At 43.4% G+C, this 115,343-nt stretch carries 119 protein-coding genes, 2 pseudogenes and 1 riboswitch (1 of these 122 cut by a window edge); of the genes and pseudogenes, 29 read left to right on the plus strand and 92 right to left on the minus strand.

Annotated features, from left to right (window positions below):
- Nucleotides 1-120 precede the first annotated feature (120 nt).
- Entirely contained in the window at nt 121-651 is a 531-nt protein-coding gene (locus D0466_RS05605) for a hypothetical protein (RefSeq protein WP_117321544.1), read from the minus strand.
- 230 nt (nt 652-881) lie between these two features.
- On the opposite strand from D0466_RS05605, the gene D0466_RS05610 reads away from it, so the two are divergent.
- The 4 genes from D0466_RS05610 (at nt 882) to D0466_RS05625 (ending at nt 5,971) form a co-directional block, all read left to right on the plus strand.
- Entirely contained in the window at nt 882-2,471 is a 1,590-nt protein-coding gene (locus D0466_RS05610; protein ID WP_117321545.1) for an HD-GYP domain-containing protein, read from the plus strand.
- Between the two features lie 273 nt (nt 2,472-2,744).
- Nucleotides 2,745-4,364, plus strand: a complete 1,620-nt coding sequence (locus D0466_RS05615) for an ABC-F family ATP-binding cassette domain-containing protein (protein WP_117321546.1) — start codon at nt 2,745-2,747, stop codon at nt 4,362-4,364.
- Nucleotides 4,365-4,466: 102 nt separating this feature from the next.
- Entirely contained in the window at nt 4,467-5,609 is a 1,143-nt protein-coding gene (locus D0466_RS05620; protein ID WP_325048678.1) for an AI-2E family transporter, read from the plus strand.
- A 107-nt stretch (nt 5,610-5,716) separates the two neighbouring features.
- Nucleotides 5,717-5,971 carry a hypothetical protein gene (locus D0466_RS05625; protein WP_117321547.1) on the plus strand — a complete coding sequence of 85 codons (255 nt, stop codon included), beginning with the start codon at nt 5,717-5,719 and terminating at the stop codon, nt 5,969-5,971.
- A gap of 277 nt (nt 5,972-6,248) precedes the next feature.
- Here D0466_RS05625 and D0466_RS05635 read toward each other — a convergent pair whose 3' ends face one another.
- The 4 genes from D0466_RS05635 to D0466_RS05650 all read right to left on the minus strand — a co-directional run bounded on the left by D0466_RS05635 (nt 6,249) and on the right by D0466_RS05650 (nt 9,384).
- Nucleotides 6,249-6,563, minus strand: coding sequence for a hypothetical protein (locus D0466_RS05635; protein WP_199484507.1), 315 nt, complete (start codon nt 6,561-6,563; stop codon nt 6,249-6,251).
- A 116-nt stretch (nt 6,564-6,679) separates the two neighbouring features.
- The gene (locus tag D0466_RS05640; protein WP_117322225.1) at nt 6,680-7,627 is read right to left on the minus strand and encodes a DMT family transporter; all 948 of its coding nucleotides are present in this window, start codon (nt 7,625-7,627) and stop codon (nt 6,680-6,682) included.
- A 104-nt stretch (nt 7,628-7,731) separates the two neighbouring features.
- Entirely contained in the window at nt 7,732-8,517 is a 786-nt protein-coding gene (locus tag D0466_RS05645) for a glucose-1-dehydrogenase (protein WP_117321550.1), read from the minus strand.
- Nucleotides 8,518-8,529: 12 nt separating this feature from the next.
- Nucleotides 8,530-9,384: a GRP family sugar transporter gene (locus tag D0466_RS05650; protein ID WP_117321551.1), complete on the minus strand. Its 855-nt coding sequence runs from the start codon at nt 9,382-9,384 to the stop codon at nt 8,530-8,532.
- A gap of 265 nt (nt 9,385-9,649) precedes the next feature.
- Between D0466_RS05650 and D0466_RS05655 the strand changes: the two genes are divergently transcribed.
- Nucleotides 9,650-10,216 (plus strand): biotin transporter BioY, encoded by a 567-nt coding sequence (locus D0466_RS05655; protein WP_117321552.1) that lies wholly within the window; start codon nt 9,650-9,652, stop codon nt 10,214-10,216.
- A 48-nt stretch (nt 10,217-10,264) separates the two neighbouring features.
- Here D0466_RS05655 and D0466_RS05660 read toward each other — a convergent pair whose 3' ends face one another.
- From D0466_RS05660 to D0466_RS05740, 17 genes are all read right to left on the minus strand, one after another.
- Entirely contained in the window at nt 10,265-11,272 is a 1,008-nt protein-coding gene (locus tag D0466_RS05660) for a phosphotransferase enzyme family protein (RefSeq protein ID WP_158555843.1), read from the minus strand.
- Between the two features lie 211 nt (nt 11,273-11,483).
- Nucleotides 11,484-12,134, minus strand: a complete 651-nt coding sequence (gene trhA / locus D0466_RS05665) for a PAQR family membrane homeostasis protein TrhA (protein ID WP_117321554.1) — start codon at nt 12,132-12,134, stop codon at nt 11,484-11,486.
- A 155-nt stretch (nt 12,135-12,289) separates the two neighbouring features.
- Entirely contained in the window at nt 12,290-12,949 is a 660-nt protein-coding gene (locus D0466_RS05670) for a cell wall hydrolase (protein ID WP_117321555.1), read from the minus strand.
- Between the two features lie 136 nt (nt 12,950-13,085).
- Nucleotides 13,086-14,321 (minus strand): MDR family MFS transporter, encoded by a 1,236-nt coding sequence (locus D0466_RS05675; protein ID WP_117321556.1) that lies wholly within the window; start codon nt 14,319-14,321, stop codon nt 13,086-13,088.
- Nucleotides 14,322-14,690: 369 nt separating this feature from the next.
- Nucleotides 14,691-15,491: a hypothetical protein gene (locus D0466_RS05680; RefSeq protein WP_117321557.1), complete on the minus strand. Its 801-nt coding sequence runs from the start codon at nt 15,489-15,491 to the stop codon at nt 14,691-14,693.
- 122 nt (nt 15,492-15,613) lie between these two features.
- Nucleotides 15,614-15,931 (minus strand): hypothetical protein, encoded by a 318-nt coding sequence (locus D0466_RS05685; RefSeq protein ID WP_117321558.1) that lies wholly within the window; start codon nt 15,929-15,931, stop codon nt 15,614-15,616.
- Nucleotides 15,932-15,983: 52 nt separating this feature from the next.
- Nucleotides 15,984-17,483 (minus strand): LXG domain-containing protein, encoded by a 1,500-nt coding sequence (locus D0466_RS05690; protein ID WP_117321559.1) that lies wholly within the window; start codon nt 17,481-17,483, stop codon nt 15,984-15,986.
- Nucleotides 17,484-17,500: 17 nt separating this feature from the next.
- Nucleotides 17,501-17,785 carry a DUF5344 family protein gene (locus tag D0466_RS05695; RefSeq protein ID WP_142919896.1) on the minus strand — a complete coding sequence of 95 codons (285 nt, stop codon included), beginning with the start codon at nt 17,783-17,785 and terminating at the stop codon, nt 17,501-17,503.
- 6 nt (nt 17,786-17,791) lie between these two features.
- On the minus strand, nt 17,792-18,166 hold the full coding sequence (locus D0466_RS05700; protein WP_158555844.1) for a YwqH-like family protein: 375 nt from the start codon (nt 18,164-18,166) through the stop codon (nt 17,792-17,794).
- A gap of 356 nt (nt 18,167-18,522) precedes the next feature.
- A complete protein-coding gene (locus tag D0466_RS05705) occupies nt 18,523-18,924 on the minus strand; it encodes a secondary thiamine-phosphate synthase enzyme YjbQ (protein ID WP_117321562.1) in 402 nt (133 codons plus the stop codon).
- Nucleotides 18,925-19,305: 381 nt separating this feature from the next.
- Nucleotides 19,306-20,589, minus strand: a complete 1,284-nt coding sequence (gene odhB, locus D0466_RS05710) for a 2-oxoglutarate dehydrogenase complex dihydrolipoyllysine-residue succinyltransferase (RefSeq protein WP_117321563.1) — start codon at nt 20,587-20,589, stop codon at nt 19,306-19,308.
- Nucleotide 20,590: 1 nt separating this feature from the next.
- Nucleotides 20,591-23,449, minus strand: coding sequence for a 2-oxoglutarate dehydrogenase E1 component (gene sucA / locus D0466_RS05715; RefSeq protein WP_117321564.1), 2,859 nt, complete (start codon nt 23,447-23,449; stop codon nt 20,591-20,593).
- A gap of 367 nt (nt 23,450-23,816) precedes the next feature.
- Nucleotides 23,817-24,584 carry a DODA-type extradiol aromatic ring-opening family dioxygenase gene (locus tag D0466_RS05720; protein ID WP_117321565.1) on the minus strand — a complete coding sequence of 256 codons (768 nt, stop codon included), beginning with the start codon at nt 24,582-24,584 and terminating at the stop codon, nt 23,817-23,819.
- Nucleotides 24,585-24,915: 331 nt separating this feature from the next.
- Entirely contained in the window at nt 24,916-25,989 is a 1,074-nt protein-coding gene (mnmH, locus tag D0466_RS05725; protein ID WP_117321566.1) for a tRNA 2-selenouridine(34) synthase MnmH, read from the minus strand.
- A 104-nt stretch (nt 25,990-26,093) separates the two neighbouring features.
- On the minus strand, nt 26,094-26,870 hold the full coding sequence (locus tag D0466_RS05730; RefSeq protein ID WP_117321567.1) for a polysaccharide deacetylase family protein: 777 nt from the start codon (nt 26,868-26,870) through the stop codon (nt 26,094-26,096).
- 258 nt (nt 26,871-27,128) lie between these two features.
- Entirely contained in the window at nt 27,129-30,578 is a 3,450-nt protein-coding gene (gene metH / locus D0466_RS05735) for a methionine synthase (RefSeq protein ID WP_117321568.1), read from the minus strand.
- Entirely contained in the window at nt 30,568-32,418 is a 1,851-nt protein-coding gene (locus D0466_RS05740; protein WP_117322226.1) for a bifunctional homocysteine S-methyltransferase/methylenetetrahydrofolate reductase, read from the minus strand. The genes metH and D0466_RS05740 overlap by 11 nt, the downstream gene beginning before the upstream one ends.
- A gap of 101 nt (nt 32,419-32,519) precedes the next feature.
- Nucleotides 32,520-32,619: riboswitch (SAM riboswitch) on the minus strand.
- Nucleotides 32,620-32,807: 188 nt separating this feature from the next.
- On the opposite strand from D0466_RS05740, the gene D0466_RS05745 reads away from it, so the two are divergent.
- The gene (locus D0466_RS05745) at nt 32,808-33,425 is read left to right on the plus strand and encodes an SAM-dependent methyltransferase (RefSeq protein WP_117321569.1); all 618 of its coding nucleotides are present in this window, start codon (nt 32,808-32,810) and stop codon (nt 33,423-33,425) included.
- Nucleotides 33,426-33,445: 20 nt separating this feature from the next.
- Here D0466_RS05745 and D0466_RS05750 read toward each other — a convergent pair whose 3' ends face one another.
- Together D0466_RS05750 and D0466_RS23595 are read right to left on the minus strand one after the other, a co-directional pair.
- Complete coding sequence (locus D0466_RS05750) at nt 33,446-34,123, minus strand: MOSC domain-containing protein (RefSeq protein WP_117321570.1); 678 nt, start codon at nt 34,121-34,123, stop codon at nt 33,446-33,448.
- 375 nt (nt 34,124-34,498) lie between these two features.
- The gene (locus D0466_RS23595; RefSeq protein WP_407675607.1) at nt 34,499-34,726 is read right to left on the minus strand and encodes a putative holin-like toxin; all 228 of its coding nucleotides are present in this window, start codon (nt 34,724-34,726) and stop codon (nt 34,499-34,501) included.
- Between the two features lie 259 nt (nt 34,727-34,985).
- On the opposite strand from D0466_RS23595, the gene mscL reads away from it, so the two are divergent.
- Nucleotides 34,986-35,441 (plus strand): large conductance mechanosensitive channel protein MscL, encoded by a 456-nt coding sequence (gene mscL, locus D0466_RS05755; RefSeq protein ID WP_117321571.1) that lies wholly within the window; start codon nt 34,986-34,988, stop codon nt 35,439-35,441.
- A 123-nt stretch (nt 35,442-35,564) separates the two neighbouring features.
- Here mscL and D0466_RS05760 read toward each other — a convergent pair whose 3' ends face one another.
- The 3 genes from D0466_RS05760 to ku form a co-directional block, all read right to left on the minus strand.
- On the minus strand, nt 35,565-37,220 hold the full coding sequence (locus tag D0466_RS05760) for a glycerol-3-phosphate dehydrogenase/oxidase (RefSeq protein WP_117321572.1): 1,656 nt from the start codon (nt 37,218-37,220) through the stop codon (nt 35,565-35,567).
- Between the two features lie 24 nt (nt 37,221-37,244).
- Nucleotides 37,245-37,859, minus strand: coding sequence for a phosphatase PAP2 family protein (locus D0466_RS05765; RefSeq protein WP_158555845.1), 615 nt, complete (start codon nt 37,857-37,859; stop codon nt 37,245-37,247).
- A 214-nt stretch (nt 37,860-38,073) separates the two neighbouring features.
- Nucleotides 38,074-38,916 (minus strand): non-homologous end joining protein Ku, encoded by an 843-nt coding sequence (ku, locus tag D0466_RS05770; protein ID WP_117321574.1) that lies wholly within the window; start codon nt 38,914-38,916, stop codon nt 38,074-38,076.
- Nucleotides 38,917-39,073: 157 nt separating this feature from the next.
- Here ku and D0466_RS05775 point away from each other — a divergent pair, with 157 nt between their 5' ends.
- On the plus strand, nt 39,074-40,912 hold the full coding sequence (locus tag D0466_RS05775) for a DNA ligase D (RefSeq protein WP_117321575.1): 1,839 nt from the start codon (nt 39,074-39,076) through the stop codon (nt 40,910-40,912).
- A 139-nt stretch (nt 40,913-41,051) separates the two neighbouring features.
- On the opposite strand, the gene dapF is transcribed toward D0466_RS05775, so the two are convergent.
- Complete coding sequence (gene dapF / locus D0466_RS05780; protein ID WP_117321576.1) at nt 41,052-42,038, minus strand: diaminopimelate epimerase; 987 nt, start codon at nt 42,036-42,038, stop codon at nt 41,052-41,054.
- A gap of 125 nt (nt 42,039-42,163) precedes the next feature.
- Here dapF and D0466_RS05785 point away from each other — a divergent pair, with 125 nt between their 5' ends.
- Complete coding sequence (locus tag D0466_RS05785; RefSeq protein ID WP_117321577.1) at nt 42,164-42,448, plus strand: hypothetical protein; 285 nt, start codon at nt 42,164-42,166, stop codon at nt 42,446-42,448.
- Between the two features lie 95 nt (nt 42,449-42,543).
- Here D0466_RS05785 and D0466_RS05790 read toward each other — a convergent pair whose 3' ends face one another.
- From D0466_RS05790 to D0466_RS05810, 5 genes are all read right to left on the minus strand, one after another.
- A complete protein-coding gene (locus D0466_RS05790) occupies nt 42,544-43,845 on the minus strand; it encodes an NCS2 family permease (RefSeq protein WP_117321578.1) in 1,302 nt (433 codons plus the stop codon).
- Nucleotides 43,846-43,970: 125 nt separating this feature from the next.
- Entirely contained in the window at nt 43,971-44,534 is a 564-nt protein-coding gene (locus D0466_RS05795) for a beta-class carbonic anhydrase (protein WP_117321579.1), read from the minus strand.
- Between the two features lie 92 nt (nt 44,535-44,626).
- A complete protein-coding gene (locus D0466_RS05800) occupies nt 44,627-45,430 on the minus strand; it encodes a hypothetical protein (RefSeq protein ID WP_117321580.1) in 804 nt (267 codons plus the stop codon).
- Between the two features lie 240 nt (nt 45,431-45,670).
- Nucleotides 45,671-46,660 (minus strand): helix-turn-helix transcriptional regulator, encoded by a 990-nt coding sequence (locus D0466_RS05805; protein ID WP_117321581.1) that lies wholly within the window; start codon nt 46,658-46,660, stop codon nt 45,671-45,673.
- A gap of 125 nt (nt 46,661-46,785) precedes the next feature.
- Nucleotides 46,786-47,106: a DUF4870 domain-containing protein gene (locus D0466_RS05810; RefSeq protein ID WP_117321582.1), complete on the minus strand. Its 321-nt coding sequence runs from the start codon at nt 47,104-47,106 to the stop codon at nt 46,786-46,788.
- Nucleotides 47,107-47,273: 167 nt separating this feature from the next.
- On the opposite strand from D0466_RS05810, the gene D0466_RS05815 reads away from it, so the two are divergent.
- Nucleotides 47,274-48,056, plus strand: a complete 783-nt coding sequence (locus D0466_RS05815) for an undecaprenyl-diphosphate phosphatase (protein WP_117321583.1) — start codon at nt 47,274-47,276, stop codon at nt 48,054-48,056.
- Between the two features lie 324 nt (nt 48,057-48,380).
- Nucleotides 48,381-48,941 (plus strand): GNAT family N-acetyltransferase, encoded by a 561-nt coding sequence (locus D0466_RS05820; RefSeq protein WP_117321584.1) that lies wholly within the window; start codon nt 48,381-48,383, stop codon nt 48,939-48,941.
- 284 nt (nt 48,942-49,225) lie between these two features.
- Here the strand turns inward: D0466_RS05820 and D0466_RS05825 are convergent, their stop codons facing one another.
- Nucleotides 49,226-49,378 (minus strand): YflJ family protein, encoded by a 153-nt coding sequence (locus D0466_RS05825; protein ID WP_117321585.1) that lies wholly within the window; start codon nt 49,376-49,378, stop codon nt 49,226-49,228.
- Between the two features lie 245 nt (nt 49,379-49,623).
- On the opposite strand from D0466_RS05825, the gene D0466_RS05830 reads away from it, so the two are divergent.
- Together D0466_RS05830 and D0466_RS05835 are read left to right on the plus strand one after the other, a co-directional pair.
- On the plus strand, nt 49,624-50,718 hold the full coding sequence (locus D0466_RS05830; protein ID WP_117321586.1) for a mechanosensitive ion channel family protein: 1,095 nt from the start codon (nt 49,624-49,626) through the stop codon (nt 50,716-50,718).
- A 90-nt stretch (nt 50,719-50,808) separates the two neighbouring features.
- A complete protein-coding gene (locus tag D0466_RS05835; protein WP_117321587.1) occupies nt 50,809-52,173 on the plus strand; it encodes an MATE family efflux transporter in 1,365 nt (454 codons plus the stop codon).
- 127 nt (nt 52,174-52,300) lie between these two features.
- Here the strand turns inward: D0466_RS05835 and D0466_RS05840 are convergent, their stop codons facing one another.
- Entirely contained in the window at nt 52,301-53,074 is a 774-nt protein-coding gene (locus D0466_RS05840; protein WP_117321588.1) for an SDR family oxidoreductase, read from the minus strand.
- A gap of 171 nt (nt 53,075-53,245) precedes the next feature.
- Between D0466_RS05840 and D0466_RS05845 the strand changes: the two genes are divergently transcribed.
- The 5 genes from D0466_RS05845 (at nt 53,246) to D0466_RS05865 (ending at nt 55,302) form a co-directional block, all read left to right on the plus strand.
- Nucleotides 53,246-53,488, plus strand: a complete 243-nt coding sequence (locus D0466_RS05845) for a spore germination protein (protein WP_117321589.1) — start codon at nt 53,246-53,248, stop codon at nt 53,486-53,488.
- A 12-nt stretch (nt 53,489-53,500) separates the two neighbouring features.
- Entirely contained in the window at nt 53,501-53,743 is a 243-nt protein-coding gene (locus D0466_RS05850; RefSeq protein ID WP_117321590.1) for a spore germination protein, read from the plus strand.
- 33 nt (nt 53,744-53,776) lie between these two features.
- On the plus strand, nt 53,777-54,259 hold the full coding sequence (locus D0466_RS05855) for an Hsp20/alpha crystallin family protein (protein ID WP_117321591.1): 483 nt from the start codon (nt 53,777-53,779) through the stop codon (nt 54,257-54,259).
- 93 nt (nt 54,260-54,352) lie between these two features.
- Nucleotides 54,353-54,829 carry an Hsp20/alpha crystallin family protein gene (locus D0466_RS05860; protein WP_158555846.1) on the plus strand — a complete coding sequence of 159 codons (477 nt, stop codon included), beginning with the start codon at nt 54,353-54,355 and terminating at the stop codon, nt 54,827-54,829.
- Between the two features lie 2 nt (nt 54,830-54,831).
- Complete coding sequence (locus tag D0466_RS05865; protein WP_117321593.1) at nt 54,832-55,302, plus strand: hypothetical protein; 471 nt, start codon at nt 54,832-54,834, stop codon at nt 55,300-55,302.
- Between the two features lie 84 nt (nt 55,303-55,386).
- On the opposite strand, the gene D0466_RS05870 is transcribed toward D0466_RS05865, so the two are convergent.
- The 3 genes from D0466_RS05870 to D0466_RS05880 form a co-directional block, all read right to left on the minus strand.
- Entirely contained in the window at nt 55,387-56,139 is a 753-nt protein-coding gene (locus tag D0466_RS05870; protein WP_117321594.1) for a CAP domain-containing protein, read from the minus strand.
- 401 nt (nt 56,140-56,540) lie between these two features.
- Nucleotides 56,541-57,011: a FixH family protein gene (locus tag D0466_RS05875; protein ID WP_117321595.1), complete on the minus strand. Its 471-nt coding sequence runs from the start codon at nt 57,009-57,011 to the stop codon at nt 56,541-56,543.
- Between the two features lie 90 nt (nt 57,012-57,101).
- Entirely contained in the window at nt 57,102-57,368 is a 267-nt protein-coding gene (locus tag D0466_RS05880) for a hypothetical protein (protein ID WP_117321596.1), read from the minus strand.
- A 106-nt stretch (nt 57,369-57,474) separates the two neighbouring features.
- Between D0466_RS05880 and D0466_RS05885 the strand changes: the two genes are divergently transcribed.
- Together D0466_RS05885 and D0466_RS05890 are read left to right on the plus strand one after the other, a co-directional pair.
- Nucleotides 57,475-57,723 (plus strand): DNA alkylation repair protein, encoded by a 249-nt coding sequence (locus tag D0466_RS05885; RefSeq protein ID WP_117321597.1) that lies wholly within the window; start codon nt 57,475-57,477, stop codon nt 57,721-57,723.
- Nucleotides 57,724-57,858: 135 nt separating this feature from the next.
- On the plus strand, nt 57,859-58,719 hold the full coding sequence (locus D0466_RS05890) for a DUF421 domain-containing protein (protein WP_117321598.1): 861 nt from the start codon (nt 57,859-57,861) through the stop codon (nt 58,717-58,719).
- A 66-nt stretch (nt 58,720-58,785) separates the two neighbouring features.
- Here D0466_RS05890 and D0466_RS22825 read toward each other — a convergent pair.
- Nucleotides 58,786-59,004: pseudogene (locus D0466_RS22825) on the minus strand (acireductone dioxygenase); the annotation flags it as partial.
- Nucleotides 59,005-59,142: 138 nt separating this feature from the next.
- Nucleotides 59,143-60,315: a pyridoxal phosphate-dependent aminotransferase gene (locus D0466_RS05900; RefSeq protein WP_117321599.1), complete on the minus strand. Its 1,173-nt coding sequence runs from the start codon at nt 60,313-60,315 to the stop codon at nt 59,143-59,145.
- A 104-nt stretch (nt 60,316-60,419) separates the two neighbouring features.
- Between D0466_RS05900 and D0466_RS22120 the strand changes: the two genes are divergently transcribed.
- The gene (locus tag D0466_RS22120; protein ID WP_158555847.1) at nt 60,420-60,569 is read left to right on the plus strand and encodes a hypothetical protein; all 150 of its coding nucleotides are present in this window, start codon (nt 60,420-60,422) and stop codon (nt 60,567-60,569) included.
- 203 nt (nt 60,570-60,772) lie between these two features.
- Here D0466_RS22120 and D0466_RS05905 read toward each other — a convergent pair whose 3' ends face one another.
- From D0466_RS05905 to deoD, 3 genes are all read right to left on the minus strand, one after another.
- Nucleotides 60,773-61,684, minus strand: coding sequence for an LCP family protein (locus D0466_RS05905; protein WP_117321600.1), 912 nt, complete (start codon nt 61,682-61,684; stop codon nt 60,773-60,775).
- A 194-nt stretch (nt 61,685-61,878) separates the two neighbouring features.
- Nucleotides 61,879-63,348: a lmo1851 family serine protease gene (locus D0466_RS05910; RefSeq protein ID WP_117321601.1), complete on the minus strand. Its 1,470-nt coding sequence runs from the start codon at nt 63,346-63,348 to the stop codon at nt 61,879-61,881.
- A gap of 44 nt (nt 63,349-63,392) precedes the next feature.
- Nucleotides 63,393-64,097: a purine-nucleoside phosphorylase gene (deoD, locus tag D0466_RS05915; protein ID WP_117321602.1), complete on the minus strand. Its 705-nt coding sequence runs from the start codon at nt 64,095-64,097 to the stop codon at nt 63,393-63,395.
- 211 nt (nt 64,098-64,308) lie between these two features.
- On the opposite strand from deoD, the gene D0466_RS22830 reads away from it, so the two are divergent.
- Nucleotides 64,309-64,431 (plus strand): hypothetical protein, encoded by a 123-nt coding sequence (locus D0466_RS22830; RefSeq protein ID WP_233522550.1) that lies wholly within the window; start codon nt 64,309-64,311, stop codon nt 64,429-64,431.
- A gap of 64 nt (nt 64,432-64,495) precedes the next feature.
- Here D0466_RS22830 and D0466_RS05920 read toward each other — a convergent pair whose 3' ends face one another.
- From D0466_RS05920 to yjcZ, 19 genes and pseudogenes are all read right to left on the minus strand, one after another.
- Nucleotides 64,496-65,428, minus strand: a complete 933-nt coding sequence (locus D0466_RS05920; protein ID WP_117321603.1) for a manganese-dependent inorganic pyrophosphatase — start codon at nt 65,426-65,428, stop codon at nt 64,496-64,498.
- Between the two features lie 433 nt (nt 65,429-65,861).
- On the minus strand, nt 65,862-66,632 hold the full coding sequence (locus D0466_RS05925) for a sporulation protein (RefSeq protein WP_117321604.1): 771 nt from the start codon (nt 66,630-66,632) through the stop codon (nt 65,862-65,864).
- Nucleotides 66,633-66,637: 5 nt separating this feature from the next.
- On the minus strand, nt 66,638-67,429 hold the full coding sequence (locus D0466_RS05930; RefSeq protein WP_117321605.1) for a serine/threonine protein kinase: 792 nt from the start codon (nt 67,427-67,429) through the stop codon (nt 66,638-66,640).
- A 15-nt stretch (nt 67,430-67,444) separates the two neighbouring features.
- On the minus strand, nt 67,445-67,618 hold the full coding sequence (locus D0466_RS22525; protein ID WP_199484508.1) for a hypothetical protein: 174 nt from the start codon (nt 67,616-67,618) through the stop codon (nt 67,445-67,447).
- Nucleotides 67,619-67,982: 364 nt separating this feature from the next.
- Nucleotides 67,983-68,153: a YozD family protein gene (locus D0466_RS05935; protein WP_101632382.1), complete on the minus strand. Its 171-nt coding sequence runs from the start codon at nt 68,151-68,153 to the stop codon at nt 67,983-67,985.
- A gap of 70 nt (nt 68,154-68,223) precedes the next feature.
- Nucleotides 68,224-68,943, minus strand: a complete 720-nt coding sequence (locus tag D0466_RS05940) for a hypothetical protein (RefSeq protein ID WP_117321606.1) — start codon at nt 68,941-68,943, stop codon at nt 68,224-68,226.
- A gap of 248 nt (nt 68,944-69,191) precedes the next feature.
- The gene (locus D0466_RS05945; protein ID WP_117321607.1) at nt 69,192-69,410 is read right to left on the minus strand and encodes a YozE family protein; all 219 of its coding nucleotides are present in this window, start codon (nt 69,408-69,410) and stop codon (nt 69,192-69,194) included.
- Between the two features lie 191 nt (nt 69,411-69,601).
- Nucleotides 69,602-69,790: a hypothetical protein gene (locus tag D0466_RS05950; protein ID WP_117321608.1), complete on the minus strand. Its 189-nt coding sequence runs from the start codon at nt 69,788-69,790 to the stop codon at nt 69,602-69,604.
- A gap of 163 nt (nt 69,791-69,953) precedes the next feature.
- Nucleotides 69,954-70,232, minus strand: coding sequence for a YokU family protein (locus D0466_RS05955; protein WP_117321609.1), 279 nt, complete (start codon nt 70,230-70,232; stop codon nt 69,954-69,956).
- Between the two features lie 4 nt (nt 70,233-70,236).
- Nucleotides 70,237-71,655, minus strand: coding sequence for a lysine 2,3-aminomutase (gene kamA, locus D0466_RS05960; protein ID WP_117321610.1), 1,419 nt, complete (start codon nt 71,653-71,655; stop codon nt 70,237-70,239).
- A gap of 85 nt (nt 71,656-71,740) precedes the next feature.
- Complete coding sequence (locus tag D0466_RS05965) at nt 71,741-73,156, minus strand: sigma-54 interaction domain-containing protein (protein ID WP_199484509.1); 1,416 nt, start codon at nt 73,154-73,156, stop codon at nt 71,741-71,743.
- A gap of 84 nt (nt 73,157-73,240) precedes the next feature.
- Complete coding sequence (ablB, locus tag D0466_RS05970) at nt 73,241-74,083, minus strand: putative beta-lysine N-acetyltransferase (RefSeq protein ID WP_117321612.1); 843 nt, start codon at nt 74,081-74,083, stop codon at nt 73,241-73,243.
- A gap of 119 nt (nt 74,084-74,202) precedes the next feature.
- Nucleotides 74,203-75,495: a peptidase gene (locus tag D0466_RS05975; protein WP_117321613.1), complete on the minus strand. Its 1,293-nt coding sequence runs from the start codon at nt 75,493-75,495 to the stop codon at nt 74,203-74,205.
- Between the two features lie 22 nt (nt 75,496-75,517).
- Complete coding sequence (locus D0466_RS05980) at nt 75,518-76,183, minus strand: 3-oxoacid CoA-transferase subunit B (RefSeq protein ID WP_117321614.1); 666 nt, start codon at nt 76,181-76,183, stop codon at nt 75,518-75,520.
- Nucleotides 76,162-76,869, minus strand: a complete 708-nt coding sequence (locus tag D0466_RS05985; RefSeq protein ID WP_117321615.1) for a CoA transferase subunit A — start codon at nt 76,867-76,869, stop codon at nt 76,162-76,164. Before D0466_RS05985 ends, D0466_RS05980 begins: the two co-directional genes overlap by 22 nt.
- Before the next feature lie 21 nt (nt 76,870-76,890).
- Entirely contained in the window at nt 76,891-78,234 is a 1,344-nt protein-coding gene (locus tag D0466_RS05990) for an aspartate aminotransferase family protein (RefSeq protein ID WP_117321616.1), read from the minus strand.
- Nucleotides 78,235-78,413: 179 nt separating this feature from the next.
- A pseudogene (locus tag D0466_RS05995) lies at nt 78,414-79,384 on the minus strand (S66 family peptidase).
- Between the two features lie 169 nt (nt 79,385-79,553).
- Nucleotides 79,554-81,026 (minus strand): NAD(P)/FAD-dependent oxidoreductase, encoded by a 1,473-nt coding sequence (locus tag D0466_RS06000; protein ID WP_117321617.1) that lies wholly within the window; start codon nt 81,024-81,026, stop codon nt 79,554-79,556.
- A gap of 232 nt (nt 81,027-81,258) precedes the next feature.
- Nucleotides 81,259-81,396, minus strand: coding sequence for a sporulation protein YjcZ (yjcZ, locus tag D0466_RS06005; RefSeq protein ID WP_117321618.1), 138 nt, complete (start codon nt 81,394-81,396; stop codon nt 81,259-81,261).
- A 198-nt stretch (nt 81,397-81,594) separates the two neighbouring features.
- Here yjcZ and D0466_RS06010 point away from each other — a divergent pair, with 198 nt between their 5' ends.
- Nucleotides 81,595-82,698: an SGNH/GDSL hydrolase family protein gene (locus D0466_RS06010; RefSeq protein ID WP_158555848.1), complete on the plus strand. Its 1,104-nt coding sequence runs from the start codon at nt 81,595-81,597 to the stop codon at nt 82,696-82,698.
- 190 nt (nt 82,699-82,888) lie between these two features.
- Here D0466_RS06010 and D0466_RS06015 read toward each other — a convergent pair whose 3' ends face one another.
- The 3 genes from D0466_RS06015 to msrA form a co-directional block, all read right to left on the minus strand.
- Nucleotides 82,889-83,380, minus strand: a complete 492-nt coding sequence (locus D0466_RS06015; protein ID WP_117321620.1) for a PTS sugar transporter subunit IIA — start codon at nt 83,378-83,380, stop codon at nt 82,889-82,891.
- Nucleotides 83,381-83,591: 211 nt separating this feature from the next.
- Nucleotides 83,592-84,020, minus strand: coding sequence for a peptide-methionine (R)-S-oxide reductase MsrB (gene msrB, locus D0466_RS06020; RefSeq protein WP_117321621.1), 429 nt, complete (start codon nt 84,018-84,020; stop codon nt 83,592-83,594).
- Nucleotides 84,013-84,552 (minus strand): peptide-methionine (S)-S-oxide reductase MsrA, encoded by a 540-nt coding sequence (msrA, locus tag D0466_RS06025; protein WP_117321622.1) that lies wholly within the window; start codon nt 84,550-84,552, stop codon nt 84,013-84,015. The genes msrB and msrA overlap by 8 nt, the downstream gene beginning before the upstream one ends.
- Nucleotides 84,553-84,759: 207 nt before the next feature.
- On the opposite strand from msrA, the gene D0466_RS06030 reads away from it, so the two are divergent.
- Nucleotides 84,760-85,509 (plus strand): DUF4397 domain-containing protein, encoded by a 750-nt coding sequence (locus D0466_RS06030; RefSeq protein WP_117321623.1) that lies wholly within the window; start codon nt 84,760-84,762, stop codon nt 85,507-85,509.
- A gap of 62 nt (nt 85,510-85,571) precedes the next feature.
- Here the strand turns inward: D0466_RS06030 and D0466_RS06035 are convergent, their stop codons facing one another.
- The 12 genes from D0466_RS06035 to D0466_RS06085 all read right to left on the minus strand — a co-directional run bounded on the left by D0466_RS06035 (nt 85,572) and on the right by D0466_RS06085 (nt 94,371).
- On the minus strand, nt 85,572-86,156 hold the full coding sequence (locus D0466_RS06035; protein ID WP_117322227.1) for a YpmS family protein: 585 nt from the start codon (nt 86,154-86,156) through the stop codon (nt 85,572-85,574).
- A gap of 4 nt (nt 86,157-86,160) precedes the next feature.
- The gene (locus tag D0466_RS06040) at nt 86,161-86,886 is read right to left on the minus strand and encodes a GDSL-type esterase/lipase family protein (protein ID WP_158555849.1); all 726 of its coding nucleotides are present in this window, start codon (nt 86,884-86,886) and stop codon (nt 86,161-86,163) included.
- A 386-nt stretch (nt 86,887-87,272) separates the two neighbouring features.
- Nucleotides 87,273-87,863: an SCO family protein gene (locus D0466_RS06045; RefSeq protein WP_158555850.1), complete on the minus strand. Its 591-nt coding sequence runs from the start codon at nt 87,861-87,863 to the stop codon at nt 87,273-87,275.
- Between the two features lie 169 nt (nt 87,864-88,032).
- Nucleotides 88,033-88,875, minus strand: coding sequence for a DegV family protein (locus tag D0466_RS06050; RefSeq protein WP_117321625.1), 843 nt, complete (start codon nt 88,873-88,875; stop codon nt 88,033-88,035).
- A 184-nt stretch (nt 88,876-89,059) separates the two neighbouring features.
- Nucleotides 89,060-89,212, minus strand: a complete 153-nt coding sequence (locus D0466_RS23300) for a DUF2535 family protein (protein ID WP_325048679.1) — start codon at nt 89,210-89,212, stop codon at nt 89,060-89,062.
- Entirely contained in the window at nt 89,206-89,322 is a 117-nt protein-coding gene (locus D0466_RS23305; protein WP_325048680.1) for a DUF2535 family protein, read from the minus strand. The genes D0466_RS23300 and D0466_RS23305 overlap by 7 nt, the downstream gene beginning before the upstream one ends.
- Before the next feature lie 120 nt (nt 89,323-89,442).
- Nucleotides 89,443-90,195, minus strand: coding sequence for a twin-arginine translocase subunit TatC (gene tatC, locus D0466_RS06060; protein ID WP_117322229.1), 753 nt, complete (start codon nt 90,193-90,195; stop codon nt 89,443-89,445).
- A 277-nt stretch (nt 90,196-90,472) separates the two neighbouring features.
- Nucleotides 90,473-90,667 (minus strand): twin-arginine translocase TatA/TatE family subunit, encoded by a 195-nt coding sequence (locus tag D0466_RS06065; protein WP_117321626.1) that lies wholly within the window; start codon nt 90,665-90,667, stop codon nt 90,473-90,475.
- 187 nt (nt 90,668-90,854) lie between these two features.
- Entirely contained in the window at nt 90,855-92,123 is a 1,269-nt protein-coding gene (gene ilvA, locus D0466_RS06070; protein WP_117321627.1) for a threonine ammonia-lyase IlvA, read from the minus strand.
- A gap of 175 nt (nt 92,124-92,298) precedes the next feature.
- Complete coding sequence (locus D0466_RS06075) at nt 92,299-92,793, minus strand: dihydrofolate reductase (RefSeq protein WP_117321628.1); 495 nt, start codon at nt 92,791-92,793, stop codon at nt 92,299-92,301.
- Nucleotides 92,790-93,584, minus strand: a complete 795-nt coding sequence (locus tag D0466_RS06080) for a thymidylate synthase (RefSeq protein ID WP_117321629.1) — start codon at nt 93,582-93,584, stop codon at nt 92,790-92,792. Before D0466_RS06080 ends, D0466_RS06075 begins: the two co-directional genes overlap by 4 nt.
- A 76-nt stretch (nt 93,585-93,660) precedes the next feature.
- Complete coding sequence (locus tag D0466_RS06085; protein ID WP_117321630.1) at nt 93,661-94,371, minus strand: anthrax toxin lethal factor-related metalloendopeptidase; 711 nt, start codon at nt 94,369-94,371, stop codon at nt 93,661-93,663.
- A 337-nt stretch (nt 94,372-94,708) separates the two neighbouring features.
- Between D0466_RS06085 and D0466_RS06090 the strand changes: the two genes are divergently transcribed.
- Nucleotides 94,709-94,903, plus strand: a complete 195-nt coding sequence (locus D0466_RS06090; RefSeq protein WP_117321631.1) for a hypothetical protein — start codon at nt 94,709-94,711, stop codon at nt 94,901-94,903.
- 8 nt (nt 94,904-94,911) lie between these two features.
- Here D0466_RS06090 and D0466_RS06095 read toward each other — a convergent pair whose 3' ends face one another.
- Nucleotides 94,912-95,535, minus strand: a complete 624-nt coding sequence (locus tag D0466_RS06095) for a YpjP family protein (RefSeq protein ID WP_117321632.1) — start codon at nt 95,533-95,535, stop codon at nt 94,912-94,914.
- A 485-nt stretch (nt 95,536-96,020) separates the two neighbouring features.
- Here D0466_RS06095 and ggt point away from each other — a divergent pair, with 485 nt between their 5' ends.
- Complete coding sequence (ggt, locus tag D0466_RS06100) at nt 96,021-97,718, plus strand: gamma-glutamyltransferase (RefSeq protein ID WP_233522551.1); 1,698 nt, start codon at nt 96,021-96,023, stop codon at nt 97,716-97,718.
- 168 nt (nt 97,719-97,886) lie between these two features.
- Here ggt and D0466_RS06105 read toward each other — a convergent pair whose 3' ends face one another.
- The 3 genes from D0466_RS06105 to ilvD all read right to left on the minus strand — a co-directional run bounded on the left by D0466_RS06105 (nt 97,887) and on the right by ilvD (nt 101,019).
- Nucleotides 97,887-98,660, minus strand: coding sequence for a class I SAM-dependent methyltransferase (locus D0466_RS06105; protein ID WP_117321633.1), 774 nt, complete (start codon nt 98,658-98,660; stop codon nt 97,887-97,889).
- Between the two features lie 68 nt (nt 98,661-98,728).
- Complete coding sequence (locus D0466_RS06110) at nt 98,729-99,163, minus strand: BrxA/BrxB family bacilliredoxin (protein WP_117321634.1); 435 nt, start codon at nt 99,161-99,163, stop codon at nt 98,729-98,731.
- Nucleotides 99,164-99,300: 137 nt separating this feature from the next.
- Nucleotides 99,301-101,019, minus strand: coding sequence for a dihydroxy-acid dehydratase (gene ilvD / locus D0466_RS06115; protein ID WP_117321635.1), 1,719 nt, complete (start codon nt 101,017-101,019; stop codon nt 99,301-99,303).
- A gap of 105 nt (nt 101,020-101,124) precedes the next feature.
- On the opposite strand from ilvD, the gene D0466_RS22835 reads away from it, so the two are divergent.
- Nucleotides 101,125-101,349: a hypothetical protein gene (locus tag D0466_RS22835; protein WP_117321636.1), complete on the plus strand. Its 225-nt coding sequence runs from the start codon at nt 101,125-101,127 to the stop codon at nt 101,347-101,349.
- A gap of 16 nt (nt 101,350-101,365) precedes the next feature.
- Here D0466_RS22835 and D0466_RS06125 read toward each other — a convergent pair whose 3' ends face one another.
- The 7 genes from D0466_RS06125 to D0466_RS06155 form a co-directional block, all read right to left on the minus strand.
- Complete coding sequence (locus tag D0466_RS06125; RefSeq protein WP_117321637.1) at nt 101,366-102,490, minus strand: conserved virulence factor C family protein; 1,125 nt, start codon at nt 102,488-102,490, stop codon at nt 101,366-101,368.
- Nucleotides 102,491-102,672: 182 nt separating this feature from the next.
- Nucleotides 102,673-104,562, minus strand: a complete 1,890-nt coding sequence (locus D0466_RS06130; RefSeq protein ID WP_117321638.1) for an ABC-F family ATP-binding cassette domain-containing protein — start codon at nt 104,560-104,562, stop codon at nt 102,673-102,675.
- Complete coding sequence (locus D0466_RS06135) at nt 104,559-105,203, minus strand: HD domain-containing protein (protein ID WP_117321639.1); 645 nt, start codon at nt 105,201-105,203, stop codon at nt 104,559-104,561. Before D0466_RS06135 ends, D0466_RS06130 begins: the two co-directional genes overlap by 4 nt.
- 244 nt (nt 105,204-105,447) lie before the next feature.
- Entirely contained in the window at nt 105,448-106,296 is an 849-nt protein-coding gene (locus D0466_RS06140; protein WP_117321640.1) for a DegV family protein, read from the minus strand.
- 272 nt (nt 106,297-106,568) lie between these two features.
- Complete coding sequence (locus D0466_RS06145; protein WP_117321641.1) at nt 106,569-107,051, minus strand: glutathione peroxidase; 483 nt, start codon at nt 107,049-107,051, stop codon at nt 106,569-106,571.
- Nucleotides 107,052-107,112: 61 nt separating this feature from the next.
- Nucleotides 107,113-107,652 (minus strand): hypothetical protein, encoded by a 540-nt coding sequence (locus D0466_RS06150; RefSeq protein WP_117321642.1) that lies wholly within the window; start codon nt 107,650-107,652, stop codon nt 107,113-107,115.
- Between the two features lie 82 nt (nt 107,653-107,734).
- Entirely contained in the window at nt 107,735-109,423 is a 1,689-nt protein-coding gene (locus tag D0466_RS06155) for a formate--tetrahydrofolate ligase (protein ID WP_117321643.1), read from the minus strand.
- A 161-nt stretch (nt 109,424-109,584) separates the two neighbouring features.
- On the opposite strand from D0466_RS06155, the gene metA reads away from it, so the two are divergent.
- Nucleotides 109,585-110,493, plus strand: coding sequence for a homoserine O-acetyltransferase MetA (gene metA / locus D0466_RS06160; protein ID WP_117321644.1), 909 nt, complete (start codon nt 109,585-109,587; stop codon nt 110,491-110,493).
- A 168-nt stretch (nt 110,494-110,661) separates the two neighbouring features.
- On the opposite strand, the gene D0466_RS06165 is transcribed toward metA, so the two are convergent.
- Complete coding sequence (locus D0466_RS06165) at nt 110,662-110,952, minus strand: hypothetical protein (RefSeq protein WP_117321645.1); 291 nt, start codon at nt 110,950-110,952, stop codon at nt 110,662-110,664.
- 374 nt (nt 110,953-111,326) lie between these two features.
- The gene (gene mntR / locus D0466_RS06170; RefSeq protein ID WP_117321646.1) at nt 111,327-111,752 is read right to left on the minus strand and encodes a transcriptional regulator MntR; all 426 of its coding nucleotides are present in this window, start codon (nt 111,750-111,752) and stop codon (nt 111,327-111,329) included.
- A gap of 265 nt (nt 111,753-112,017) precedes the next feature.
- Here mntR and D0466_RS06175 point away from each other — a divergent pair, with 265 nt between their 5' ends.
- Nucleotides 112,018-113,538 (plus strand): helix-turn-helix transcriptional regulator, encoded by a 1,521-nt coding sequence (locus tag D0466_RS06175; protein WP_233522552.1) that lies wholly within the window; start codon nt 112,018-112,020, stop codon nt 113,536-113,538.
- 117 nt (nt 113,539-113,655) lie between these two features.
- On the opposite strand, the gene D0466_RS06180 is transcribed toward D0466_RS06175, so the two are convergent.
- Together D0466_RS06180 and D0466_RS06185 are read right to left on the minus strand one after the other, a co-directional pair.
- Nucleotides 113,656-114,114, minus strand: coding sequence for a hypothetical protein (locus tag D0466_RS06180; protein WP_117321648.1), 459 nt, complete (start codon nt 114,112-114,114; stop codon nt 113,656-113,658).
- Nucleotides 114,115-114,184: 70 nt separating this feature from the next.
- Nucleotides 114,185-115,343 carry the 3' portion of an ABC1 kinase family protein gene (locus tag D0466_RS06185; protein WP_117321649.1) on the minus strand. 530 nt of this gene lie beyond the right edge of the window, so only the last 1,159 of its 1,689 coding nucleotides appear in the window; its start codon lies off the right edge, out of view — the gene reads right to left on this strand; it ends in the stop codon at nt 114,185-114,187.

The following is a 115,343-nucleotide window of genomic DNA, read 5'->3' on the forward strand; positions in this document are numbered from 1 at the left end:
CGGGGGTCTGACCCCCAGTGCGGTAGTGCGTTAAACTAGTGCAGTACTGGATCTCCAGAAGTCCCTTAGAAACAAAAGAGAGTGCTGAAAAATTAAGTTCAGCACCCCTACACAATAGTATTACGAATCAATTGCAAAATTACTGATTTTCCAGCCTTCGGGTTTTTGGATGATGTCGACGTCGACGATCGTCGGTTTTTTTACTTCATCTGAGGAATAGAACTCATAAGTAAGCTTGCCTTTTCCGCTGTCAAGTTCATGATCGATTAACTTAATATATCCAATTTCTTTGCTGGCAATCCCGCTTCCGTATTGCATGGAAGGCCCATTTACAAAATGGATGCCCGTCTGTTGAAACTCGACATCATCGGTGACGCGTTTTTTCACTTCGGGAATATTGCCATTTTCCATCGCAAGGAAAAATTGTGTTACATCCTCATCGATGATGGATACCGTTTTCTGTGTTTTTTCCAGTCCTGCTATTTGATACTCCAAATCAGAGATTTTTTCTTTTAGGTTCAGGTTTTCGTCAAGGAGCGCAATCTCTTGTTCCCTTTTCAGGTAATCTTTTTCCGTTTGTATCAAATCACAGGAGGACAAAAGAAATACAGCAGGCAGCAGCAAAAGCGCGCCTAAAATTTTTGTGGCCATATTCTTTCCCTCCCTTTCGTTTTTGTCTCACTTATTAAACGATTGCAAACAAGAAAAAGTTTCAAATTTTTATAATTTTTTGTAAAAAAGAGGAAACTTTTATTTATTGGCATTTGCTCCTAAATAAAAAAATAAAGTCCATTGCCGATATTTCTTATAGGAAAGAAAAATTCGTCTATATTATAAGATGGTATATTTAGTCGCCGTACACTGTCACTGGAGATGATCGATTGAACCTGTACAATTTGTTTGAAAGAACCTTGTTAAAAAATTATCTGGCAGGCACCGCGATTGCCGTATTTGGGATGGGCAGCCTGTTGATTTTCGGTACAATTCGTTTATCCGTTTCAGAGGGTTATATTTTAATAGGCATTATGGTTTTTTCCGCAATGTCTATGGGAGTGTCGGAATTTCTTTACTACCTTTCCTATTCGAAACCGGTCCGAAACGTATACAGGAACGGCGATCCTTCCAGTGCACAATGGCAAAAAGCATTTTCGACGTTACAGAGAATGCCGGTTCTTGCCGTTAAACGCACAATGCTGCCGCATTTTCTCGGGATTACGATACCTGCTGTTTCGCTCACATTTTTGTTTATACATCTAGAGGTTTTGAGTCTTCCCCATTCCTATTTGCTATTGGCCTTTATCGGGGCAATTTTGATGTCGGCAATGCATGCGTTAATGGAGTTTTTCTTAACAATGAAAGCGATCCAGCCTTTACTGACCGACATATCGCTGCAAATGAAGAAGCAAAATCTGAACCTGTCCAGCCATGAAGAAACTTATTTTCTTGGGATTAAAAAGAAACTGCTTGCAAGCTCCCTTTTCCTGGCGCTTTTCCCTGTGATGTTTTTCAGTTTATTGACCATTGCCAATATGATTGAAGGAGACCGCAGTACGCTCTTCGATTTCTCCAATTGGCCCGTCTTTTTCCTTGCGTTATTGATTCTTCTGGCATTCGGGGGATCAGTGCTTCTATCGGATAACATCCAAAAGCCTATTCAGGAATTGAAATTCGGCATGGATACTGTTAAAAACGGTACACTTTCCTCATTGGAGAATAACTATTCCGACGAGTTTTCCGAACTTGTATCAGGTTTCAACCATATGGTCACGGCTATTAAAGAAAGGGATGCACAAAATGAATTGTTGCTTGAAAGCATTTACATGCTGATGGCAGGAACTCTTGACGCTCGTGATTCCTATACAGCCGGCCATTCATGGAGGGTGTCATCCTATGCCGTACAAATTGGGTCGGAAATTGGCCTGGATTCCCGGAGCCTTGATCTATTAAGAAAGTCGGCGATCGTGCATGATATCGGGAAAATCGGTATCCGGGATGAAGTTCTTTTGAAGGATGGACGCCTGACGGATGAGGAATTCGAACAAATTAAACAGCATCCTGTAATCGGCGCCAGGATCATAGAGCAGTATAAGATGGCGCCAGAGCTTTTGATGTTGGTTCCGGGAGTCAAATACCACCATGAGCGCTTTGATGGTAAAGGATATCCCGAAGGCTTGGCGGGGCATGACATTCCGCTTTTTGGCAGGATCATTGCCGTTGCGGATGCCTTTGACGCCATGACCTCGGACCGAACCTACCGAAAAGGAATGGATGTCGAGAGGGCTTTACAGATTTTAAGGGAGGGAAAGGCTTCCCAATGGGATCCCGATATTGCGGAGGTATTTGTCAAGATCATCGAAAAAGAACAGGTAAAATCCAACCCACAGCATGCTAACGAAAAGGTTAATCAATCTCCGTTAAGGTTATCCCATAAGGGGTCAGAACCCACAGAAACATCTGCATTTAGATCTTGATGTAAAGTTCAGATCTTAATATAGCGTTGTGGGGTCTGAGCCCTTTTTTTCTTGATACAGCCGCTTTTTTACACTCTTCCGCCAGCATTTGTGTTTATTCTATAAAACTTACTATCAATGCGTAATTCTAAGGTTCTATCCGTTAAAATTCATATTTATTCCAAGGAGTGGCCTTGACGAGCCCGTTTTTGCTTCATTCATTAGAAACCATTTTCCAGATGCCCTTCCCCGTGATATAATTTGAAGGATATTGTCTAGGAGGAATGCTAGAAAATGATTACTGTAAATAATGTTGGCTTGCGCTATGGAGACCGCAAGCTGTTTGAAGATGTAAATATAAAATTCACGCCCGGCAACTGTTATGGATTGATCGGAGCGAATGGAGCGGGAAAATCAACCTTCCTGAAAATCCTTTCCGGCGAAATCGAGGCACAGACTGGCGATGTGCATATGGGACCCGGTGAGCGCCTCGCTGTCCTAAAACAAAACCACTTTGAATATGAAGACCAGGAAGTCATGACCGTCGTGATCATGGGCCATGAACGTTTATACCAGGTCATGCAGGAAAAAGACGCCATCTATATGAAAGCTGACTTCACCGATGAAGACGGTATGAAAGCCGCGGAGCTGGAAGGCGAATTTGCCGAGCTAAACGGATGGGAAGCTGAATCCGAAGCTGCCATTTTATTAAAAGGCCTTGGAATAGAAGAGGACCTTCACAACAAAAAAATGGCGGAACTGACAGGCGGCGATAAAGTAAAAGTATTGCTTGCGCAAGCGCTGTTCGGCAAGCCTGATGTCCTGCTTCTCGATGAGCCTACCAACCACCTTGACCTTAAAGCGATCCAATGGCTTGAAGAGTTTTTGATCAACTTTGAAAACACCGTCATTGTCGTATCGCATGACCGCCACTTCCTGAACAAAGTTTGTACGCATATTGCGGATCTGGATTTCGGCAAAATTAAAATTTATGTCGGGAACTATGATTTCTGGTATGAATCCAGCCAATTAGTTACGAAACTGACACAGGAAGCGAATAAAAAGAAGGAAGAGAAAATCAAGGAGCTACAGAACTTCATCGCCCGCTTCAGTGCGAACGCTTCGAAATCGAAGCAGGCCACATCCCGAAAGAAGCTGCTTGATAAGATTTCCCTGGATGATATCCAGCCATCTTCCCGCCGTTATCCTTATGTCCATTTCACGCCAGAACGCGAAATCGGAAATGATTTGCTTCGGGTCGAGGGCATTTCCAAAACCGTGGACGGTGTAAAGGTATTGGATAATGTCAGCTTTATCATGAATAAAGGAGATAAAGTGGCGTTGGTTGGACGCGATGAAATCGCTAAAACCACTTTATTCAAAATTTTGGCTGGAGAAATCGAACCTGATGAAGGATCCTTTAAATGGGGAGTCACAACTTCTCAGGCATATTTCCCGAAAGATAATGCTGAATTCTTCGAAGGCAAGGATGTCTCGCTTGTTGACTGGCTGCGCGAATATTCCCCTAATGACCAAAGTGAAAGCTTCCTTCGTGGTTTCCTTGGCAGAATGCTATTTTCGGGAGAAGAAGTACTGAAGAAAGCAAGCGTTCTGTCCGGAGGGGAAAAGGTTCGCTGTATGCTTTCGAAAATGATGCTCAGCGGTTCAAATGTATTGATGCTTGATGAACCCACCAACCACCTAGATTTGGAATCCATTACTGCCTTGAACAATGGGATGATCAACTTTAAAGGTGCGATGATTTTCGCCTCACATGACCATCAGTTCATCCAAACAATCGCTAACCGTATCATCGAGATCACGCCAAACGGATTGGTGGATAAGAAAGTAACATACGATGAATACCTGGAAAACAGCGAGCTCCAAAAGCAAGTTGCTTCTATGTATAACTAAAAACGATTGCAAAAACACACTCCCCTTCTCCATGTGGGAGTGTGTTTTTATTCAAAGGGAAAATCTGGAACATTAAAGATTGCAATTTATGATGGATAATGTATGATGGAAACAGTGTTTCATGCTGTAAACCGTATTGGAGTTGATATTGTGCCTCAAACGAAAATGTTCCGGCTCGGCTATGGAATTATCATCATTTTGCTGATCATTTTACTTTCCGCAAAAGTTAATTTCATTTTTACGCCTATTGCCGTTATGGTGACTACCTTGTTTACCCCGATCGTTCTTTCGGGTGTGCTTTATTATTTACTGCGTCCACTCGTGAATTTATTGTCGAGATTTATTCCCCGGGCGCTTTCGATCTTAATGATCTATTTGATCGCGATCGGCTTAATCGTCTCACTCGTGTTTGTGGTTGGACCTCCTCTGCAGAAGCAGTTCAGCAGCCTGATCGAAAATACGCCAACCTACATTACAAAAGTCAGGGAAACTGTAATTGATTTAAATGACAATGAGTACGTGAACCGTTTTCAGAAAAACGAACATTTTTCTTTTGAAAACCTGTCCGACAAGGTTACAGAAAACATCAACGGATTCGTTTCCAATTTAGGTGCGAAAGCTGTCGGTTTCCTTTCTACCCTGACAAGCATACTAGTTCTCATTGTCCTGATTCCTTTTGTCCTGTTTTATATGCTGAAGGACGGCGACAGGCTTCCCGATCAAATCCTTAAGCTTGTGCCTGACCAACATAAAGATGAGGGGCGCAAGGTATTAAAAGACATGGATGAGGCATTAAGCTCCTATATCCAGGGGCAAATTCTTGTCAGCGTCTTCGTGGGAATATTCATCTATATAGGCTATTTGATCATTGGCCTGGAGTACCCGCTAATATTGGCCATCGTCTCGATGCTTACGAATGTGATTCCTTTTGTAGGGCCATTTATCGGTCTTATTCCGGCAGTTATCGTTGGTTTCATCGATTCACCAATGATGGCCCTTTGGGTTGTACTGGTTGTACTAATTGTCCAACAGATTGAAAGCAATCTCATTTCTCCACAGGTTATGGGAAGGCAGCTGGACGTCCATCCATTAACCATTATCCTGTTATTAATGGTGGCTGGAAGTCTTGCCGGAGTTGTCGGCCTGCTGCTGGCTGTCCCGACGTATGCCGTTTCAAAGGCAATCGTCCTTAATACGTACCGTTTTATCAGGCTAAGGAAATATGATGATACCCTTTCCCGATGATGATCAAATCCCGCCTGTTGGCGGGTATTTTTTTGCCTGATTTTTATCACTGTTGTTTAACATTCGTTTTTCCCTGGAATAATATGCACCAAAAGGGAGGAATTTAATTGGATGCAGGTGTGGTGAAAGATATATTTGAAAACAGTGGATACGAATTTCTCTATGAAAAATTCAACTATCAATTTTATATCTCCGGTTTGTTTGATAAAATAGAAAATAGCAGGATCCTCGAGTCCTTTTTAGATCATTACAGCTTTGACGAAAATGAAAGGAACCTCTTCGATGATTTTGCCTTCCACTTTAGAATTTTCCATAACTTATATGAAAAAAACAGCCTCTTTAATGAAGGGCCATGCCATTGACAAACCTGCTTGCCCATAACCGATGGAAAAAATACCTCAGTTTATAAGGAGTGTATCTATGCCATTTAAAGGACGCAGAAAGAAACATCTGCAAAAACGAAAATCACGAAATCAAGCTAGGTATTCTTGGTCTGATTTTTTTGCCGATATATTTTTCTATGTGCCGGAATTGATCGTTCTTCCTTTTCGGTTATTGTGGTGGGGGATCAGGGGTTTGGTACGGCTTTTCGACTGGACATAAAAAACGGGCAGGATGCCTGCCCGACAGTCGTTTCCATCACCAGTAGTAAGGGTAGCCGCCATACGGGTAGCCGTAGCCATATCCGTAACCGGGATAACCGTAACCGTAACCATAGCCGTAAGGATAGCCGTAGCCTCCCAATCCGCCAATTAAGGTACCCGCGGCAAGTCCTCCCAATAAACCTCCGACAAATGGGCCGCCAAATCCAAAGCCCCACGGTCTGCCAAATCCAAAGCCCCACGGTCTGCCAAAGCCCCAGCGACCAAAGCCAAATGGTCTGCCAAAGCCCCAACGTCCAAAGCCAAATGGACGAATCCTCATGTCATCTGTTGTTTCAATTGCGTTATTCACAATCTTCCTCCTCATGTAAATGTTTTTTGTTTCCTTATAGAAATATGACTATAAGGGCGATTGTGACTAGGCACTAATCATGATAAAAAAAATTTAGGCTTTTTTTTGGGGAGGCATCATGAAAACCTCGTGTCCATTTCGTCCATAGTGACAGTACCGCTTTCAACCTGTTTTGGGCTTATTGTCAGGATAATGACCATAGAGATGATACCGATTGCCCCAATTCCCTGGTACATACCAAAAGAAACTCCCAGCCAGAAAACCGATGAAATGACGGATGACAATGGTTCTGTACAGGAGAGCAGACTGCTTTCTTTCGGCGTGATATAACGCATGCTGTCAATGAATAAATAAAACGGGATCAGGGTACCAAATATGATGACAAATAAAATCATAAGAACCGCAGTAAAATCCAGAGATGCCAGTGTCTGTAAACCAGGAGGATATACCGGGCATAACGCGAGGCCGCCAATCATCATCCCCCAGCCTACGACAATGATCGAATCGAATTCCCTGACTAATTTGTCCGAATAAAGCGTGTAAAACGCGAGCGCAAGCGCAGATAATATCCCCCATAAAAAGCCTTCTTTTGATACGGCAAGCGTTTGCGGAGCCCCGTCTGTCAGTAGCAGAAACGTCCCCATCAGCGTTAAGAAAACCGCGGTGATTTCGAACCGATTCGGAAATTTACGCAGCTTAAGCAAATAATAACCCATGATAATCACTGGTGCGGCGTATTGCAGCAATGTCGCAACTGCTGCGTTACCGGCCTCAATGGCCGCAAAATAGGTAAACTGCACGCCAAGCATTCCAAACAAACCGAAGAGAACAAAATGGAAGATTGTATATTTGCTTTTCCAAATATCCCATACTGCCTGCCTTTTACCGCCTATCATTCCAAGCAGCAGAAAAAGCATCCCTGAAGCAAGCAGCCTAATTGTCACAAGCCACCCCATTTCCACATTGAAGTGCTGGAACAAGTGCTGGGCGGCCGTTCCCGAAATCCCCCATAATGAAGCTGCCACAACCACCATTACATATCCTTTATACCGGCTCATGATAATCCCTCTTATCTCAACTTTTATCCAATAATTACAATTATACCTCTTATTCCCATTAATTGTTGGCATAAAAAAACAAGGGAGCAAAAAATCACTCCCTTGTCCACTTAACCCCTGCCTGCCTGAAAGCCTGGATATTTCGTCATTCCTCCATCTGCATAAAGCGTTAATCCGGTAACATAACTGGATTCATCAGAAGCCAGCCAAGCCGCACATGCAGCAATTTCTTCCGGTTTACCGATATACCCCATGGGGATTAAAGCTTCTACTTCTTTTTTCCCTTGTGGGTCGGCAAACTTTTCTGCATTGATTGGGGTGTCAATCGCACCAGGCGAGATGTTATTGACCCGGATCCGTTTCGGAGCATATTCAAGGGCAAGCGTTTCAGTCAGCATTTTTACGCCGCCTTTGCTTGCAGCATAGTGGGCGAAATGGGGCCAAGGAATCCGGTCATGAACAGAAGACATATTGATGATGCTCCCCTTGATATCGTGCTCCAGCATATAAGCGATCGCTTCCCTGCTTCCCAAAAAAACACCAGTCAGATTGACATCGATGACCTTGTTCCAATCATCCAATGAAAGCCGTTCAGTCGGCACTTCATTTTCAATGCCGGCATTATTGACCATGATATTCAATGAGCCAAAGGTTTCAACCGCAAATGAAATCATCTTTTTGACGTCATCTTCATTCGTCACATCACCCTTAATGGCTGCGGCATCCCCGCCAGCGGTCTTTATGCTTTGAATGAGTTCATCCACTTCATTTCGATCGGAATGATAATTCACCACAACCTTAGCCTTTTCCCGGCCAAACCGTTCCGCCATTGCTTTGCCTAAACCTGTGGCTGCGCCGGTAATTACTACTACTTTATTCTCTAAATCCTTATACATGTATTACACTCCTTATTTTTTCGTCATTCCAAGCAAGACTCCTCCTGCTATAACAAGCGAGCAGCCAATAATTACAAATGTCAATTGCTTTTTGGATTTCTTTTCTCCTAAAAGGAAAATCCCTCCGAGGGTTGATATGACTATCCCCATTTGTGAAATCGAAAAAGCAATCGCCACCCCAACCTTTGGATTGGCCAGCAGCAGGCCAATGTTCCCAATGGCCCACATGATCCCGGTCAATATGTTTCGGGCAGCATATTTTGTAAAAGGGTTATGCTTTACCGAAAGCATAACGGCTCCTGCCAGCATCCCGATTGACTGTGGCAATATGGCAGACCAGCCCTCTATGTTGAACCATCTCACAACTACCACATATCCCAGAAATCCCAGCGAAGAAATGGCGAGAACGAATAATCCTTTCTTCAGATCCTCCTGTTGGCCGTTTCCTTCTTTCTTGCCCACCCCGGTCAATATGACACCCGCAATGATGCATACAAGAGCAATTATGCCAAGGATGATTGTCGTGTTCGTTGTCCACTCCTTAAAAACAATGACACCAACCAAAGTGGTCCCCAAAAGCTGCATGCCTGTAGAAATAGGGACAGTTTTCGATACACCCATGTATTTAACGCTGTTTAATTGATAGAGCTGCCCCACCGCCCAGGCAATTCCTGAAATGATTCCGACAACCCATACAAGCATATCCATATCAGGCGTCTTAATAAAAAACATAACAATAGAAAAAAGCAGTGCGCCAAGAGTGATGCCCAGCGTCTGGCTATAGGCATTGCCTCCCAGTTTCACACTGACTAAAACGATGCTCCCCCAGAAAACAGCCGGAAGCAGCGCGTAAAAAATTCCATCCATGATGTTTCCTACTTTCTTAGATGTTGGTATCAGCACGCTTAGTTTGGCTTTAACTTAGGCTTTATATTTCATTCGCGCATTTCAAACTAACTGGCTATCTTACTTTATTCCCTTTTTCATAATGAGAAAACATGGGTGAATTTTCAGAAAACTGACTGCGTTTCGACGGTGTTTCCTTTTTCACATTGACAAACTGTTATGGTGAAAATTACAATATAATATATGTTAACCAATCTTTAAAAAGTGTTTACATAGGAGGGGCAAGATGGAACATAATCGCGATCGATTAAGAATGATGATTATCACGGCATTATTTGCGGCGATTATTGGGATTCTGGCGCAAGTTACCATACCGCTGCCGCTGGTCCCGATCACCGGCCAAACACTGGCAGTCGGATTGGCAGCTACAATCTTGGGGGCTAGATATGGCACTTTGTCCGTTATTTTATACCTTATTATCGGAGCAGTTGGCATTCCGGTGTTTGCTGAGATGTCAGGAGGTATTTCAAAAGTTGTCGGTCCGACCGGCGGATATTTAGTCGGTTTTATCCCAACCGCTTATGTTACCGGACTGATTCTTGAGAAAACGAATTTTAAAATTCCTATTGCGATCTTTGCCAACATTGTCGGTATGGTGATCACCCTGACTTTCGGGACGATTTGGTTAAAATTTGCTGCATCCCTGTCCTGGACAGCCGCCATTACCGGCGGTGCAACACCATTTCTGGCAGTTGGAATCATCAAGGCCATAATTGCCGGCTGGGTGGGCGTCCTTGTCCGCAAGCGGCTCCAATCTTCAAAAATGCTGCCCCAAGCCAGGATTTCCGCATAAATCAAAAAACTCGCCGATTGGCGAGTTTTGTTTATGCATAGCCATATTTCATTGGAAATGTAAATCCCTAAAGTCAATGATTGCCTCTTCCTGCTGCACACGCACTTTTACTTCTTCAAAAAACCTTCTTTCATTGGCGCTTAACCGGGAAAAGTCAAATTTCTTATATAACACAGATAAAAGGACAATGTCACGAAGCTTCAGAAATAATGGTATGCTTTCTAAAGTTCCCGGGCCCAGTATATATTCCATTTTATAACCTTCTATGAATTTAGTGAAAAAACGTGAGGCAAATTCATCTCGCCCATCCTTTGAATGTAAATCCCTCTGAAAGACTATATAGTATAACGGAATTGCAATATCGCTCCCAAACCAGTGGTATGAACAATCATCGAAATCAAAGAGAAAGATGTCTTCTCCATGGATATGGAAATTTCCGGAGTGCAAATCTGAATGAATCAAACCATAATTATCTTCAGTCTTCTCTAAACTATTTATCTGAGCGATAATCCTGTCACGGTAAGCTGCTATTTCTGATTCTATATCGGGTTTAAACATTTCAATTTGGATCAACTCATCATCATCCCACTGAAGCCTGGCAGCTTTTCCTGTGGGAGGTTGGTAAGATTTCGTGATACGATGCAGTTTGCCGATTGCTGCTCCCCAAATTCGTGCCAGACCGCCGTTTTCTTCGATATTTCTCCAGCCAATTTGTCTGCCAGGAAGCATCTCAAAGCACGATATATAAAATTCCGTTTCATCCCTCGCCTTCCTTGTTTCTACAAGCTGCCCATTTTTAGACGTAAAATGGCCGTAAACATTGAAACCCTTATTTTTTAAAAAAGATACCCAATCAATTTCTGCTGCCAAAAGGTCATAAGTACGATGTGAAGAATGGGTGTATCTTACAATGACATCAAGGCTATCCCTTTTTCCTCTATAAATATAATTTTCGAAGTCCCCTAATTTCGTCAAGCTGTTGCGGTCAACTTCAAACAGGTCAGCGCCTTCATTCAGTATTTCACTGCTGAATACCAAATCCACCGTTTTTTCCATGGTCCCAATACCTCCCCAACTAAACATGACAAATACAATTTTATAGTCTCTTTTCATACAATATAGTGGTCTTCACATATATCATACATATATTGCAGAACATAGCAAACCCTTCAGAAAATCCCCAATTAAACACATTTCCATTTTTATTCCTGTATTCTTTCCATCACCTCGACAAATAAAAAACCTATCCAAATATGGATAGGAATATTTATAAAGCGATCGGAAGCACATAAAGCAGCACGGCAAAGAAATGAGCCGCTGTTCCACCCAGTACAAATACGTGCCAAACAGCATGATGGAATGGAAACCCGCGCCATACATAAAACACGGCTCCTACCGTATATAAAAGCCCGCCTGCGACCAGCAGATGCATTCCGGCTGCCGGTAAAGTTTCCGTTAACGGGTTCCAGGCAATCACAATGAGCCAGCCCATGGCGATATAAAGAATTGTTGAAAGGAACAGGAACCTTTTCACAAAAAATGTCTTAAAAACGATTCCGACAAGCGCAATTCCCCAAACAATGCCCAAAAGTGTCCATCCAAGAGCGCCCTTTATCACAATAAGCGTAAACGGTGTGTATGTACCAGCTATGAAAAAGTAAATGGCTGAATGGTCAAAGATTTCAAAGATATCCTTTGCCTTACCTGGCGGAAAGCTATGTACCAGTGTGGAAGCCGCAAAAAGAACGACCATTGTAGCTCCGTAAATGGCGGCAGTTGTGATATGCCAAGCAGATCCTTGTTTCACTGAAAATAAGATCAGGAATACCAGAGCGGCAATGCTTAACAATACTCCGATTCCGTGTGTAATGGCATTCACGATTTCTTCTTTTTTTGTATAAACATGAGTATCTGCCAAAATTTCATCTCCTTTTTTGCTTTTGTGGCTGAATACATATTTTTTGAACTTTGTATAAATTATATCTTACCCCTTTAACGCTTTAAAGAGATATTATTTCGATAAATAGAAAAAACCGGTCAGCATATGCTAACATGCCTGCGGCCGGTTTTGTTTTATATCGCAAAATGATGCTTGCCGATGACCTTGATCACTGTCAGCTGCCTCATCCATTTGCTCTCAGAAATACTTGGATTATAGAAATATAATGCTTCATCTGTTTTGCCCTGAATCGCAATGGCTTCATTTACCGCCTTTTTCGCCTCTTTACCGGCTGGCTTTTGAATGCTTCCGTTCATAACAGGCTCAAACTGGTTTTTCTGGTAAATGACCGCTGGGACGGTATCAGGAAATTGTTCGCTTTGGATGCGGTTTAGCACAACCGTTGCTACGGCCACTTTTCCTTTATATGGTTCTCCTTTTGCCTCGGCATGGACAAGCCTTGCAAGCAATTCTTTATCAGAACCTTTTATCGGTGATTTTGGAATCAGGAGAGCTTCTCCCGGCTTCACGCCACCCTTGTCATCTTCGTTTGCCTGCTCCACCTTCTCTATGGGGACTCCGTGCAATTTAGCTACATCCGATATCGTTTCACCCTTTTTTACAACATGTTTTTTCCCTGTTGTGGGTGAATACTTTTTAGCTGTATGAGGGTAATTCCTGTCTTTATGGTTAACAGGGGAAGCAGCTTTTTCCTTTTCCCCATGTTCAAAAATTAATCCAAGTGTAATGAAACAAAGAGCCAGAATGAATGATAATATTTTCTTATGATTCATGCGGATAACCTCCTTGGTAAACACCTGACAAGGATAACAGAGATAATCCGTTATTTCAGTGCAAAATATTTACCAAGGAAGCTAAGGAAGTTTTTGTATTGGATGATCAACCATGACGTAGCAGTTTACCCATCTTTTACCTGGGAACCTCGATATGATGGGAAAATTCACTGGTTTTCCTTTTTTTCAGCTGGATATAGACAATCAGAAATAGCGGGACTCCCACGATGGCTGTAACACCAAGTCCCCCAAATAAATACAGGGGCTGGCCTGCGCCAAAGTGCCCGAGCAAAGCACCGCCAAACCAGGGTCCAATCACATTTCCAAGATTGCTAAAGCCCATGGCTCCAAAATAGGTTCCCTTCATATCCGGATCCGCCAAATCATCAATGAAAATATCCGTCATCGAAAACATCAGGATCTCACCAATTGTGAAGCATAAAATAACCGCGATTAAGACAGGAATGCTCTTTGCAAAAGCGAATCCCAAAAGCGACAATGAAATAATCAAATTACCTGCTCCAATGGAAAGAACGGAAGGCAACCTTTTGCTTAGAGTGACGATTGGATACTGCAATATGACTACAATAATAGCATTTAGCGTCAGCAGGTATGTAAACATGGCAACTCCATCTTCAAAAGCATCCGATGAAGAGAAATACTGCGGCAACGTGGAATTGAATTGGGAAAATCCGATGATTGCCAGAATCAAACCGAGCAGTGCCATAGTGAAAATTTTATCCTGTTTTATTACTCCTGCGGCTTCCGTGAAGGTGATCGCATTGGAAGCGGCAGCAGCCTTCTCTTGATAACTTTTCAATGCAAGCACCAGGGTTACACCGTATAAAGCATAAATGAAACCGGCAGCAAAAAATGTGGCCATTGAGTCTGCAGAGCCCAGTTTCAAACCCAGCAGCGGCCCGAAGGTTACCCCGACATTGATTGCGAAATATCGCAGGTTGAAGATGAGCAGCCTGTTTTTCGGATCGGTGATATCGGACAGCAACGCTCTTGACGCAGGTTCAAAAAGGGCCCTGCAAAGGCCATTTAAGGAGTTCATAATAAAGAAAGCAGCTACGGTCTTTGAAAAACCAAACCCGGCAAAAACAAAAGCCCAGGCAAAAATTGATAAGATGAGGACCCTTTTCCTGCCAAACCGGTCTGATAAATAACCTCCCAGAAAGCTTGCCAGCACGCCGACAAGGGAGCTGACAGCAACAATCGCACCAGTCATCGCCGGGGTTACATTCATGAATTTCGTTAAATAAATCGCCAGAAAAGGCATGCTCATCGAGGTGGCCATCCGGCCAAACATGGTTCCGATAATAATATTCCATCCTATCGGACCTACATCTGTCAGTATTTTTCTCATAGTCTAAAACCTCTTTAACAGCCACAATGCCAAGTTGTCGCAATATGTATTGTTTTCTGATTTTAGACCTTTGGCTAGAGTGCCGTCAATAGAAATCGAAAAAAAAGGAATTATTTATAGTGAGTATTTTAAATAATAATACAAAAAGCTAATTTGAGTAATCCTTATCGGTAAACTCCGGTTGGTATAATACTTGAACGCGTTGTTCCGCCGACCAGACTTTTCACAAAAATACTGCATCAATAAATATAAAACTCTTCAAAAGATATTAAAATTCATAACCCATGCAACAAAATGTAGTTTTAGCAAATGAGTACTCAATTGAAAAAAAAGAAGCATGAAATTTTCATGCCACCCTTTTCTATTCTACTAGTTTGCATACGAAGCCACAGTGCCGACACCGGCCAAAAGATCATTCCAATCCTCACTGGATGCGAGGCGTATATGAACCGGCTGGGTTTCATGGTCCGTGTACTCTACGAGCCAGATACCGTTTGGGCCTGGCAGGAAGAATACGATATTCTCCAGGAACGGTTCTTTTTCATAATGGGGAATATTAAAATACGAAATGTTATATAGGGACCATTGCTGCTGATCCAGGTCCTCTATGAAATTGTTAAAACTTTTTTCTTCTTCATATGAAAATGATGATAGCTTAATCACTTTTTTAAGCTTCTTTTTTTCGCTTAGCATATCAAAAAGATCATCAGTCAATCTAAATTCCGCTTCGATACCGGGTGAAACTGGCTGGAAAGAATAAAATTCTTTTATGAAATCGAGAATTTCCTCAGACTTTATGTATGAGAACTCATGAAGAAAGTCTTTATAAATAATATGGCTTAACCAGGTATCGTCATTCATGTGGTGAATCATCAATACTGATTTTTCCGGGATATTTGTACAACGTACCATCCATTTTGATTCTACGTAGTTTTTAATAAATTCCTGCAGCTCAGAAGTAAACGGGTTCCCATCCCTTTCATCCTTTTCCTCATCCCATATTTGCTTGAGTATTAATTGATGGGCAGTAACCTCCATAATGGCTTCCCATTCCTTGGCGCTTCTTTCTCCAAGCCCGGCCTCAGCAATACCCTTTGCTACACCTGGATAGCCATTAATGGACACCATTGCCGCAAGCTCTGCTGTCGTACATGCAGTCAGGAATTTCATAAATGCATCACCTTCCCATCAAGTCATTAATTCACATTCTAGCTACTGCCCCAACGTTAGTTAAAGCAAAAAATAATTTTCTTAAACTCCTGGGAAACATTACTAACTTTTTATAAATGTGACTATCTTGTAGTTAAAAATGCAACAACAACCATTCCTACAAATATGGCAATCCCATAAATGAGTAAAAATAAAAGTTTTCTCAAAATCCAGGGAAAGCGTAATAATGCCTTATAAATATAGTAACCGGATCCTGCTGTAACATCTAAAAAAATATTTGTTAATCGTTGAAACCAATTTTCGGGTTTTTTGAAGTAACCCCATTCATAATACTCAAGCATCGTTTTCCCTAGCACCAAAATTGCACTAGCGTAACCTAGTTGAGTACACATTAAAACAATCCCAATATATTTTATATATAGTACAAAGTCATTCCCCATGTTTTCTCCCAATAGTAAGTATAGTCTATTTTAATCAGACTATTTTTTTATATTACTTAAACCATTTCTTTATAGATTTGAAACCTTTCTCCAGTCCTCCAAACGCTTTTTCACCCAAGTCTTTTATTTTGCCGCCAGCGGCAGCTCCGACAAAAGCACCTCCAACCGCTCCAACAGCCCCTCCGATAATGGCACCTGGCGGACCTCCTATAAGTGCCCCTACCACGGCGCCACCTTTGGCACCAGCAGCTACAGAAAAAGTATCAGCTCCAATACCGAATATAGTACGACCAGCTTTTTCCATAAGTGTTTTATCTTTGTTTTCCTGTGAAACCAGTTCACCTAAATTTGAAACATAAGAAATCGCCGTTCCCACAATTGGAATCCGCTTTGCTGTAGTAGTAAATCCCTTTGCTTTTGCAACAGACTTGATAATTTCCTTAGAGCCTGATTCGATTCTATTGAAATAGCTCTTATATAAATCTGTTCCCCTCATGATGCCATTCATGTTCTTCGGATAACCGGCCAAATGCTTGATAAAATCAGAAGGCGTCCGGTATGTGGCTGCGTGCCTGTGAACGAATTTACCGATCCAGCTAGTTGGTGAGGAGGCTTGAAAGTTTCTGAATTTCCTGGCGAAATAAGAACTGTAATTCCCCCTGCTGGTCCATGAATCGGATGCTCTCACGCTGAATCGAAAATCACCTTTTAGCATTTGCCTTACATTCGGTTTCCCGCCCACGTATTTGAATTCCATTGTTTTTGCCATGATGGTTGATCCAAATAAAGACAATCCGTGAGTACTGATAAAAGCCGCATCTGCCCAGCTTAACCTGTCATTCACCTGCCCAAAAGGGTTCGTAACGTCACTCCATATGTCCCTTATCAGGTCGGCAGTCACCTTGTTGTACTCTTCATACTTCTCCAACTGCCCGCTCTTGAATGTCGAAATGCTTAGACCCCCTGATTGAAACAGTGATTCTATTTTAGTGATATAGCTTTTCAGATTTTGGGCGTCTTTTTCCAGAATATCAAGTGCAGATACGTTGTCCTTATCATATTCATTCAATTTCTCGATTGTCTCATCCATTTTCTTTTGACCGCTTTGAACCATTCCCTGGAATGAACGGTCTTCAATACGTGGAATATAGGCAATATCGCTGACTTCTGCAATGTATCCGTTCGCTTCAACGGTCATCTCTGATACAGTGTTTTTCAGTCGGTTCAATGCCGGGTCGATGTCGTGTTCCAGGTAGCTTTGGGAAATGAATCCGCTGTTTACCGGCTCAAATTCATTCAATTCCTTTTTCATTGTTTCGATTGCTTCACTATAATAGCCAAGAAAATTGTGAAAGGATTGGATGAAGGGCAGATGGCACTCATCATAAAAGGCCCTGATGGCGTTGCCTCCTTTCCCGGAAAAAGAGTTGGCCAGCCCGTTGAAATCAGTGATGGCCTTTTCTATGCGTTCCGCTTGTTCTTTTTGTGACTTGAGAATTTGTTCCATTTCCTTTATCCCATTTTCCAGCCCGCTAACGTCCAAGACTTTCACGACGAATATCCCCCGATCTATCTGTATTTAATGGCTCTTGCAACCTCTGCATCCACATGTTCCAGCCATTCGGTCGATTTCATTGTGGAATCAACGTTTGAAAGGAGTAATTTTTTGTAGGTTTCTAAAGCCTGCTGCATACTGGCGTTTATTTCATTCATTCTATTGACGATGTCCATCTGATTGCGAGATGCAATATCGGAGGGATAACTGGTTTCCAGTGCCTCAGCAGCAGAATTCATTTCCTTTAACGCTGCCTTAATGTCACTCGATCTTAGTTTAATTTCACTCAATGTTTTCACTTTCCTTTATACGCTTTTTTGTTGTTGTCTTGCTTTTTCCCTTTCCCTCCGTGCCTGCTCCTCCGCTGCCTCAATTTGGTTTCTTATATTTTCAATCTCAAGTTTTGTCTCGGTAATGGCAGCTTCCACAGAAGTTATCGAGTGGTTTAACTGTTGATGTGCCAGATTTTTATATTGCAGAAGTATTCCATCGTTCCGGATGTCCTGAAACTCCGTTGCCCATTTGCCTTGCCATGTCTCAGCTGAAAGTTCCGGCTCCGTGCATGTTTTCTCATAGCTGATGAATTCATCCTGGGCTCCTTCCAGGTTCGCTTTGCAGGCATACAAGCGTACGAGGTGTTCCTGCTTCTCTCTTAATCTTTCATACAAATAAGCTAACAAAATGAATCGCACCTCTTCCTGAAAAAATTAAAACAAAGAACGATAATATTTATGTTTTCAATATGCAAAATTATAGTCATTTTATAATATATCATGTAAGAAAATTGTCAGATATGGGAAGAATGGTTTATTTTACCTTTAAAACCCAAATGGCGATAGGCCTATTCTTTGCCTTTTGTAAACGCCAAAATATTATGAGCCTTTACCACAGTTCCTATCTTACTTCTCACTAAATTCCATTTTATTCCTCCAACAAACCTTACCCAATTCCCCTTTTTGTAAAACCTGTTAAACCGAAAAAAAAGAAGGAAAGCATGGATAGTTGCTTTCCTTCTAGATAAACACTACCTATTCAATTAATCTTCCATCAATTTTACGAAAAAGTGCCTGTTTCGCGGCCCGTCAAATTCACAGAAATAGATGCCTTGCCATGTCCCGAGGAGTAATTTTCCCTGATGGATGATTAGTTGCTGGGAAGAACCTACTGTGCTCGCTTTCATATGTGCAGCAGTATTCCCTTCATCATGTAAATCAAGCGTGTGGCTCCAGGGGTATAATTCATCAAACCTGCGCAGCATATCCCGTTTTACATCAGGATCCGCATTCTCATTTATTGTGATGCCGGCGGTAGTGTGGGGACAATACACTAAAGCTATCCCGGATTCCAATCCGGCTTGGGAAATGAAATCCTGTACATGCGCAGTGACATCGATCAAAACATCACGCTTTGCTGTATCTAGGGTATATTTTTTTAACATTTACATCCGCCTCCTCTTTTTGGTGAAGATTGATTTATTACACCACAATTAATCATGTCCTAAATTCCTGGGGGTCTGTCCAAAAAATTGCATAATCTGTCCTAAATAATATGAATCTGTCTCAAACTCCACATAAGCTGTCCAACATTAATATTTTCCAAAGCATTGAAACCGTGACATTCTAGCGTAAGAATAATACAACCCGGCACAGAGTTCAAAAGGACCGCTTGTTACCATCCATACAAATAAAAGATCGCTTCCTCGCCGCCAAATGCAATCAATAATATAAGGAAGAAATTAGCTGTTTCCTCTTCACTTCTCTTGCACAAATACCCCTGTCCATAAGTATAGACAGGGGCACACATTTAATGGAAACACAAATCAGCCTTCCAATAATAATTGTTCCGGATCTTCCAGCAATTCTTTTACTGTTACGAGGAATCCAACCGCTTCTTTTCCGTCGACGATGCGGTGGTCGTATGATAATGCAAGGTACATCATCGGCCTGTTTTCCATACGTTCCTTGTCAATCGCAACCGGCCTTACCTGGATTTTGTGCATTCCAAGGATTCCGACCTGTGGTGCGTTCAGGATTGGTGTGGATAACAGTGAACCGAAAGTTCCGCCGTTTGTAATGGTAAATGTGCCGCCTTGAAGGTCGGACAGTGCCAATTTATTGTTCCGGGCTTTTACAGCCAGGTCGGCAATGGAACTTTCAATATCGGCAAAGCCCTTTCGATCCGCATCCCTGACAACCGGTACAACCAGTCCTTCATCAGTGGAAACAGCTACACCGATATCATAGAAGTTCTTTTTAAGGATTTCATTGCCCTGAATTTCGGCATTTAATAATGGATACTTTTTAAGCGCACCGATAACAGCTTTTGTAAAGAAAGACATAAAACCGAGCTTTACATTGTGCTGCTTGAAAAATGCATCCTTGCGGCGGTTGCGCAGTTCCATAATGGCGGTCATGTCTACTTCATTGAATGTTGTCAGCATCGCAGCCGTTTGCTGGACTTCAACAAGGCGTTTAGCAATGGTTTGGCGGCGGCGTGACATCTTGATGACTTCTGTACGGCCATCATTTTGGACTGGCGCTGCTGCAGCAGGTTTTGCCTGCGGCACAGGGGCCGGTGCTGCCGGTTTTGCAGGAGCCTTCCCTGCTGCTTCAACGTCCTGGACACGGACTCTGCCAAGCGGATCCGAAACAGGAACATCGCTCAAATCGATTCCTTTTTCACGGGCCAGCTTACGGGCTGCCGGTGACGCAATTGTTTTATTCCCATTCTGGGCATTTGTTTCCTCTTTCTCCACAGGCTGTACCGGTGTGCTTGCTGGTGCCGGTGCAGCCTGTTCTTCTGCAAGGGCTGCCGGTGCTTCTGCCTTAGGAGCTTCAGCAGGCGCAGCAGACGGTGCTGCGGCTGTTCCGCTTTCATTCACTATGGCAATCGCTTGTCCAACCTGTACGGTATCCCCTTCCTCAGCAAGAAGTTCCTGGATCGTTCCTGCATGGTCAGAAATGATTTCAACGTTTACTTTATCAGTTTCCAGTTCGACGATATAGTCGCCCTTTTCTACTTGGTCACCTGGTTGCTTAAGCCATTGGGCAACCGTTCCTTCAGATATGGATTCCGCTAATTCTGGCACTTTCACTTCAGCCATCTTACTTTTCCCCCTCTACAGTACGCGTGATTGCTTCCCTCATGATTTTCTGCTGTTTGTTTCTATGGGCCAACGGGTCGCCCTCCGCAGGACTTGATCTGCGCTTGCGGCCAATATAGGAAACAGACAGGCCAACTGGTGCCGCAGCATTTATCCTCGGTTCGATATAGCTCCATGCACCCATATTCTTTGGTTCTTCCTGAAGCCAGAACAATTCCTTAAGATTCGGATATTTACCGAGCAAATTGCAAATCTCTTTGAACGGGAACGGATAAAGTTCCTCGATGCTGATGATTTTCAGCCACTCGAATCCTTCCTGTGAAGCTACCATTTCCCGTAATTCCACCGCAATCTTGCCTGTACAGAATACGACTCGCTCCACCATGTCGGGATTGCCGCCCGGTGTTTCGATGACTGGACGGAATTCCCCTTCGGTGAATTCGGAAATGCCTGATGCCATCGTTTGGTTTCTTAGCATGCTTTTCGGTGTCATAATAACCAGCGGCCGCACTTCCTCCAGTTCAAGGATGCTTGCCTGCCTTCTCAGAAGATGGAAATACTGGGCGGCGGAACTCAGGTTTGCCACTGTCCAGTTATTCTCTGCAGCCAATGATAAGTACCTTTCAAGGCGGGCGCTTGAGTGTTCCGGCCCCTGCCCTTCATAACCGTGAGGAAGAAGCATGACAAGCCCGGACTTTTGCCCCCATTTTGCACGGCCGGCTGCGATGAACTGATCGAATATGACCTGCGCTGTATTTGCGAAGTCCCCAAACTGCGCTTCCCAAAGTACAAGCGTTTCAGGAGCAAAAACATTGTAGCCATATTCAAAAGCAAGTACCGCTGTTTCCGTTAACGGACTATTGTGCACGGCAAAGGATGCATTCACTCCGTCAAGGGTGTGAAGCGGGGAGTAAGTCTTCCCGGTTTCACTATCATGAAGGACGATATTCCGTTGCGCGAATGTTCCACGCTCTGAATCCTGTCCTGTTAAGCGGATTGGAGTTCCATCCTTTAATATAGAAGCAAATGCCAGGGTTTCGGCATGGGCCCAGTCAATCTTGCCATTTTCACCAAATGAATCGAGGCGGCGGGACAGGATGCGGCCGAGCTTTTTATTCACTTTAAATCCTTCAGGCCATTTCAACAGCTCTTCATTAATCGCTTTCAATTCTTCTGACGTTACGGATGTCTTAAGCTCTGGCAATCCATGTTCGACGGTCTCCGGTGGATTTAACTCCTCCGGTTCCTCAGGCTTATTCCCAGATACTCTATCGTAAGCCGTTTTAAGCTTTGCCTCAACCTGTCCTTCAATGTCAGCGATTTCTTCCTTGGCAGCAGCGCCAGACTTAAGCAGCTTTTCCGCATAAATTTCTTTAGCGGTCGGATGCTTATGGATCAAGGCATACATCTGCGGCTGGGTAACGAGCGGCTCATCCATTTCGTTATGCCCGAAGCGCCTGTATCCAATCAAATCAATCAGAAAGTCCTTCTTGAACTTTGTGCGATACTTGTGTGCAAGTGCAGCCGCAGCCAGACATGCTTCGATATCATCAGCATTGACATGCACAACCGGGACTTCAAAGCCCTTTGCCGGATCGCTTGCGTATTTAGTAGAGCGTGAGTCTTCACTTTCAGTCGTAAAGCCAATCATATTGTTCGCGATGATGTGGATGGCTCCACCTATTTGATAGCCTTTTAACCGGCTTAAGTTAATTGTTTCAGGAACAATGCCTTCACCAGGGAATGCAGCATCCCCATGGACAAGGATTGCCAGTGATTTTTCAATATCGGAATCAGGGAACCCGGACTGTCTTCTGCTTTCCTGTGCAGCACGGGTATAACCTTCCACGACCGGGCCCACAACTTCCAGATGGCTGGGATTGTTAGCAAGTGTCAGCCTGGCTTTTTGTGTGTTTGCTTTCGTAATTTGCTTATCAAGGCCTAAGTGGTATTTTACGTCTCCAGTCCAGCCGTAGTTAATCCCGATGGAACCTTCTGAAGGAACAAGGTCTTTGTTCGGCGAGTGCTGGAATTCAGAGAAAATGATTTCATAGGGTTTGCCAAGCACATGAGCAAGGACATTCAAACGGCCACGGTGAGCCATAGCGATATTTACATTGGAAGTCCCGTTTTGGACGGTTTCTGAAATGATTTCATCAAGAACCGGCACAAGGGCATCCAGGCCCTCAATCGAAAACCGCTTTTGGCCTACATATGTACGGTGCAGGAACTTCTCCAAGCCCTCTACCTCATTCAGCCTCTTTAACAGCAACGTTTTCTTTTCTTTTGAAATCTCAGGAAAAATCTCCCCGGATTCAACCATGTTATTCAGCCATTGTCTTTCCTCAAGGTCATTTACCTGAGAAAATTCAAAAGCAATAGTTTTCGTATATAACTCTTTTAAGTATTGAATCGCTTCATATCCGTTCTTTACGTTCCCTGGCGCAGCTTCACAGATCAGGTCAGCCGGTATCCCCTTTAAATCCTCGGCAGTCAACCCGTAATTATCAAGGTGAAGAAGGTCATTATCAAGCGGAACCTCATTTAACGGATAAATATCAGCAGCAAGGTGCCCATATGTACGGATATTTTCGGCAAGCTTTACAGCCGACATGATTTTCTTCATCGGCAGCGTGCCGGATGAAGAAACCGGTTGTTGCTGTACCGGAACTTGGGTGCGGCCTGTCCCGGCCAAGATCTCCTCAGACGGAGGGCCGTATGTTTCAAAAAACGTTTTCAGCTCCGGATCGACTTCCTCCGGATTTGTTTGGAATAAATCGTATTGCTCCATGACGTAGCCAAGGTTTGGACCAGAAAAAACTTTCCATGGGTCATATGCGCTAGCATCATTGTTGGCCATTTCGTAAACCCCCAACTGTTCGAAGAATTTTTATATCACCGTTTTGGCTCCAAAAACATTAATTTTATCTTCAAAAAATGTAAACCACCTTCAGTTTATTATATAAAAATAGTGATTTTTTTGAAAGATTATTAAAATTCAAAGCATAAAACGTTTTCAAATGCTATATTATCATGTTTTCCGGGAAATATCCAAGGGTTAGAACTGCAATAATAGTGAAAAAGAACGGCATTTATTTATTATTGGCTGAAAATTGAACGAAATCGTACTTTTTTCACAATTTACTATGCTTTTCGTTATTTTTAATAGTCATTCTTGCCTTGCCTGCCCATTGGCAGAAAAACGTTCGTCCTAATCGATTTTATACTCAAAACTCCCAGGCGGTAAGGCTTAAATTCCCTAATTCAAATGATCTGTAAAGCAGGCGTGGATCCTTATTTTCATGCCCTGTTCCCATAGCGATTAACAGCGGGGCAAAGTGCTCTTTTGTCGGAACCGCTGACATTGCGAATGGGGCCTTGGTTTCATAGTCAAACAAATCCTGCAAATCCCAGTTGCAGATTTTTTTCTCGACCCATTCTTCAAAATAAACAGCCCATCCTTCGGCGACGTCCATATCCATTCTGAATTCCTCCGGATTATGTACAATTCCGCCGCTGCCGATTATTAATACATCCTTGTTCCTTAATTCGGCCAATGCCATGCCAATTTCATATTGCCTTTTATTTGGCAGGCTTGGATTAATAGAAAGAGGGATAACGGGTATGTCTGCTTCAGGATACATAATATGCAGCGGCACCCATGCCCCATGGTCAAGAGGACGCCTATTATCCAACAAAGCAAATACACCGGCGTGTGCCAACAATGAGAGAATGTCATCCGCCAGCTCAATCATGCCGGGTGCCGGATATGTAATATGATAAAGTTCCTCAGAAAAACCGGTAAAGTCATGTATGATACCGTGTTTCTGCACCGCAGTAACAGTTTGTTCCCTGCTTTCCCAATGGGCTGACAGGATGACGATCGCCTTGGGTATCGGGAGTCCAGAAGCATAGTCCTTTAGAAATTCAGCATATGCATGTTTTTCCAACGCAAGTGTTGGCGTTCCGTGTGCTAAAAACAGTGATGGCAGCATATCTTTATGTGTCCTTTCAAATGGTTTCGTTTACTATCTATTTTCCTGAACGGATAAAAAGTAAACATCTTTATTGCCGCTTTGGCCGGTTAGAAAATTTACCGATTGGCGAACCTTTTATATAGGCAAAAATCAGCGCAGCCCGGGCACACAGGAGTAGACGTAAGGACAAAGCAAACGTAGCCTGTGTTCTGCCATATTAAAATAGGGGGATTTGGATTAAAAGTATCCAGATCCCCCTAAACAAATATAATTTGCACCTTTTGACAAGTAATGTATAGTAAAATAGCTTCACCATTATAAATTGTTGTTCAGGCCGCTCTTTTTATCGTTATGAATTAAGAGTTGCAGGTGCCGCAAAACCGGCATTCTCAATGATTTTTTCAATCTCGGCTGCTGCGTCGGCAATTGAGTCGGCATTTACATAAAAAAACTCCCCTTCATAAGAGTTTTCCTTGTGGGAATAGCGGGGGTCATAATAGTCCACAAACAGGACATTGATCACCTTTTCATAATTTTCAGCTTCTATGGCATGGTATAAGCTTTGCAATGATTCCTTGTTTTTGATCTTCTTTTCGATCTTATGGATGCTTTCCCAGACTTTATCTTTAAACCAGGGCTGGTCTTTATAAGGAAGAATATATTCCTCATATATACGTCTTGTCCGCTTTTCCATAGAGGCGTCCACGCTGATATGGATGCCTTCTTCCTTGGCAGTGAGCAGGGCGTCTGGCTGCGTGGCCCGGCCGATGCGTTTGCTCTCTGCTTCCATAATAAAGTAATCCGATGTTCCGATTTGAGACAATTCCTCGAATAATAGGGCGTCAAACGTTTTTTGGTTATGGGCGTCACCCTGGCCAAATGAACCGAAAACCGAGCCGCGGTGGTTTGCAAATTTCTCAAGGTCTAAGATCGGATAACCTTTTTCTTTCAGTTTATCGAGAATTTGTGTTTTCCCTACGCCCGTCATCCCGTGCAGGACAATTGCTTTGCCATGGAGCATTTGGGGTATCTTTTCAAGTATCCTTTCGCGATAAGCCCTGTACCCTCCAACGATTCTTGGCACTTCCAGTCCGGACAGGGCGGCAAAAGCTGCCATGGACTGGCTCCGGCTTCCCCCGCGCCAGCAATAGAGAACCGGCTCTTTACCGCTTTCCTTTACCTTTCTGATTTCAGACAATAGGGCCGGAATCTTTGGAGCGACAACCTCCATCGCTCTCCATTTTGCCGCTGCCGGCCCTTCTTTTTTATAAATCGTACCTATTTCTTCCCTTTCCCCATTTGTAAACAATGGTATGTTCCTCGCTTTTGGAATCGACCCTTCCGCAAATTCGATAGGGGAGCGGACATCAACAGCTACGGCATCATTTTTTTTGATAAATTCATCAACCGATAGTTCTTTCAATGATAATGCCTCCTTCTTCTTATCTTATATTATAGTCAAACTTATCTTCAGTACAAACAAGAAGAGGGAGGGCCAAGAAAAAATCCTCCCATGGATGAAGCAAATCATAAGTGCACCTTCGGCGAGTAATCATCGATAATATCAAAAATGAAACCCTGGGACTTTAAGCCTTCAATGATATCGGGTAGAGCTCTGACCGTATTTTTCATGCTATTGATGTCATGCAGCAAAATCACGGCTTGCTGCTGATGGGCTGCCTCTTTCAAAACGTTCTGAATGATGGCCTGTTTACTCACGTACGGGCTGTCGCCATCCCTCGAATCAATGGTCCAGTCATAATAAATGTATCCCCTTTTAGTTAGCTCGTTGATAATATCGGGTACCACATGTTTTGTGGCTGCCTGCCTCGTCGTTATATTTTTTGAGCCTCCTGGAAATCTTACTACATTTGATGTAATGCCAAAATTCTTCTTAAGAAAAACTTCCAACCGGTTCAAATCTTTAAAATATCCCTCCTTTGACCGATAAATGACTGAATAGTCATGTGAAAAACAATGCAGGGCGATTACATGGCCCCTATTTTTGATTTCCTTGTACCCTTTCATGGCATAAGGCTCTTCATGGCCCATAACAAAAAAAGTGGCCTTTATTTCGTACCGGTCAAGGATATCAAGAATCGCCTTTGTATTGGTCGAAGGGCCATCATCAAATGTCAGGTAAGCAATCCTTTGCTGCTGCTTGCCGTTTATGGGGCCGGGTGGCAGTAAGTCGACCGCAATCGGCCGTCCCGTTCCCTGGACGGTGTGGCTTGTCGCCATGGGCGCCCCGGCCGAATCATTTACAAGGATAAAAAAGAGAAGAAAACTAAACAGCACTTTCATAATACCCACCCTTTCTTTTTATCCATAAGGTGGTCTTCAAAAAAGTGTTTCATTCAATTTTGTTATCAAATATATTAAAAAACCAGCAGATTGGCGAGCCTTGCACAGACCAAGATAGATAGCCCGGCCCAACAAGTTAGGGTCACTCAATAAGGGTGTGAAGTACTTAGCCTGTATCCTGCTTCATGCATGGTAGAAAGTTTTATACTTTCCTGCCAGTAAAAAAGAAAAAGAAGCGGAAATGCGCTTCTTTATCCCTTACCTATTTACATTGAAATACCTGGCCTCAGGATGCGCAAAGACAATCGCAGAAACGGAGGCTTCCGGCTCCATCATAAACCCTTCCGTAAGATTCACGCCGATATCCTGCGGTTTCAGCAAGCGGAACAGCTTTTCCTGGTCTTCGAGGTCAGGGCATGCCGGATAGCCGAACGAATATCGCTGGCCTGTATATTTTGCCGCAAAACGTTCCTTCATGGTCATTTCAATGGAATCACCAATGCCCCATGCATCCCTCACCAGTTGATGCAGCCGTTCAGCGAAACCTTCTGCCGTTTCAAGCGCCAATGAGGAAATCGCATGGCTTTTCAGAAAATCGCCGTCGTTTTTCCATTGTTCAGCTAAAGCCCGGATCCCTCTTCCTGCCGTGACGACAAACATCCCGACATAATCCATATCACCTGATGATACAGGCTTTAGGTAGTCTGCCAAACAGAGGAACGGGCTTGATTCCTGGCGAGGGAAATTGAATGTTTCCAGCACTTGCCCTGGATTTTCCGGATTGTAGACAAATACTTTGTTCCCTTCACTTTGAGCTGGGAAGAACTGGTAGACACCGTTCAGAAGATGCTCCTTATTACCTTTAAGGAAGGTAACAAGCTCATCAATAAGATTGTCCAGCAGCGTGGCTTTTTCATCCCCCTGCGCCAATAACTCGTGGACCTTGCCTTTCAGTCCGAGATGATGTCCAAGCAGCATTTGTTTATTTATGTACGGGAGCACCACATCGAATGGATAATCTTTCAGGATATGGCGATTTAAATCAGCCGGTGTTTTTACCGGTACATCTTTCACAACGCTTGCTGCCGGCTTTTTCCGCTCAGGCTTAACGATCAGGGCTGCTGCGTCGGCGTTCGCAGCTGCGGCTTTTCGTTTCGCGTCCAATTGTTCAAGATGTGCGGCCCTTTTTTCATCGTCATGCAAAATATTCACCGTTGCCAATCCATCCATGGCATCTTTTGCGTATAATACCGGTCCGACATATTCTGGGGCAATCTTAAAATCGGTAAACTTTCTTGATAATGCAGCCCCTCCGACAAGAATCGGAATATCAATTCCAGTCTGTTTCAGATCCTGGGCAGTGAGGACCATCTGCTGGGCTGATTTTACCAACAAACCCGAAAGCCCAAGTACAGTCGGCGTATGTGCCCGGACCGCTTCAATAATTTGCTGCGAAGCTACTTTAATTCCCAAATCAACGACTTCATAGCCATTATTGGACAAGATGATATCAACCAGGTTCTTTCCAATATCATGAACATCTCCCTTAACAGTCGCCAAAAGGACCTTCCCTTTTTTAGCGCTTTCGGATTCGTTCAACATTAGGGGCTCCAGTTGTGAAACCGCGGCTTTCATCGCTTCTGCACTTTGCAGGACCTCGGCAACGATAAGCTGATTATCATTGAACAATCTGCCAACCTCAGCCATTCCGTCCATAAGGGGGCCATTGATGATGTCAAGCGGTTTATCCCCTCTCTTCAATGCGGTTTCCAAATCTTGTGCCAGGCCTTCCTTAGTACCTTCGATGATATAATTGGCAAGCCTTTCTTCTAAAGGGAGGAGAGATATATTTTCCTTTTTCTCGATTTTTTTATCCCGGTAAAATTCTGTGAAAGTCTGCAGCGTCTCCTGTGACGTGTCAAAAAGCAAGCTTTCAGCAAGTTTGACTTCTTCTTCGGGGATGGAAGCGAAACGCTCAAGCTTTTCGGTATTGACAATCGCATAATCCAGCCCTGCTTTGGTGCAGTGATACAAATACACTGCGTTTAATATTTCCCTTCCTCTTGCAGGCAGCCCGAAGGAAACATTGGAAATGCCCAGTATCGTCAAGCAATCCGGAAATCTCTCCTTGATTTCCCGGATTCCTTTGACCGTCTCAAGAGCTGCGCCAATATACTGTTCGTCGCCCGTTCCTACCGGAAAAACCAGGGGATCGAATATCAGGTCCTTTGGGTTCAGGCCATATTTATTCACAAGCAGATCGACGGAGCGTCGTGCAATATCAAGCTTTCTATCAGCATCAACCGCCATTCCGGTTTCGTCAATTGTTCCGACAACCACAGCACCGCCATATTGATGGATAAGCGGAACGATTTTTTCAAAACGCTCCTCTCCATCCTCAAGGTTGATCGAATTGATGATGGCCTTGCCTTGTGAGTGCTTTAGTGCGGCTTCAAGCACCTCTTCGTCTGTTGTATCAATGACAAGCGGAACTTTAACCTTTTTCACGACCTCCTGAACGAATTCTTTCATATTTCCCAGTTCATCATCATCAGGGTCTGCCAGGCAAATATCGATGACATGTGCCCCTTTTTTGACCTGTGCCCTTGCAATTTCAGCCGCGGGCTCAAACATTTTGTCTCGGATCAATTCCTTGAATTTACGGGAACCGATCACATTCGTACGCTCGCCGACAAAAAGCGGGCGCATTGAATCTTCATATAAAAGCGGTTCAATTCCTGAAACGGCATGCGGGTGGGCTGGACGGGAAAGCTCGCGCGGCCTCACTCCCTCCAAAGCCTTTGAAAGCTCTTCAATATGAGCCGGAGTAGTGCCGCAGCAGCCTCCGATAATATTGACCCAGCCTCTTTCGGCGAATTGCTTCATCTTTCCTGCAAGTGAAACCGGTGACTCATGATAGTGGCCTTCCTCATCCGGCAGGCCGGCATTCGGATAGCAGCTGACGCCGTTTACAGCAAGCTCTGATAAACTGCGGATATGATCTGTCATGAACTCAGGGCCTGTGGCGCAATTCAAGCCTACAGCCAGCGGGTTCATATGCTCGCATGATAAGTAAAACGCTTCGATGGACTGGCCTGCAAGCGTCGTACCCATCGGTTCAATCGTTCCGGATATCATGATAGGGAGCTCTATTCCCGTTTCGGCAAAAGCTTTTTTTATCCCGGTAAAAGCTGCTTTGACATTCAGCATATCCTGGGATGTTTCAATCAGTATAAGGTCGCAGCCGCCGTCGATCAGGCCTCGGGCCTGCACCTCATAAGATGCTGCCAATACGTCAAAGGTAGTCCCGCCGGTTACGGAAAGCGTCTTTGTAGTAGGCCCGATTGAACCGGCGGTAAATCTTGGCCACTCTAGCGACGAATAGCGGTCACAGGCCTGTTTTGCCAGCTGAGCGGATATTTTGTTCAGTTCATAATCCAGCGTGCTTAAGTTATATTCATCCAGGACAATGCTCGTGGCCCCGAATGTATTCGTTGAAATAATATCAGCACCTGCCCTTAAATAGGCTTCATGTATAGACTGGATCACATCCGGTGCAGTAATCGATAAATATTCGTTGCAGCCTTCGAATTCTTCCCCGCCAAAATGGTCAGCCTTTAAATTTCTATCCTGGATCATCGTTCCCATTGCACCGTCTAGCAGGAGGATCTTCTCCTTCATACGCTCCTGTATCTGTCTATTGCTCATATGCTGTCACCTCAACAAAACGTTCATTGTCTACTTTTCTGACATAACCCGTCAGCTCCGCAGTCATTTCATAACGCAGGAATGGAGTGATTAAATAAATCCCTTTAAATTTCTCTATCGCCGCGTTGACCAATTCCCTGGCAATCGAAACTCCTTCAGCCCTCGCCCTGTCAGGATCGTTGCCCGCAGCAGCCATTGCCTTCCTAACATTATCTGGCAACTTTATGCCGGGAACTTCGTTATGGATGAACTCGGCATTTCGGGAGCTTGTAAGCGGCATGATTCCGATGAAAACCGGAGTATCAAGATGTTTAGTAGCTTCATATACTTCTTCTATTTGGCTGACGGAATAAACCGGCTGAGTCAAAAATGACTCGGCGCCGCAGGCAATTTTCTTTTCCATCCGTTCCACCGCTTTGTGAAGATAGCGGACATTCGGGTTAAAGGCAGCGGCTATTTTAAAATTTGTACGCTGACCAAGGCTTTGGCCTGAATAAGATAAACCTTCATTAAACTGTTTCACGAGGCAGATCAAATCAAACGAAGAGAGATCATAAACGCTTGTCGCCCCCGGGAAATCGCCGATTTTGGAAGGATCGCCGGTCACTACTAAAATTTCATTCAAGCCAAGCGTTTGCAGGCCCATGAGGTGGGACTGCAATCCAATAAGATTCCTGTCCCGGCAAGTAATATGAATAAGCGGTTCCGTGCCAATTTCTTTTTTCAACATCGTACCAATGGCAGCATTGCTGATCCGTGGGGTTGCCAGGGAATTATCAGCCAGTGTAATGGAATCGGCGCCAGCATTATGCAAAGCTTTCGCGCCTGCCATAAACTCTTCAATCCCCAATTTCTTTGGGGGATCCAATTCCACAAGGATAGTTCTTTCCGTTTTTGCTTTTTCATGAAGGGCGATAGTGTTCTCATTATGCGTAATTTCTATGACTTCGATTTTACGGGCTTTGATTTGTTTTTCTTTGATTGGCGGCAGATTGCCGAGTGCTTTTTTTACAGCTTCAATATGTTTGGGAGTGGTACCACAGCAGCCGCCAATAATACGGGCGCCTTGCTCACGCATCTTTAACGCGCTTGATCCGAAGTATTCCGGAACCGCTTCATAGACGAGACGGCCGTCTACATAGTCAGGGAGACTGGCATTCGGATAAACCGAAAGATATGCGCGTTCAGGAAGCGGCACTTCTTCGAGCGAGCGTATCATATGGTGCGGCCCTAACCGGCAATTGATTCCTACGGCATCGGCCCCTAACTCTTGCAGCCTATCGAATGCTTCGTTTAAGTGAATTCCATTTTGCAAATAACCGATTTCATGCAAGGAGACATTAGCAATGATCGGTAAATCAGTTTCATTGCGCGCTATCTTTAATACCGTCTCCAGTTCCTCTAAATCGTAATACGTTTCAAAAAGCAAGCCATCCGGGTTTTCCATCAGCTGGCTGTACAGCTGTTCACGAAAGCTCCGTTTGATTTCTTCTAATTCCAGGTCTGACTTCCGGATGCTCCTGGATGCACCAATGGTACCGCAGACGAAAGCTTTCCCTTTGGCTGCTTTTTTAGCAATGGCAATACCTTTCCTGTTGATGCTGCTGACATCTTCCTCCAGGCCGTAGCGTTTCAGTTTATAATAGTTGGCACCATATGTATTAGACTGGAGAATATCCGCCCCCACCTCCAAATACGCTGTATGGATGGTCTCAATCCGATCCGGATGGCTAATGTTCAGCTCTTCGTAGCAATTATCAATTCCGTTAGAGTATAAAAGGGTTCCCATCGCACCGTCGCCAATCAAGATACGTTTCTTTAATTCATCACGAAAATTCATCATATTTCCTCCCCCTAAAACAGGCAATCCTTAATCTGTCTTTATCGATGAAGGAAAATAAAAGGCCTTCTTTGGAAGAAGAAGGCCTTTTGGTCACATTCTCCTCATCTATCAAGCAATGCTTGCTGGATTTAGCACCTTGGCTCATCGCCGGTTGCTGAGGCTTCAAAGGGCCAGTCCCTCCACCTCTCTCGATAAGATCATTATATAATTGTTTGTAAATTCAAAATTTTAATAATTATTACTTTACAACATCCAAAGATTAAATTCAATAGTTTCCTTATTAATCAATTTTAATTTTTTCAATAACGATCAGTGTGGCTCCGGATGTTTTATTAATGCGGTTTTGGTGAAATAAATAGTAACCGAATAATAATAGAAGGAGGGTCATGATGCTTGGTGCACTGGCAAAACAATTTAGGAACCCTGATGGCCTCCTGGGCAGATTTGCAGGCTTGGTGATGTTTTTCGAGAACAGAAAAATTAACCGCTGGACCATCGACCGGGTTGGCATCCAGCCAGGCGATCATATTCTGGAAGTAGGATTCGGCCCCGGATACGCTATTGAGGAAATGTTCCAAAGATACGGAAACCTGAAAGTCGATGGCATTGATTTGTCTGAAACCATGCTTCATGCCGCCCTTGCAAAAAATGAACAGGCCGCAAGAAGTGGAACGCTGAGACTGTTCCACGGGGATGTCGCTGATTTTAGGGAGAATCTCTCCCATTATAACAAGGTCATATCAGTGAATAATTATCCGCTTTGGAAGAATAAAAGAAAATCGCTTATCCGCATCCACCAAATGATGCACAATGGCGGAAAGATAGCTATTACAGTCCAGCCCAGGGAAGAAGATGCCTCTCGTGAAAAGACATTTTCCCATGCCGTCCAGATTGAGCAGGACCTTTTTTATGCAGGCTTCCGCGAAATATCGGTACAATTCAAAAAGGTAAGGCCGCAATTAACCGTATGTGTAACTGCTATTTGCAAAAAAAATCATCTATAAAAAGGCTGATGATACCCCGATCAGCCTTTTTTTCGGGGATCAGCCCTGATTGATTTTTTTAACAGGGCTTCCCGTTTCAATGATGCTTTGTTTTTCCACACCTCAGCAAGTTCGTCAATGTCCAGAAGCTTTTCCAACCCTGCCAGACCATCCTTATCATGGAAAAGAACCTGATTGCCATACAGTACGCTTACCTTATCCTGCACCCTTTCCACTAACTCGATTGAGTCCCGGACGGAAACCATACCTTCCTCAAGCACCCTTGCAAAATAACCGGTAAAAGCTGTTTCAAGGATATTTTTCAAGAATTCCCGCTCTTTATTAAAATATGAAATGGTCGCACACGGAATACGGCCTTGTGTAATTTGGACGATGGATTCCCCAATTTTAAATATATCACCTATGTATACATCTTCTTCCTTCATTCCCGTAACAGTCAAATTTTCGCCAAAGGCAGGGATAGGAAGCCTTTTCCCGAAGACCTCTTCCCACATGGAATAATGCTCATAAGCATAAAAACAGATCACCCGGTCGGGTCCGCCGTGATTTTTCCTGTTCCCCACTCCATCTCCCTTAATTATTTCTTTTGTAACCATTGCACTTTCTACCGGCTTCTTAGTGATTGCTGTGTTGAGCTGTGCCCCCGAATGGATTTGCAGTTGCGGCCTCCCTATTTGAAAAGAAACAATCGATCTCATATCACTTTCCCCTTCTTTTTCAAAAGATTAATGTAATTATACAAAAATTCAGCCAATTAAAGATAGCAATCTTTATGCATGTCGTGACAGACTAAGAATCTTATGGTATCCTAATGATAGAAATGCGAGTAGAAAACACGCCGTTTGGCGAGCCTATATGGTGAACAAAGAGGCATAGCCCTGACCCAAAGAGCGCGGCGCTTCAGCCTGTATTCTGCTTTATACAGTAAGAAAACGCAACCTTCTTATTTCATACAATAAGAAAGCCGTAAATGTGCCAGCATTTACGGCTTTACGGCAGACCATCCCTTGAATCAGGGCTCGGCCTATAATAGAATGGTTAGACCTCCCACTTGCGTAAAGGCCAAGAGAGGTCTATTTTCTATGTTGGAAAGTCAGAATGGCGATGACGAGAGTAGCAAATGAAAACATGGCCATTAAGGTTTCGAAAATAGTCAGAAGCCTCACCCCCTTTCCGGGGTTAGTGGCCGACCCCCCTCGGGTTTGTGCTGCCGCATCTCTATTATAGCACAACGGTCGATATTTTCCGAACACTTGTTCTATTTTGCTTAAATAATGACTTTTGCCCCATAAAAAAGCCATAAAATACTTGAATAATAAAATTAATTATCTGAAAATTGTTGCTCTTTAAAAAAAAGATATGTTAAAATAAGATTACAATATATAGTTGAAACACCACCACATTCGCCTATATATTGATTGTAAAAAATTAGATTTCCTCTTCTCTCGCTCTATTATTAGGGCGGCTTTTTTTTTGCCGGCATAATTGGTAGAGTAAAAATGTTAGGGAATGTTAGTACACAATAATGCCTTATTTATTTGGCAGAAAGGCAGGTTAAAGGTGTTCACAGAATTCAAGAAATTCATTATGAGAGGAAACGTACTGGACCTGGCAATCGGGGTGGTGATCGGTGCGGCGTTCAACAAGATCGTTGATTCAACGGTGAATGATATTTTGATGCCGCCAATCGGGCTGATTGTCGGCAAAGTCGACTTCAGCAATCTGTACATAAACCTGTCGGATAAAGATTACAGCTCGCTTGCCGCAGCCCGGGAAGCCGGCGCGGCTACCATCAATTACGGACTGTTCATTAACAACGTCCTTAACTTTTTAATTATTTCCTTCGTCATCTTCCTTTTAATAAGACAGGTCAACCGTTTTCATAAGAAGGAAGAGCCAAAAGCAGCCGAAACAAAAAAATGCCCTGAATGCATCTCGGACATTCCCGTAGTTGCCAAGCGGTGCCCGGCTTGTACATCCTATTTATCAAATGATGAAGGTGAAACGGTGGTTTAAAGATAACAGGGGGCAAATGCCTCCTGTTTTAGTTGGTTTTTATGAAGTTTAAAAAAATTTACCATAAAGCTGTAGTTCAATTATGCCTTTTAACTTTAGTTTTTCAAGACAATCAATAGTTTTCTAACCGGAAGGGGTTTCCGCAGCTTGGATTTCAGTATCCGTTTCCTTTTCATACTGTTGTTTTCTGCTTTCATCCCAGCCAAACCTGTCCTGCATATAATCCATGACCCCGCGTTTCCACTGTTTGGCTCCGTGTATATTAAACAGGATTGCTCCTGTCCGTCTCATTAAGAAATCTACCGGTGTGGCGGCGTTTTCTTCTTCAATCGCATATACCAGCATGGCGAAAACTTGGACGGGAAGCAAATATTTTTCAGCTTCTTTTCCTCTTTCTTGGATTATTCTGTAAACCTTGCTCACATTGGTTCCATACATTTGAGCGAGTTCACGGGCTGCCTCATTGCTTAACCCCGCTTCCCTTCCAAACGCTGCCTGTGTTTGTATAAAACTGTTAAACTGATGTGAACCGCCCATATCACCGCCTGAGATTGGGAGAGACTTTGTGTGGCAGTTGTCAAACTTGATCCCGTATTGCTGTCCAAATTGCTTTGCAACCGTATCCAACACGGTTTCTGCCATCTTGCGGTATCCCGTAAGTTTACCTCCGGCAATGGTGATCAATCCTGAATCGGACACCCATATTTCGTCTTTCCGGGAAATCTCTGAGGGCCCCTTGCCTTCCTCCAGTATCAAAGGACGGACACCGGCCCAACTGGATTCTACATCCGACTCTGTAATCCCGGCCTCAGGAAACATATATTGGATCGCTTTGATAATATAAGCCCGGTCATCGATGGTCATTTTTGCATCAGCCGGGTCTCCTTCATAAAACGTATCGGTTGTCCCGACATACGCTTTACCTGCACGGGGAATCGCAAAAATCATCCTTCCGTCCTGAGTATCAAAGTAGACAGCCTGTTTTAACGGAAACCGCGATTGGTCAATAACGACATGGGCTCCCTTTGTCAGCTGTAGCGCTTTGCCGTGTTTGGAATGATCTTTTTCCCGAAGCAGGTCGCCCCATGGTCCGGCCGCGTTAATGATTTTTTTCGCCCTTACCGTAATCCGCCCGCCGTACAAAAGGTCCTCTACGACAGCTCCGGCCACCTTATCCCCATTGTAAATAAAATCAATCACTTTCCCATAATTTAATAAGTGCGCTCCCATTTCTGATGCTTTTTTAGCGACCTCGATCGTCAGCCGTGCATCATCTGTACGGTACTCTACATAATAGCCTCCGCCAGCAAGGCCTTCCTTTCTGATAAGCGGCTCTTTATCAATGGTTTCAGCCGCCGACAACATCGCGCGCCGTTCTGCCCGTTTGACCCCTGCAAGGAAATCATAAACGCGCAAACCTATTGACGTGGTCCATCTGCCAAATGTGCCCCCGGTATGGAAAGGCAGCAGCATCCATTCTGGTGAAGTGACATGGGGGCCGTTTTCGTAAACCACCGCCCGCTCTTTCCCTACTTCAGCCACCATGGCTGCTTCAAATTGCTTAAGATAGCGCAGCCCTCCATGGACAAGCTTCGTGGAGCGGCTTGAGGTGCCTGCCGCGAAATCCTGCATTTCTGCCAATGCTACTTTCATTCCGCGTGTCGCAGCATCAAGGGCGATTCCTGATCCGGTAATGCCCCCTCCGATTACTAGCAAATCGAATTCTTCCGATTGTAGCTTTTTGAGTTTCTCTTTCCGTTGTAAATTCGAAAACCTCATTGCAAAGCTCCTCCTCAGGTATCTCTACTTGTTGTACGACCCTTTTATCCCCTGACTCTCCTTTGCCTTTTTTAAAAGGTATTCCCCATAACGAAACAAAAGCCCGCATATGGTAAGCCATGCGCCGCCTGCGGCAAATCCGGCAATCACATCGCTAGGGTAATGGACGCCTAAATAAATCCTGCTTAAACCAATAAGGAAAATGATTAAAGCACAAAATCCTCCAAACAACCAATCCAGATAAACAGGTGTTGAAATTTTCACGAGAATAATAGCCAAGGCTCCATAAAATATAAACGATCCCATTGAATGTCCACTGGGAAAACTAAAGCCATGTTCTACGATGATTGGATAAATATCCGGCCGTTCCCTCTTAAAGATCCATTTTAACAGCATGTTGAACAGCCCGCCTGCCGTAGAAGAAAAAAGTAGAAAGACGGCGAATCGTTTCTTGTGCATGAGCACAAGCAGTATCGAGATTCCCAATGTGGCAAACGTCAGCCATGTCTTGGAACCGAAATAGGTAATCACCTTCATGGCGGATGTAAGACGGTCGGAAACCAGACCCTGCACAAATTGAATGATGGCTGAATCAAACCTAACCAGTTCATTTTCTCTTAATTCTTCTACAATCCCCAAGAAAACAACTATGTATGATATGAATAATATTGCTATAAAAAGAAAATAACCGATTGTTTTATTTTTCAGAAAAACCACCCCAACCATGGAATCATGATACTCATTTGTTTGAAATATACCTCATCGATTGCCTTGTAAACAAGGATACATACTTTTTATAAAAGAAAATAAATGATCCAGAGCTCCCTTTACTAGGCCCTGGATCTGTTTGGCATTAAGCTTCCTTTCTTTTGGCCGGAGTCTTTTTGCGGGCTACCCTCTTCTTTGCTGCTGGCTTCTCCGGCTTGGTCCTGTCGATGGATGCCTGGAGTGCAGCCATTAAATCCGTTACTTTGGCAGCAGCCGGAGTATCCCGTTCTTTCGGCGTGATTGTCCTGCCTTCTTTTTTGGATTCAATAAGCTCCAATAAAGCGGTCCGGTAATCATCATTGTATTTGCCCGGATCAAATTCCGTCGTTAACTGGTCAATCAGCATAATTGCCGTATCGAGTTCTTTGTCCGTCACATTCTCCCCCGCCGGAACATTGGGTACATCCGCTACGGAGCGAACTTCATCAGGATAATGGATGGTTTCCATCAGCAATGTATTTTCCACAACCCGGATAACCGCCATTTGCTCTTTAGCCCTTATAATTATTTTGGCCAGGCCAACCTTTTTCGATTGTTCCAGAGCAGCCCGAAGAAGGGAATATGCCTTCACGCCGCCTTCGTTAGGGGACATATAGTAGCTTTTGTTAAAGTAGATCGGATCTATTTCTTCCATCTTGACGAAATCAATAATTTCAACAGCCCGTTCTTCATTTACCTTTTTCAATTCCTCTAATTCTTCATCGTCGATGACGACAAACTTGCCTTTTGTATATTCAAAAGCACGGACGATGTCTTCGCTTCCTACTTCTTTTTCACAAACGGGGCAGACTTTTTCGTATTTGATCGGGGAATGGCATTCCTTATGGAGCGTCCTGAGCGAAATGTCTTTATTCTCTGTTGCCGCATGCAGCTTAATCGGTATGTTTACTAACCCAAAACTGATGCTTCCCTTCCACATAGTATGCACGTTTTCACCTCTTCCTGTAAAAATAGTGTCCCATATAGCATATTTTTTCTTTCCCGCCTTAAAATAACTCATAAAAACAATTGGTAATGGCCGAGTCTTGTTGCGGCACAATGTTCGTATCATTTTACATACAGAAAGAGTGATCCAGGTGAAACCAATGCTTCCCACCTATCAAGCTGAGGCTCCTGCCGGAAAGCCATGGGGCTATGAGGTAAAATATGACGGGTTCCGGGCGATATTGAGCATCCATCTCAATAAAATCCGGCTAATCAGCCGGAACGGCAAAGAATTGCTTGCTGCGTTCCCGGAAATTGAACAGTTCATCGAAGAAATAAAGCCAGCGCTTAAGAACTTCCTGCCTGTGACACTTGATGGCGAACTCGTCTGGCTCTCTAATCCGTTAAGTTCCGACTTTATGCATTTGCAATGGAGAGGACGGCTGAAGACAAAACAGCCGATTGAAGAGGCAGCCAGGCTTTCACCTGTCCGCTTTTTGGCCTTCGATCTCCTTTTGCAGGACGGGAAATCGTTGGAATCCCTTCCCTATTCACAACGAAAAAAACAGCTCGGAAAGCTTTGCATGAAACTGAATCTGCCGCTTTCTCCAAATCCGGTCGATGAGTCAATTATACAATTCATACCAATTTATCCTGATTTGCAGGAGTTATCGGAGAAAGTTGTGCTCCATGACGGTGAAGGAATCGTCGCGAAACATGAAAGCAGTTTATGGGAGGAAGGGAAAAGGACGAGCGGCTGGGTTAAAGTAAAAAACTGGAGAACGGCCCAATGCTTTATTACATCAATGAATATTGAAAACGGCTATTTTACCTTAGGTGTTTACAAGGGAAAAGACCTGCTCATTGTTGGACAGGTGAAAAATGGAATAAACCAGCATGAACGCTCAATCCTTCAGCAAATCATTAAACAAAATGCAACGCAAGTGGCTGGCAATGAATACTATATTCATCCTTCGATCTGTTTGGCTGTCAATTTCCTCCATGCCTATGAAGAAGCGGAACTGCGCGAACCTCAATTTAAAGAATTTTTGACAACGGTTAAGCCTGAAGAATGTACATGGGAGCGGTTTACAGAAGGCCAATACACTTTTCCTTCCAATATTCCGGTCACTTCCCCTGACAAGCCAATCTGGAAGTCCCGGGATAAGATCATCACCAAAATTGAGTACCTCCAATATTTGCGTGATGTTTCTTCTTGGTTCTTGCCTCATTTGGAGGGCAAAGAATTGACAACGATCAGGTTCCCGCATGGGACAACCAGTGGCAATGAAAGGTTTTTCCAGAAAAACCGGCCTGAATATGCCCCGGATTTTGTTAAATCCTTTTTGGCAAAGGACGGTAATGATTATATATTATGCAATGATTTGCAAACGCTGATCTGGCTTGGCAACCAGCTGGCCCTGGAATTCCATACGCCATATCAGAGGGCAGGGAAGAACCGGCCGGATGAGCTTGTCCTTGATCTTGATCCCCCCTCGCCCGAGCTTTTTCATTTGGCGGTCAAGGCGGCCACAGAATGCAAAAAAGTCCTTGATTCAATAAAACTTATCGCATTTATCAAGACATCGGGAAACAAAGGGCTTCAAATACATATTCCCCTTCCAGCCGATACGTTCAGCTACCAGGATACACGGATGTTCACCAACTTCCTTGCCGATTTCCTGACAAATGCCCATCCTGAAATTTTTACGGTCGAGCGGCTTAAGAAAAACCGGCAGAACCGGCTGTATCTCGACTTTGTACAGCATAGTGAGGGAAAGACAATCATCTCTCCATACTCCCCGCGCGGGAATGATTTTGGCGGCGTGTCGACACCGCTCTATTGGGAGGAATTATCGCAAGATTTATCTATAAAAGATTACAACGTCTGGACAGTTCCAAAAAGAATCAGGAGTTTAGGCTGCCCATTTTCAGACTATGAACAAGCCAGGGAAGAACAGCCCTTCGCAGAAGTGATGGAGTTTTTGAAGCGTAAATAACGGGGAATTGCTTATAGATTCATTCCCATACTGCTAAAATGCATTTGTTTAAGGGGAACTTAACGTTGCGTACTTCATAAAGGTTTGCTATTGGAACAGTAAAAAAGCCGGTCCATGTTACGCGGGACCGGCTTTTGTATTATCGTTCGTGTAAATACGCCCTAACACCTTGTTGAAATTTAGAATAAAGGCTTGTTTCATCGTCAAAGTTTTCTTTTGACACCGTTGTAAAGTGTGTGGCATTTTGGGGGTCAACCTCAATGGAAGCTTTGTACACATAGGTTCCATTTCCAATCAAATCAATCTTATATCGATCTTCTCCATGGTTATGGTGGACGACGCACTTTACCTTGCCGCCGTTATTGTATACCGAAATTTCTTTTTCCACAGCATTCTGCCCGTTCAGGCATGTCACAAGGGTAGACGCGGACATTGCTGTTCCGCAAGCATTCGTAAACCCTACTCCTCTTTCAAACGTCCGCACAAAAATATGCCCTTCCTCTATTGGTTTTATGAAACTGACGTTGACGCCATCAGGAAATAAATCATTCGGGCCATTCACTTTCCTTGCGATATTTTCCTGGACATCGGAATCAAGGATATCATTGGTCACTATAGATACTAGATGTGGATTCGGTACCGCAAGCGCTGTAAATAATAGCGAATCAGAAAGCTCCGGAAGTTTCCCGTTCAGCAGAGTCTTGCTTTCAATGCGAAGCGGAAGGTCCCCAGTGTTAAACGATACCGGTGAGATCTCCACTTTAAAGGTTGGAATGCCCTCGTAAATATCTTCTGTCTTCTCCACTTCCAGATCAGCCTTCATTGTTTCAATCAACAATTTATCTTTACCAATCACATCATGGGCAAATCTCGCTACACAGCGGAGCCCGTTTCCGCACATGGAGGCTTCCGATCCGTCCGCATTAAAAACGCGCATTCTCGCATCACAGCTTTCACTTTTCAGTACATATAGAATCCCATCGGCACCTATGCCTGTCTCCCGGTTGCACAGAAGCAGAGCAAGGCCCTTTCTTTCTTCCTCTGAAAAACAAAGATCCTTTGTCAGTTCATCGATCAATAAAAAGTCGTTTCCTGAACCATGGCATTTTAACAATTCCAATTGCATGCTTTCACTTCCCTTAAATCCTTTTGGAGTTACAAATTTATGTAAGCTGTTATACTATTCTATTAATTATATATCAAAGCGTTCCGTTCATCTATAATAGCATCTTAAGAAAGGAAGTGCCAGGGATGAAAGTTAAATCTACGTTCAAGAACTATGCGTTTATGTTCGACTTCTTTGTTGAAAGTGTTACTTCCATCGAGAATGAAACGAAAAGGGCTTTTGTAGCAACGAAAGCATATACACTGGATAAACAGCTGCTCTGGGAAGGCCAGGTCCGTGTAGACATGAACGAATTTGGGATTTTCCCATTCCCTGAGGATATCAATTCCATTGAAGGGACAACCACAATGAAAAAAATGCTGCTGGTGGAGCTCAGACGCTACATTAAACCCCAAAAACCTTTTTTATAAACAGAAGAATTACCCCATCAGGATAAAAAGGAGCGACCCTGTAAACAATGGTTTTTTGCCTGTTGCAGCCATTGATTAGGATCGCTCAAAAAAATTCAGCTACTTGCCTGAAAAACAAAATACGCTAAAAATAGTGCAGCAATAATATACAGCACAATGGGAACCTGTTTCCCCTTGCCCTGCACCAGCTTCAAGACTGGATAAAGAATAAATCCGATTGCCATACCATCTGCAATGCTATAGGTGAACGGAATCATCGCGATCACCATGATTGCCGGAATGCTTTCTGACAGGTCATCAAACCTGAGATGCTTGATATTTTGAAGCATTAACATTCCAATTATAATTAATATCGGGGCAATCGCGCTGTCCGGAATGACCTTGAATACCGGAATGAACAGAATGGAAAGGATGAAAAACAGGCCGGTAATCACCGATGTGAATCCCGTCCTTCCGCCTGATGCGACCCCTGCAGCGGTTTCAACCGTTGCAACGGTGGGGCTTGAACCAAAAACGCCGGAGAGCAGGACAGATACCCCGGTTGCCCGAAAGGCCTTTTGATATCGTTCAGGGCGGTTAATACTGGCTACATGGCCGTGTACAAGACCGATATTCTCAAAAATGATGACCATCGCCAGGGAAAATACCGCAATCCAAAATTCGAACTTCCCCATTTCCATAAATGACATGGAAAAGAAAACATGTTGATAGGAAGCGAAATCAAGGCCCCTCCAAGAAAAGCCGGAAAGATCAATCGTGCCAAACACCGATGCAATTATACAGCCTGCTATTATCGTGATCAGGAAGCTTCCTTGTATGTTTTTGATAAATAGCCCCAAGGCAATCACGAGAGTCAATACAGAAACCATCACTTCAGGGTCTCCCAGTTCCCCGAGAGCGATGATCGATGTTTCGCCTTTTGTAATAAGCCCGCCCTTTTCCAATCCAAGCAGCATGAGAAAAAAACCAAGGCCCACTGTAATGGCTTCCTTTAAGGATACGGGAATGGAGTCGCTCAAAACCCTTGAAAACGGGCTGAATGCCACAAGAAGGAAAATGACTCCAGTGATGAAAACAGCCGCCAGGGCACCTTGCCATGACAGACCCATGCTTTCAACCATTGTATAGGAAAACAGCGCATTAATGCCCATTCCCGGAACAAGGATGATCGGCACATTTGACCATAATCCAACAATAATGCAGCTTACAGCGGAAAGCAGGATTGTAGCGAAAATCGCGCCATCCATCGGAAGCCCCGCTTCAGAAAGGATCAATGAATTGACGGCAATTATATATACAATGGTAAAATAGCTGACGGAGCCTGCAAGAATTTCACGCTTGATCGTCGTTCCATTTTCGGATAGCTGAAAGATTCTTTCAAAAAGTGATTTGTCCATGATGTGTCCTCTTGTATGTAATATCCCTCTCCCGCCCGTTTGTACCGGTGACAAACCACACCGTCTGAATCATGCGGATTTCTCTTCAAACATGGATTTTTTACGCAACTGCCATCTTATTCGATTTAGCTTTCGTAGCCATTCACTACTGTATCGAGTTTCCCTGTCTCAGGTGAGATTACCAACCCGTGTACAGCGATATCTTTCGGAATCAACGGATGGTTTTTAATGATTGAAACACTGTTGTTTACACTTTCTGAAACATCATTAAACCCTCGGAGCCAGCTTTTTAAATCGATACCTGAATGCTCCATGGTTTTGATTGTCTCGTTTGAAATGCCGCGGCTGATCATTTTTTCGATCATGGCATCTGCATTTATCGAAGACATGCCGCAATCATAGTGCCCTACCACAAATACCTCCTGGGCTTTCAGCTCGTGGATAGCGACAAGGATGCTTCGCATGGCGCTCCCAAAAGGATGTGAAACGACGGCCCCCGCTGTTTTGATATGCTTGATATCACCATTCTTTAGGTTCATTGCTTTTGGAAGCAATTCCACAAGCCTCGTATCCATACAGCTGATGACGGCCATCTTTTTATCCGGAAATTTGTCCGTTTTGTATTTCTCGTATTGCTGTTCCTCAACAAACTTTTCGTTAAACTCAAGGATTTCACCTAACAATGTCAATCTGAACACCCTTTCCTATGTATTATGTTAGGAAATTATAGCAGACAATTAAAAAAAATACTCCTATGAGCCCTCGGAGAATGCTCGTCCAGTCAATTGGAACGGTGATTTAAAGCAGAAGCGCAGAATCCGAAAACCGCAATTTTTTGCTGTGCTGTCGCCTTTTCATGGAAAGTAAGAATCGGCGTATTCATATCCTTGAACCTTTTCCCCCAGTCAAGCGGCATCCAGCCCTTCTGAAAGGCTGCAACCGGTTTGCCCGCAATTGTTTTTAACTGAAATTCCGTAAGCATCCCGCCTACATTTACAGGTATCCATTCCTGGCCGTCCGCCGAATATATCATTCCCTTTAACCGGAATAAAGATTCCCTGAGGCTTTCTTTATACGACCCAATCAGGTTTCCACTGCCATCCCTCATTGAGAAGGCAGTCCCGATTCCACCTTGCACCGCATATTCAGCGAGTACTTCTCCATTGGCATCAGTTAAGATATACCGCTTCTTCAAAATCATTGAAAGGGAGTTTGGGACCATCCACATAAACCAACTCATATTACGGTCCTTTATTTCGCCAAGCAGCGAGCCGTCCGGGTGAAATAGAAGGACGCGCAAGGTTGGGGCCGGCATGAATGTCAGTAAAATATCCTTCGTTTCCAGCGGCGAGGATGCTGGAGAGGCATATTCCTGGGGTAAATCTTTCATTCGATTTTCATAGATTCGCGCACCGATGGATTGCACAATACTAACGATTAAAAATGGGGCCGTTATGACGATGATATTTCCCTCGAACACATCGCTTGCATGCAGGACAAAAAAAACGACGGCAATGATCAAGGCAATCCAGGAGACATGAAAACACATCCTGGCTGTTTTCTCATAATATGTCCGTATATTCATTTCGTTCTCCTTCATTCAGCTGTGGCTAATATTTAGGTCAATCAGATTAAAAAGGTGAAGCCATTTAAGGCATCAAACCTACTAAAATTTCGACTCTTGTAAAGTATATTCCACTTTACTGAAAGATAGAATGGCAAAACAAAACTGCAGCTAAAGGTGCCAAACAAGCCACTCAATGAGCATGGCCTACAAAAAGACACGTTATCCACCAGCGCCTGTTTTTTGTACGTATTAGGGGTATCAATCCTGATAGACCTTCATCATCTCCATTATTTCGTTTCGTACCCTATTCTGCAGATCGATCGGCGCAAGAACCTTGGCCTCGCTTCCCCAGTTCAACAGCCACTTGACAAGGCCGTCGCTCGCTATTGCCTTCGTCTTAAGGATGAAATGGGCGTCCCCATCCATTGTTATCTCGACTTCCTTGCCGAATTTATCAAGCATCACGTTAACAAGACCGTTAACGCAACGCAGTTTAATCCACTCTTCCGTCCCGGCATACATATGGAAAGTGGACCTGACGTACTTAGGGGCATCAAACGGCTCATATGGATAGGTTTCATCCGTGATTCTGACGTTTCGCAACCGGTCGATCCTGTAGTGGCGGATTTCTTGCCCAGGAAAATAATAAGCGATCAAATAATAAAAATCACTGGCCCAAGTAAGGGCCAGCGGCTTTACTTTGTAGATGCCGCCATTTTTGCTCATTACGAACTTCTTTTCGACGTTGTATCTGCCGTATTGAAAGGTCACGTTCCGCCGTTCTGAAATTGCTTCATGCAAGTCATTAATCGCAAGCCGTACCAGATTGCTCTCGCTTTTGACAGAAGAATCTATCAGGATCTCATTATGAAGCCTTTTGGCATGGTGGATGCTGGTGAGCTCTTTAATTTTCCGGATGAGCTGCCTGGTTTCATCTTTTGTAATGAATTTCGCAGACGCTACCGCATCAATTAGCATCCGCAGTTCATACAATTCAAACAGCCGGTACTGATGGCTGTAAAATTTGGGCATCCCGTCTTTTTCCTGGTTGATTGTTATGTCAAATCCGGCTTCGATCAGGTGCTCGACATCATCCCGCAGTGAATTTCTGTTTAATTTAAGATCCGCACCATGTTCCTGTCTAAACTTGCCCATGATTTCTTCCAGTGTAAGCTCGTGTTCTTCATCCGTTTGGGTCCGAAGGATATCCGCCAGCATTAAAAGCCTGTTTCTGTTATCTACCCGCATGTTCGTTTCCTCCTCAGGGTTTTTTTCATAATACCATTCTAAAAGCGCTCAATAGGCTAGATGTTGTAACAAAGGTAAAACCATTGTTTTAAAACAAAAAGGCACCCTTTTGGGTACCTGATTATTCATAACAAACGTAATATGAATGGTATTCGATAGTCATTTCCTTCATACGCCTTCACCCCGGCAATGATAGTGAAAATAAAACCAACAATGCCTAGTATGGGCAGAATTAAAAAGCCGATTAATATAAAACAAAGTATGGTTGCTATGATTGTGTATAGTGTGTAGGAAATCAAAAAGTTCAAATATTCCCTGCCGTGATAATCGATGAAACGTGAATCTTCTTTTTTCATGAGCCAGATAATGATCGGCCCGATAAATACCGTAAAAAAACTCACGAAATATATGAGTGCCGCCAGCACCCTTTCATCATTGCTTAGCACCGAAAGCTCCCCCTTTCACAGCACTTCCTTACTATATGTATGACAGCGGGTACGGTTTGATTATCCCTTATCTTTTCGCTTACATTTTTTGAATTTTGCACATGTCTTTTTTATACAGGCATACATTTGTGTTAGAAGATTGTCCAACGGGAAAATGAGGTGAGATTTTGTTAAGTGAATTTCAAGCATTCATTCTGGGATTGATTCAGGGGCTGACCGAATTCCTGCCTATTTCAAGTACCGGCCACCTTTATTTGGGGCGCCATCTTTTCCAACTGGACGAAGCGGGCATTTTTCTAGATACGATGCTCCACATCGGCACGCTCCTGGCGCTTGTCGTCGTTTATAAAGAAGAGCTCTTTGGCCTTGTCAAAAACCCTTTTTCCAAAACGATGCTGCTGCTTATCTGCGGGACCATTCCGGCAGTGATCTTCGGTGTCCTATTGAGCGACTTTTTTGATGAGATATCTAAAACAGGTATAACCATTGGTTGGGAATTCCTGGTAACCGGTGTGATGTTATGGTTTGCTGACAGCGTCAAGTCCGGCAGCAAGTCCATGCAGGATATTTCCGTAACAGATGCTTTTATTATCGGCACATTTCAAGCTGCCGCCATCATGCCGGCTTTGTCGCGTTCCGGCCTTACCATTGCTGCAGGCTTATTCTGCCGGTTGGACCGCGCGACGGCCGCCTATTTTTCTTTCCTGCTATCTATTCCGGCGATAGCAGGCGGCATTGTGTTCCAAATGAAACCGCTTCTGAATGGAAGTGCGGAATATATTTCTTTTTCCTCGATGCTTGTGGCCACTCTTTCCGCCGCCATTTTTGGCTATTTTGCGGTGGTCTGGATGATCTCTTTCCTGCAAAAGAAATCACTTAAAATCTTTTCGGTTTATGTATGGTTTCTGGGCACCCTGATACTTGTACTCCAGTCTGCAGGCATATTTTAAAAGCCATTTATCCTAAAAAAAGGATAGGCATTTTGCGATTATAAATAGTGAATAATGCCACATGAAAAACCAGTAGAAATATGACGAAAAAAACAAAAAAAAACCTATTTTCTTTTTCTGAAATTTTTAGTATGATACGTTCGTAAAGAATTTTGCTGTCTATATTGCTTAACACAATAAAAATAGGGAAGGCAAATGGTGCGCCACCGGTTTCCGGTTCTAGTGGGTTCGATTCCCACCCCGAAATTTTTTGATGCATGATTTAAAAAATTTCGAGGGTGGGCAGAATGCACATGAAGACTGCCCTCATGCGGAGGGACGGAAATGTTAAAAAAAAGAGAATTAGTAGATTGTAATCCTCTTTATGAGTTAATGAAGCATCCAGATGTCTTCCCTTTCGTGCGCCATAAAACAGATTCATATGAAGAATATTTATTTGTAACCAAGCAAACGATGGAAGCTGAAGAAAATGGGGAAGTGATTTCCCGCACCATAACAGACGAATGGGGAGCGCCGATCGGCACGATTTCATTGTTTGATGTGGAGGACAATGCCGGATTTCTTGCAACCTGGCTGGGCAAGCCATACCACGGGAAAGGCTATAACTCCCGTGCGAAAGAGGCTTTTTTCAATGAACTTTTCTTTGATCTTGGATTGAAAACTGTGTACATGCGAATCCGCAAGCTCAATCTTCGTTCCATTCACGCGGCAGAAAAATTGCCTTATGTAATGAAAGCGAATGAAACGAGAAAATCCTTATACGATAAGCTTAACCGGGACGGCGAGATTTACGATCTATACGAAATCCCAAAGGACTTGTATAACCTTTATATTCTCAGGCAGGACCATCACCAGGATGAATCGCAGCAACTGCTGGAAGCATAGGAAAGGTCGGTGCATATGCACCGGCTTTTATTTATTGGCCTGGACAAGAAAGGAAAACCGAAACCTTTGCGGCCTGGGCCTGATCCCTCTTTGCTTTCTTTTTTTATCTTTCCTTTATGGTTCTTGATGATCTGCTACGATTTCATCAATCCGAGACCGGTACCCTTGTCCTTAGTAGAGCAAAAGGGTTCTCCAAGAATACGCTAACGCTCGTCCGGCGTCCGCACCCTGTCATCAAATACACTTTGCGTCTCATATATTGATATACTACCATGAGGATTCCATTATTTTTGATTGTTTTCGACAAATTTCTCATACAGATTTCGAAGCACGTACGTCTTATAAAGCTGCAATTTCCGCCTTTCCAGTGGATGCCTCGTAATTCCCGCTTCGACGAGGCGTTGGATGAACCAGCCCTTTGAATAAATATGTGCCATAATTCTCCCCCTTTATTTCCTGGTTATTCATACTTATGAATATAAGGGGAGTCCTATGACAGATTGCCTGCATCTTACGCACCTTTCGACCGGCAAACATTATCCATTAATATACTAATACCAGATTTCACTCTTTAGTGGCATCGATCCTATTTATTTGTTATCCTATTTTACGTGGTTTTCCAATAGACATCTTTCCATTACCTTAGAAAGCTAGGAAACTTACATTCTCAGGAGGTCTTACATTGCCAACAGATTTCATTTACGGAGATATATGGATAAAGATTGGGATATCAATCGGAATATTCCTTTTATTCATCGGTTTACGAAAGGTATTTACCACCTACATATTTAAGTTCTTCCTGCGCTTTGCCGAGAAACGGAACATTCACACAGCAGCCAATATCATGCTTGCCCTGGAAAAACCAATGCGTTGGCTCATTGTGTTAATCGGTGTTTTAATCAGCTTGCGCTACTTTCCATATGAAATCGTCTCAAACGAAACGAAAAAAAAAATATTCCGTTCAGGATTCATTGTGCTGGCAGCCTGGAGCCTTATCAATCTCAGCTCGATCGCAACGTTATTGTTTCCAAAACTCATGAAAAAAATCGATTTTGATGTCGACCAGATTGTACTCCCTTTTATCACCAAAATGGTAAATGTGATTATTTTCGCACTTGCAACCAGCATAGTGGCCGAAGAATGGGGTTATAATGTAAACGGCTTTGTTGCAGGGCTGGGGCTTGGCGGACTAGCATTTGCCCTGGCAGCGAAAGAAACGTTGAGCAACCTTTTTGGCGGCTTAGTGATCGTCACAGAAAAGCCTTTTACAATAGGTGATTGGATCAAAACCCCCAGTGTTGAAGGCATTATTGAGGATATTACATTCCGAAGTACCAAGGTGCGGACATTTGCACAAGCGCTGGTAACTGTCCCAAACTCCACTTTATCGAATGAGCCAATTATAAACTGGTCAAAAATGGGGAAACGCCAGGTGGCATTCCATTTGGGAGTGTCCTATGATACTCCTAAAGCTCAATTGGAACAGGTCATCCGACGGATTGAAAATATGCTTGCCCACCATGAACTGGTGCATCCGGATACAATCTTAGTGAAGTTTGACCAGTTCAGTGATTCCAGCCTTGATATTTATTTATATTTCTTCACAAGCCTGACAGACTTCGCCTCTTACTTAAAAATAAAGGAAGATATCAATTTTAAGATCCTGGGGATTTTGGAAGAAGAAGACGTGCAGCTCGCGTTCCCGACAAGGACGCTGATTGTTCAGACCGAATCAACCGAAACCCAACAAGCCGTTTTTGAAAAATCAAGCAGTTAACAAAAGCTGTCCCCGATGGGGCAGCTTTTCCATTTGAATATGTTATAATTCTTTCTGTGTCTAAAAATATACATAGAGGTACTAAGTAAAATGAATATCACACATAACAGGTCACAAAAATTGCGCCAGTTGTTTGTTATTTTATTTCCGATTTTAATCACCCAGCTCGGTTTATATGCGATGAATTTTTTCGATATCATGATGTCCGGCAAATACAGCACAGATGATGTTGCTGGCGTTTCAATCGGCAGTTCGATTTGGGTACCTGTCTACACCGGCCTTAGTGGGATCCTGCTCGCGATAACCCCGATCGTTTCCCAGCTGATCGGTGCCAGGAATAAAAAATCTGTTCCCTTTTCTATTCTTCAGGGAGTTTATCTCGCGGCAGCGATGGCTCTTTTGGTGATGCTGATCGGTTCTTTTGTCCTGAATCCCATCCTCCAAGGAATGAGCCTGACAGCCAATGTACACCGGGTAGCGCATGATTATCTGGTTGCTCTTTCGATCGGCATGGTCCCTTTGTTCATCTATAATGTCCTTCGTTCGTTTATTGATTCATTGGGGCAGACGAGGGTATCGATGATCATTACGCTCCTCGCACTTCCGATTAATGTCGCATTGAATTATTTGCTTATTTACGGAAAATTTGGTTTTCCCGAGCTGGGCGGTGTCGGTTCAGGCTATGCAACAGCAATTACTTACTGGATCATTACCATAATTGCAGTGGTCGTGATCATAAAGATCCATCCCTTTTCGGATTACCAAATTTTCAAAACGTTTTATAAAGTTTCCTTTAAAGAATGGGCTTCTTTATTAAAAATCGGTGTCCCAATCGGGTTTTCAATATTCTTCGAAACAAGTATTTTTGCTGCGGTCACGCTTTTCATGAGCGAATACGATACCATCACCATCGCTTCCCATCAAATTGCGATGAATTTTGCTTCGTTTTTGTATATGATGCCTCTAAGTATCTCGATGGCACTGACCATAGTCGTTGGCTTTGAAGCGGGGGCCAAACGTCTACAGGATGCGCGGGAATACAGTGTTATTGGTATCATAATGGCTGTTTCGATGTCATTATTATGCGCACTCGCCATTTTCTTTTTCAGAGAGCCTGTGGCGTCCCTCTATACGGAAGATGAAAAAGTGATGCAGCTTACAGCACAATTCCTGATATATGCCTTGTTCTTTCAACTCTCAGACGCAATAGCCGCGCCTATACAGGGTGTGCTTCGCGGATATAAGGATGTACATATAACCTTTTTGATGAGCCTGGTATCCTACTGGGTGATTGGATTACCGACTGGGTATTTACTGGCTACCTTCACGGATATGGGCGCATTCGGTTTTTGGATCGGCCTCATAACAGGACTTGCCATGGGTGCAATCGGACTATCGGGCCGTTTATTATATATACAATGGATAAAATATCCTAAGAAATATGCGGTAAAATAAAGGCTGACTCAGGTGGCAGGTGCTCAGGCCCCACACCCCCCTATATTAAGACAGCACATTAAAGCCAAATCTAAATGTAGAAGGTTGTATGGGGCAGACCCTTATGACTCAGCTTTTTGCAATTCCATCATTCTTGGTAAATTTTATGAAGGACATCTTTCCCGCCGGTCACCGGGATAACGCTTCCCGTGATAAAATCCGATTTTTCATCGCAAAGGAAGCTGATGACCCTGGCCAGATCTTCCCCCGTTCCCGGCCTGCCGACTGGTACCGTTTTGTCCTTTCGCTCTTTAGCCAAATCTATGCCGCCTTCTTTCCAATCTCCTATTATATCTCCTGGAGTAACCATGTTGACGGTAATGCCGAAGGCTGCTTCTTCCAGGGCAAGCGTTTTCGTCAGGGAGGTCAACCCGCTTTTTGCGGCAGCAAAGGCGGAGCGGTATATCCACCCGGGGGCTGTTTCACTTCTTTCAAAGCCAAAGGTGACAATTCTTCCCCATTTGTTCTTTCTCATATGCGGAATTATTTCTTTAGCCATATAAAAAAAACCGTTTAAATTGCCGTTTATTAAATAGTTCCATTCATCACTGCTATATTCGGCCATCGTTTTGCGTTCATGTATGTAAGGACCAGCATTATGGATGAGAATGTCGATTTTTCCGTATTTGCCAATAATATCGCTGACTGCCCTTTTACATTCAGATTCATCTGCGGCATCCCCTTTTACCGCGTATCCACTGACTCCATACACCCTCTCAAGTTCATGTGCCAGCTCCTCGGCTTCTAATTTGCTTTTTCGATAGGTGACAGCAACTGAAATCCCTGATTCCGCCAGCACTCGTGCGGTTTTCCGGCCAATTCCTGTGGCCCCGCCTGTAATGACAGCTACTTTTTCCTTCACAGAAATTACCTCTTTATATTTAGAGTCTTTATTTTATTATACATAAATTTGTTCGATTCTCTAACTATTAATAGCCATTTTCCATAGCCAATAAGGCCTTTAATGTTTTATTAACGATTAGGCAGATGCTGGCATAGAATAACACATCAATTTCAGAAGGGATTTGTGCGGATGCAGACTGTTATCAATATATACAGCCTTAAGATCCATAATATCTCAAGCAACGGTAGTATTAATATAGGTGAGTCGCTTCACAATTCACCGACTGCCAATACGAAATCGACTGGGCAAAACTCTTCATATGGAGATTATGCCCCGCCACATGCCCAGATGGAAAATGTGTATATCGACCCAGACGTCAGTGATCAATCGGATATTGCAAACCCGGCTCCAGTGATATCTAATCAAGCGTAAAGGATGATTCAAATGCCTTATCAAATAAACATCTTCAATATTAAAACGAACAGCATCACAAGTAATGCGAACATTGATATTGGCCCAACCATCCAGAACAGCCATACATCCAATTTTAAGCAGATCGGTGCAAACTTTGGTTTCGGAGATTTTTCTGTGTCCGGCTCATGTATGGCGAACGGGATGCTGGATACTGACATAGCTGACCAAGACCAAATTGCCACTCCTTCCATGCCAATGGCTAATCAATTATAACGAGTTCCAGTTTCCAGGAGAGAGGAATGCAAAATGTTTCCATGGAATTTTCTTTTCCCTTTTCTTAAAAATAATCGCGACAATTTGCCAAAGTCATTCCCTTTTGATGTCCAGTCTCTTATTAACCAGGTAGTTTCCCAGGTCATCCCCGACAACCTACAGCAAATGATGGATCAGAATACCAACCAGGGTGTTCAAAATTCTAAACAAAATGTCAAAAACAGTAAGCGAAGTAATCACCCGTTAAATGCCGACGTTTTCGAAACCCATTCAGAAGTATACGTACGAGTTCCCATTAAAGATCCTGAATGGGTTAAACAAGTTAAGATTTTTCATACTACCAACCAATCCATCATTGAGGGGATCCCAGACCAAGAGGATAAACATGTCATCACCCTGCCGGCGATTGTGAAGAAAAAAGGTTCTAGTGCGAAATACAAAGATGACACACTTGAAATTCGGCTAGTGAAAAATACTGATTTTCAATATTCCCAAATTGATGTTACAGAAATATAGGCAAACGTTTTCCGTATTAACTTTGTACTTCTTCTGAAAATGCATTTACCAAAATATACTATAAGCACGAATGAACTGAAAGGTGGCACCATTATGGATATGGAGAAACTTAAACAATGGATCGAACTGTCGCAATCATATCAGTCAGAACAATTCTGGAGACAGGTTTTTTCCCAGAAAAATGGCGAAGCGGGGTCAAGCCATTTTGACCAGTCCTTCTTCCAGGGACCTAAACAGCGGGTATCTGAATGGCCTCTTTACGATATGTATCTTTACAATGGAGTAATATGGATCATAATTGAAATACCAGGAATCCGGCCGGAAGAAATTCAACTATCCATACAAGAAGATACATTGGTTGTGAGCGGCAATATAACAACGATTATGGAAGGTATCCATTATTATGTAAAGGAAAGAAGGAATCAAAAATTCGAACGAAAAATCAAGCTTCCTGATTTGCCTGACATTGAAAAGCCGCAATTCCGATTTCAACATGGACTGATTATTGTTACTTATCCAATCCGGGAAGATGAACCGGTTCAGATTGACATTGCTCAACAAGAAGCCTGACCATGTCGTCAATCAGACGTTTCTTTACTAAAAAGGAACCAATCTTACAAGATGTGGATAAAAGAATAAATTCGATTGAACAAACTTTAGAAACAATAAAGACTTACTTTTCACAAATTAATGATGAAACTGCCTCTTCCCTTTTGAAGCAATTTGAGGATGAACTAAAACCCGCATTACGGCGGCAAATAAAAGACGCAAGTAAAAATGGCAAGAAAGAATCGGTACTGAATGATGTCCATAATCCACCGATTATTATCGAACAGCTTCGGGTAGACCAAATTGTAGTCCAAAAGTTGGAGTACAGCAACAATTTCGGCCAGCTGGGCATTCAGGAGCTCAAAGGCAAATTAAATATAGGAACTAGCCATGAGGGTGAAATCAAAACGGACAAAACGGATAAATTCATGTCCAAATCACATGAAAAAATGGCAGAAATTCCTGAAGTCAAATTTCAGCCAAGGAAGGAATGAATGACTAATATTTTAGAAATACTGTATAATGAAGATGAAAAAAGACCAAACCGAAAGATGGTTTGGTCTAAAAATTATCATATTTTATTTTCCGATGAACATTTGAGTCCAGTAGTTTCCTGAAGCCACATGTCCTACTCCGATGTGAGTGAAGTTAGGGTTCATGATGTTTTCACGGTGGCCCTGGCTGTTCATCCAAGCTTGTACTACTTCTTGAGGCGATTTTTGACCCATAGCGATGTTTTCACCTGCATAGCTGTAGCTGATGCCAAATTTCTTCATCATGTCAAACGGAGAACCGTAAGTTGGGCTGTTGTGGTCGAAATAGTTTTTATCCTTCATATCTTGTGATTTGATTCCGGCTACTTTACTTAACTCGTTGTCTATTTGAAGAGCCTTAAGGCCTTGTTTCGCGCGTTCAGCATTAGTCAGCTCTACCACTTGCTTTTCAAATTGGCTTACTTCAGAGCTGGTTGGTGCTGGATTGTTTGCTGCTGGTTTTTGTGATGCTGGCTGTTGTGCCGGCTTCTGTGCTGCTGGTTTTTGTGCTGCTGGTTTTTGTGCTGCTGGCTGTTGTGCCGGCTTCTGTGCAACTGGCTGTTGTGCAACTGGCTGTTGTGCTTGTTGTTGTGGCACATTGCATTGGTTTTTGAATTGAGTGTTGAAGTTTCCTAGATATTGGTTTACTAGTTTTTGAGCTTCCTGTTGGTTGGAAACCTGGTAAACCATAGGTTTAACTTGATAATTTATAGTAGAAGCATCTGCTTGCTTCACACCTGCACCTGACAGAATTACTGCAGCGGCTGCAGCGGCTGAGAAAAACATTTTCTTTTTCATATTCGAGATCCTCCCCATAATTACTTGGTTTGTTTCTTGCAAACTAATCATAACATGCGTTTTTTGTAATAATAGGCCCATCTATTTCCAATAGGTTTAAAGATTCAGTAAGAGTGAAATATGAATCGTATAAGATTCTACCAATTTATCAAAAAACGCCGTTAAGGCAAGGCTTATAGGATAGATGGGGATTGTTTCATGCATTCACTTTTTTTCCCTGCTGCTGGCAGGTGCCATACAACGTTTCCATCTACCTACTAGGAAACTTGTATTGACAGCATTTAAAACGGCATATATTATGTAACATATTTTACTGTAATATTACAATCATTAAGTAATATTAATAATGTTAAACTGGATTTACCATGAAAAAAAACCCTGGAATTCCAGGGTTCAACAAGCTAATGACTATGTAAAGGCTCATTTTCTTCATTTTCCATAGTGTCCTTTTCCATGTGGTGACTGCTTCCCTCCTTCTCAGGTGCGCTCGGTTTTCCAATCACAAATTCTTTTTTGGGCATTGTGTGCATGCTTCGTGCAGTCACATGTGCATATACATAGTACGTGCCTTCTTTTGAAAATGTTTTTTCAAGGTCATACGTGCCATTCTTAGCATTATTGGCTTTAATCTTTTGATGTTTTTTACTTTGTGAGCGCCAAATTTCAAAAGTGACTTCATCTGCATCCTCCACCTGCTCTGCCCCGTAAGTAACTTTGGCTTCAAAATGAACCTTATCACCAGGCTTAGCCGTTTCCGGATTCACATTGAAATCTACATTGAGCATTTTAGGAGTTTCGTCTCTTTCGTGCGCATTAGTACAACCGCCCAGGAGAGCCATTATCGCCAGTGCCGCTATCGACAATTTCTTCATATATATACCCCTTATTTTTATTTCCTGCCATCATTAAGATATCATGGAAGAAGGAAAAAAAGTGAAAAAATTCTGCTGAATTTTTAACAATCACACATCTTCCATCACCCGTACATAAACAGAAACCAAATTCGCCTTTTCTATAGCGGGCAGATCAGCCCCCATGACCCTTTTGACACTAACATAAAACTTTTCATGCTTTGGTTTTCGTGTACGGGGATGCGCGTTTTCATCAAGAAGCTCGCGTCTTATTAGCTCCCGCAAAATCTCCCCTGGTTCAGCGCTGGCACCCGCTTTAACTGCCCGATTGTTCCATAATCCCAGATAGGCGGTTAACAAATCAGCTTCATTACTCATCTTCAATCACTTCTAACCCACTCTCTCTTTAAACATTCTTTTCCTATAATGGTACATAATCCGGACTTGTCTGGCAAAAATAATCTGTAAAAAAGGAGTGAAAAACTTGTCATCAGTATACCGATGCCCAAATTGCAAAACGAATAAATCAAGGTTTAACTTGATCCAGCAAGTGTCCGTACCTGTAAAAAAAGACCCTAATTCCGGAGAGATTGTACAGCAATACACAAATGAAACATTGGATCCCTTCCATTTGCCATATACAGGGCCGAATCTCCGTGTACAATGCGGAGTATGCGGCTCGATTGGAGAAGAAAAAACCTTTTCAGCATTCGGCGCAATGAATATGGGGTAGGTAAAAAAGGCCTTTTAAAACAATAGAAACCCGTAATTGTCATGATATGAACGTCCTGGTGTGCATTAAAAATCTTCTTACTATATAGCAATTAGCCGTACTTTCTTTAGATTATGTACATGGGTGGTGTATTAGATGAACAGTTGGGTTGATGTATTGCTGCGATCCTTGTTATTTATAGTTGTATTATTCATATTTACAAAGATACTGGGAAAAAAGCAAATCTCGGAGTTATCGTATTTTGAATACATTTCGGGAATTACGACAGGCAGTATAGCAGCTGAAATTATGATGGGACTTGATAGTCATTTTATGCATGGAGTAATCGGCATAGGATTATTGACCCTCATTACACTTCTTGTGGATTGGATTTCCATAAAGAGCAACAAATTCAGTAACTTTGTTGAGGGTAAAAAAACAATCGTCATTAAAGAAGGAAAAATCCTTGAGGAGAATTTAAAAAAAGAGAAGTACACCTTCAAAGAGCTTTCTTCTCTCCTCCGGAAAAAAAATGTGTTCAATATAGAGGATGTAGAATTGGCTATTTTGGAAGAGCGCGGAGATATCAGTGTGCTATTAAAAAAAGAAAAACAACCACTGACAGCTGCGGATATTGGGTTAATAACTCAGCAGAATAAAAAATCCTTTACGGTTATATTTGATGGGATAATTGATGAAGACGCTCTTTCCGATTCAGGATATAATCAACAATGGCTTGATGAGCAGCTGAAAAACAATCAAGTTCAGGCAAAGGATGTATTTTTATTTCAAATTAAATCTGACGGGCAAATATGGATTGACTATAGAGATGATAAAAAAGGAACTATACAACAAAATGAAAGTCAGCAGCTCGTAACATCGTTGATGAATTGCCGTAAAGAGATAGAACAAATCAACGAAAATTCAATAAAAGGAGATAAAACCAGCCTGCAAAAACCGATAGACATGCTCAATGAAGTCATTCATACTATAAAAATGGAAACCAAACAAAACTAAGAATCCATTCTCTTGCATTAAAAAATCCCTGCCATCTATTTCTATATGGCAGGGATCAGGATTTTTTTAAAGGAACCTATTTAAGACTTTTTTCCTTTTTTTCATAATGGGAACCCATCCCACAGTAGTCACGAAGATACTTTCGCAACTACCTTGCTATCGTCCTGAAGAGTGAAATGGCGGCGTGTGAATTCAGGAATACAAATCAAATCCCCAGGATTAAGATTTACTTCAGGAAAACCTGTTTTTGCCTTCGATTACAAGAATGCCATGCCCCGGTAATACAGTCGGTTGCCAGGTTTCATAGGGATAGATTCCTTCACCTATTGAAATAAGAAGACAGCGTATATATGTTTTTAATTGCTGTGAAAAATTATTTCCGTTTAAGACAGTAAATTTTTCAGACGAAAGAATGCCGATCGTTCAAAAAATTTTTAGTGCTTCGATTCTGCTGACAGCTTTCAAAAGCCTATCCTCAGTTGTCAGCAAACCGGCACGGACATATCCTTCCCCGTATTCCCCGAAACCGATTCCCGGTGCAACCGCAACATGTGCATGGCTCAACAAGTAATCGGAAAAATCCTGGGAGGTAAATCCATCAGGGACCTTCAGCCAGGAGAAAAAGGATCCCGCGGGCGCCGACACATTCCAGCCAATGGACTGCAATCCTCCAATAAAAACGTTCCGTCGGGATTCATATGTCCTTACCAATTCTTCTACACAATCCTGCGGACCTAATAGGGCCTCAGCTGCTGCTTCCTGTACCGCCGGGAACAGGCTCACATACAGATGGTCCTGCAAAAGCTCTATCGCTTCAATCACGCTTTGGTTTCCGACCGCGAATCCGACGCGCCAGCCGGCCATGTTATACGTTTTTGAGAGCGTATAAATTTCAATCCCTGTTTCTTTAGCCCCTTCCACCTGAAGGAAGCTTAGCGGCTTGTCTCCTTCAAATCCTATCCCCCCGTAAGCAAAGTCATGCACGACACAGATGGAGTGTTCCTTTGCAAGCTCCACTGTTTCCTTAAAAAACTCCTCAGTTGCCATTGCGCCTGTTGGATTATTCGGGTAGTTCAGGAACATCAATTTTGCCTTCTCCAACGCTTCTGTACCCAATTGGCCATAGTCAGGCAAATATCCCTTGTCTTCCTTTAGCGGCATCATTTCCATTTTTGCCCGTGCAAGGGCCACGCCTGACCAATAATCCGGATATCCCGGGTCAGGGACCAAGACTGTGTCACCTGGATTCAAAAGGCATTGGGGCAATTCGACCAGGCCCGCCTTGCCGCCGAACAGAATCGCAACTTCTTTGGCTGGATCAAGCTCCACGCCAAATTCCCTTTTATAATATTCACAGACCGCCTCTTTCAGGTACCCTGCTCCCCTGAAGGGTGAATATTTATGATTAATCGGATTTTCAGCCGCTGTCCGCAGCTTTGCAACGATATGTCGTGGTGTCGGCTGGTCTGGATTGCCCTGGCCGAGATTGATCACATCGTATCCCTCGGCTGCAATTTCCCCCACTTTGGAAACAAGCGATGCAAAAAATTGTTTTGGGAGTGTATGTAATACATCGGACTTTTCAAAATATGCCATATGTCCACCTACTTCTGAATTTTCTTAAAAATATAGACAAAACGATATACCGTTAATTTAATATAGTAAAGCTATTTTTTCAAGAAAATAATGGAGTGATAGAAATGAAATGGCAGATTGCCTGTATCCAGCTTGATATCTCATTCGGCCATCCAAATTCCAGTTATGGGTCTGCGGAAAATAAAATATTAGAAGCAGCAAAGCCGGCGCGGACGTTATCGTCCTGCCGTGACTATGGACAACAGGCTATATGATTTAGCCCGATTGGACGAAATTGCCGACAATAAGGCCGGGCGGATGGTTCAATTACTGTATGAATGGCGGGAAAATATGAAGTAATATTATCGGGGACTCCATTCAAAACCTGAATACACCTTAAATGTTTGAACTGCATTGATGTAACATATAGAGGATGTGCTCATAGGGGGGTCAGCCCACATATCACACATCCTCTAATTTATTCTCCGAAAAAATTTATTAAGGCACGTTTGTTTTCTTCTTTGTTTATTTGCAGGACCGCTCCTGAATGAGGATAGGACTTATCCAAAAAGGATCCTTCAACAGGAATCCTTAAAGTGCTGACATCCTCAATCTGATGAAAAAGCATGATGGAGCCTAACTCCGCCAATTCTTTCACACCCATATCAGTATCAGTCAACGCAAAAGTTTCTTTAATAACATGAGGCAATGTGAAGATTCCATCAACTGAATAAAGTCGTTCGTACATGATATCCTTTAACTGTAGAAGTACCTCCTGCTGCCGCTTCACCCTGCCAAAATCGCTTTCGCTGTCATGGCGAAAACGTACGTATTTCAGGATCTCGTCCCCGTGCAAGACCTGCTCCCCCTTAGTTGCCTCGAGGCTCATATCTTGAATCATTTCGGGCTTGATATTCGCTTTTATTCCCTCTGGAGCAAGCAGGTCGACAAGCTGGATAAAGCCTTGAAAATCAATCGTGGCTACATGGTCGGCCTTAATATGGAAATTCTCATATATCGTTTGTTTCAGCAGCTTGGTACCTCCCAAGTAGTAGGACATATTAATTTTATTGTAACCATTATTATAGCCTGGAATCTTTACGTAGCTGTCCCTCATGATTGAGGCAAGCTTCATTCTATTGCCCGCCCTGTCATAACGGGCCAAAAGGATTGCATCCGACCGGGAATCAGGTTCCCCCCTTGAATCTATTCCTACCAATAAGTAAATTTTTTCAGGTTTGATTCCATCTACAGAATCTGCGTCAGCAGGATTCATTCTCGAGGATTTCAAATTGTTTTCATCCGGTTTTGTCCGATCATCAAGTGGCATTCCCCCACAGGCCGAAACAATCAGGAAAAAGGATAAAACAGTAATTGCACGTAAACTCATGAAGACCACCTCGGATTGGGACAAGTACCCATAGCTTCCCCTGTGCTTTGGGATATATACCCGCTTTAAATTTTTTGTGCTTAATCCGACGATGCAACGTGCAGGGTGGAAATAATAAGATATCCTTTTTTCGCAGCAGACAGTCAATCCAGTACGCAAAAAAAGGCCATCCCATAAAAGAAATGGCCTTCTTCTTATTTGATTTCCTTTTTCAAAACATCTGCCGCTTTTTTTACTTGTGTATCGTTTTGAAGGATTTTCTCCCTCAATTGTTCCATCAATTTCATGGTTGTACTGCCTTTTATTGTTCCGGTAGCCTTAAGCTTATGATCTTTCTGAAACTTGGTGACTGCGGCTTTTGTTTCCTGGTCGAAAAAGCCGTCGACATTCCCCGGGTCCAGGCCGATCGCTTTCAGCATTGCCTCTGCTGATTTGACCTCGGCCGATGAAGATGACTGCTTTAATTCCTTCTCTGGGGAAATATAGAGTAAATTCGCATAGGAAGGCAAAGCCACTGCATTGTCGGGCTTGATCCCTTTTTTGTGGATCCAGTTCCCCTTTGGCGTCAGCCATTTTGCCGCTGTGTATTTGAAATTGGAACCGTCTTTAAAGTCTTCTGCCGTTTGTACCGTTCCCTTACCGAAAGATTTTTCGCCGATTAACTTGATTCCTGCAGCTTCACTTACGGCTGCGGCAACAATCTCGGATGCGCTGGCGCTTCCTTTGTCTATCAATACGACCATTGGCTTTTTCAATTCCCCATTGTTTTCCGATTTAATGACTTCTTTCTTTCCTGCCCGGTCTTCAACCTGCAGGATCACCTCGCCATCAGGTATAAACATACTGGAAATTTCCATCGCCTGATCCAGGAGGCCCCCCGGGTTGCCACGCAAATCAAGAATCAAGCCCTTCATGCCTTTTGCTTCCATGTCTTCTAATGCCGTACGCAAGTCTTTTGCCGTATTATCGGAAAAACTTGTCACCTGGACTTTGGCAATTCCTTCAGGCAGCATTTCCGCATAAACGGTTTCAATCGGAATCGTATCGCGGATAATCGTTATCTTGATCGGTTCGGATGCGTTGCCCCGTGAAATCATTAATTCCACTTTCGTGCCCTTTTTCCCGCGGATATGCGTAACAGCTTCAGATGAACTCATCCCATGCAAGCTTTTCCCATTTACGCTTAAGATGATATCATTTGGTTTGATTCCTGCTTTTTCGGCTGGCGAGCCTTTGATGGGCGATACGACCATGATCCTGGAATCCTGTTCCTGAATCTCGGCACCTATCCCCTCAAAAGAAGATGAAATGCTTTGGTGAAAGCTTTTCGCCTCTGCTTCATTCATATAATCCGAATAAGGATCATCCAAGGACTCGAGCATTCCGTTGATTGCCCCATTGATCAACGTATTGTCATCCACTTCTTTATAATACTTGTTTTTTATTGTGTCATAGGTCGAATATAATTTATCAAATTCCTCCCGCTGATTTGCAGCTATCGGGGCGAAAGATTGAACCTTTTCATCGCCAAACGACAGGGCAATTGCGGTTATCCCTGCTGTTACAAAGATAAGCAAAACAATTCCCAATATGAATGGGAATTTCTTTATCTTTATGAATTTAGAAGCGTTGTTTGGCTCCTGTTGCTTTTTATCTTCTTCCACTAACACTTCACCACTTTCACTGCATTGGGTATCTTAAGCTTTCATTATTCCTGAATGGCTGCTTCCAAAGCCACTTCGATCATTTCATTGAATGTAGTTTGTCTTTCCTCAGCACTTGTTTCCTCCCCGGTCAGGATATGGTCGCTTACAGTCAATACTGACAGGGCCCTGCGGCCAAATTTGGCTGCAAGAGTGTATAAGGCAGCGGTTTCCATTTCAATCGCAAGGATTTGATATTTCGCCCATTTTTCGAGCTCGCTGTTATCGTTATAGAATTGGTCAGCGGTAAATACATTCCCTACCTTAAGATGAAGTCCTTTATTCATCCCTGCATCATAGGCTTTTTTAAGCAAATAAAAATCAGCGGTCGGGGCATAGTCCACTCCGCCAAACGTCAAACGATTCATCTGTGAATCAGTCGATGCACTCATCGCAAGGATGACATCCCTCACCTTCACATCTTTTTGGATCGCTCCGGCCGTGCCAACCCGAATCAATTTTTGGGCATTATAGCTCTGCATCAATTCATTGATATAAATTGATATGGAAGGTACACCCATGCCTGTCCCCTGTACAGAAATACGTTTTCCTTTATATGTACCCGTATATCCAAACATGTTTCGGACTTCATTATACAGCTTGGCATCTTCCAAAAACGTTTCAGCAATATATTTTGCACGAAGCGGGTCGCCGGGAAGCAGCACCGTTTCAGCTATTTCATTTTCTTTTGCTCCAATATGCACACTCATTTGCCATACCTCCTATTAAGTGGGAAACGCCACACACAGGCGCTATCCTTTTTCACTATATCATAATGTCCCCATCATTGGAAAAAAGAACCCTCTCACTGCGCCTCGTTTCCTGTTTAGATTTTGCTGATTCACCCCAAGCTATAATCAGGGAAGAAAAATCCCAGGAACAATCGACCGCTTAAGCAAAACGGGTACACAGGAGGGCAACATGGGAAAAAAACACAGGAACCGTTTAACCCCCAAAAAGAATAATCATATTCCGCCTGAAGCGATTATAGCTGAGCACGAAGCTCATGCAAAAGAATATTCGGCTAAAAGAAGAAAGCCTTAGCCAACCCATTAAAACGGAAAACACCGATGCTTTTATTGGCAACGGTGTTTCCATTTATCATTTATTAAAGTTCTTGAAAAGCTTCTGTCAGTACTGGAACTATTTGTTTTTTACGTGAAACGACACCCTTCAAAACGGCTGTGTTGTCGGATAGCGCTACATGATAAGCCTTTTCTACAACGCGTGCCGATTTACCGAGCGCCAGGCCGATTGAATCATTCGTTAAAATGTCTGTTACGACAAAAAGGAATAAATCCAGGTTGTTTTCTTGGATGCGGGCTGTAATCACTTCCTCAAGCTCGCTCCTGCGGGCAAGCACTTCATTTGCATCCACAGCATTTACCTGGGCGATCTCAACCTTGCTGTCTCCCATTGAAAATTCCTTTGCATCAAGCGTAATCAATTCTTGTACAGATTTTTCACTAAGGTCTGCACCGGCCTTAAGCATTTCAAGCCCATAGGATTCACTGTCAACTCCGGCAATTTCAGCCAGTTCACGCGCTGCCTCGATATCCTCATCCGTACATGTCGGGGACTTGAAAAGCAGGGAATCGGAAATGATCGCTGACAGCATCAATCCTGCCGTTTCCTTGCTGATTTCAACGCCTTTTTCTTTATACAGCTTATTCAAAATCGTCGCCGTACAACCAACCGGTTCCGCGCGGTAATACAAGGGGTCGCTTGTTTCAAAATTGGCGATCCGGTGGTGGTCGATAACCTCCAGTACCTGAACCTTGTCGATATCCTCGGCACTTTGCTGGCGCTCGTTATGGTCAACAAGGATGACCCCGTTCACTTCATTTGCCACGCTTTCCACTAAACGCGGTGCTTCCACCTTGAAATAATCAAGCGCATATTGTGTTTCGGAATTGACTTGCCCCAATCGGACAGGTTCTGCATTCATGCCTATTTTTGTTTTTAATTCAGCATAAGCGATTGCTGAACAAATCGTGTCTGTGTCTGGGTTTTTGTGTCCGAAGACTAATACTTTTTCCATTATTCTCTCCTTGGTTGTCGATAAATATTTAATGGGAACCGCAAGTCTTTCTATTGGCACCACATTCCTAACAATCATTTTATCATAAACTCATTTTGTTTCAATTTCTGAATAAACAAAAACAAGGATTGCGGCAAGAAAAGTGCAAGCGCCCTTTAATGAAGGAATGTCGACTACCATCTGACACGTCAACTGTCAAACGACGACGTCACAACATCCTCGAAAAGCTACTCTTTCATTCTTGCTATCTAACACTTTCAATGCTTTCCTGTTCTGGGGAAACCCGGAGAGGGGTGATTTGTAATTTGGAGGCCGACTAAGATCGGCACGTGCTGGGCAACTGCGGAGCTATCATCTATACAGGTTGAAATCTATAAATTATCCTAAAAAAATACCGGCTTGAGGGCCGGTATCGGTAATGGATATCTATTTTTTAGACATGCCGGCTGATGATTCCGTCCAATTTTTTCGCCATGACTGGAATATCTGAGGACGAGATAAAGCCGCGAACCTTCGTCTCATCCATTTCCAGCGCTTCGGCGAACAGCCCCGCCAGCCCTCTTCCTTTCCTGTCAATTTCAAAATAAACTTCAGCCTCGTCATTGTTTTTCACGAAAAGGACTGCTTCAAGCTCATCCAATTTGCCTTTGTAGGCGCCGGATAAAGGGACGAATTCAAATTCCTGGATAAACGGCATTCTATTACGGAACCTGTATGGGGCTTCTTCGCAATCAGCGTTCCTCAAATTGAAGCCCAGCTCGCCTAAAGCTGAAAATACGGATTGGACAAGCGGATTCGGCTCAATCCGGATAAAATCTTCATCTTTAGGGTCGATGGCGTTTTTAATATCAAGCCCGGTTGAGATCCAAACTTTTGTCTTGCCATAAGTTACAGGCGTTTCATTAGGGAGTTTCAAGCTGAACGGAAATTCCTTGTTCTCTTTCGGTGAGATTTCAAACGGTTCGTTCAGTCTGACCCGCTCTATTGTCGCGATCTGGTGAAATTTTTTGTCATCATGTTCTTTCACATATGAAGTGTGCAAAGACAGATAAATTTCATCAATTTTCTGGCTCACGCTGCCCCCTTTGATTGAAACGACACCCGTGACGATATCCCCCGGACGGAAAGTATCCTTTGAAAGCTTAGTATCTACCTGGGTATTTCCAATGCCGATGCTTGCCAGCACTTTGTTAAAAACTGACATCTCTTTCACTCCCAATATTTTTTTATTTGTTTATTTATATCAGCTAAGGCTTCCATGCTGCTGGAATAAGGCACATCGCTCATAAGCAGCTTTTTGATGATCCTTTTCGAATCCGGGAAGAGTTCCAGTTCTTCTTCCCATGTCCTTTCCTTCTTCATGCTGGGTTGATAACCTGAATAAAGCAGGAATAACAGAAAGTGGCCCAGGGAATATAAATCACTTGTGAAATGAACCCGCTTCCTTGGATTATCGGCTTCAATACCCTCTTCCTCTTGTCCGAGTTTGCGGGCAAGGCCAAAATCAATAATCGACAGGCGTTCCCCATCTGCAAGGACATTAGGAATTCTTAAGTCGCGATGGACGATCCCCATTTGATGGAGCCCTGCCAGTTTCGAGAGCAGCCGGGCCGTGATGGTAAAGGATTCATGCTCGCTAAATACTTTTCCCTCGGCAAAGATCAACTGCTCAAATGTTTTACCAGCCTTATATTCCATAATGAAATAAGGCGTCCCATTCAAACTCCCTTTTTGGACAAGGGCAGGAAAAGCAACATCCGAAAGCTCGGACAGCAATTGCGTTTCGATCTGAAAACCGGCCCTCGCCTGATTTGATTTGAGTTTATGGAAATTCAGTCTTTTTAAGATATAAAGCTGTTTACCGGATGGATCCTGGATTAAATACGCTGTCCCATAGCTTCCACTCCCTATTTTCCTCACGAACTGCCATTTTTCCTTTTTAAAAAATGTACGGATAAAAAATAAGTCATTGATTGGCTCTGCTATCCGCCTTAACACCATTTATTTGCTCCTTTATTAACTGCTGAAAAAACTTCTTGAAGAAGTGAAGAACCCTTTCTTTTTTTTCTTATAGTGGTTATAACCATAATGCTGATGGTTCTTCATCGGCCTGTGCTTCCAATCGCTGCTTGAATGTTTATACTTGCTATGACCGCTGTTCAATAAATGCTTAAGCAGTTTTTTAATCATTGAACTTCCTCCTTTTGTTCTTTCTACTACATACGGTACACGCTCCGAAAGGTTTCAGATTTTTTGGCAGGAAGAAAATTATACACTTTCCTTTTTGCTTAAAGCAGAATATAGGCTAAAGTGTGCCACGTTCTTACGTCATCGCCTATGTAATCCTCATTCTCACAGAGCTCCGCCTTGTTTCGTGCAGTGTAACGCTGCTGAAGCCCTTTTGTGCTATTGGCCAAACTACGGCTCAGTCTTCTCTTAAAAAATAGGCGCGCCAATCGGCCAATTTTCTAACCATAATAAAAAACGACGGGTGTAATCCGTCGTTGTTTTTCCCGCTATTTCTGCCAAGGGCAATATGCGGACTGATTGGTGATTATTCATCAGTATCCTCGTCGATGATGCATTTCTCGATTAAGTAATCAAAAGTAATATCTGCCAGGTCTTCCAATTCATTTTCTGTCGGGATATACCCGCGTTTCATAAGTGCCTGAAAAAAGAATTCGGCAATTTCTTCTGTATCGATAAAGACCTCGATTTCCCGCATGTCATCGCCCCCTTATTTAAGGTGTATGAAAGAAGGCTCCCAATTATTCCTTGCTTGGTCTCCGCTAAACTCATTTAGGAAGGTTGTTTTTGCCGTTCCGGTAAAGCTCCTCCGCCAATTTCTTTATCTTCATGATTGCCAGATTCATAACATGCTTATACTCCTCATCTTTAAATAATTCATAAAGGGTTGAGTAATCATTGAATAAGTCTAACAAGCCGTCTATCAGCTGTTTTTTCTCTGCTATCGCTTCGATACTTTCTTCTTCATTTGAACGCGGGAGAGCTTGTTCAGTACCGTCTCCCTCCTTCTTTCCCGGCTTTTTATTCATTGGATGGAGAAGCCCAAGCTTCTGAATGATTTTATCTGCCCTCTCTGCGTCGGCAATCAAATTCATCTCTTCTTCGTGTGCTTCAAGCCATTCCCCGTCCGATATCCTGGATAATTCATAGATGACATCCTCCCAGGCATTTTCTTTATATCGCCAAATTTCCGTACGGAAACCTATCACCTTAAAATAATCATTGCCATACCCCTCGACCTGGACCAAGTCTCCAAAGAAAAATTTGTATTCGATATCAATCTGTTCCCGATCGCTGGACAGCACTTCACCTTTGTATTCATAAATATGCTGCAGCGTGTTTTCTAAATACAAGCCTTTACTGTGGTTCACTTCATACACATAAGTTCCATCGATGTACTGTACGTCCGTTACATTCCCGACCGTGCCATACATTGTAATGACCACAGTATCACCCTTCTTGAATTTTGGTTCTTTCTTCTTACTCATTCGAGACATCCCCTTAGGCATGGTCCTGCTGTATAATTACCATAGTATATGCAGAAGGAAATATTCAGGTTAACATAAAAGTGCCAAGCTCGTCAGAAAGACGACCAACTATAACCTGCCACGAACTGTTGTACCGTCGGCACCAGTACATCCTTGTATTGTAACGGACACCTTACATGTTGAAAAAACATATTTTCTTTTCAGCAACTAAAAAAACGTCTCCACTAGGAAGACGATTATGTATAGGCTTATTCTTCATGCTGAAGATATAGATCCCAGGCTTTATCGAATACGGACATATTCCCCACGTAATGGCCGTTCATTTCCAGGTAGCGGCTGATTTCATCATAGCTTGACGATTGCTTCGGAAAGCCGTGGTCTTCATAAGCATTGTTCGCAAATGCTGTAATATCATCAATATTTTTGGGCTGACGGTATCTCATTAAAAAATGGTAAAACGGCTTCAAATAAATCCCCCTCAACGATTGCTTCATGAGCTTTCCGTTATATTATAATGAAAACGAATGAAAAATAAATAAAAAATAACCCGGGGAGGGTTATTTTTTATTGGAAGATCGAAAAGTTTAACTTCTCTATCTTATAAGGGCAACTACCCTCTGTCTTCACCTTTTCAAGACCTCGCCAATCGTTGTTTTCCTTACCATCTACCGGACTTTGACATCTCCATCAGCGCCCAGATAATATTGAACATTAAAATCGCGACTGTTACCGGGACTGCATATAGCCAGTTCCTTCCGTACTTTTCCTTGATGACGCCCACGTAATACCCGCACAGGAAAAGCACAAACAGCGAGGCAACCATCATGATGAGAAGCACAAAATACATCGGACTCTCCCCTTTATCCCAAACACTTTCTTTATTTTATTGTAATAAAAAAACTTTCGGGAAATCCGGGGCAACCATGAACAATTTGTGAAACCGGTTTGGAATTCGTCGTTATCTGGGTTTTACGCTCATATATTTGGATTTTCGCTTAGCCGGCCGCTTCTTATGAAAAATCGAAATAATTTCTTTTCAACAACCGCTCAATTTTCATCAGTTCTTCAAAAGAAGTCGATTTTCCCAGCTTCCCCGTGTTAATCAAAAAAAGCTGGTCCTCAATCTCTTTCACAGTTTCGTCACTTTGAAACTTGGCCTTGCAGCTCCCGCACAGTTTCGTTGGCGTATCAGTAATTTCTATTGCCTTTGTTCCATCAGGCAGTTCCCAATAAACCGTGTCTAAAGTATCTGAGAGAGTCCCCTCATTACACCATGGACAGATTTCCATATATTCACCCTTTTTCCTTTCCAGGTTCCGGGTTGCTGTTTTCTTTTTTCTGTTGCGCTAAAAATTTCTTTTCTTTTAACGTATCCCGTTTGTCACGCTGGTCTTTTAAGGAAGCATGGTTCGGGTTTGAAAGATAGTCTTTTCTTTTGTCCATCCGTTTCAAGCCTTCAGGCACGAGATTGAACTGCCGGTCAATCATTAAACCGGAAATTCCTATCTCAGACCTTTTCCCATCCATGTCCGGAAAGATTTTGCTGAAATAATCCTCAGCACTGCCAGGCGAATAATGTTCAGGCTCCGGATAGGTTGTTATTACACCCTCAAAATTGCGAAGGACGGTTTTTGTTGGTGATTGTGAGATTATATAATTTGGCTGAAGCGATATTTTTCCTCCGCCGCCAGGAGCGTCGACGACAAAGGTCGGGACAGCATACCCGGAAGTGTGTCCGCGCAACCCCTCAAGTATTTCCAGTCCTTTAGATATCGGAGCCCGGAAATGCCCGATCCCTTCCGATAAGTCACATTGATAAATATAATATGGGCGCACCCTTATTTTGACAAGATCATGCATTAATTTTTTCATGATTGCGACACTGTCATTGATACCCGCAAGGATAACAGCCTGGTTGCCTACCGGAACGCCGGCATTTGCCAGCATTTCACAGGCTTTCTTGGATTCTTCCGTGATTTCGATAGACGTATTGAAATGGGTATTCAGCCAAACAGGGTGATATTTCTTTAGAATATTGCACAGGTTTTCGGTAATCCTGTGCGGGAAAACAACAGGAGCCCTGGTGCCTATGCGGATGATTTCAACATGTGGAATCGCCCGCAAATTTTTCAGGATGTATTCCAGGATGGTATCGTTTATCAGCAAGCCATCCCCGCCGGAAATTAAAACATCGCGGACAGCAGGTGTTTCCCTTATATACCCAATCGCCGCGTCCAGCTGTTTTTTGGGGACACCCATGCCAATCTGCCCGGAAAACCTGCGGCGTGTACAATAGCGGCAATACATCGAGCACTGGTTTGTTACCAGGAACAACACACGGTCCGGATATCGGTGCGTCAATCCTGTTACAGGGGAATCTTCATCTTCGTGAAGGGGATCTTCCATATCATATTTCGTTTTGTGCATTTCCTGAGAAATCGGGACAGACTGCATCCTGATCGGGCATCTTGGATCGGTGGGATTCATCAGCCAAGCATAATATGGCGTTATATTTAGAGGAATGGTTTTTGTTGAAATCCTCACTCCTTCTTCTTCATCAGGGGTAAGATCAATCACTTTTTTCAGGTCATCCACGGTTCTGATGGTATTGGTCAGCTGCCAGATCCAATCATTCCATTTTTCCTCCGGGACATCCTTCCATAGCTCAATATCCTTCCAATGTCGTTCAGGTTTATATAAATTATGAAGCATCGCACACCCTCCTGTATCTGGATACTCATAATACATGCAAGAAGTGTGCCAAAATCAAAAAAAAGGGGGGGAACACCCCGCCATTTTAACGCGTCACTGCACTGGGGGACTGCCCCCCTATGTCACTCTTTCTGATTTTGTATTGCAGGGTTTGCCTCGGTATTTCGAGGATTTTTGAAGCCTGGAGGACATTTCCATTAGTTTGTGCCAACGCCATCCGGATTAAATCTTCTTCGGTTTTCTTGAGTGCTTCTCTGAGAGGAACAAGCGCGGTCAAATTACCGGCTCCGGAATAGCCATTGAAAAAAACAGGAAGTTCCTTTTCGGTTAAAATTGTTCCTTCGGTTACATTCATCATATATTCAATTGTATGCTTCAGCTCACGGACATTTCCTGGCCACTTGTGTGCGAGAAATGCCGTTTTCACGTTTGCGTCCAGGCCTTTTACGGTTTTCCCGAGAACCTGGTTATATAAAGAAATAAAGTGGCTGGACAATTTAAGAACATCCTCTTTTCGGTCTTTTAAAGGGGGAAGCTTATAGCTCATTACATTAAGCCTGTAAAATAAATCCGCGCGGAGTTTATTTTGCTTTAATGCCTCTTCAGGATGGATATTCATCGCAGCGACTACCCTTACATCAACTGAGGTGCTTTTCGTCCCGCCAATCCGTCTTACCAGGCCGTCCTCAAGCACCCTCAACAGCTTTGATTGGAGTTCTATCGGCATTGATTGTAGTTCATCCAGGAAAAGCGTTCCTTCGTGGGCAAGCTCAAACAGCCCTTGACGGTCAATTGCGCCAGTATAGCTCCCTTTGGCCGTCCCGAATAGAATGCTTTCGAGCAGTGTATCAGGCAGCGCAGCACAATTTTGAGCGATGAAGGGGCCTGCTCTCCTTGCTGACGCATTATGGATGCTTTGGATAAATAATTCCTTCCCGACACCGCTTTCCCCAAAGACGAGTACAGACGAAGAAGAATTGGCAGCTTTTTTTCCTTGTTCAATGACGTAACGGAATGCGGGATTATCTGTTAATATATCTCCAAAGGTATATTTGGCGCCGTTATGGTCCGATCCCTTCTTTTTCTGCTTTGTGATTGTGCTTTTAAGGTCGAGTAAACGTTCCGACAGTAGGCGCAGCTTTGAGATATCCTTTGCTATTTCCACAGCCCCGATAAGCTGGCCTTCCACAAAAATAGGGAGTGTGCTGTTCATCGTTTCAATCATTTTCCCATGAAGATTCAAATATGACTGTTCTTTGAACGAATTCGGTTTCCCTGTCTTGATTACTTTCATTAGGGTCGACGAATGCCTGGTCAAAGAAGGAAACGCCTCAAGCAGCGGCCTTCCAAGAACTTCGGAAATTTCCATCCCGTCATGGGAAGCCGCGACTGCGTTATAAAAAATCGTAATCCCTTTCGTATCGATCACATGGATTCCTTCATCGATGCTCTCCAAGATGGCCTCGAGCACTTCACGGGTGTTATATAATTCGACAGACACTTTCTCACTCCTCATGATCGGCGTTTATTCCATATATATGAGAAAGTGCCGAAAACTTGCCATTTAGTGCTGAAATTCAGGCAGTCAGCTGATATTCTTCACCCAAAGATTCATATCTTCCATTTTATCGAAAATAAAACAGTTATTGGCGAGCCTCCCTCTGTATCCGTATCCAAGCTGATAAAAAGCTGCATTCATGCCGAAGGAAAGCGCCCTCGCTATGGAATACACACAAAATACTTCATTCCCGGCAAGATAATCTTCAAGCTTTCTGATTAAATGCTTCATTAAGCCAAACTGCCGGTGCTCCGGCAAGGTCGCACAGTCTGTGATTTCTGCGTTATGGTATTTCCCGTTCACTTCAGCGGAAGCGCTGCTTATGATATCCCCCTGAAATTCATAAATAAAAAAGACAGTTCCACTCCTCATACATTTTTTTATATAATCCGGATCCTGAATCGGAACCGGATAAACCTCGAAGACATTCCGGTATAATGCCGCCAGTTGCCCGGAATCCTCTTCTTTGGCTCTCCTGGCTAAGTATCCAGCAGGCGGCTGTGGAGATTTATTGTTATGTTGAAGCGAAAGGACGCTGTCCAGAATTTGGTCTTCTTCGACCCATTTATCGCTGTTTCTCCTTTCATTTTTAAAATATTTTGCAAAAAAGAAGCAGTCGCTTCCCGAGAAATATTGATCCAGCATTCCTTCACATAGATACCCGCGGGTTATAAGCTCAGAAAAATTTTCTTTTCTTGCCTTGAAAATGAGTTTTTCCGCTGTGATGCCAACAGCGGCTTTTTGTGCTTCAGCCATGCATTTTTCAAAATCTCCAAGATAATCATCGACCCTGACCCTGCGGTTATATGGGTCAAGGGTAATATCCAATGAGAAGCCGCGTTTTTTTATGACTTTTTGTTGGCTCTCCATATTTTCCTCCTGCCCGATTAACTAATGAGGGATCTGCCCCCTTATTAACTTCTACTTTATATAGTAAAATATATTTTGATTTAGTTATATAGTTGCGGGTTTCACTTCTGTAGTTTCCCTCAATCAGCCTCTTTGCCATGAATGTTATCCCTCATGGGTCCGCACCATCCCACAATGGACAGTGCGATAATTTCTGCAGCTTCGATCATTTTTTCTATTTCAATATATTCATTGGCATCATGGGCAACTTCGGTTGTTCCCGGTCCGAATACGACCACTGGTATACCGCCGATATTCGATAGATAGCCGCCATCGGTTCCCCAAGGTGATGCTTCGACCAGAGGCGGTTCCCCCTTGACTTTTATGAAGCTGTCTGTAATTGTTTCCATCAAAGAATGGTTTAGGTCGAGTTTGCCCGGCAGCCACCTCGCACCAAACCATTCTATTTCAATAGGCTTCTTCTGAAACCAATCATGTTCGGCATTTAAACGGGCAATACAATCCTCCATGGCAGTTTGGGCCGATTCCATCGTTTCAGTAGGGGCAATGCCGAAGCGTCCCTCAATGATCGCTTTATCAGGTACGGATGACGGCCATGCACCGCTTTCGATTTTTCCTATATTAATAGGAATCGGAATTGGTAAATTTTCGTAAAGCGGATGATTGAGTGAATCATTTCGTTTTTGTTCCAGCAACTTGATTTGGTTCACCACCTCAAGAGCAAGCTCGATGGCACTTACCCCTTCATATCTTGTGCCCCCGTGGGCCGATTTTCCCTTTACCGTCAGCCTGAACCACATCGAGCCCTGTTGAAGAGGAAATAGTTTCATATTGGTCGGTTCCGGTATGATCGCCCCATCTGCATGATAGCCCCGTAACACGGAAGCAAGCGTACCGGCGCCGCCGCTTTCCTCCTCTATCACACTTTGAAAAATCACATCTCCCTTTAACTTGATACCGAGCGAAATGATGGTTTCAAGCGCCAAAAGCAGCGACACAGTCCCGCCCTTCATATCGGTAGCTCCCCGGCCATACACCTTTCCATCTTTCACTGTGCCGCTGAAGGGATCATCTTCCCAATCATTGGGATTGCCCTCCGGCACGACATCAATATGCCCGTTAAGGATCAATGATTTTCCGCCGCCTGCTCCCTTAAGGACAGCCACTAGATTCGGGTTTCCTTTAAAATCCGTCCGGTCACAATAAAAATTCGGATGGTTTCGCAGTGAATCATCCCCTATTTCCCATAAATCAATGGAAAGCCCGAGTTCCCGGCATTTTTCCAGGATGATTGCCTGGGCCTTTCCTTCCTGTTCCCTTCTGCTCGGCTCCTGCACAAGCCGTTGCAATAGCTTGATTCCCCTCATCCCATTTTGCTTTAGCCACTGATGAATTTTCTGTTCATGAGTCATATAACGCAACCCCTCCTGCTTCCTACTCTCCATAAATCGTTAATGACTCTGATATTTCAAACTCGGCCTCTGTGCTAACTTTAATTTCTTCAATTGTGTATGGTGAAAATTGATCTGTTAACAGCAACCCGCCAGGCATTACAGAAAATACACCCATTTCCGTTATGACCATATGTACACACCTTTTTGCGGTCAGCGGCAAGGTGCAGCTTTTTACAAGCTTTGATATGCCATGCTTATCCTGATGGTTCATTAGGACAATCACTTTTTTTGCTTTTGCGGCGAGATCCATCGCCCCGCCCATCCCTGGCACCCTTTTTCCCGGTACGATCCAGTTTGCCAGATCCCCATTTTCGCTAACCTGGAGTGCTCCCAGGATTGTCACATCTACCAAACCCTTGCGGATCATTCCGAACGCAGTTGTACTGTCACAATAAGAAGCGCCTTCCCTAATCGTTACCGGATAACCGCCGGCATTGCATAAATGGGCGTCTTCCTCCCCTTCATCAGGGGATTTCCCCATTCCAACAATGCCGTTTTCCGCGTGGAACATAATGAAATGCCCGGCCGGCAAATGATCTGGTACAAGCGATGGAATTCCAATCCCGAGGTTGACAAGCATTCCATCCCTGATTTCCATGGCAGCCCGCTTTGCGATTTTATGCCTTATTTCTGCTCCCAAACCCATTGCCAATCAACCCCCTTCGATTCGACAATATAGTCGACAAACACACCCGGTGTCACGATTTCTTCGGGACTAAGCGCACCTAAAGGCAGTATTTCTTTAACTTCGGCTATGGTAACTGCCCCGGCCATGGCAGCAAGAGGATTTGTATTCCGGGCACTCTTGTCATACACAAGATTTCCAAACGGATCCGCCTTTTTTGCATATACGATCGAGACATCGGCCGTAAGCGCAGTTTCAACTAGGAACGTTTTCTCGCCCAGTGAGATGGTTTGCTTATCCCGTTTTACGATTTCTTCATCCAAACCGATATCCGTGAGGATACCCCCCAGTCCCATTCCTCCAGCCCTCATCCTTTCAACAAGGGTTCCCTGCGGTGAAAATTCAACCTCAAGCTCCCCAGTGGTCATATATCTTCCAGCATTTGGATTAGAGCCGATATGGGAGGCAATGATTCTTTTGGCCCTTTTTTCCGTCACAAGTTTTCCGATGCCTATATGCGGGAATCCCGTATCATTTCCAATCAAGGTAAGATCCTTGATTGCCAACTCCAGAATCAGGTTGACAAGGCCGGGCGGAGTGCCAATCCCTCCGAAACCGCCGAACATGATACTCATTCCGTCTTCAAATAAATGCTTTAGATCAGTAAGGTGGCATATCTTTTGAAATGTATTTTGAATCAACACTATTCACTTCCCCCATAAAAGAAGTCATGTATCCTGCGAAATTGCCTCTTTAAACTGATACAACGTATTATTTAATCTCCGAATAAGTTCTTCGATTTCCCGTTTTGTAATCGTAAGCGGCGGTGAAATTATGATGGCCGCCCCCCCAACACCCTCCGGCCCAGCTGCCGCCGGGTATAGGAGCAGTCCGTTTTCTGCTGCTAAGCTGATCATCTTACCCGTCACATCAAACTCCTCCGGAAATGGTTCCTTTGTTTCTATGTCCTTGACAAACTCGATTCCGATCAGCAGGCCCTTGCCGCGGATGTTTCCAATGAACGGATACCTGAACGAAAGCTTTTCTAATAAATTTCTAAGATAAATGCCAGACCTGGAAGCATTTTTATCCAGTCCGTTTTTTTCCACATATTCAAGGACAGCCAAGGAAACTGCACAGGATAGGGGGTTGGCGCTCAGTGTATGCCCCGCCATGATTGATTTTGAACCCTTTAAGATTGGCTCGATGACTTTCTCTGTCATAACCGCAGCACCTATTGGGGTATAGCCGCCGCTCATTCCCTTTCCAAATGCAATGATGTCCGGCTCCACCCCCCAATGGGAGCAGGCAAGGATTTGTCCGGTCCTTCCGAATCCGGTCATCACTTCATCAGCGATAAACAATACATCATATTTTTCACAAATCCGCTTTAATTCCTGAAAATACCCATCTGGAGGGGAAATCGCGGCACCTGCTGCACCGATTACCGGTTCTGCGATAAACGCTGCCACATTTTCGGGGCCTGTTCTCCTGATGGCCGATTCCAATTCAGCTGCACAGGCAAATCCACACTCTTGGAGCTCGAGGTTGTATGGGCAGCGGTAACAATACGGCGCGGAAATTGACGGATAAGACTCCAGCATGGCGGTAAAACGTTCCCTTCGCTGTGGATGGCCAGACATCGACAAAGCCCCAAGCGTGATGCCATGATAGCTCATCCATCTCGATATAACCCTGTTTTTTTTTGGTTTCCCTTTTTCCTGCCAATGCTGCACAGCGATTTTGAGTGCCGTTTCCGTTGCTTCTGAACCACTATTGACGAAAAAGCTCCAAGGGTATGTGCCATTTGTCATTTCGGCAATTTTTGTTGCAAGCCCTTCAGCAGCTTCACTCGTAAATTGTGACCGGTAGACAAACGATACCTTATTTGCCTGGCCATCCATTGCCACCCTGATTTCTTCCACGCCATGTCCAATATTGGCAGTTACTGCACCGGATGAGCCATCTAGATATTCTTTTCCATCAGTATCGTATAAATAAATTCCTTTGCCATGGCTGATCATTGGATACACTCCATCCAGGACAGGCTTAATTAGAGATGTGCGCTTCATCTATTTTGAACGCTCCTTTTTCGTCTTAAAGCAAAATGGCAATATAGTAAATTCTATGAGGGCTATGAGGTAATCTTTCATGCTATTTCCCAATTATCTTGTCTACACCGGAAAGAGCCGTGTTTAATAGCAAAGAGGCTGACATTTTTGTATACGTCAGCCTCCTCCCAGCAATGTAATTAAACAATAATAATTTCAGCTTTTCCATCGATTGCTTTGATTGATGCCCTTCCCCCGACCGGAAAAGCTGCAAATGGATGGACGTGCCCTATGTTGGCATTAACTATCACCGGGATCCCTTTGGAGTTCCTGTTTGGTTGCGATGATTTGCTCGATTGCGTAATCGGTCATCCGGGATCCATTTTGAAAACGGCCGATTACGATTCCTTTGATACCGGAAGCATCCGGCAGATGAAGGACGGATTGCAGGTCGCGGTCAAAGCTGAAGGGATGGCTTTCCTCATCATCCTCGATGAATAAGATGGTATCCTCTAGAGGGCATATATTCCGTGCCTTGCAGAAGATTCAGTGTGCAAAGGTTGCCGCCGACAATCGTCCCTTCGGCCGAGCCCTCCTGCAGCACACGGTATCCCTCGTTTTTATGGAAATTACGGTTATCCTGATCGAGATACCAGGCATCATCGCTCCATCTCTCACTTGCCTTTACCGGAGATCCGTTTTCTTCCGTGACCGCCTTTAAGAAGTATTGCTGAGTATATTCAAACCCTGCTTTCGCCCCGAAGGTTGAAAAATGTGGGCCTGAGTAGGTGATCAATCCTGTTTTTTGCAGGATGGCGAGGTTCAGGGCCGTAATGTCGCTGTACCCGCAAAACACTTTCGGATTTTTCTTGATGAGTTCATAGTCTATATGGCGCAGCAGTTGATTGGCATTATAGCCGTCAATCACAGTAATGATAGCTTTTACTTTAGGATCGCTAAAGGCATCATGCAGGTCTTCGATCCTTGCTTTAACTGAATTCGAGAAAAACTCATCATGTTCGAAGATATTATTTCCATATGTAACCTTAAACCCACTCTGTACAAACCGCTCCTCCGCTATTTTCCTTTGTTCTCCCTTTATGACTGCCATGCTTCTTGATGGTGCGATCACCCGGATTTCATCCCCGGCCATTAATCTTGCAGGTAGCATGTGCACACTCCTCGAGGTTTTTTGTAATTGTAGCAAAACCCGACCTATGTATAAAGATTTTTTGTCCTCTTGGAAATTCTTTGATACTTTTCCCACTTTGCTGATATCACTGAAATTGGGTTGAATAGTAAGAAAAAGCTGGCCCCTTCCTAGGCCAGCATTTTCTCTCTTATACGTTTACTGCTTCCCTGCTATCTGAAGTCTTCTCTGTTGATTTCTCCACAATATCACGGGCAATCCACACACCGCACGCACTTGCCTGGGCGAGTCCGCGGGTGATCCCTGCACCGTCACCGCCGACATATAGACCCGAAATTTCCGTTTCAAACCGCTCGTTTAATTTAGGGCGGGCAGAGTAGAATTTCGCTTCCACTCCGTAAAAAAGTGTATGTTCCGATGCAAGGCCCGGAGTCACTTTATTTAGCGCCTCCGTCATTTCAATCAGGCTTTTTAACGTATTATATGGGAGGGCAAGACCCAAGTCTCCAGGAACCGCTTCCTTCAGGGTCGGTTCAATGAAGCCTTCCTTGATCCTCTTGTCCGTAGAACGGCGCCCTTTAAGGATATCGCCATACTTCTGGACGATCAGACCGCCATTCGACAGTTGATTGGCCAGCCGTGATACTTCATGGGCATACTCATTCGGCTTATCAAAAGGCTCTGCAAAAGTGTGTGATACAAGCAAGGCAAAATTGGTATTATTGCTGCCCAGCTTGGGATCCTTATAAGCGTGGCCGTTTGCCAGCATAATTCCGGAATGGTTTTCAACAACGACATGCCCGGATGGATTGCTGCAAAAAGTCCTCACTTTTGTGCCGACCGATGTATTGAAAATAAATTTCCCTTCATATAAATGCTCATTGATTTCTTGCATGACAATATCGGACGTCTCTACCCGAACCCCGATATCCACCTGATTATTTATCATCTTTAAACGGCGTTTCTTCAAAAGTGTACCAAGCCACTTGGAACCATCACGGCCGGGTGAAACCACAACCTTATCAGCGTGAATCGTTTCCCCGTTCTTCAATAAAATTCCCCGTGCCACATGTCCATCCGACCCTTTTTCAGTGACAAAGTCCTCCACTTCCTGCTTAAAGGCCATGTCAATATGATCTTTCAGGTATTCATAAATGCTTTGCAAAATCATTAAATTTTGTTCTGTGCCAAGATGGCGGACCTGTGCCCGGAGCAATTTTAATCCGGCCGCATAGCCCCTGCGTTCGATATCTTTGACCTCGTCTGTAAGCGGATCGGTAATTGACTCCGTTGCGCCATGTTTCAGGTTTATTTCATCAACATATTTAATTAAATCCACAACCTGTGAATCAGGAAGATAATCTGTCATCCATCCTCCAAATTCGCTGGTGATATTAAATTTCCCATCTGAATAAGCACCGGCTCCGCCGAAACCATTTGTTATCGAGCAGGCTGGCAGGCATCCTGCGAACTCCTTCCTTCCTATCGCGGGAGGGCATTTTTCAATTTTCCTTTCCAGGATCGGGCAATTTCTCCGGTAAATATCGTGGCCTTTATCAATTAAAAGAACGCTTGCATGCGGCATCTTTAAGGTAAGCTCATAGCATGTAAAAATACCGGCCGGACCGGCTCCGACAACAATAACATCATATTGGGATTTCATCATAATACCTCCCGGTTGCAAATCTTTAAATTTTCGTTCCCAGGAAACTATATCAAAGTGCAGCCGAAAGGTCAATGAAAATAACGAACATTCATTAAATATTATTAAATATTATTCGTCATATTTACAATTTAGCAGTAAATTTTATGTACCATATAGAAAAATACTCCCAATTTCCATATTGTTAGAAAATTTAAAAACCGACCCTTCGCCGGGGCCGGTTAGTTAGCGGCTAATTATAGAAGCACGAGCAACCAATGATCACTAAAAGAATGAATAATACTACTATTAACGTAAAGCCAGAGGCCAATCCGCCGTATCCAGCACCATAACCGCCGTATCCGCAACCGCATGATCCGTATCCGTACATGAATTTCACTCCTCTTGTTCAGGATTTTCTTTACACCCTACCATATGTCAATTCGCCCTTAATGGTCTGTGCATTAGCCTATAAGAAAAAAAGATTAATTTTTTTACTTTTATATTTCAGTAATGTAACGATTGAAGTATAATTTGAAAACGGATAGAGAAAAATTCGAACAAAATCCTGAGTTTATGGGGGAACATTTTGAAAAGAACGAAACGTTTCATCGTACCTTATACCATTGCTGTTATCCTGATTATCGTGATTAGTTTTTTTACATTGCAAAAAGCCAATACAACATACGGGTTTGATGAAACCCTTACCGTATATGAGAAAGTAAGGGATCATAAAACTGTCAGATATACAGTGATCGGGGACAGCATCGGCCGCGGTTCAGGTGCCGAAACTCCCGGCGCACGCTGGTTTAAGATACTGGAGAGAAAAATGCAGGAGCGCGGAATCAGGATGTCCGGTGAATATATCGTCCAGAGCGGGGCAACTGCGTTTGAAGGCTTATACAGACTTTCAACATTAGAAAAGCCAGGCAAGTCGGATCTTGTATTCATTGTCTTCGGTGAAAATGACCGTAAGTATATGGCAGCCAATGATTTTGGAATAATATATGAGTCATTGTTCAGAAAAGCCAAAGCCTTTTACCCTAATGCCGAAATCATGGCAATAACCGAGAGCAGTCTGTCTTCCGGGGATTTTGCCGATGAAATCGAAAAGATATCAACCCATTATCAGGCGGCCCACATTGATATGCGGTCTGTTTTTAAAAATACCGGAATACCCCCTGAAGACCTGACAAGGGATCTTGTTCATCCTAACGGCCGGGGGTACCAATTATACGCCGACACCATTTACCGGCAGCTCTTAATAAATACAAAAAAAGAAAAAGAAATTGCAGCCATTATCGAACCATTCAATGGCCATTTGATTGAAACGTTCAGGACGGTTTCTTCCTTTCAAACAAAAGAAGGCTTTATATGGAAGAACGGATATATGACCAGTGAACGTAAAGGAAGTTACCTTGAATCCGAATTTGAGGGCAACATTCTAGGGGTAAAATTGCTTAGAAGCCCGAATGGAGGAGAAGTAAAGGTTTATATTGATGGTGAATTCGTCACAGCCATCAGCACATGGTGGCCATTTCATCGAGAACGGCAGCTGTATTTGGCAAGCTCCTTATCAGAAGGCAAGCATACAGTGCGTTTTGAAGTATCAGGCAACAAGCCAAGGCATAATACAACAGGAAGCTCTGTAATTCGGATATCCTCCATCATTGAGGGCATTGCGGAATATTAGAAAACCCGGCTTTTTCCAGCCGCTTTTATTAAGGCGTGAACAGAGGTGCTGCCAAAGTTCGAAAGGATGTAGTTTAGGGAAGACATAAGAAGTGGAACTTGGCCAGTGTTCTTCTTCAGATAGGATCTTATACTTTCCTTTCCGCAAAAATAATACTCCGCGCAGAATTTGCACGGAGTTTATTTTTGCATTATTTTGGTTTTACCGTGAGGAACGGCGTTTGGCCTCTTGTCAGCTGTGTTTCACCCGTTTTTTCCAAGCTTTCGGCTTTATCACCATTCGTAATGATTATCGGAGTTACGGTACTCTTTGCTTTTGCCCTAATGATATCAAGGTCGAAAGAGATGAGTTTATCCCCTTGTTTTACCTTATCCCCCTCTTTGACAAAGCTTTCAAATCCTTCGCCATTTAAGGACACTGTCTCCAACCCGATATGGATCAAAATTTCAATGCCATTGCTGGTTTCCAGCCCGACAGCATGCTTGGTAGGGAATACTTGCAATACCCTTGCATCCAGAGGCGCAACCACTACTCCTTCAACAGGGTCGATCGCAAGGCCGTCTCCCATCATTCTCTCTGAAAAAACGGGATCCGGAACATCTTCAAGCTGTACAAGCTTTCCGGTAATAGGAGCCGTTATCACTTCTTCTGATGTTTTCTTGCCAAATAATTTCTTAAACAATCCATACACCAACCTTTTAGGAAATATGTCGTATCTAAATAAGTTGAATTATTGAGTTAAAATTTCCCGCTAAACTGATGTAAAACCAGTGTTAATGCCATTTCAGTAAAGCTGAGATATGATCCTTAAATCAACAAGACGATTTAAAAAGCATAATTCTTTAAACCAACTTATATTTGCTGCCATGTTTTTAGGATGCAGTGTAACAGCTTTAATTAAACAATTTTTTGTACTCGCTGTACCCTTCTTTTTCCAGGTCTTTTACAGGAATGAATCTCAATGCTGCGGAATTGATGCAATAACGCAAACCGGTTGGGCCAGGCCCATCATTGAATACATGTCCTAAATGTGAATCCGCCGTTTTGCTCCTGACTTCAGTCCGCCTCATGCCATAGCTCACATCTAATTTTTCAATAACTTCCTCTTCCTCGATTGGCTTGGTGAAGCTTGGCCACCCGCAATTCGAATCAAATTTATCCTTTGATGTAAAAAGGGGTGTTCCTGAAATGATATCAACATACAGGCCTTCCTCTTTACTATCCCAGAATTCATTTCGGAAAGGCGGTTCTGTTCCGTTATTTTGTGTTACTTCGTATTGCATGGGTGTCAACTTTTTCTTTGCGTCTTCAAATTTACTCATTAGATTCACCCCAATGTTTGTCAATGAAACCAGCCCGGCCGGATCCTATACGATAATTGTTATAGTGTACAGGTTGTTTTTTGTAATAATCCTGATGGTATTCCTCAGCCGGATAAAATTCTTTTACAGGTAAAATCGGTGTAACGATAGGGCGTGAAAAGCGGCTGCTTTCCTGCAGTTTTGCTTTTGATTGCTCAGCGGTTTCCTTTTGCGCCTGGCTATGATAAAAGATTGCGGTTTGATAAGAACTTCCCCTATCGCCAAATTGGCCGCCTTCATCAGTCGGGTCGATTTGCTGCCAGAACAATTCAACCAGCTTTTCATATGGAAAGACTTCAGGGTCGAATGTAATTTGGACAGCCTCATAATGCCCGGTCATATCTGAACATACCTCTTCATAAGTCGGATTTTCCTTAGTCCCTCCGGTATATCCGGATACTACCGATATAATCCCATCATGCTCGTGGAACGGTTTTACCATGCACCAGAAGCAGCCGCCGGCAAAGGTTGCTTTTTCAAATTCTTTATCCATAGTTCATCATCCTCCATTCAGCTTACGCCCGTTTTATCTTATGAATTTTATCGTTTTTCGCAAAGCGTGTAAAATGATTTGCTGTCAGAAATGTGAAAACGCAATGACAGGAGCGTGTTCTTGCATCATAACCATATTCCTCAGTGACATCTGCCCAGCCGTTTGCATATTTTATGAGAAAATCCTTATAGATTGGAGCGGGTAAGGATGCCCCAAAGTGAAGGTAAATTCTTTCAAGAAGCAACCGTGTACGATTTGCTTGCAAAATACTATAAATACAGCCGGCCTGATTTGCATGTCCACTATTACCATAACCATCTTATAAGCTTGCAGAACGCGATTTTCCACTCCAAGGCGGGATTCATGCAGCCCCAAAAGCGATTTTCCAAGGTCCGGGTACTCCAGGGGTCCCCTGACAGTACCGCAATCGATATCTGTTTCAATCATAACCCTGTTTATAAAAATGTACCCTATCAAACAAACAGCAAGTATATATTTCTTCCTGAAGGCAGCCTTCTGCTCGATATATTACAGTCAAATGAAAAAGGCCCTTCCGCTTTCAGTTCAAGAGTGCAGTTAATGGCCGGGAACCATTATACGCTGGTTGTAGCCGGCCCTCCTGAAAATTTGCTGCTGGAGGCCATTCATGATGAGCCATTTGTACCGTTTGGAGAAACAAAAATACGATTTGCCCATTTTTCCCCGGATGCACCCGATTTGGATATCGCAGTAAAAAATGGGGATATCGTTTTTAAGGGATTAACGTATAGAAATGCGACGGATTACCTTGGGCTTACTCCTATGGCTGTCGATCTCGAGGTTAGGGCTGCAGGTACCCGGGAGGTTATTCTCCCGCTCGAAGGTATTAGGTTTGAAAAGGATGCTGCTTACACGATTTACTTGCTTGGAAGAACGGAAAAAGCACCTGTACTAACAGCACATATGCTTTCTCCTTAGCAACCTCCCAAAATCGGCCATAGGAAATCGGAAAAAATAACCGGTTAAAAGACGCCCACTAATTAATTTTGTGAAGGAACTGTCAGCATGAATGAAATGTCATCCCGCTTCAAATCAAATGTTTTCGCCTTTACTCTGATATCACTTTTCAGCTCCATATTTTGCAGCGATACATAAATCATTTCATCAGCTGGCCGGATACTCACCCAATCGGGGGTTTTATATCGTTCCTTCACAAAGCTCAGTACGTAGGAAACAGGGAGGTTCATTTGTCCAACTGAAACTGATGTTTGCCTAAGCTCCAGATTGCCGTTATTGAGCGCTTTTGGTTCAAATGTCATTTTCATTTCTACATTTTGACCGAAAACCGGAAGTGTACCGAAAAGCTGTACATCATCAGCCAAAAATACCTCATAATGAATCGGACCCGAAAATCCTTCTTTGGCGAGGTACTGGTTAATTAGCCGGTTTAAATCTTTCTTGTTCGTATCAACCTGAAATTGGATGTCTTCGTTCCTTGATTTTCCCGGCCTTAACTTCTCATCTTCGACAGGCTGGACAGCAAGAAAAAACACCATAATAAATGCCAACAGATTAATCGCAAGCAAAGCAAAGAATAAATACTTCCACTTCTTTTGGCGTTCCATTCTGTTATTGTTCATCCCCTTTTGCATTCGCCTCCAAAGTATCTTCCCCGAATCGGTTACTTTCCATCGTAACATAAATCCGTGAAGCAATCAGTTCATAGCCGCGGTCGTTCGGATGGAAGAAATCTTCTTCAAATAGCAAATCCTCTTTTGCATTGTTAAAGATATCACCTATCTCTATAAAATAGGCGTTGGGATAATTTGATACAACCTCCCTTGAGGTCCGATCCCAATCATGCATGATTGTATCCAGTTCCCCAAATGGTGTCAGCCATCTCGAAAACGGATTATATAAGCCGACCAGATAAATATCTGCACCATTATTATATGAACGGATTTTATCCATTATTTTTATCAACCGTTCTTTATACCCAACCTTCGCTTGTTCGAATCTGTCCATTGTTAAATTCGAAAAATGATCTCTGACAATCTTTATGACATCATTGCCCCCGATCGTTATGATAACACACTCCGCGTTTACAATATCCTCTCTGATCTCCTTGCCATCAAGCCTAGCAAGCAGCTGGTCCGTCCTATTTCCGCGCTTTCCGTGGTTGATCATATTCGCCGCTGTCACTTCAGGCTCTTTTTCAAGCCTATATCTTAAATAAGGCAAATAGCCGCCTTTCTTTGTGCTGTCGCCTACTCCCTGGGTGAGGGAATCCCCTATAGAAACAATCCGGACCGGTTCAGGAAAAAAAGTGACCGGCACCGTCTCTTTCATTTCCATACTGGTCCTGCTTTTATAAAGTCCATTGCTGTCCTGGTGAACCATTCTTAAATCCGAACAAGCAGCCAATAAGAAAATAGCACAAAAGAAAAGACAGATGAATTTTGTTTTCAATGCTCTCACCTTCCTTTTGGAAGAAAGAAAGTAATACAACTTTCTGTCCTGCATAACTCGGGAACACAGGATAACAGCGCCATATCCTGTGGCAACGCCTATGTGACTCACATCCTGTGCGTCTAACACGTCTCTGTCCTCGCCTTAAATGGCTCGCCAATCGGCGGGTTTCCTAATATTATTTATATTATAACACGATTTCAATGTTTACTTTCAGCGAGGGCGGTCCGGCTGATAACTTGTGCATAAAAAAAAGGGCCCGCCAGGCCCGTTCAATTGCTTTGAAGGATCTTGATATGTTTAATGATTTCGTCCATTGGGATTTTATTAAGGCCGGTATAATAACGAATGATCTTGCCTTCCTGGTCAAGCAGGTAAAAATCCGTTCCATGTATGACCTGGTCTTCATCCTCGGGTTTCTTGACAATTGTTTTGAAATTTTCCATCGCGAACTGTTCAATCTCTTTCTGGCCATATCCAGTCAAAAAATGCCAGTTGGAAAAATCCACATTGAATTTCGAGGCGTACTCCTTCATTACTCCGGGTTTATCCTCCTCAGGGTCTACAGAAAACGATACAAATTCCACGCCTTTCAAACCTTCATCGTGAACCCGTTTTTGAAGCTTAGCCATATTTGAAGTCATGGGAAGGCATACAGTCTCGCAATTTGTAAATATAAAGTCAGCAACCCACACCTTGCCTTTCAAATCACTTTTCGAAAAAGGCTCTCCTTCTTGGTCGGTGAAGGTGAAACTCTCAATATCCCAGTTTTTAGCGTCAGGGACTTTATTTGGACCGCATGCAGCCAACAGCAGGCTTACGCTTACAATCATGGCGGCTGCTGACAATTTCAGTTTCTTCATTGTTTTCCCATCCTTTTATGTAATAACCAGTCAATTATAACAGACGGGAAAGAAGCGTTGAAGCAAAGATTTTAACAATTCTTTTAATAATTTTATGAATTGGTGCACTTATCTGCCATCTAACCCCGCTCCAATCGGAAGCGGGGTTGTTTAATGCAAAGTTTCCAGTTCAGTCCCAATAATACATGAGCGCCATCGCTCCCTCACCTGCATGGGTACTTACAACCGGCGTCGTGTCATCAATTGTTATATGATCGATCCCAGACACTTCTTTAATAGCCTCACTCACTTTATTTGATAAACCAACGCCATTTGCTTGGGCGATTCCTACGCCTTTCACGACTTTCCCTTTTGTATCATCTAAAAACTTGTTCACGAGTTTTTTAACTATCTGAGACTGGCTCCGGGCCTTTGTCAGAGGGTGCAATACACCGTTTTCCAGAGTCGCGATTGGTTTGATGTTAAGCAATGAACCAATAAAAGCAGAAGCCTTGCCAACTCGGCCTCCTTTGACAAGATTTTCAAGCGTATCGATGACAATGATCAGCCCTGTTTGATTCTGAATCGTTGCAAGTCTTTCGGTTATTTCGGATGCACTTTTTCCTTCCTTTGCCATTTTGGCAGCTTCTACCACTTGAAAGGATAGTGCTTTTGATATGAACTTTGAATCAACAACAGTTACCTTAGCATCTGCTATTCCGGCAGCACTCTCCGCAGATCTCACTGTTCCACTCATTCCACCAGTCATATGTATTGAAACAATTTCACTGCCGTCCGCACCAAGCCTATTGTATACATCCAAGAACGCACCAGCCGAGGGCTGTGAACTTTTCGGCAATTCCTTTGAATTTCTCATCCTTTCAAGGAACTCCTCAGTTCCTATTTCCACTTTATCTAAAAAAACCTCTCCATCAATCGAAATGGATAGGGGAATCATTTCAATATCATACATCTCTAACTCTTCTTTACTCATATCAACCGTAGAATCGGTTACAATTTTCACCTTGCCCATTCACTCACATCCCTACGTTTACAATTCTCTTGTATTATACCTGTTAAGGTTGTCTATTCAAACTGAATAATAAAAATAATATATAAAAATCGCATTTTTCTCTCCGTATTGCCTTATCTCGGTTGTACCCATTAAAGGCAAAAGAAAAAGCTGCCCATAGACAATAGTATGAACAGCTTGCAGCTTATGCGTTATTCCTCAATTCTTCCTGAAAAGGTTGTTCATAAACAGGCCACTTTAAAACAGTCATCAGATATCTCTTTAATGAAAAGACGATTTTTGCTTCTTTGTTCTCAAAAATAAAATTAATGAACATTCTCAGCCTTACGCTTAACATGAAATAAGTTGTTCTCCAGGCAATAAGACAGGTATGTCCGTAATTTTCACCTTCTGTCCAATTTCATTCGTGAACTCCAGCGTTTTGAACATCAAAATATCAATCCTCATTTTCAACCGTTTGTAAACTATAAATCAGCACGTGCAACACCATATGTTGTATCTTTATTTTATCCCTAAATCCCTAATCGGCAATAAGAAAGAACGATACCCAATGGTGCTCCCTAGGGGTTAAATCCCTTCTTCGGATCCATACTTTTGCGCTTCGAGCATTTCCCTTTTCTGCTTACGCCTGAACACAACTTTAGAGAGTGAAATGCTGATTTCATATAAAAGCAGCAAAGGAACCGTCACCAAAAAATCAGACATGAAATCTGGAGGCGTGATGGTAATGGCGATCAATACCAAAACAAAATAAGCATATTTTCTAAGTTTTTGCAGGACATAGGGATTGATAATCCCGATGGATGTGAGAAACATCGCGATAGCAGGAAGTTCGAACAGCACGGCAAACGGAATTGTCATATTCATGACGAACCGGAAATATTTATCCGCTGTAAAATTCGTAACAAAGAGATCGCCGCTTAAATCCACAAGGAAATTCAGCACTGTAGGAAAAATGACGAAATAGCCAAATGCAAGGCCCGCAATGAACAAAAAGAAAAGCGCAGGAATATAAGACAAAGTCACCCTGATTTCCTGGGGCATCAACGCAGGCTTCACAAAAAGCCAGAGCTGCATTGCAAAAACCGGAATGGTTGCCGCAATCGCAATAATTGAAGCAAGCATAAAATATACCCAAATGATGTCGCTTGGCCCGAGTACCATTAATTTTACTTCAAGGTCCCTTACAAACCACTTATAAATCTCTTCAACATAAATGAATCCCAATATAAAGAAGACCACAAAACAAATGGCTGTAATGATCAGCCTTTTTCTCAGTTCATCCAAGTGCTCGATAAGATTTAACTCTTTATCTGCCAAAATGATCAATCCTTCTCCAGTGGTGAAAATTAGAAAACCCGCCACTGTCTTAGCCTTTATAAAGGAAAAGACAGTAGCGCATCAGGCACGCACGATGTTAGTCACACAGGCGCTGCCCCAAGGTTTCAGGCGCACATAGCCTATGTTCATCAATATGTAGATCGTACACATTTAACTTTCTTATCTGTCAAACAAGGCGTCATCCATGCAGCCTTGTTTATTCCCATGGGCGTAAAAAAGTGCAAGATAAAATCATCTCGCACCAAAACGGAATATATTATTTTACGGCTTTTTTCTTGTCTTCTTCGAATTCATCCATGACATCGTTTGTCAACTCACGGGTTGATTTCTTGAATTCACGTAAAGTCTGGCCAAAAGCCCTGCCAATCTCAGGAAGTTTTTTAGGTCCAAAAATGATCAATGCAAGAACAAGGATTAATATTAAACCGGGTACCCCAATATTTGAAAGCATGGAAACATCCCCTTTATTATCGTAATTTCTACTGCCATTATAGTATTTTTTGAGTTCGGATGAAAGCAAAACCGGGATTCTTAATAGTTATTTCACATTTAAGAAACAATGTCTTCATAAAAATCTATTGTTAATCCAGATGCCGCTTCTATTTTATTTTACCTCAATGGCCGTGGTTATTCCAGGTTTATATCAGTAAGTGGAATAAGTTGCTGTCATTGTTGACATCAATGAATGGAAAACCCTTCTGGTCCATCCTGGAAATAAGGCCATGGTAGTCCGCCTTGTTCTTCAGTTCGATCCCGACAAGCGCAGGGCCGCTTTCTTTATTATTCTTCTTTGTATATTCAAATCTTGTAATGTCATCATCCGGTCCCAGCACTTCATCGAGGAATTCACGCAAAGCACCTGCCCGCTGCGGGAAATTCACGATAAAGTAGTAAAGCAGGCCCTCATAGAGTTTCGATTTTTCTTTGATTTCCTGCATCCTGCCAATATCATTATTGCCGCCGCTGATTACACAGACTATCGTTTTTCCCTTTATGCGCTCCCGATAAAAATCAAGGGCCGCGATCGGAAGGGATCCAGCCGGTTCAGCAACAATGGCATGCTCATTATATAAATCAAGTATCGTCGTGCAGATCTTTCCCTCAGGGACTACAACGATATCATTAACGTTTTCCCGGCATATACTGTACGTCTGTTGACCCACGCATTTCACTGCAGCCCCGTCAACGAATGTATCAATCTCCTCTAAGGCCTCCACCCTGCCGAGTTGAAGGGAATGCTGCATGGAAGGCGCACCTTCAGGCTCTACCCCAATGCATTTGGTATCCGGTGATACACTCTTGAAATATGTAGAGAGGCCTGACATTAACCCGCCGCCGCCAATGCCGGCAAAAAGATAATCAATTTTTTCATCACAGTCATTCAAAATCTCTACGGCAACTGTTCCCTGACCGGCGATTACTTTTTCATCGTCAAACGGATGGATGAATGTCCGGTTTTCTTCGCTGGCACAAGCGGCGGCCCTTGCAAATGAATCATCAAACGTATCACCGGTCAGGATGATTTCAACACTGTCTTTGCCAAAAAGCCCTACTTGATTCACCTTTTGTTTTGGGGTCGTTGCAGGCATATATATCTTTCCATGAATCCCTAATGCATTGCAGGCGAAGGCAACACCCTGGGCATGGTTCCCGGCGCTTGCGCACACAATGCCGTTCTTCGTTTCTGTTTCAGGCAGGCTCTTCATTTTATAGTAAGCACCGCGGAGCTTGAAAGACCTCACATGCTGCAGGTCCTCACGTTTTATATAAACATTGCAATCATATTTGTCGGAAAGGCGGCTGTTTTTTTGTAACGGAGTATGGGAAACAATATCTTTCAACTCCTGATATGCGATAAGTATATCTTCGATTTGAAGCCGCTTTTGTACAGAAGCTGCCTGATTCATTCTATCCCTCTTTTTCAACGAAGTATTTAATTTGTAAATTATAACACTATGCTTCAATTAATCAACAGATTTTTCTAAAAATTCAAATTTCCAAAAAAAGCTTTTTTTAACAAAAAAACGGTCCCCTGGTTTGAGGGCCGCCGTTTCTTATCTTCAATTATCATCCGCTACACAATTAAACCTGTGCTTTCCGCCCTAAAACGATGAAATCATGGGGATAACGGTTTTTTTCATCGACAATGCCGGGGGTAGACGAAAGCTGTTCCCATTCCGCTTCATTAATTGCAGGAAAATAAGTATCACCTTGAAATTCATGGTGGATTTCCGTTATGTACAACCGGTCTGTCTGGGGCAGAATTCCCTTGAAGATTTCTGCACCGCCGATAACGAAAATTTCCCGGTCGGAGGAATCTGCAAGTTTGATGACTTCATCGACCGAGTGCAAGACCGTTACGCCCTCAAGCTTAAAATCAGCATTTCGGGTTACAACAATATTTTCCCGTCCAGGCAGTACGCGGCCTATTGATTCAAACGTCTTCCTTCCCATCACGATCGGGTGTCCCATCGTCACGTTCTTAAAATAATTTAAATCCGCAGGCAAATGCCATGGAAGCTTGTTATCCTTTCCAATTACGCGGTTTTCATCCATCGCAAACAACAATGAAATCATACAGAAACTACTCCTTTAATATGTGGGTGTGCGTCATAGTTTTCGAGAGAAAAATCCTGGAATGTGAAATCAAAAATATTTTTCACTTCCGGGTTGATCTTCATCTCCGGGAGTTTCCTCGGTTCTCTGGTGAGCTGCAGTTTCACCTGCTCAACATGGTTCGAATAAATGTGCACATCACCGAAAGTATGGACAAACTCACCTGGTTTAAGCCCTGTGACCTGGGCAATCATCATTGTCAATAAAGCGTATGAGGCGATATTAAAAGGCACACCTAAAAATACGTCTGCGGAACGCTGGTAAAGCTGGCAGGAAAGCTTTCCGTCCGCCACATAAAATTGGAAAAACGCATGGCAGGGAGGCAAAGCCATATCTTCAAGCTCTCCGACATTCCATGCACTTACAATCATGCGCCGAGAATCCGGATTGGTTTTTATTTGTTCGATCACTTCGGAAATCTGATCGATCTGCCTTCCATCCGCCGTTCCCCACGATCTCCACTGGCGGCCATATACCGGGCCGAGCTCCCCGGTTTCATCCGCCCACTCATTCCAAATACGCACGCCATTTTCCTGAAGGTACCCAATATTAGTATCCCCTTTCAGGAACCAGAGCAATTCATGGATGATGGCCTTCAAGGCCAGTTTCTTTGTCGTCAAAAGCGGGAAGCCTTTTTGCAGATCGAATCTCATCTGGTAACCGAACGTACTGATCGTTCCCGTGCCTGTCCGGTCCTCTTTTTCCGTCCCATTTTCTAGCACATGCCTGCATAAGTCCAAATATTGCTTCATCCATAACCCACCTTTTAAAAAATCATTACCTATAACATTATCATTTTAGGTGTTGGTTGCCAAACCGTTAACAATCTCATTTTAAGTGTTCGATGTATAAAAACGTCTCAGGTGCTTTACTGTTTACCAAGGATTTATAATGCTTGTCCTTGTAATACATCGCGAAGCTTTCTGCGAAATATTCTTCCGGGTATTGAAGAAAATAAGATTCTCCCGGAAATAGAATAGGGGCTTCTTTTCTCCAAATCTTTAAAAAGTCCTTATCCTCCCGAATCCTGCCGTATAAGATCGTATCAATTGTATGAGCCAGTTCATGAAGTTCAAGGCTTACGGAACCATGACCGCTCCCTTTCCGGCTCGCGCCGATCTTCACCAGGACATTCCTCGATCCTCCCATACCCGGAACATCATCCCAAGTGCGGCTTGTATCTTTATACCCTCTTGGGACCTGCCCTTTCAGATGCCGGGCGGACTTGTTATCAGTCAGGCTCCCTGTAAACAATTTCACACGAACATCATTCTGCAGCAATCTATCAATCATAAATGGGGGAAGTTTGCCCACCGTTTCTATTATCAACAAAGCCTCATCGCTGTCGAAGGATGTACTGGAAAACAAAAAAAGTTCCATAAGATTTTTATTGCTTTTGCTAATGTTCATCTGTTTTAATGGATGGCTGCCGGACAGCTCATTCCAGGTAATCCCTTCTTCAGATGCATAAGTAAAAGAGTAGAAAGAAAAAAGGAAAACGGACACCGCTACAACGACTGCCAGCTTCTTCACATACATAACCATAATCCTTTCAAGAAGTTAGCCCCGTTATTGAACAACACTTCTACTATTTTATTAAAATTATAGCATATGAACATATGTTGATTTCAGCGGGAGTTTTTGTAAAATTTCTGTAAATTCCATATGTACCATAACCGGATAATCTGCAGCCCCTCTAACAGCGGAAGACTAATTGTATATAGATTATACTCTGAAATTACAAGATTATAGGATTAGAGATTACAGCAAGTATGAGCTTCTCTAGCAGGATTCGGAAATGGCAGAAATAGTTCTGGACAGGTTTTAGCCTTGAAACTTTCATTTAACTGGACTTATTGCTGGCGGGCCGTATTCTTTGGCCTATTCAGCTATCCGCAATCACATTCCATTTAAGCACCCGTTAATGGTGCCATTTGTTTTCTTTACTGTATTGCTGTTTTATTCAGGGTTTTGTGCTAAAGCAGCTGATATTAAAATTGTCATGTACAACGGCAAAAAACGAGGGACGGCCACAAAATTGCCATCCCTCGCTGTATTAACCATTCTGTAATCTGGCGGTCAGGAGAGTCCTGAACCGTCCGACCATTGTGGAGGTGTGTTCTTATCCCAATATATTCTTCCAAGCTCATAATGGGTTGAGAACCCGTCATGGTATGTATGGTAATGAAAGTTGAACCAATGGCCCTCCTTGGGCGGATTTTCCTGCCTCGCATGGAAACGGATCACATCTTCATTTGTTTTTTCGTTATAAATATGAAAGATTTTCTCTCCCCTGCCAGCCGCGGGCTTTACTGATATTGCCAGCTGCATAAGCTCTTCATCAGGAAATTGCCGGGAAATCTGTTTAATTGCTTGCTCAATTTTCGGCAGAATAGCACCTTTGAATTCATCTTCTATTTTCGGAGTGATTTTCCCTCCGAATTTCGAAAAGGATTGTTCCTCCGCTTTCAGAATCATTTCACCGACAAATACATCCCTGTCTATAGGTACATAATAAACCGGTGATTCTGTTACCAGAAGTTCATAACCCTGCTTTACTTCCGATTCCTGTATGGAATCCTTTTTCAGATTTTTGCCGTCAGCCTGTGCACGCCAATGGAAATCAGTAGGAGTAACAAGGCCGAACGTTAATATGGATACTAATACAACAAGGAATTTCCTGAGCCAATTTGTGGTTTTCATAACTTAACCCCTTACCATATAAGCTGAACCGTCCAAAAGCTTTTTATCGATATATATTGTAAGTATACAGGCCTAAAGGCCATAATACGAATTTTTTTTATTATGTTTCAAATAGTTTAAAAGAGGTTAAAAAAAGACTAGTTATTTTAATGAAAGACATGCCCCCTTCATATCGAAGATTTTCATCCGGAAAAGATTTTAAATGTATAAGAATAAAAATATCAATTCCATACTAGTATGATAACAAAGCCTATTACCAAGGGAGGGGCAGCAATGGAATGGTCTGTAGCAATCACCATTCTCAGCATTTTAATGTTGATGTATTTCGTTTACTTGTCATTTGCCGATTAGGGAAAAATGATAAAATCAACACTTTGAATCCTTGTCATTAGACAAGGTTTTCTTTCTTTAAATGTTGAATCTCAAAATATTTCCATACTTTCCACCTATAATAGAAAATCGAAGATTTCGAGGAGGGTTTATACATGGCTATCGAAAAAAAAGAATACCTTGGACGGTCAAAGAATAGCGATTATGAGAGAGAAACAGCTACTGGAAACGCGGGAATGGTGGTGACACCCCATCCGATCGCTACAGATATCGGAGAAAAAATCCTAAAAGATGGCGGCAATGCAGTGGATGCGGCCATCGCGATCCAATTTGCCTTGAACGTTGTAGAACCGATGATGACCGGAATTGGCGGCAGCGGTTTTATGATGGTTTACAATAAAGAAAAAGATGAAGTGAAGATCTTTGATGGACATGTAAGGGCGCCTAAAGCGGCTTATCCTGAAATGTTTTTAGACGAAAAAAAAGAAGTGATCCCGTTCAGGAAGCGCTCGACCAGTGCCACTGCAATTGGGATTCCAGGGATTTTGAAAGCGATGGACGAGGCCAGGAAGGCTTACGGTTCAAAGACGCTGGCTGAGTTGATCGAGCCATCGATAGAGTTTGCCGAAAAGGGTGTGGCGGTCAATTGGGTTTTATCGGACGCGCTGGAGAACTTCCATTACCGGCTAGGCGATGAAGCGATGGTTCTCTTCGCGCCAAACGGCAGGAGAATCCGGGAAGGAGAAATCCTTAAGAAGGAAAAGCTTGCAAACACCTACCGCATCCTTCAGAGAAAAGGGATAGACGCGTTTTACGGCGGAGAAATCGGCGTGGGAATCATCAACGTTTTGAAAGAACTTGGCGGTTTCATGGAATTATCTGACCTTGCCGATTATCGAATCACAGTGGACGAGCCTATGTGGGGCACTTATAAGGGCTATGATATCGCATCTTCCTATTCACCGAGCGCCGGGGGTTTCACGGTCCTTCAAATCCTTAAAATTCTCGAAGATTTCCAACTCGAACAATACGATGTGAGGTCATGGGAAAAATACTACCTGATTGCCGAAGCAATGAGACTAGCTTTTACGGATAAAAAAGCATTCTTTGCAGATGCTGAATTTGCAGACCTGCCATTAAAGGGCCTGTTCCATAAAGACTATCTTGCCGAGCGGAGAAAGTTCATTGATTTCAACGCAAGGAATTCAAAAATTGATTTCGGGAACCCTTGGAAATACGATACTGTGAAACAATGGGATGTTGTCCGGCAGCCTGAAGAACCCGAAAGGAGCGAAACAACCCACTTTACCGTTCATGATAGATGGGGAAATATTGTCGCATGCACGTCGACTGTTGAACATCCTTTCGGTTCAGGCATCGTGGTACCGGAATATGGATTTGTTTTGAATAATGAGCTAACCGACTTTGATTCTGTTCCTGGTGGCATGAACCAGGTTGAACCGGGAAAACGGCCGGTAAGCTGTAAAAGCCCTACCATTATTTTCAAAGATGGGGAGCCGGTCCTAACGCTTGGATCGCCAGGAGGGCCGACTATCATCAGCTCTGTATCCCAAACGATTATCAATGTGCTTGATTTTAAAATGAACCTGAAGGATGCCATTGAAGAACCACGCATTTTCACTCCAATGGGGCCGCATATCGAATGGGAAGCGGGCATGGACATGACTGCAAAAGGGCACCTGGAATCAATGGGCTTTGCCTTTAATGACGTTCCTCACCCGATCGGGAATGTACAGGGGATCCAAATTAACCCTGGAGATGGCACCCTGTTTGGCGCAGCGGATTCCAGCCGGGAAGGAAAAGCTTCCGGATTGAACGAGGAAGATTACTAAATATTGTAAGGGCAGGCTCTGTAACCAGAGTCCTGCCCTTTTTTATACTAGGAGACGAAACTATAAAATTTCTACATGCATTAATTCTGGCTACGACGTACACGGAAGTACGGATGCCGGCGTTCCACTGGTTTCTTAAAATAGGGAGCTTCCGCTTTTCTTAATAGGCTATGCTTCTATATAACCGAAGTGGAATTTTGATGTCTTGCGGACAATTACCTGAAAGCTGAATCTCCCGAACCTTTGGCTTCGAAAATGATCCTTCAGAACAATCCTTTGTCTTGCCACCCGTTTGGCATGCCCGATAATTTCTTCTGTTAAATCATTGGCGGACGCAAAGTATGTCAATGGCCTAATTCCGTTGGATTCGGTGATGCTTTCTTCAAACATAGGATCAAAATAAACAACATCAAAGCTGTTGTCATCGCATGTCTTTAACACGTCAAGATGGCTGGAGGTTGTTACCTCTATCCTCCTTAAAACCTGATCGATCACCTTTGTGCCTGAATGATAAGTCTCGAGCCCGTTTTTGACAATATAAGCAAGCAGCGGATTCTCTTCAATTCCACATACTTTCCCGTTCACTCCGGTTACAAAGCTGGCAACGACAGCATCCGCACCCAAACCCAGTGTACAATCCAGGACCGTGGAGCCGCTTTGGAGGCCCGAAGCACTAATGTAAGGGTCCTCTTCTCCTTTAAGCAGCCTTTTAATCCTGAGCATGGCGACATTCGGATGAAAGAAAAAAGGCTCCTGACGGAATTCTTTATATAAGTCAAGCCGATCCTTGCCGACAACCAGGCAATCCCCGCCATAAATCTTCTGCAGCTGTGTAACGGAACGCTTCAGCCGCGGGATATAAGAAATCTGTAATTGTGCGGCTGTTTGTCTTGCTTTTGCAATCGATTCTGGATCTGCCCTTCCGGCGGTGGTCACAAACATATCAGGTCTCCTCTTTTAGTACAAAGGAGAATGCCTCTGCGGCATTCTCCCCCATAATGTATGCTTTATTATGCTTGTTTTTCGAAAGCGGTTAGCAGATTTTCCATGATTGTTTCCATGGAATGGTCTTCTATATCATGGCGCGGGATGAAGTGGACGACTTCCTTCCCTTTTAAGAGGGCCATGGAAGGCGAAGAAGGCTCATATCCCTCAAAATATTCGCGCATTTTGGCTGTGGCTTCTTTATCCTGTCCTGCAAAGACCGTTACAAGATGGTCAGGTTTCTTTTCCGAACGAAGAACGGCCTGCGTTACAGCCGGCCGGGCAAGGCCTGCAGCACATCCGCAAACTGAATTAACCACAACCAGTGTTGTGCCCTCGGCATTCTCCATATACTTTTCCACTTGTTCTGCTGTCGTCAATTCATCAAAGCCAGCCTGCACCAGTTCCTGGCGCATCGGTTTTACCATTTGTCTCATATATTCTTCATATGCCATTGACATGAAAGATCCCTCCAGTTATTACATTGGTAGTGTTAGAATACTATATGTGGTTATTATTGTGCAAAAGACACGCTTCCAATAAATAATTTCAAGAAAAAAGAACCCGGCGGGGTTATTGATTCCCGCCGGGCAGTTAATCATGAATTCTTAACTTCTGTTCGTTCCTTCGCCTTTTCTTCTTCAAACCAATCCGTTACCGCACCACGGGATGCGGAAGATACCAATCTAGCATATTTAGCAAGCTGCCCCCTTGCATGAAGCGGCGGCGCCTTCCAATCCAGCTTGCGGGCTTGCAGCTCTTCGTCGGACAGGTGTACGGATAGCTCCTGTGCATCTGCGTCAACCGTGACGGTGTCACCTGTTCTTATGAGCCCGATCGGGCCGCCTACCTGAGCCTCCGGAGCGATATGTCCGATTACAAGGCCGTGGGTACCGCCTGAAAAACGTCCATCGGTCAGCAAGGCAACGGATTCACCGAGTCCTTTTCCGACAAGGATACCAGAGATGGAAAGCATCTCTGGCATTCCTGGGCCGCCCTTTGGCCCTTCATAACGGATGACCAGGACATCACCTGGTTGAATCTCATCGTTTAAAATTGCCTCAGTAGCGCTTGGCTCATCATCAAAAACCTTGGCAGGGCCTGTTAATGATGTTACTTTCAAACCGGAAACTTTTGCAACTGCTCCTTCAGGTGCAAGATTCCCTTTCAGGATGACAAGGGGCCCATCTTCTCTTTTCGGCTGGTCAAGCGAGATGATTTTTTGTCCTTCCGTTAGATCCGGGAACTCCTCTAAATTCTCCGCAACTGTTTTGCCTGTAACAGTCAAACAGTCTCCGTGCAAGTAGCCTTCCTTCAATAACAGCTTCATGACGGCAGGCACTCCGCCAATGTTATGCAAGTCCTGCATCACGTATTTTCCGCTTGGCTTAAGGTCTGCAATATGAGGCACCTTCTTTTGCAGGCGGTTGAAATCATCCAGCGATAAATCCACCTCGGCAGAATGGGCAATTGCCATTAAGTGAAGGATGGCATTTGTTGAACCTCCAAGGGCCATGACGACAGTAATCGCATTTTCGAATGCCTTCTTCGTTAAGATATCCCGCGGATAAATATCTTTTTCAAGAAGGTTATACACCGCTTGTCCAGAACGGAAGCAATCATCATGTTTTTCATCCGTTTCGGCTGGATTTGAAGAGCTTCCCGGCAGGCTCATCCCCAACGCTTCAATCGCGCTTGCCATCGTGTTGGCTGTATACATGCCGCCGCATGACCCGGCTCCAGGACAAACATGGCATTCTATTTGGTGCAGCTCTTCCCGATCAATGGCGCCTGCATTATATTGCCCTACGCCTTCAAATGCAGAGACGATATCAACATCGTTCCCTTTTAGTTTCCCTGGCTTTATCGTGCCGCCGTATACAAAAACAGCCGGCAAATTCATACGCGCAATCGCCATCATACAGCCTGGCATATTTTTGTCACAGCCGCCAATCGCTACGAATCCATCAAGGCTTTCACCGCCAACCACCGTTTCGATGGAGTCAGCGATCAAATCACGGCTTGGCAAGGAATAGCGCATACCTTCCGTACCCATGGAAATCCCGTCAGAAACAGTGATTGTATTGAAAATCATCGGGGCTCCTCCGGCTTCGCGGGCCCCTGCCTTCGCTTTTCTTGCCAATTCATCAATATGTATATTACATGGAGTTACTTCACTCCAAGTGCTTGCAATCCCAATCATCGGTTTTTTGAAATCTTCATCAGTGAAACCGACAGCTCGCAGCATCGCCCGGTTCGGGACCCTTGTTTCCCCTTCACTGATGACCTTGCTGCGTATTCTTAAGTCTTTCGTCATTATCCTAGTGCCTCCTCATGTTTTCTTTTCAATATAGAAAACTTTACGCACATTTTCAACAATTTTCTTATAATTTTAAAAATAATATTTTTTCAAGATAAAATATTGGACAATTATAGAAAAAAATGGCTTCCAAAGCTTGGTTTGGAAGCCATCGTCATTCTTTTTAAAAAGACAAAAAAGTTTAAAGTTTTCAACAGTGTTTCAATGTCTGGGTTCGACGTACAACGATTTGCTAGTGCCGACGTTGCCACAGGAGCTGGCGGACACGGCCAGCTTCCAGCTTCGATGCACAGCACCTTGCAGATGTTAGTCGACGTTCCTCTGTAGGGCGCTTCCGCTTTTTTTATTGCTGGCGCGATTCGGTCATCTGTTTCCAAACGGATCCTTTGGCCGCTTCACCGGTCTCAATGCGCTCGATTGCCATCTTAACCTGCATCGCTACCTCAAATTCGGGATCGTTTTCTGCCTTCTTTAATGCAGGCAGGACGCTTTCATCACCGGATTCAAATAAAAACATCGCCGCTCTCCATCTGACCAGCTTGTTTTTATCGGACAGCGCTTTTGCCATTTCATCCATTGCTTCAGGAAATCCGAGATCTGACAAACAATCTCCCGCGGTTCTTCTGACGGCCGGATTTTTATCATTCAAACCCTTATAAAGGGCCGGCAGGACGCTGTTGTCTTCAATCATCCCCAAATAAACGACAGCAAGCCTTCTGATGGAAACTTTAGGGTCATCCAGTGCTTTTTCCAGCATGGGGATATCTTCGGTTGTTGGGTCATCCATTTGTTCAAGAGCCTGATAACGCTTTTCCCAATCTTCTTCGCCAAGCATCGCTTCAGTAAGTTTAATCTTGCCTCTTTTAATGACCGGACCCTTTTTATCACTGTTTTGTGCAGCTTCAACCAGGCTCTCCAAACGCTCCTTTGGATAGGCGGCAATCAATTCTTCCGCAACTTCCGCACCAATGGCATCCATATCGCCATAACGCACGCCATAATCCTTCCATTTTCTCAAAATGACCACATTGTCGTCAGGAAGTTGTGCGTCAGAGACTGCCTTTGCAAAATGATCAGGCAGGCCAAACCGCTTTTCCGTTATCCCGTCATTCATTTTAATTTGCATCGGAATCCCCTTAAACTGCTGTATTAATACAAAAACCTCGCCATAGTGGTCGAGCATTGTATTTTCACCTTTTTCTTTGCTGGTATCCTCTCCAAAGCACTTGCGGACTTTTATGAGGATTTCTTTCCAGTCGAATTTAGAATTCCTTTCAACAGCGAGGAAGTCAGCGACATGATAGACGCCTTTCACCCCGTCAATTTGGAGGATCTCTTTAATCACTTCAGGTGCAGCATCAGCATTGTCTTTCTTATAATTATTGCTTTTACCGGACGGAAGCTCCTGGGTAAGATTTATTTTCATCGTATTCGGGCTTGGTGTTGGTTCAATTGACTTTATATCCAAAAATGCTCTCTCCTTTTACGTGTATCAAGGACTTTAGCTTTGATTTTATCATAGTGTTTTTTTAAAATCATGTTTCCCGTTTTCCTGTTAGAAAAACACGGCTTAACTCCCTTTTATAGAATTTAAACTTCCTTTCACAAAAAAAGAGCTGCAAGGTTGCTTCTTCCCTGCAGCTCTATTCATCATCCTTCCACTTTGTCAGCCAAATAAGCCCAGCGCTCCATCAATTCTTCCAGCTTATCATTCAATTCGGCTTCTTCATCAGAGAGTTCCTTTACTTTAACATAGTCACTCCCCGCACCGGCCATTTCCGAGGAGACCCCCTTAAGCCGATCTTCTATTTCCTGCATTTTGCCTTCTATCTCTTCCCATTCCTTATTTTCTTTATAAGTTAGCTTTTTCTTCTTTTTATTCTCATTCCCGGAATCGGCAGTTGCAGGAGCCGGCTTTGGACTCACCGCAGCAGCTGCCCCGGCCTTTGATTCCTCCAGGAATTCCGAAAACTGGCCGAAATAGAAATCAATATGGCATTCTCCTTTAAAAACCAAAAGCTGCCTGCATGCCTTATCAAGGAAATAGCGGTCATGCGATACGGTGATGACCACGCCTCTGAAGGACTCTAAATAATCCTCCAAAACGGTAAGAGTTTGGGTATCAAGATCATTTGTCGGCTCATCCAAAAGCAGGACATTGGGGGCAGACATTAAGATCTTCAGTAAATAAAGCCGGCGTTTTTCCCCGCCGGAAAGCTTGCGGATAGGTGTTCCATGGGTATTCATCGGAAACAGGAAGCGCTCCAGCATTTGGGCGGCTGAAATATAGCTTCCATCCTTTAGAGTGATTGATTCCGCGGTTTCCCGAATATACTCGATCATTCGCAAGTTTTCATCCATGTCTTCATTCTCCTGGGTATAGTACCCGAGCTTAACAGTCTGCCCTGTTTCGATTTCACCCTCATCTATACCCGTCCTTCCGGAAAGAATATTTAAAAGGGTCGACTTGCCGGTACCGTTATTGCCAACAATGCCGATTCGGTCTCCCGGCTTGAACAGGAATGAGAAATGTTTCAAAATAGGCTGGCCGCCAAACGATTTTGAAATCTCCTTCAGCTCCAGCACCTTTTTACCAAGTCTTGAACCGCTTAACTCGATTTCAAGGTTATCAGCTGTCTTTTTGTTTTTTACATCATCTTCCAGCGACTCAAAACGCTGGATTCTAGCCTTCTGCTTTGTGGTTCGCGCCTTTGCCCCCGTTCTGATCCAGGCCAATTCCTTCTTGAACAAGCTTTCCTTCTTTGCCCGCTGCACGGTTTCATTTTCTTCGCGTACGGCCTTGCTTTCCAGAAAATCCGCATAGTTCCCCTTGTATTCAAACAAGTTTCCCTGTGTAAGCTCCCATATCTTGCTTGACACGTTATCCAGGAAATAGCGGTCATGTGTGACAAATAGTACGGATTTCTGGTATTTTGCGAGATAGTCTTCCAGCCAGGTAATGCTTTCGTAATCTAAATGGTTGGTAGGCTCATCAAGGATCAGCAAATCCGGATTTTCGATAAGTGTCCTCGCGAGCGCAGCCCTTTTCTTTTGACCGCCTGACAACTCGGAGAGCTTTTTAGAGAAATCGTAAAGCCCCAGTTTCGTAAGGATCGTTTTCGCATTGGCATTTGTATCCCAGCCATTGGTTTCGTCCATGGATTGCTGCAGCTTTAACAGGCGCTCCTGCACATTTGTGTCTTCAGGGTGTTCCTGGAGCACCAACAGCGTTTGTTCATAATCCTTTATTAAAGAAAAAATAGGGGTTTCGGCTGCAAACAAATATTCCAACACCGAAAGCCCTTCATCAAATACCGGTGCCTGGGATAAGTATGAAATGGTATAATCCTTAGGATGGTCCACCGCTCCCCGGTCACTTTCCTCAAGCCCCGCGATTATATTCAGCAATGTTGACTTGCCGGTTCCGTTGACTCCAATAATCCCGATTTTATCTCCTTCTGTTATGGAAAAAGAAATATCCTTAAAAAGCAGCTTTTCACCCTGTATTTTCTCAAGATTCTCTATTCTGAACACTTTCATTCTGTAACATCCCATTCTTTGTAAAATTGCTGTAAAAATATTTCCATATATTCATGCCGCTCGGCGGCCATTTTTTTGGCTGTTTTGGTATGCAGCATTCCTTTTAATTTTAGCAGTTTCTCGTAAAAGTGATGTATGGAAGAGCTCTTCCCGGACCGATAATCCTGCTTTGTCATATTCTTCCGGGCTTCAATGTCCGGATCATAGATTGCTTGTCCTTTTTTTCCACCGTATGCAAAGGTCCTTGCAATTCCAATAGCACCAATTGCATCAAGCCGATCCGCATCCTGCACAATTTTTGCCTCTATTGATGGAAGTTCGTCAATGAAAGCGCTAAAAGAAATCGTCGAGATGATATCCGTAACGGCCTTCTCCGTTTCTTCCGGCAATTTTATTTCTGAAAACCACTCCCGGAGTATTTGCCATCCTTCATCCTCTGATTGATGCAATTTACTGTCAGGTATGTCATGCAGAAGAGCGGCCATTTCAATCACGAAAAGATCCCCTTGATTTTCTGTCCGTGCTAAACGCAAGGAAAGCTTCCTTACCCTGTCGATATGATACCAATCATGGCCGGAAGTATCATAACCAAGTTGTTTTTTAACAAATGCTTGGGCCATATCTATGTAAAATTGATTCATTCCATTTCTCCTTCAGTATACTCATTTCTATTTTAACACGAGTTTGCCTGATAGACGGAATTTTTCAGGGATTGCACCCGGTAAAACCAGCATGAGTTACACTCCCAAATCCTTGAAATCAAACGGGTTTGTATTAAGGTAAATTAACATAATAATGGTGGGAAGAGCCTTAACTTCAGGATGTCCACACAAAAAAGATCACTTATCTTAAGCCCATTCCCTAAATAAGTGATCGTGCCATCTATTATGGATCCTGAAACCAGCTTAATCCAACCGTTTTTTCTCCAGCGTGTACACCAATTGCTGTCCCAAGCGGGTAGATGTGGATAATGACATCTGGATTTTCTGCAAGAATCGCCTCCCTAAAGCTTTCTGTTTGCTCCGGTGATGAACCGTATAAGATGGTGCAATCAGTTACTTTTCCTTTTTTACAAGATTCAAGGAAAAACTTTAAAATTACCTGCCCGGCTTTCCTTTCACTCCTGGCCTTCGTTTTTGTGGCAAGGGCCCCTTTTTCCAGAGAAATAATCGGTTTAACATTCAGTACGCTTCCAAGCAAATACTGTGTGCCGGAAAGCCTGCCGCTGCGATGCAACTGTTCAAGACTGCCTATCAATACATATGTTTCATTGGAATCCCTGTACCTGGCCGCCCTTATAAATGCTTCTTCAATCGGGTAACCGCTTTCCAAATCCCGCATGATTTTTTTTAACAGAAGCGTCATGGGAAAAGAAATAAGCAATGAGTCAAATATATGGACCGGTATCGAAACCAATTCAGCCGCCTGCCTGCTGGAAGCCACTGTACCACTTAGGGAGCTTGAAACATGGACGGAAACAATGCGGTCATAGTGAGGTTCAAGTTTTCTAAATAATTCTGCAAAGGTGCCTACGGATGGCTGGGATGTAGTCGGTATGACCTTGTCTTCCCTCATATACCTAAAAAGTTGGTCAGGGCTTAAATCCACACCGTCTTCATATTCTCTTCCATTTATAATGACTACCATCGGAACCACATAAACATCCGGATTTTTTTTAAGTTCCTCATCCAGAAAGCCTGTGCTGTCTGTGATCCAGGCTATTTTTTCCCGCATGGGTGAGCCCTCCCCCTTTTGCATGATATTCCATATATATTTCGGTACCAGACAACTATATTCCTTTTTACATGAATCTTAAAAATTAGAAAACTCATCGATTGGCAAGCCTTTATGAAGGAGCAAACAGAGGCCTATCCGGGGCTGAAGGGAGGTCACAAGGCATAGACATATGGAGGTGGCGCATGTAGTCTGTGTTCTGATTTATGTAAAAAGGAAATTTTTACCCCTTCTTGTTCTGTCAAAAAAACCCTTCATAAGAAGGGTATGGGTTACAGCTTAAGAAGTTCCTTTATATCGTTTTCTATTTCGAATGGCTTCGTCTGAGGCGCATATCTCCTTACCACATTACCTTCTTTGTCAACCAAGAATTTTGTGAAATTCCACTTAATCGCTTTTGAACCCATCACGCCGGGTGCGTTTTCCGTCAAATATTCGAATAAGGGATGCGCCTCCTTGCCTTTTACATCCACCTTTGCAAACATCGGGAACGTCACTCCATAATTCAACCTGCAAAAAGAGTCAATTTCCAACTCATCACCCGGCTCCTGGCCGAGGAACTGGTTACAGGGAAAGCCTAGTACGGTAAGGCCTTTGTCTTTGTATTTTTGATACAGGCTTTGAAGGTCGTCATATTGAGGAGTAAATCCGCATTTGCTCGCGGTGTTGACGATCAAAAGCACATCCCCTTTAAAAACGTTCAAAGAAACTACTTCGCCATCAATCTTCTTAGCTTCAAAATCATAAACAGACATCTTCCTTGTGCCACTCCCCTTTTTTTAGATTACATTTTTCATTTATCAGGAAGACTCCCTATTAACGTGCAACCTCCAGTGCTTCAAGCATGGAAAGCGAATCCGCCATGAAATCTGCCATTTTGAGCAAATCATCCATTTGTTCTTCCGTGACCAGCCTGCCAAAAGAAACGGCAGCCCGGGAAAAGGGAGGAAGCATAGACTTATTGGAATATTCTGCACAGCTTGTAATCGTGATGGTTCTTTTTTTACCCCAAATTGCTTCGAGCGAACCAATCAATTCTGCGGCATTTTCCTTTTCTAAGTGAAAGGGAAGGGTAAAAGATACAGATACAATGCATCCTGCCTTTGATTGAATTTCCATTCCTGGGTCTGGCAAAAGCTCTGATGCAAGATTCTCAATATTCGCCTGCAAGGTAATCCCAGCCCTTATGGGGGTTTCTTTAGAAAGGGCCATTTCTATTTCATATTGCCTGGAGAGGCTGGACAGGTTTACGATGTCCCTTCTGTTCGTAACTACCGCTTCACCACTAAATTCTTTATCATATAGGGCGCCTTCCAAAACCACTTTCATATTTTCAAATGCCGTAGGATCGAACATTGCGTATATCACCTCCATGTTGCCAAACTACAGGTTCCCCTATGCAAGTATTGTAAACAATCATTTGGTTTTCCCGGCAACTTTAGAAAAGGCCTGTCGCATTTCCTGTTTCATCCACATCCATATTCATGGCAGCAGGCTTTTTCGGGAGGCCGGGCATCGTCATGATGTCTCCAGTCAAAGCAACGATGAATCCAGCGCCGACGGACGGCTTTAAAGACCTAACTGCTATCACAAACCCTTCAGGACGACCGAGCTTTGAAGGATCGTCTGAAAGGGAATATTGGGTTTTTGCCATACAGACAGGAAAACGGGACCAGCCCAGCCTGTCGAATTGAAGGAGCTGTGACTTCGCTTGCGAACTGAATTCTACGCCTGCAGCACCATAAACTTTGCGGGCAATGATATTTATTTTTTCTTCCAGTGTGTCAGACAAGCTGTATAGCGGCTCAAAGGTTTTTTTATTATTTTCAATCGCTTTTATAACCGTCTCCGCCAAATGCACACCGCCCTGGCCGCCTTTTTCCCACACTTCTGACATCGCAAAAGGGATGCCATCTTGATTACAGAGCTTTTCAAAAAGGGAGATTTCCTGGCTGCTGTCTGTGCTGAACCGGTTTAATGCAACCACGAACGGAAGCCCGAACCCATCAATCGTTTCAATATGCTTCCGCAGATTTTCAAAGCCGGCCTGAAGTGCCGCCAGATCCTCATCCCCAAGCTCTTCCTTGTTCAAACCCCCATGCATTTTTAAAGCCCGGATCGTCGCTACGATAACAACTGCTTCAGGCTTAATCCCCGCATTTCTTGCTTTGATATGTAAAAATTTCTCGGCCCCAAGATCTGCGCCAAAGCCCGATTCAGTGACAACAAAATCGGCAAGTTTCAGGGCAGCCTTGGTGGCGATTACGCTGTTGCAACCGTGTGCAATGTTTGCAAAGGGCCCTCCATGGATAAGTGCTGGTGTGTGCTCGATTGTCTGTACCAGGTTTGGCTTCACAGCGTCTTTAAGCAGTAGTGTCAAGGCGCCCTCAACTCGCAGATTACCGACGGTCACCGGGTTTTGGCGATAATCATATGCAACAACGATTCTTGCAAGACGCGCCTTTAAATCCTCAAGGTCTTCAGCCAGGCATAAAACCGCCATGATTTCTGAAGCAACAGTGATATCGAATCCATCCTCCCTTGGAATGCCATGGGCGGGTCCCCCCAGTCCGACCACTACATTCCTGAGGGCACGATCGTTCATATCCAGGACCCGCTTCCAAACGATTCTTCTTGGGTCAATCTGCAATTCATTTCCTTGCTGAAGATGATTGTCAATTAAAGCAGCCAGCGCATTATTTGCGGTTGTGATCGCATGAATGTCACCGGTGAAATGCAAATTGATTTCATCCATTGGCAATACTTGGGCATAACCTCCGCCGGCTGCACCGCCTTTCAGGCCCATCACAGGGCCGAGCGAAGGTTCCCGTAAGGCAATCATTGCATTCTTGCCGATTTTATTCAACGCATCCCCCAGGCCGACCGTGACCGTGGACTTACCTTCACCGGCCTTTGTCGGATTAATGGAGGTTACAAGAATGAGCTTCCCATCTTCCTTGGTCTTTAATTTGTGAAGGATATCAAAAGAGAGCTTTGCCTTATATTTGCCATAAAACTCGAGATCATCTTCACCGATGCCTATTTTTTCAGCTATGTCCTTAATATTTTTCATCTCGGAACCAAGAGCAATTTCAATATCGCTTTTGATTGACGCTTTCTGCTTCATCGTTGTGTCTCCGCCTCTCGCTTGAACTATAAACATTTTATCACGTTACCTTGTGTGTAAAGAGAATTTGCAATAATTTTTCAAAAATGATGCGGCTGTCTGCCAATTTATATATAATGGACATAATGCAATTTTGAATATTAAAAAAAGGGGGTCCATGGATGCCGATAAAAATACCAGCACAACTGCCTGCCAAAGAAATACTGGTGAATGAAAATATATTCGTAATGGACGAAGACCGTGCAATCAGCCAGGATATCCGTCCTTTAAATATTATTATTTTAAACCTGATGCCCGAAAAGGAAAAAACCGAGGCCCAGCTTCTGAGATTTCTCGGGAACACTCCGCTTCAGGTAAATATCTCATTCATGCGGTTAACATCTCATGAATCAAAAAATACAAGCCGGCTTCATCTTGACCAGTTTTACAAAACTTTTTCCGATGTAAAGAATAAAAAGTTCGACGGCATGATCATCACCGGTGCCCCAGTGGAAAAACTGGAATTCGAAGAAGTGGATTATTGGGACGAACTGAAGGAAATAATGGATTGGACAAGCAACAACGTAACATCTACATTACACATTTGCTGGGGTGCCCAGGCAGCGCTGTTTCACCATTACGGGATTGAAAAACATTCGCTTCCACAAAAATGTTTTGGCGTTTTTGAGCATGAGGTGCTCTTGCCAAACACCAAGGTTGTACGAGGTTTTGATGAAATCTTTCTCGCACCGCATTCGAGGCATACAGACATTGATGTGGAAAAGCTGGAAAACCATGATGACCTAATGGTCGTCTCCAAATCCCCACAGGCAGGGATATTATTAATTTCTTCAAAAGACGGGAAAAAAATCATGGTCACAGGCCATCTGGAATATGATGCGGACACACTCTCAACAGAATACCATCGTGATCTGCAAAAGGGAGCTCCGATATCGGTCCCTAAAAACTACTTTCCCGGTGACGATCCTGATAAAAAACCGGTTTACCGCTGGAAAAGCCATGCGAGTTTATTATTCTCCAACTGGCTGAATTATTACGTTTACCAGGAAACACCATATGAATGGGACTAAAGGCCCTGCTACAGCGTGAGTAGCTAATATAGCCACATAAGCAAAAACAACCTTAGCCAATTAATTCGGCAAGGTTGTTTTTTTAGCAGAACATAGGCTAAATACACCTCTATATTCGTTTTTGCCAAAAGTTCGCCAGCTCGGCTAGTTTTCTATCTTTATTCAACATCAATAAGCAATACGTAAATCCCCATTTTCCATTATTTCGATAGACTGAAAACTGTTAGTGAATTCAGGCGGAACCATTTCAAACCGCGCAAGCTTTTCCTGGCCCTCTTTAAAAGCTTCCTTATCCAATAACAGGACATAAATGTATATTTTCTCTCCATTTTTTTCACCCTGGCTTTTTAACACGAAATCATCGCCGTACTTATTTTTAAAATGTTTCACTGCATCAAGGTGACTATTGAAGACTGGAAGCTTGATTTCTTCCTCTTTTGTGATTTTCTGGGCTGCCATTACAATTCCTCCTTTTATTTAAAAACCAGTAAATAATATTTTTTTACATACAAGAGGGGAGAAGACTGCTGGCAATCTTCAAGATATCCAAATCTCCCATAAACCCACTTTGCCTGTATTATATGCCGCCTGCAACTATTTAGTAAAATTTCCTGCGCCCCGGGCAATAAAGAAAACTCGCCGTTGGCGAGCCTTGAAATGGCGAATTTACCCCACAGAATGTGGCTCACACGAACATTCTCACAGGATGTGGCGCACTTAGCCTCTGTGTTCTGCCGTATACTTTATACCTAAACTTGGCACTACGTCGCCTGAACATCAGGGCTGCCTAGACATACTTCCTAAAAGTGTAAAAATAAGCCGTACATTTCGGCTCATTCCTCGGCTTCATTTTGTTTTTGGATGGCTCTCAGTTCCTCTATCCTTTTCGGTGAATCATTGAAAAACTGCACCAAGTCCCCTATTCGGTCAATCGCATCCCAACTGAGATGATGTTCGATTCCTTCAACATCCTGATAAACGTTCTCTTCCTTTACGCCGATGATTTGAAGCAGCTGCTCCAATAATTCATGGCGGTACACCAGGCGTTTTCCTATCTTTTTGCCGGTGGGTGTCAGGATGAGCCCCCGGTATTTTTCATAAATCAAGTATTTTTCATGGTCCAGTTTTTGAACCATTTTAGTGACGGAGGAGGGATGTACAGACAGGTTTTCGGCGATGTCGGAAACGCGGGCATACCCTTTTTCTTCTATAAGTAAATATATTTGTTCTATGTAGTCCTCCATGCTCGGTGTAGGCATTGGCGCATCCTCCATTTCAAATCCCTATCATTAAAATATTACTATAATGCAAGGATTGAAACAAGAAACGTATTGCGTGCACGTGTTTAAAACGCCAAACTGCCATATTACATTCGTAATTCCCTAATTTCAATTGGGTTATATTTCACTTGACGCCATTTTCATCTGGTACTATCCTTATACTAATAATGGAAAATTCTGGTATTCAATTGCGTTTTTGATAAAAAGGTGAGTGGTGTGCTTGATCGTTTCGATGAAAAACCAGATGAATCACCTGATTCAGCAAGCTGCTTCCATCATAAAGGCCCATGAGACGGATATTCAAAAAGAGTGGGATTACGTCTTTTACCGCATCAACCAAAACAAATCGATGATAGAGCCAGATCCCGAACAGCAGAAATATTTATTTTTAGTCCCGGAATTGTTTTGGGAGTATCTTCCAGGTTTCTATTCAGATGAAGTAGACCCCACTTTCATGAAATTGCAAGCCGAGTGGGAAGAAAAGACGGAACAAAGCTTCAACTCCCAAAAACTCATATTGATTTTCACGATGCTCGAGAATGCCATCCATAAGGTAATCGGGACGCATAACAGTGTTGAGTTTCATATCCACCAATCCATCCAGCATTTTTTTTCATTAATTGCCCAATGTTTTCTCTCTGAAACCAAGTCAGAGATTAAGAATGTGGATTTTTTTGTATCCCATTTGTTTCAAAAAGAAGAGAACCCTTTTTTATGGGCAGCCAAAGTCGCCAGCAATAAAAAGGGTTACCGAATCATGAATTTTACTTCCCATCACAAGCTTGTCATTGATGATACATGGAAAGATATGATAATGACACTGCAGGGCCCGTCATTGAATCTTTTATCCGACGGCATCCTGCGATTATTAAACTATACAGCCCCGCTTGACGATTTGGAAATTTTTCCTTTGACAGCCGGAACGGATACTTATTTATTTTGCATGAATAAAACGGAAGGTGAAGATATAAAACCATTCTTTACCTTGTCTTTGCAGCTTTTGCAACAAAATGAACATGTATACCAGAATATGCAGGTAAAAAATGAATGGAAGGATTCGTTGATCCTGTTTGATGAATGGATCATGCTCGCGCGGAATTTTGAAGAAGCAGTCGATAAAGTTGTAAGCGGTTTCGCTAATTATTTGCCATTCCAGCGTGCTGCACTATTTTATTATGCGGAGGCAGAAAACGGGGAAGAGATTGGCATAGGTGTGATGGGCCATAAGATCGATTCAAATCATATCCGAAGCATTACTGAAAAATTAAATAACCTTCCCCAAATCAAAAAGACCATGACACATGTACAACCGGTATATGTCCATAATGCTGAGATCATCCTCCCTGAAAAATTCGTAAAGCAATTTGACTTGAAATCGATTGTCCTGGCACCGATTTACAGCCCTTCGAGCAATAAGATCTGGGGTGGCGTTTTTCTGGATCAGGGTGAAGGGAAAACATTTGAGGTTTCCAATACAGTCCTGTCAGTTATCACAAAATTCGGACAGCATGCGGGTGAAATCCTTTCCAAATATTCTACCAATCTTGAAAATACACTCACTGCTCCAGGCAAATCCCCTATTAAGAGCAGGGAAATAGAGATATTACGGCTTATGGCCGATGGGAAGACCATCGATGAAGCCGCGGATCAATTGTTTTTAAGCAAATATACTGTCCGTGATTATATGTCTGAGATTATGAGAAAACTGGAAGCGCACAACCGTACCCATGCCATTGCAATAGCGATTCGCCAGGGGATCATTTAATAGGTGCAAACCATCGGGAAGCCAGCGGGGGCAGCTGCCCCACCTGGCTTTTTGGTGCTGTTGTCCGGGCTAGTCCGGTCCGGTATGTGGTCACTTTGAATGGCTTTGCCAGCAACCTTAGATGTTCTCTGCTTGGTTTAAGAAGGATGCGTTTACAGTTGCTTCTTTCTTGCCGTTAGTATGTTCCATATAGGAAATGAGCCTGTTTAGATTTTCTTCCACTCTCATAAGCCGGTCTTCGATTTGGTTCAGCCTCGATTCATCGCCGGTAAACTCCTTTGCAGCCGCAATCAAATCTGCAGATCTTCCGTTTACCAGCTCGTACCATCTATCGCTGATATCATACTTCGTCTTCAAAAGCCACATAACGATATCTTTCGTTGAGTAGTCATCTAGGAATACGTCGCGCACCGCATCTTTAAATGTCTCCCTTTTGCATGGGACACCATGGTCTTTTCCGTCCAGCAAATGCTTTTCAATAATCCTCTCAATCTGGGGATTGTTTGGGCCGCCGCTTTGTGCGTAAAAGGCACGGATGCGCTCTTTCATTGTCTTTTTTTCCTGCTCATTTTGCATGCTGTCCCTCCTATACGGTCACGTATATCTAGAGCTGACCAAAATTGGCCTAGAACAGCGACCTGGTTTTTCACGTTCGCCAAATTCTCCACAGTAGGAAAACACCCATAATCAAACCTAACATAAGGCCGGTGCTGGCGACCGCTTGCTTCGTCAAGCCGAAGAATTCCACTTCCGGCATATTGCTCATGATCAGGCCGGTGGCGATTATTATAGACGATATGATCATCGTCAATGCCAGCCGGTTGATGATTTGATTGGCCATATTCGCTGTCCGTTTATCTACCCTCATTTGCATGTTCATGCGGAAATCGTTGTAATAAAAATGCTCGAGGATTTTATTGATTCTCCTCGGCATTGTGCCGAAAAGTTTAACAAACTCGGTGATCCACGTGGCATTTGCCCGGTAGTTAAACCTTCTGCCAATGACTCCCTTCATTACTGCCGTGTCCGCAGATTCAACCACATGATGGTACGAGACCTCAGGACAAATCCATCTTGCCGTACCTTCAATTGCAGAAAAGGCTTTCGCCCAAAGGGCCAAACCGTTCGGGATTTTACAATAATTCATCATGCCAATATTGATAAGTTCAAGTACCAGCCTCCCCCAGTTATACTTATCCGCCTGGGTGCTGTTTACATAATTTAAAAACATCGCACGATATTGGTCCCTTAATTTAACCGTATCCGTATAAATCGTCGGACTGATTACATCCATGGCACATTCTGCCGCATCCTCTGCCTGGTTTAAACGCGTGTGCATCAAAAACCGGAAAATTGCCTGCGTATGCATCGTATCCATTTTGCCGACCATTCCAAAATCGATTGGCACCGCTTTTCTCGTTTTCTTACAAATTAAGATGTTTGAACCGTGTGCATCTGCATGATAGTCACCATCCATGTAGGATTCGATATAATAATGGGCTAAGTCAAGCATGATCTGCAGGCGTTCTTCAAATGTATAAAAGTCTACCGGGAAGTCTTTGATGGTCCATCCGTCAACGAATTCCATAACCATTACATTTTTCGTAGCATGATACACCTCAGTTACACGAAGCCATTCAAACCGTTCGCCGGCCTTTTGGCGATGACTATCCATTGTCCGTGCTTCTCTCTCCAGGTTTAATTCATTCATCGAACCGCTATAATAATCCGCTACGAGCTCATTTAAATCAAGGGAAGCCGCCATTTCCACCGGCAATTGCTTTTGAAGCCGCCCGGTCCATTTT

Source organism: Peribacillus glennii (assembly GCF_003429105.1).
Lineage (GTDB): Bacteria > Bacillota > Bacilli > Bacillales > DSM-1321 > Peribacillus > Peribacillus glennii.

What these genes read in the sequence shown, in the direction of transcription:
- D0466_RS05605 (WP_117321544.1), bottom strand. Translation starts at nt 651, where the DNA reads ATGGCCACAAAAATTTTAGGCGCGCTTTTGCTGCTGCCTGCTGTATTT.
- D0466_RS05615 (WP_117321546.1), top strand. Translation starts at nt 2,745, where the DNA reads ATGATTACTGTAAATAATGTTGGCTTGCGCTATGGAGACCGCAAGCTG.
- D0466_RS05620 (WP_325048678.1), top strand. Translation starts at nt 4,467, where the DNA reads ATGATGGAAACAGTGTTTCATGCTGTAAACCGTATTGGAGTTGATATT.
- D0466_RS05645 (WP_117321550.1), bottom strand. Translation starts at nt 8,517, where the DNA reads ATGTATAAGGATTTAGAGAATAAAGTAGTAGTAATTACCGGCGCAGCC.
- D0466_RS05650 (WP_117321551.1), bottom strand. Translation starts at nt 9,384, where the DNA reads ATGGATGGAATTTTTTACGCGCTGCTTCCGGCTGTTTTCTGGGGGAGC.
- D0466_RS05655 (WP_117321552.1), top strand. Translation starts at nt 9,650, where the DNA reads ATGGAACATAATCGCGATCGATTAAGAATGATGATTATCACGGCATTA.
- D0466_RS05660 (WP_158555843.1), bottom strand. Translation starts at nt 11,272, where the DNA reads ATGGAAAAAACGGTGGATTTGGTATTCAGCAGTGAAATACTGAATGAA.
- D0466_RS05670 (WP_117321555.1), bottom strand. Translation starts at nt 12,949, where the DNA reads ATGAATCATAAGAAAATATTATCATTCATTCTGGCTCTTTGTTTCATT.
- D0466_RS05675 (WP_117321556.1), bottom strand. Translation starts at nt 14,321, where the DNA reads ATGAGAAAAATACTGACAGATGTAGGTCCGATAGGATGGAATATTATT.
- D0466_RS05680 (WP_117321557.1), bottom strand. Translation starts at nt 15,491, where the DNA reads ATGAAATTCCTGACTGCATGTACGACAGCAGAGCTTGCGGCAATGGTG.
- D0466_RS05685 (WP_117321558.1), bottom strand. Translation starts at nt 15,931, where the DNA reads ATGGGGAATGACTTTGTACTATATATAAAATATATTGGGATTGTTTTA.
- D0466_RS05705 (WP_117321562.1), bottom strand. Translation starts at nt 18,924, where the DNA reads ATGTTAAAAAAATATACCCTAGATACAGCAAAGCGTGATGTTTTGATC.
- odhB (WP_117321563.1), bottom strand. Translation starts at nt 20,589, where the DNA reads ATGGCTGAAGTGAAAGTGCCAGAATTAGCGGAATCCATATCTGAAGGA.
- sucA (WP_117321564.1), bottom strand. Translation starts at nt 23,449, where the DNA reads ATGGCCAACAATGATGCTAGCGCATATGACCCATGGAAAGTTTTTTCT.
- D0466_RS05720 (WP_117321565.1), bottom strand. Translation starts at nt 24,584, where the DNA reads ATGCTGCCATCACTGTTTTTAGCACACGGAACGCCAACACTTGCGTTG.
- D0466_RS05730 (WP_117321567.1), bottom strand. Translation starts at nt 26,870, where the DNA reads ATGAAAGTGCTGTTTAGTTTTCTTCTCTTTTTTATCCTTGTAAATGAT.
- metH (WP_117321568.1), bottom strand. Translation starts at nt 30,578, where the DNA reads ATGAGCAATAGACAGATACAGGAGCGTATGAAGGAGAAGATCCTCCTG.
- D0466_RS05740 (WP_117322226.1), bottom strand. Translation starts at nt 32,418, where the DNA reads ATGAATTTTCGTGATGAATTAAAGAAACGTATCTTGATTGGCGACGGT.
- D0466_RS05745 (WP_117321569.1), top strand. Translation starts at nt 32,808, where the DNA reads ATGATGCTTGGTGCACTGGCAAAACAATTTAGGAACCCTGATGGCCTC.
- D0466_RS05750 (WP_117321570.1), bottom strand. Translation starts at nt 34,123, where the DNA reads ATGAGATCGATTGTTTCTTTTCAAATAGGGAGGCCGCAACTGCAAATC.
- D0466_RS23595 (WP_407675607.1), bottom strand. Translation starts at nt 34,726, where the DNA reads ATGGCTTTTTTATGGGGCAAAAGTCATTATTTAAGCAAAATAGAACAA.
- D0466_RS05760 (WP_117321572.1), bottom strand. Translation starts at nt 37,220, where the DNA reads ATGAGGTTTTCGAATTTACAACGGAAAGAGAAACTCAAAAAGCTACAA.
- D0466_RS05775 (WP_117321575.1), top strand. Translation starts at nt 39,074, where the DNA reads ATGCTTCCCACCTATCAAGCTGAGGCTCCTGCCGGAAAGCCATGGGGC.
- dapF (WP_117321576.1), bottom strand. Translation starts at nt 42,038, where the DNA reads ATGCAATTGGAATTGTTAAAATGCCATGGTTCAGGAAACGACTTTTTA.
- D0466_RS05785 (WP_117321577.1), top strand. Translation starts at nt 42,164, where the DNA reads ATGAAAGTTAAATCTACGTTCAAGAACTATGCGTTTATGTTCGACTTC.
- D0466_RS05790 (WP_117321578.1), bottom strand. Translation starts at nt 43,845, where the DNA reads ATGGACAAATCACTTTTTGAAAGAATCTTTCAGCTATCCGAAAATGGA.
- D0466_RS05800 (WP_117321580.1), bottom strand. Translation starts at nt 45,430, where the DNA reads ATGAATATACGGACATATTATGAGAAAACAGCCAGGATGTGTTTTCAT.
- D0466_RS05805 (WP_117321581.1), bottom strand. Translation starts at nt 46,660, where the DNA reads ATGCGGGTAGATAACAGAAACAGGCTTTTAATGCTGGCGGATATCCTT.
- D0466_RS05820 (WP_117321584.1), top strand. Translation starts at nt 48,381, where the DNA reads ATGTTAAAAAAAAGAGAATTAGTAGATTGTAATCCTCTTTATGAGTTA.
- D0466_RS05825 (WP_117321585.1), bottom strand. Translation starts at nt 49,378, where the DNA reads ATGGCACATATTTATTCAAAGGGCTGGTTCATCCAACGCCTCGTCGAA.
- D0466_RS05835 (WP_117321587.1), top strand. Translation starts at nt 50,809, where the DNA reads ATGAATATCACACATAACAGGTCACAAAAATTGCGCCAGTTGTTTGTT.
- D0466_RS05845 (WP_117321589.1), top strand. Translation starts at nt 53,246, where the DNA reads ATGCAGACTGTTATCAATATATACAGCCTTAAGATCCATAATATCTCA.
- D0466_RS05850 (WP_117321590.1), top strand. Translation starts at nt 53,501, where the DNA reads ATGCCTTATCAAATAAACATCTTCAATATTAAAACGAACAGCATCACA.
- D0466_RS05855 (WP_117321591.1), top strand. Translation starts at nt 53,777, where the DNA reads ATGTTTCCATGGAATTTTCTTTTCCCTTTTCTTAAAAATAATCGCGAC.
- D0466_RS05860 (WP_158555846.1), top strand. Translation starts at nt 54,353, where the DNA reads ATGGATATGGAGAAACTTAAACAATGGATCGAACTGTCGCAATCATAT.
- D0466_RS05865 (WP_117321593.1), top strand. Translation starts at nt 54,832, where the DNA reads ATGTCGTCAATCAGACGTTTCTTTACTAAAAAGGAACCAATCTTACAA.
- D0466_RS05870 (WP_117321594.1), bottom strand. Translation starts at nt 56,139, where the DNA reads ATGAAAAAGAAAATGTTTTTCTCAGCCGCTGCAGCCGCTGCAGTAATT.
- D0466_RS05875 (WP_117321595.1), bottom strand. Translation starts at nt 57,011, where the DNA reads ATGAAGAAATTGTCGATAGCGGCACTGGCGATAATGGCTCTCCTGGGC.
- D0466_RS05880 (WP_117321596.1), bottom strand. Translation starts at nt 57,368, where the DNA reads ATGAGTAATGAAGCTGATTTGTTAACCGCCTATCTGGGATTATGGAAC.
- D0466_RS05890 (WP_117321598.1), top strand. Translation starts at nt 57,859, where the DNA reads ATGAACAGTTGGGTTGATGTATTGCTGCGATCCTTGTTATTTATAGTT.
- D0466_RS05900 (WP_117321599.1), bottom strand. Translation starts at nt 60,315, where the DNA reads ATGGCATATTTTGAAAAGTCCGATGTATTACATACACTCCCAAAACAA.
- D0466_RS22120 (WP_158555847.1), top strand. Translation starts at nt 60,420, where the DNA reads ATGAAATGGCAGATTGCCTGTATCCAGCTTGATATCTCATTCGGCCAT.
- D0466_RS05905 (WP_117321600.1), bottom strand. Translation starts at nt 61,684, where the DNA reads ATGAGTTTACGTGCAATTACTGTTTTATCCTTTTTCCTGATTGTTTCG.
- deoD (WP_117321602.1), bottom strand. Translation starts at nt 64,097, where the DNA reads ATGAGTGTGCATATTGGAGCAAAAGAAAATGAAATAGCTGAAACGGTG.
- D0466_RS22830 (WP_233522550.1), top strand. Translation starts at nt 64,309, where the DNA reads ATGGGAAAAAAACACAGGAACCGTTTAACCCCCAAAAAGAATAATCAT.
- D0466_RS05920 (WP_117321603.1), bottom strand. Translation starts at nt 65,428, where the DNA reads ATGGAAAAAGTATTAGTCTTCGGACACAAAAACCCAGACACAGACACG.
- D0466_RS05925 (WP_117321604.1), bottom strand. Translation starts at nt 66,632, where the DNA reads ATGTCAGTTTTTAACAAAGTGCTGGCAAGCATCGGCATTGGAAATACC.
- D0466_RS05930 (WP_117321605.1), bottom strand. Translation starts at nt 67,429, where the DNA reads ATGGTGTTAAGGCGGATAGCAGAGCCAATCAATGACTTATTTTTTATC.
- D0466_RS22525 (WP_199484508.1), bottom strand. Translation starts at nt 67,618, where the DNA reads ATGATTAAAAAACTGCTTAAGCATTTATTGAACAGCGGTCATAGCAAG.
- D0466_RS05935 (WP_101632382.1), bottom strand. Translation starts at nt 68,153, where the DNA reads ATGCGGGAAATCGAGGTCTTTATCGATACAGAAGAAATTGCCGAATTC.
- D0466_RS05940 (WP_117321606.1), bottom strand. Translation starts at nt 68,943, where the DNA reads ATGAGTAAGAAGAAAGAACCAAAATTCAAGAAGGGTGATACTGTGGTC.
- D0466_RS05950 (WP_117321608.1), bottom strand. Translation starts at nt 69,790, where the DNA reads ATGTATTTTGTGCTTCTCATCATGATGGTTGCCTCGCTGTTTGTGCTT.
- D0466_RS05955 (WP_117321609.1), bottom strand. Translation starts at nt 70,232, where the DNA reads ATGGAAATCTGTCCATGGTGTAATGAGGGGACTCTCTCAGATACTTTA.
- kamA (WP_117321610.1), bottom strand. Translation starts at nt 71,655, where the DNA reads ATGCTTCATAATTTATATAAACCTGAACGACATTGGAAGGATATTGAG.
- ablB (WP_117321612.1), bottom strand. Translation starts at nt 74,083, where the DNA reads ATGGAGAGCCAACAAAAAGTCATAAAAAAACGCGGCTTCTCATTGGAT.
- D0466_RS05975 (WP_117321613.1), bottom strand. Translation starts at nt 75,495, where the DNA reads ATGACTCATGAACAGAAAATTCATCAGTGGCTAAAGCAAAATGGGATG.
- D0466_RS05980 (WP_117321614.1), bottom strand. Translation starts at nt 76,183, where the DNA reads ATGGGTTTGGGAGCAGAAATAAGGCATAAAATCGCAAAGCGGGCTGCC.
- D0466_RS05990 (WP_117321616.1), bottom strand. Translation starts at nt 78,234, where the DNA reads ATGAAGCGCACATCTCTAATTAAGCCTGTCCTGGATGGAGTGTATCCA.
- D0466_RS06000 (WP_117321617.1), bottom strand. Translation starts at nt 81,026, where the DNA reads ATGAAATCCCAATATGATGTTATTGTTGTCGGAGCCGGTCCGGCCGGT.
- yjcZ (WP_117321618.1), bottom strand. Translation starts at nt 81,396, where the DNA reads ATGTACGGATACGGATCATGCGGTTGCGGATACGGCGGTTATGGTGCT.
- msrB (WP_117321621.1), bottom strand. Translation starts at nt 84,020, where the DNA reads ATGAGTAAATTTGAAGACGCAAAGAAAAAGTTGACACCCATGCAATAC.
- msrA (WP_117321622.1), bottom strand. Translation starts at nt 84,552, where the DNA reads ATGGATAAAGAATTTGAAAAAGCAACCTTTGCCGGCGGCTGCTTCTGG.
- D0466_RS06030 (WP_117321623.1), top strand. Translation starts at nt 84,760, where the DNA reads ATGCCCCAAAGTGAAGGTAAATTCTTTCAAGAAGCAACCGTGTACGAT.
- D0466_RS06035 (WP_117322227.1), bottom strand. Translation starts at nt 86,156, where the DNA reads ATGGAACGCCAAAAGAAGTGGAAGTATTTATTCTTTGCTTTGCTTGCG.
- D0466_RS06040 (WP_158555849.1), bottom strand. Translation starts at nt 86,886, where the DNA reads ATGGAAATGAAAGAGACGGTGCCGGTCACTTTTTTTCCTGAACCGGTC.
- D0466_RS06045 (WP_158555850.1), bottom strand. Translation starts at nt 87,863, where the DNA reads ATGAAGAAACTGAAATTGTCAGCAGCCGCCATGATTGTAAGCGTAAGC.
- D0466_RS06050 (WP_117321625.1), bottom strand. Translation starts at nt 88,875, where the DNA reads ATGGGCAAGGTGAAAATTGTAACCGATTCTACGGTTGATATGAGTAAA.
- D0466_RS23300 (WP_325048679.1), bottom strand. Translation starts at nt 89,212, where the DNA reads ATGTTAAGCGTAAGGCTGAGAATGTTCATTAATTTTATTTTTGAGAAC.
- D0466_RS23305 (WP_325048680.1), bottom strand. Translation starts at nt 89,322, where the DNA reads ATGAGGATTGATATTTTGATGTTCAAAACGCTGGAGTTCACGAATGAA.
- D0466_RS06065 (WP_117321626.1), bottom strand. Translation starts at nt 90,667, where the DNA reads ATGCTTTCAAATATTGGGGTACCCGGTTTAATATTAATCCTTGTTCTT.
- ilvA (WP_117321627.1), bottom strand. Translation starts at nt 92,123, where the DNA reads ATGAATCAGGCAGCTTCTGTACAAAAGCGGCTTCAAATCGAAGATATA.
- D0466_RS06075 (WP_117321628.1), bottom strand. Translation starts at nt 92,793, where the DNA reads ATGATTTCATTGTTGTTTGCGATGGATGAAAACCGCGTAATTGGAAAG.
- D0466_RS06080 (WP_117321629.1), bottom strand. Translation starts at nt 93,584, where the DNA reads ATGAAGCAATATTTGGACTTATGCAGGCATGTGCTAGAAAATGGGACG.
- D0466_RS06085 (WP_117321630.1), bottom strand. Translation starts at nt 94,371, where the DNA reads ATGTATGTGAAGAAGCTGGCAGTCGTTGTAGCGGTGTCCGTTTTCCTT.
- D0466_RS06095 (WP_117321632.1), bottom strand. Translation starts at nt 95,535, where the DNA reads ATGAAAACCACAAATTGGCTCAGGAAATTCCTTGTTGTATTAGTATCC.
- ggt (WP_233522551.1), top strand. Translation starts at nt 96,021, where the DNA reads ATGGCTATCGAAAAAAAAGAATACCTTGGACGGTCAAAGAATAGCGAT.
- D0466_RS06105 (WP_117321633.1), bottom strand. Translation starts at nt 98,660, where the DNA reads ATGTTTGTGACCACCGCCGGAAGGGCAGATCCAGAATCGATTGCAAAA.
- D0466_RS06110 (WP_117321634.1), bottom strand. Translation starts at nt 99,163, where the DNA reads ATGTCAATGGCATATGAAGAATATATGAGACAAATGGTAAAACCGATG.
- ilvD (WP_117321635.1), bottom strand. Translation starts at nt 101,019, where the DNA reads ATGACGAAAGACTTAAGAATACGCAGCAAGGTCATCAGTGAAGGGGAA.
- D0466_RS06130 (WP_117321638.1), bottom strand. Translation starts at nt 104,562, where the DNA reads ATGAAAGTGTTCAGAATAGAGAATCTTGAGAAAATACAGGGTGAAAAG.
- D0466_RS06135 (WP_117321639.1), bottom strand. Translation starts at nt 105,203, where the DNA reads ATGAATCAATTTTACATAGATATGGCCCAAGCATTTGTTAAAAAACAA.
- D0466_RS06140 (WP_117321640.1), bottom strand. Translation starts at nt 106,296, where the DNA reads ATGCGGGAAAAAATAGCCTGGATCACAGACAGCACAGGCTTTCTGGAT.
- D0466_RS06145 (WP_117321641.1), bottom strand. Translation starts at nt 107,051, where the DNA reads ATGTCTGTTTATGATTTTGAAGCTAAGAAGATTGATGGCGAAGTAGTT.
- D0466_RS06150 (WP_117321642.1), bottom strand. Translation starts at nt 107,652, where the DNA reads ATGTTCGATCCTACGGCATTTGAAAATATGAAAGTGGTTTTGGAAGGC.
- D0466_RS06155 (WP_117321643.1), bottom strand. Translation starts at nt 109,423, where the DNA reads ATGAAGCAGAAAGCGTCAATCAAAAGCGATATTGAAATTGCTCTTGGT.
- metA (WP_117321644.1), top strand. Translation starts at nt 109,585, where the DNA reads ATGCCGATAAAAATACCAGCACAACTGCCTGCCAAAGAAATACTGGTG.
- D0466_RS06165 (WP_117321645.1), bottom strand. Translation starts at nt 110,952, where the DNA reads ATGGCAGCCCAGAAAATCACAAAAGAGGAAGAAATCAAGCTTCCAGTC.
- mntR (WP_117321646.1), bottom strand. Translation starts at nt 111,752, where the DNA reads ATGCCTACACCGAGCATGGAGGACTACATAGAACAAATATATTTACTT.
- D0466_RS06175 (WP_233522552.1), top strand. Translation starts at nt 112,018, where the DNA reads ATGAATCACCTGATTCAGCAAGCTGCTTCCATCATAAAGGCCCATGAG.
- D0466_RS06180 (WP_117321648.1), bottom strand. Translation starts at nt 114,114, where the DNA reads ATGCAAAATGAGCAGGAAAAAAAGACAATGAAAGAGCGCATCCGTGCC.